Below are 115,343 nucleotides of genomic sequence, written 5' to 3' on the forward strand. Positions count from 1 at the left end.
GCCCGCTCGGCCAGCGCGGCCGACGCGACCGCCCGCGGAGCGTCCCCGGGACGCCGCGGCTCGACGACCGCGGGTGTGGCGTCACCGGTCACCTCACCGATCAGGGTGACCAGCTCACGGACGGAGACACCCTCGCCGCGGCCGATGTTGACGGTCAGGTCACCCGTCGCGCCCCCGGCCAGCCGCCGGGCCGCCGTGAGGTGCGCGTCGGCGAGGTCGGCGACATGGATGTAGTCGCGGACACAGGTGCCGTCCGGTGTCGGATAGTCGTCGCCGAAGATCCGCGGCGCCTCGCCGCGGGTCAGCCGGTCGAAGACCATCGGCACGACGTTGAAGACGCCCGTGTCCGCCAGCTCCGGCTCGGCCGCGCCCGCCACATTGAAGTAGCGCAGACACACGGTCGCGATGCCGTGCGCCCGTCCCGCCGCCCGCACCAGCCACTCGCCCGCGAGCTTCGTCTCGCCGTAGGGGCTCATCGGGGCACAGGGCGTGTCCTCCGTGATGAGGTCCACATCCGGGTTGCCGTACACGGCCGCGGACGAGGAGAACAGGAACCGCTTGATCCCCGCCCCCGCGACCGCGTCGAGCAGCGTCGCCAGACCGCCCACGTTCTCCTGGTAGTAGCGCGTTGGCTGGGCCACGGACTCGCCGACCTGCTTGCGCGCGGCCAGGTGCACCACACCGGTCACCGCGTGCTCGGCGAGGACCCGCTTCAGCAGCTCCCCGTCCAGCGCGGAGCCCTGGACCAGCGGGATGCTGTCCGGGAGCCGCCCCGGCACTCCGGCCGAGAGGTCGTCCAGGACGAGAACGCGCTCGCCTTCCGCGACCATCGCCCGCGCCACGTGTGCCCCGATGTATCCGGCCCCGCCGGTGATCAGCCATGTCATGGGCCCTCACCCTATGCCCGTCCGATGAGGGCGGTGCTGTCGAAGAGGTGTAAAAGGCGCTTGATGGCCAGGTATGCCGTTGATGCCCGACTGTGGGACGGCCGTGATGTCGTGAATGTCGGGGTATGGGGCCACGGTTTGTGGCGTGCCCCTTCGATCCCCGATGATGATCGCGGCGGTGGCCGTGCAGACCGGGTTGATCAGCCCATGAACGGCCGGTGAACACCGGCTTCCAGGCATCCGATAGCCTCTGCCGACATGCCGCCCGGCCCCTGCCCGGGTGCCCCACGCCACACACACGACCGGCGCCCGTACGCGTCGGGCCTCAGGGAGTGAGTTCGTCTGTCGACCGCCATCCTCACCGGACAGCCGGTCCCCGGATCGTCGCTCGAGGGCGATCTGCGGTCCCTCGGCTTCGACGTGCGGGTCGCCACCGACGCCGGTGACGCCGAGACACTCCTCGCCGCCGTGCCGCCGGACCAGCGGGTCGCGATCGTCGACGCCCGGTTCGTGGGACATCTGCACGCGCTGCGCCTGGGCCTCACCGACCCCCGCTTCCCGGTTGCCGCGGTGCCCGGCGCCGTCACCGCCCAGCCCGCCGCCCGACAGGCGCTGACCCGTGTCCTGGCCCGCGAGAGCTCCGCGGCCGGAGGGGGAGCGGCGGTCGCGGTCGACAACCTCGCCGAGCGCATCACGGCGGCCCTCGACGCCGACGGCGTCCAGGTCCACCGCCCCGAACTCGGCATGCTGGTCGCCGCCGTCCCCACCGACCCCCAGACCCGCAACGAGGCCCGTCAGGCCGTCTCCGCCGTCGACGACGAGGCCGTGCGGCTGCGCAGCGCCGTGAAGGCCCGCGACGGCTTCTTCACCACGCACTTCATCAGCCCGTACTCCCGCTACATCGCCCGCTGGTGCGCCCGCCGCGGCCTGACCCCGAACCAGGTGACCACCGCCTCACTGCTCACCGCACTCATCGCGGCGGGCTGCGCGGCCACCGGCACCCGCGTCGGCTTCGTCGCGGCGGGCATCCTCCTGATCCTCTCCTTCGTCCTCGACTGCACCGACGGCCAGCTCGCCCGCTACTCCCTGCAGTACTCGACGCTCGGCGCCTGGCTCGACGCCACCTTCGACCGCGTCAAGGAGTACGCCTACTACGCCGGCCTCGCCCTCGGAGCGGCCCGCGGCGGCGGCAGTGACGACGTATGGGCGCTCGCCCTCGGCGCGATGGTCCTGCAGACCTGCCGGCACGTCGTCGACTTCGCGTTCAACGAGGCGAACCACGACGCAACCGCCAACACCAGCCCCACCGCGGCCCTCTCGGACCGCCTCGACAGCGTCGGCTGGACCGTATGGGTGCGCCGGATGATCGTGCTGCCGATCGGTGAACGCTGGGCGATGATCGCCGTCCTGACGGCGGCCACCACCCCCCGCATCACCTTCTACGCACTGCTCATCGGCTGCGCCTTCGCCGCGACCTACACCACCGCGGGCCGTGTGCTGCGGTCGCTGACGCGCAAGGCCCGCAGGACCGACCGCGCTGCCAAGGCCCTGGCCGACCTCGCCGACAGCGGCCCCCTCGTCGAACTGCTGACGCGTGCCGCCCGCGGCGCCTCCCGCTACTCGGCGCCGTACACCGCCCTTGCCGGCGGCGTCCTCGTCCTGGCCTCGGCCCTGCTGTGGGGCGCCGGCTGGCAGACCGTCCTCTGCGCCGTCGGCTACGCGCTGATGTCGGCCATAGCCGTGCTGCGCCCCCTCAAGGGCGCCCTCGACTGGCTGGTCCCACCCATCTTCCGGGCCGCCGAGTACTGCACCGTTTTGGTGCTGGCGGCCAAAGCAGGGATGAACGGAGTACTTCCTGCGGCTTTCGGGCTGGTGGCGGCCGTCGCCTACCATCACTACGACACGGTGTACCGCATCCGCGGCGACGCCGGCGCGCCGCCGCCCTGGCTGGTGCGCGCGATCGGGGGGCACGAAGGCCGGACGCTGCTGGTCACGATCCTGGCCGAGCTGCTCACCGCAGCACAGTTCAAGGTCGCGCTCACGGCCCTCGCCGGATACGTGGCCCTTGTGGTGCTCGTCGAGAGCATCCGCTTCTGGGTGGCCGCCCACAAGGGTGGCGCGCCCGCCGTACACGATGAAGGAGAACCCGCATGATCGGCCTCGTGCTGGCGGCCGGAGCCGGACGGCGTCTGCGCCCCTACACCGACACCCTGCCAAAGGCTTTGGTGCCGGTGGGGCCCGAGGGCATGGAGGACAGCATCACCGTTCTCGACCTGACCCTCGGCAACTTCGCCGAGATCGGCCTGACCGAGGTCGCGATCATCGTGGGCTACCGCAAGGAGGCCGTCTACGACCGCAAGGCGGCCCTGGAGGAGAAGTACGGCCTCAAGCTCACCCTCATCGACAACGACAAGGCCGAGGAGTGGAACAACGCCTACTCCCTGTGGTGCGGCCGTGACGCCCTCAACGACGGCGTGATCCTCGCCAACGGTGACACCGTGCACCCGGTCTCCGTCGAGAAGACGCTGCTCGCCGCACGCGGCGACGGCAAGAAGATCATCCTCGCCCTCGACACGGTGAAGAACCTCGCCGACGAGGAGATGAAGGTCGTCGTGGACCCCGACAAGGGCGTCCAGAAGATCACCAAGCTCATGGAGCCGTCCGAGGCGACCGGCGAGTACATCGGCGTCACCCTCATCGAGGGCGACGCCGCCGCGGATCTCGCCGATGCGCTGAAGACGGTGTGGGAGACCGACCCGCAGCAGTTCTACGAGCACGGGTACCAGGAGCTCGTCAACCGCGGCTTCAAGATCGACGTGGCGCCCATCGGTGACGTGCAGTGGGTCGAGATCGACAACCACGACGACCTGGCCCGGGGACGGGAGATCGCGTGCCGCTACTGACGAGGCTCATCCCCTCGCCGGTCGTCGTCGACATCCGCCCGGGTGCTCTCGACGACCTGGCGGGCGTGCTCGCGGACGAGCGTATTTCGCACTCCGGCAAGCTGGCCGTCGCGGTCAGCGACGGCTCGGGCGCCCGGCTGCGGGAGCGGCTCGCCCCCAGCCTGCCCGGCGCCACCTGGTACGAGGTCGGCGGCGGCACCCTCGACGACGCGGTCCGGCTGGCCGGGGACATGAAGGCCGGCCACTACGACGCGCTCGTCGGGCTGGGCGGCGGCAAGATCATCGACTGTGCCAAGTTCGCCGCGGCGCGCGTCGGCCTGCCGCTGGTAGCTGTGCCCACGAACCTCGCGCACGACGGTCTGTGCTCGCCGGTCGCGACGCTCGACAACGACGCCGGGCGCGGCTCGTACGGCGTGCCGAACCCGATCGCGGTCGTCATCGACCTCGACGTCATCCGCGAGGCCCCCGTGCGCTTCGTGCGCGCCGGCATCGGCGACGCCGTCTCCAATATCTCCGCGATCGCGGACTGGGAGCTGGCCAACCGCGTCAACGGCGAGAAGATCGACGGCCTCGCCGCGGCGATGGCCCGCCAGGCCGGAGAGGCCGTGCTGCGCCACCCCGGCGGCATCGGCGACAACGACTTCCTCCAGGTGCTGGCCGAGGCGCTGGTCCTCAGTGGCATCGCGATGTCGGTGTCGGGCGACTCCCGTCCGTCCTCCGGCGCATGCCACGAGATCAACCACGCCTTCGACCTGCTGTTCCCCAAGCGCGCGGCCGCCCACGGCGAGCAGTGCGGCTTGGGCGCCGCCTTCGCGATGTATCTGCGCGGGGCGCACGAGGAGTCGGCCTACATGGCCCAGGTGCTGCGCCGGCACGGGCTGCCCGTGCTGCCGGAGGAGATCGGATTCACGGTGGACGAGTTCGTCCAGGTCGTGGAGTTCGCCCCGCAGACCCGGCCCGGCCGGTACACGATCCTCGAACACCTCGACCTGAAGACCGACCAGATCAAGGACACATACGCCGACTATGTCAAGGCCATCGGTAGCTGAACTCCGTCCGGTCGTCCACCCCGCGGGGGTGAAGGACCGTCGCAGCGGTGAGCACTGGATGGGACGCCTCTACATGCGTGAGGTGTCCCTGCGGGTCGACCGCTACCTGGTCAACACCAGGGTGACGCCCAACCAGCTCACGTACCTGATGACCCTCTTCGGCGTGCTCGCGGCCCCGGCGCTCCTCGTGCCGGGGATCCCGGGCGCCGTGCTCGGCGTGGTGTGCGTCCAGCTGTATCTTCTGCTGGACTGCGTCGACGGCGAGATCGCGCGATGGAAGAAGCAGTACTCGCTCGCCGGGGTCTATCTGGACCGCGTCGGCGCCTATCTGACCGATGCCGCCGTGCTCGTGGGCTTCGGCCTGCGCGCCGCCGACCTGTGGGGACCCGGCCGGATCGACTGGCTGTGGGCTTTCCTCGGCACCCTCGCCGCCCTCGGCGCGATCCTGATCAAGGCCGAGACCGACCTGGTCGGCGTCGCCCGCCACCAGGGCGGGCTGCCGCCGGTCAAGGAGTCGGCCGCCGAGCCGCGCTCGTCCGGAATGGCGCTCGCCCGCAAGGCGGCCGCGGCGCTGAAGTTCCACCGCCTCATCCTCGGGATCGAGGCGTCCCTCCTGATCCTGGTCCTGGCGATCGTGGACACGGTCAGGGGCGACCTGTTCTACGAGCGGCTCGGCGTCGCCGTGCTTGCCGGTATCGCGCTCCTCCAGACCGTGCTGCACCTCGTGTCGATCCTCGCCTCCAGCAGGCTGAAGTGAGCGGCGCCATAAGGGTCGGGGCCGTCATCATCACGATGGGCAACCGCCCCGCCGAACTGCGCGCCCTCATCGACTCGGTGACCAAGCAGGACGGCGACCCCGTCGAGGTCGTCGTGGTCGGCAACGGCTCGCCCGTCCCGGACGTCCCCGGCGGCGTCCGTACGGTCGAACTGCCCGAGAACCTCGGCATTCCCGGCGGCCGCAACGTCGGCATCGAGGCCTTCGGCCCCGGCGGCACCGAGGTGGACGTCCTCCTCTTCCTGGACGACGACGGCCTCCTCGCCCACCACGACACCGCCGAGCTGTGCCGCCAGGCCTTCGCGGCGGACCCGGAGCTCGGGATCATCAGCTTCCGCATCGCCGACCCGGACACCGGCGAGACCCAGAGGCGTCACGTGCCCCGGCTGCGCGCCTCCGACCCGATGCGCTCCTCCCGTGTCACCACCTTCCTCGGCGGCGCCAACGCCGTGCGTACGAAGGTCTTCGCCGAGGTCGGAGGACTTCCGGACGAGTTCTTCTACGCCCATGAGGAGACCGACCTGGCCTGGCGGGCGCTGGACGCGGGCTGGATGATCGACTACCGGTCGGACATGGTGCTGTACCACCCCACGACCGCCCCGTCCCGGCACGCGGTCTACCACCGGATGGTCGCCCGCAACCGGGTCTGGCTGGCCCGCCGCAACCTGCCCGCCCTGCTCGTCCCGGTCTACCTGGGCGTCTGGATGCTTCTGACGCTGCTGCGCCGCCCCTCGCGGCCCGCGCTGAGGGCGTGGTTCGGCGGGTTCAGGGAAGGCTGGACGACTCCGTGCGGCCCGCGGCGCCCCATGAAGTGGCGTACGGTGTGGCGGCTGACCCGACTGGGTCGGCCTCCGGTCATCTGACAAGCTCGATAGTCGGAACCATCGGAACCAAGCGGGTGGGACCCGGATCCCGGCTCCCATCCGTGCGCGGGCAGGCCGCGCATACCGAAAACGGAGAGTTTGCCAACCTGTGAGTGAGACAACGCATGGCGGCGGAGTCGCGGTGAGCGCCCGACTGTCGCCCGATGACGGGCTGACCGCGGCCGAACTGGCCGCCAGATACGGGCTCTCGGTCAGTGGTGCCCGGCCCGGACTCGTCGAGTACGTCCGCCAGCTGTGGGGACGGCGTCACTTCATCCTCGCCTTCTCGCAGGCGAAGCTCACCGCCCAGTACGCCCAGGCCAAGCTGGGCCAGGTATGGCAGGTCGCCACCCCGCTGCTGAACGCGCTGGTGTACTACTTCATCTTCGGCCTGATCCTGAAGGCCAGCCGGGGCATGTCGCACGGGACGTACATCCCGTTCCTGGTGACGGGTGTCTTCGTCTTCACCTTCACACAGAGCTCGATCATGGCCGGTGTGCGGGCGATCTCCGGCAATCTGGGCCTGGTGCGCGCCCTGCACTTCCCACGGGCCTCGCTGCCCATCTCGTTCGCGCTGCAGCAGCTCCAGCAGCTGCTCTTCTCGATGATCGTGCTGTTCGCCGTGGCGGTGGGGTTCGGCAGCTATCCGAGCCTGTCCTGGGTGCTGATCGTTCCGATCCTGGTGCTGCAGTTCCTGTTCAACACCGGTCTCGCGCTGATCGTGGCGCGGATGGGCGCGAAGACCCCGGACCTCGCCCAGCTGATGCCTTTCATCCTGCGTACCTGGATGTACATGTCCGGCGTCATGTTCTCCATCCACAACATGCTCGTCGGCCGCCCAGAATGGGTCGTCCGCGCGTTGCAGGTGAACCCGGCGGCCGTCTACATGGACCTCATGCGCTTCGCGCTCATCAAGAACTACGGCGCCGCGAACCTCCCGCCGCACGTGTGGGCCATCGCGCTGTTCTGGGCCGTCGTCGTCTTCGTCGGCGGGTTCGTGTACTTCTGGAAGGCGGAGGAGCGGTACGGCCGTGGCTGAGCAGAGCACCGGGGCCAGGATCCCCACCGTCATCGCGGACGAGCTGCACATCGTCTACCGCGTCAACGGCGCCAAGACCGGCAAGGGCAGCGCGACCGCGGCCCTCAGCCGCATCCTGAGGCGAGGCTCCGACGAGGCGGCGCGCGGCGTGCGCAAGGTGCACGCGGTCAGGGGCGTCTCATTCGTCGCCTACCGTGGCGAGGCCATCGGCCTGATCGGCTCGAACGGTTCCGGCAAGTCCACGCTGCTGCGTGCGATCGCCGGTCTGCTGCCCGCCGAGCGCGGCAGGGTCTACACCGACGGCCAGCCCTCGCTGCTCGGTGTCAACGCGGCTCTGATGAACGACCTGACGGGCGAGCGCAACGTCATCCTGGGCGGCCTCGCGATGGGGATGTCCCGCGAGCAGATCAAGGAGCGCTACCAGGAGATCGTCGACTTCTCCGGCATCAACGAGAAGGGCGACTTCATCACACTGCCGATGCGCACCTACTCCTCCGGTATGGGGGCGCGGCTGCGTTTCTCCATCGCGGCCGCCAAGGACCACGACGTCCTCATGATCGACGAGGCCCTGGCCACCGGTGACCGCGCCTTCCAGAAGCGCTCCGAGGAACGCATCAGGGAGCTGCGCAAGCACGCGGGCACGGTGTTTCTGGTCAGTCACAACAACAAGTCGATCCGTGACACCTGCGATCGTGTCCTGTGGCTGGAGCGCGGCGAGCTGCGGATGGACGGGCCGACCGAAGAGGTCCTCAAGGAATACGAGAAGTTCTCGGGCAAGTAGTCCCGTCGCCCGGGGCCCCGCTGGAACGTTCCGGTGGGGCCCTGCGTCTGCAAAGGAAACGCCAACTCTGTTTGGGCTTGGGAATCTTGACGCCAATCGGTGTGTTGTTGTGATGCGCAGGACACCCCGCCGAAGCTAGCTGCGTTGTACAACGTAAGCTGTACCGGTGCTGATTCGCGGCAAGTGGGGCGATAATGCACTACACCCCCCGCACTGTCGCGCTGCGTGGACGCTCGGGCGGCGTGTCCGAAATAGGATGTATTGGGTCGGCGGTGTAGAACGGGAGATGTGACGGCAATGGCTACGGAAAGTCTCCAGCTCCGCGAGGCATGTGCCGTCTCCGCGTCGGGCGGCGAGCGGTGACCGAAGCCGGGACGGCGTGCACCGGCGACCCGGAGCGCGGCACCCTCGACAAGGCTGCGGACGAAAACTTCCCCGTGGCGCCCTTCTTCCTGCCCAGGGCCTGGCGTGCCGACCTGATGGCCGTCTACGGCTTCGCCCGGCTCGTCGACGACATCGGTGACGGTGACCTGGCCCCCGGTGGCGCCGACGCCCGCCTCCTCGGCGTGTCGCCCGAAGGGGCCGAGGACCGTCTCGTCCTCCTGGACGCCTTCGAGGCGGATCTGCACCGGGTCTTCGACTCGACGCCGCGTCACCCCCTCCTCCGCCGTCTCCAGCCCACGGTCCGGCGGGTCGGCCTCACCCCCGAGCCGTTTCTGGGCCTGATCGCCGCCAACCGCCAGGATCAGCTGGTCAGGCGGTACGAGACATACGGCGACCTCCTCGCGTACTGCGAACTGTCCGCCAATCCGGTCGGCCGCCTGGTCCTGGCCGTCACCGGCACCTCCACCCCCGAGCGCATCCGCCGCTCCGACGCGATCTGCACGGCGCTGCAGATCGTCGAGCACCTGCAGGACGTCGCCGAGGACCTCGGCCGCGACCGCATCTATCTGCCCGCCGAGGACATGAAGCGCTTTCATGTCCAGGAGACGGATCTCGCCACGACCACAGCAGGCGCATCGGTGCGCGCACTGGTTGCGTACGAAGCGGAACGCGCCCGCGATCTCCTGAATGAAGGCGCCCCCCTGGTGGGTAGCGTCCACGGCAGGCTGAGGCTGTTGCTCGCGGGCTTCGTGGCGGGAGGAAGGGCGGCGATCCATGCGATCGCCGCCGCCGAATTCGACGTACTTCCCGGCCCGCCCAAGCCCGGCAAGCTCCGGTTGCTGCGCGAGGTGGGCGTGACTCTGCGAGGAGAGGGGTGATCCGGACCGTGGAGTCGGAACAGCACGTGGCCCCGCCGGTACTCGCCGCGTACAGCTACTGCGAGGCCGTGACGGGGCAGCAGGCCCGTAACTTCGCGTACGGCATCAGACTCCTGCCGACGCCCAAGCGCCGCGCGATGTCGGCGCTCTACGCGTTCTCCAGGCGTGTCGACGACATCGGCGACGGCGCGCTGGCCGCCGACGTCAAGGCGTCACGGCTCGAGGAGACCCGGGCGCTGCTGGCCCGGATCCGCGACGGAGAGGTGGCCGAGGACGACACCGACCCGGTCGCGGTCGCCCTCACGCATGCCGCCCGGCACTTCCCGATTCCGCTCGGCGGCCTCGATGAACTCATCGACGGCGTCCTCATGGACGTACGCGGCGAGACCTACGAGACCTGGGACGACCTGAAGGTCTACTGCCGCTGTGTCGCCGGGGCCATCGGACGGCTCTCGCTCGGAGTGTTCGGTACGGAACCGGGGGCGCGTGGGGCCGAGCGCGCGCCGGAGTATGCCGACACGCTCGGGCTGGCCCTGCAACTCACCAACATCCTCCGGGACGTCCGTGAGGACGCCGAGGGCGGGCGCGTCTATCTGCCGACCGACGACCTCGCGAAGTTCGGCTGCTCGGCCGGGTTCCATGGACCGACCCCACCCGAGGGCTCCGACTTCGCGGGCCTCGTGCACTTCGAAGTGCGTCGGGCCCGCACCCTTTTTGCCGAGGGCTACCGGCTGCTGCCCATGCTCGACCGGCGCAGCGGCGCCTGTGTCGCCGCCATGGCGGGCATCTACCGCCGTCTCCTCGACCGCATCGAGCGCCAGCCGGAGGCCGTGCTGCGTGGCCGGGTCTCGCTGCCCGGACGTGAGAAGGCGTACGTCGCCGTGCGCGGCCTGTCGGGTCTCGACGCCCGGAACGTGTCACGACGGACCGTCAGGAGGCGGGCCTGATGGACAATCCGCTCCAAGGTGACTCCACCGGCGAAAAGCGGCAGGCAACCCTCCGGTGCGGCGCGGCGTCCCTGACTGCGACGACCCGCCGTGCATCGTTCAAGCACCACGGCGGACCGGCAGGGGAGGAAGCACGATGACCGACGACACGCAGTCGGAGGGCCCGGCCGCGGACACCTCGAGGCGCCCCGGGGCGCCGTCCGCCTCCGGGTCGTCCGCAGTGGTGGTCGGCGCGGGGCTCGCCGGGATCACGGCCGCCCTCGCGCTCGCCGACGCCGGGGTGCGCGTCACCCTGCTGGAGGGGCGGCCGCGGCTGGGCGGTCTCGCCTTCTCCTTCCAGCGCGGCGACCTGACCGTGGACAACGGTCAGCACGTCTATCTGCGCTGCTGCACCGCCTACCGCTGGTTCCTCGACCGCATCGACGCGGCCGCGCTCGCACCCCTGCAGGATCGTCTCGACGTGCCCGTTCTCGACGCGAACGGCACACCGGGACGACGGCTCGGCAGACTACGGCGCGACGCACTGCCCGTACCGCTGCACCTCGGGCGCAGCCTGGCCACCTACCCCCATCTCTCGCTCGCCGAGCGCGCCAGAGTAGGGCGCGCCGCCCTGGCGCTCCGAGCTCTCGACCTCGCGGACCCCGCGCTCGACACGGAGGACTTCGGCAGCTGGCTGACCGCGCACGGTCAGTCGGCGCGTGCCGTCGAGGCACTGTGGGACCTGGTCGGGGTCGCCACCCTCAACGCGGTGGCCGGCGACGCTTCGCTCGGGCTCGCCGCGATGGTGTTCAAGACGGGTCTGCTGTCCGACCCGGGCGCGGCCGACATCGGCTGGGCGCGCGTCCCGCTGGGTGAACTGCACGACCGGCTGGCCCGCAAGGCGCTCGACTCCGCGGGCGTCCGTACCGAGGTCCGTACACGCGTCACCTCCATCTCCCCTTACAACAACGGGCGCTGGAGCGTTCAGGTTCCCGGGGAGTCCATCGAGACCGACGCCGTCGTCCTGGCCGTACCGCAGCGTGAGGCCCACGATCTGCTGCCCGCCGGAGCCCTCGACGCGCCCGAACGGCTGCTCGACATCGGCACCGCTCCGATCCTCAACATCCATGTCGTCTACGACCGCAAGGTGCTGAGCAGGCCGTTCTTCGCGGCGCTCGGCTCCCCGGTGCAGTGGGTCTTCGACCGCACCGAGGCCTCCGGGCTGCGCGATGGCCAGTACCTCGCCTTGTCACAGTCGGCCGCGCAGGACGAGATCGACGAGCCCGTGTCGGCGCTGCGCGAGCGCTATCTGCCGGAGCTGGAACGCCTGTTGCCCGCCACCCGCCGCGCCGAGGTGAAGGACTTCTTCGTGACCCGGGAGCGCACCGCGACGTTCGCCCCCACCCCCGGCGTCGGACGGCTGCGGCCCGGCGCCCGCACCAAGGCCCCCGGCCTCTGCCTGGCCGGAGCGTGGACCGCCACCGGGTGGCCCGCGACCATGGAGAGTGCGGTCCGCAGTGGTGTCAGTGCGGCGGGCGCCGCGCTGGACGCCCTCGGCCGGTCCGGCGCGCACCTCCCCGGCCTCTTCGAGGAGGCGGCATGAGCGTCGATCTGCACGGGACAGGCCCCCGCACCCCCGGTATCGCAACAAGAGGAGAGACTGTGCCCACTGTGCCCCCGGCCGAGACGGCCGCTCGAGAGACCGCGGTGGACGTGTCCGCGCTTCTGGAGCGCGGCCGGACCCTGGCCACCCCGGTGCTGCGGGAGGCAGTGGACCGTCTGGCGCCGCCCATGGACACCGTCGCCGCCTACCACTTCGGCTGGATCGACGCGGAGGGCAACCCCGCGGACGGTGACGGCGGCAAGGCCGTGCGCCCGGCCCTCGCCCTGCTCTCCGCCGAAGCCGCGGGCCGGGCCCCCGAGGTGGGCGTGCCGGGGGCGGTCGCGGTCGAGCTGGTGCACAACTTCTCGCTGCTGCACGACGACCTGATGGACGGCGACGAGCAGCGCCGTCACCGCGACACCGTGTGGAAGGTGCACGGTCCCGCGCAGGCCATCCTCGTCGGCGACGCCCTGTTCGCCCTGGCCAACGAGATCCTGCTGGAGCTCGGCACCGTCGAGGCCGGCCGCGCCACCCGCCGGCTGACCACCGCCACCCGCGCCCTGATCGACGGTCAGGCGCAGGACATCTCCTATGAACACCGCGACCGCGTCAGCGTCGCCGAGTGCCTGGAGATGGAGGGCAACAAGACCGGCGCCCTCCTCGCCTGCGCCTCCTCCATCGGTGCGGTCCTCGGCGGCGCCGACGACAGCACCGCCGACACCCTGGAGAAGTACGGCTACCACCTCGGCCTCGCCTTCCAGGCCATCGACGACCTCCTCGGCATCTGGGGCGACCCGGAGGCCACCGGCAAGCAGACCTGGAGTGATCTGCGCCAGCGCAAGAAGTCCCTGCCGGTCGTGGCCGCGCTGGCGGCGGGCGGACCCGCCTCCGAGCGGCTCGGCGAGATGCTCGCCGAGGACGCCAAGAGCAGCGACTTCGCGAACTTCTCCGAGGAGGAGTTCGCCGCGCGCGCCGCGCTCATCGAGGAGGCGGGCGGCCGCGAGTGGACCGCCCAGGAGGCGCGCCGCCAGCACGCGGTCGCCATCGAAGCACTCGACTCGGTCCAGATGCCCAAGGAGGTGCGGGACCGGTTCACGGCACTCGCCGACTTCGTCGTGGTACGGAAGAGATGATCACTATCGGTCGCATACACCTCGCGTAGTCGCCGGCCGGTGGCGCGAGAGACGCACACCGGCCGACGGCGGACCCACAGCAGCACGACTTGCACGACTGCACGAAGGGGAAGCCATGACAGCGACGACCGACGGAAGCACCGGGGCCCTGCCGCCCCGCGCCGACTCGGCCAGCGAAACAGACGCACCGCTCCCGCAGGCGGCCGGGACGGGCGGCACTCGAGAGGCCGCCGAACGCGCGATGCAGCGCGCGACAGACTTCCTGCTCTCGCGGCAGGACGCCCAGGGCTGGTGGAAGGGCGACCTCGAGACGAACGTCACGATGGACGCCGAGGATCTGCTGCTCCGTCAGTTCCTGGGGATCCGGGACGAGAAGACCACCCGCGCCGCCGCCCTGTTCATCCGTGGCGAGCAGCGTGACGACGGCACCTGGGCCACCTTCTACGGCGGACCCGGCGAACTGTCCGCCACCATCGAGGCGTATGTCGCCCTGCGCCTGGCCGGCGACGCGCCGGACGAGCCCCATATGGCGAAGGCCTCCGCATGGATCCGCGAGCGTGGCGGTATCGCCGCCGCCCGCGTCTTCACCCGGATCTGGCTCGCCCTCTTCGGCTGGTGGAAGTGGGAGGACCTGCCGGAACTACCTCCGGAGCTCATCTACTTCCCCAAGTGGATGCCGCTGAACATCTACGACTTCGGGTGCTGGGCACGGCAGACCATCGTGCCGCTCACCATCGTCTCCGCGAAGCGCCCGGTGCGGCCCGCGCCGTTCCCGCTCGACGAACTGCACACCGACGCGAAAAACCCCAGCCCGGCCAAGGAGCCCGCCCCGGTGGCCAGTTGGGACGGCGTCTTCCAGCGGCTGGACAAGGCGCTGCACCAGTTCCGCAAGGTCGCCCCGCGCCGGCTGCGCAGAGCGGCCATGAACACCGCGGCCCGCTGGATCATCGAGCGGCAGGAGAACGACGGCTGCTGGGGCGGGATCCAGCCGCCCGCGGTGTACTCGGTCATCGCCCTGCACCTGCTCGGCTACGACCTCCAGCACCCCGTGATGCGCGAGGGCATCGCCTCACTGGACCGTTTCGCCGTGTGGCGCGAGGACGGCGCCCGCATGATCGAGGCCTGTCAGTCCCCGGTGTGGGACACCTGCCTCGCCACCATCGCGCTCGCCGACGCGGGCGTGCCGGCCGACCACCCGCAGTTGGTGAAGGCGGCCGACTGGATGATCGGCGAGCAGATCGTCCGGCCCGGCGACTGGTCGGTACGCAGGCCCGGGCTGCCCCCGGGCGGCTGGGCGTTCGAGTTCCACAACGACAACTACCCCGACATCGACGACACCGCCGAAGTGGTCCTCGCGCTGCGCCGCGTCAAGCATCACGACCGGGACCGGGTCGAGGCCGCGATCGGGCGCGGGGTGCGCTGGAACCTCGGCATGCAGTCGAAGGACGGTGCGTGGGGCGCCTTCGACGTCGACAACACCAGCCCGTTCCCCAACCGGCTGCCCTTCTGCGACTTCGGTGAGGTCATCGATCCGCCGTCCGCCGACGTCACCGCGCACGTCGTCGAAATGCTCGCGATCGAGGGACTCTCCCACGACCCGCGCACCCGCCGCGGCATCGAGTGGCTGCTGGCCGAACAGGAGCCGGACGGCTCGTGGTTCGGGCGCTGGGGCGTCAACTACGTCTACGGAACCGGCTCGGTGGTGCCTGCCCTGGTGGCCGCCGGAATCCCCGGCGCGCATCCGGCGATCCGCCGGGCGGTCGCCTGGCTGGACAGCGTGCAGAACGACGACGGCGGCTGGGGCGAGGACCTGCGCTCCTACAAGTACGTCGAGGAGTGGAGCGGCCGGGGTGCCTCCACCGCCTCACAGACGGCATGGGCGCTGCTCGCGCTGCTGGCCGCGGGGGAGGGCGAGAGCAAGGCCGTGGAGCGCGGCATCGAGTTCCTCGCCCAGACCCAGCACGAGGACGGCTCCTGGGACGAGCCGTACTTCACCGGCACCGGCTTCCCCTGGGACTTCTCCATCAACTACCACCTCTACCGGCAGGTCTTCCCGCTCACCGCGCTCGGCCGCTTTGTCCACGGCGAGCCGTTCGCCGAGGCCAAGGGGAGCTGATGAGCCAGAAGCCCGGCCCGGCCCCGCTGCTGATCGCCTGCGCGCTCGGCATCGAGAGCCTCGCCCTGCGCAGCGGCCACCACACGGGCGCCGACGGGCACGTCACCGTACTCCGTACGGGTATGGGACCCCGGGCGGCCGAACGCTCGGTCACCCGGGCGCTCGCCGACCCGGCCCTCGAAGACGCCGCCGTGCTCGCCACGGGCTTCTGCGCGGGACTGGCGCCCGGGATGCACCCCGGCGACCTGGTCGTCGCCGAGGAGGCCCGGGACCCGCGGGGCACCACCCCGTGCGTGGGCACAGAGCTGCTTGTGAAGGAACTCGTGCGGACCGTCCCGGGGCGCACCGTACACACCGGACCGCTCACCGGCTCGGACCACGTCGTCCGCGGTCAGGAAAGGTCGCATCTGCTCGCGACCGGCGCGATCGCGGTCGACATGGAGTCCGCGGCCACGTTGTACAGCGCCGTGCGCACGGGCGCGCGCCCGGTTGCGGCCGTCCGGGTGGTCGTGGACGCTCCAGAACATGAGCTCGTCCGTATCGGCACGTTGCGCGGTGGAATATCGGCTTTCCGTGTTCTTCGTGCTGTCCTTCCCGCTTTCTATGAATGGCACCGTTCCTTGCTGCTCCCTCGGAGGTGAGCCAGATGGCCATGCCGCTTCGTCAAACCATCAAGGTCGCTACCTACCTGTTTGAACAGAAACTCAAGAAGCGGGACAAGTTCGCACTGCTGGTCGAGTTGGAGCCGCTCTTCGCCTGCAACCTCAAGTGCGAGGGCTGCGGCAAGATCCAGCATCCGGCAGGCGTGCTCAAGCAGCGCATGCCCGTCGCCCAAGCCGTGGGAGCGGTGCTTGAGTCCGGTGCGCCGATGGTGTCCATCGCGGGCGGTGAGCCCCTGATGCACCCGCAGATCGACGAGATCGTACGGCAACTGGTGGCCAAGAAGAAGTTCGTCTTCCTGTGCACCAACGCACTGCTGATGCGCAAGAAGATGGACAAGTTCAAGCCCTCGCCCTACTTCGCCTGGGCGGTGCACATCGACGGGCTGCGTGAGCGGCACGACGCCTCGGTGGCCAAGGAGGGCACCTTCGACGAGGCGGTGGAGGCCATCAAGGAGGCCAAGCGGCGCGGCTTCCGGGTCACCACCAACTCCACCTTCTTCAACACGGACACCCCGCAGACCGTCGTCGAGGTGCTGAACTACCTCAACGACGATCTGAAGGTCGACGAGATGATGCTCTCGCCCGCCTACGCCTACGAGAAGGCCCCCGACCAGGAGCACTTCCTCGGCGTCCAGCAGACCCGCGAGCTCTTCAAAAAAGCCTTCGCGGGCGGCAACCGCAGGCGGTGGCGGCTCAACCAGAGCCCGCTGTTCCTGGACTTCCTGGAGGGCAAGGTCGACTTTCCGTGCACCGCGTGGGCGATCCCGAGCTACTCGCTCTTCGGCTGGCAGAAGCCCTGCTACCTGATGAGCGACGGGTACGTGGCCACGTACCGGCAACTGCTGGAGGAGACCGACTGGGACAAGTACGGCCGCGGCAAGGACCCCCGCTGCGCCAACTGCATGGCGCACTGCGGCTACGAGCCGACCGCCGTGCTGGCCACCATGGGCTCCCTGAAGGAGTCGCTGCGGGCCGCCCGCGAGACCATGACCAGCGGAAATGAGCGGTGACATCATGACCGCCGTCCCCTTGGGCGTCCCCGAGGTACCGGTCCGGCCGATCGCCGCGCGGCGCGCCGCGCGGCAGATCCACGTCGGACCGGTGGCCGTCGGGGGCGGGGCCCCGGTGTCGGTGCAGTCGATGACGACGACCCGTACGTCGGACATCGGCGCCACCTTGCAGCAGATCGCGGAGCTCACCGCGTCCGGCTGCCAGATCGTGCGCGTCGCCTGCCCCACGCAGGACGACGCGGACGCCCTCGCCACGATCGCCCGCAAGTCACAGATCCCGGTGATCGCGGACATCCACTTCCAGCCGAAGTACGTGTTCGCGGCGATCGAGGCGGGCTGCGCGGCCGTTCGGGTGAATCCCGGAAACATCAAACAGTTCGACGACAAGGTGAAGGAGATCGCGCGGGCGGCCAAGGACCACGGCACCCCGATCCGGATCGGGGTGAACGCCGGCTCGCTGGACAGGCGGCTCCTGCAGAAGTACGGCCGGGCGACGCCCGAGGCGCTCGTCGAGTCGGCCCTGTGGGAGGCGTCCCTCTTCGAGGAGCACGACTTCCGGGACATCAAGATCTCGGTGAAGCACAACGACCCGGTCGTGATGGTCAACGCCTACCGGCTCCTGGCCGAGCAGTGCGACTATCCGCTGCACCTGGGTGTCACGGAGGCCGGTCCGGCCTTCCAGGGCACGATCAAGTCGGCGGTCGCCTTCGGAGCGCTGCTCGGTGAGGGCATCGGCGACACCATCCGGGTGTCGCTGTCGGCCCCGCCCGCCGAGGAGGTCAAGGTCGGAATCCAGATCCTGGAGTCCCTGGGACTTCGGCAGCGGCGCCTGGAGATCGTCTCGTGCCCGTCGTGCGGGCGCGCCCAGGTCGATGTGTACAAGCTGGCCGACGAGGTCACGGCGGGCCTGGAGGGCATGCAGGTGCCGCTGCGGGTCGCGGTCATGGGCTGTGTGGTCAACGGTCCGGGGGAGGCGCGGGAGGCGGATCTGGGGGTCGCCTCCGGCAACGGCAAGGGCCAGATCTTCGTCAAGGGTGAGGTCATCAAGACCGTGCCCGAGTCGAAGATCGTGGAGACCCTCATCGAGGAGGCGATGAAGATCGCCGAGCGGATGGAGAAGGACGGCGTCGGGTCCGGCACCCCGACCGTCACCACGCCGGGAGCATCTGACGTCACCGTCGGTTGAACCGGCTTACCAGCGAGTGAGCCGAAGGAGCGCGACGGTGTCGAGAAGGTGAGCGCGCGCAGGCCCGACGAAGGAGGGCTGAGCACGGTCGCCTTCTCGGCACCGGCTGTGGCGCTCCGGAGGCGAACCGAGCGCTTGAAAAGAGGGGAGGCCCGAGCGTGACCATTCTGGAGAACATCCGGGGACCACGCGACCTGAAGGCGCTGTCCGAGGCAGAGCTCAGTCGACTGGCCGAGGAGATCAGGGAGTTCCTGGTCCAGGCGGTCGCCAGGACCGGCGGTCACCTGGGGCCCAATCTGGGGGTGGTGGAACTCTCCATCGCGCTCCACCGGGCCTTCGAGTCACCGGTCGACCGCATCCTGTGGGACACCGGCCACCAGAGCTATGTGCACAAGCTGCTGACGGGACGTCAGGATTTCTCCAAGCTGCGCGGCAAGGGGGGCCTGTCCGGCTATCCGTCGCGTGAGGAGTCCGAGCACGACATTATTGAGAACAGCCACGCCTCCACCGCGCTCGGCTGGGCCGACGGGCTCGCCAAGGCCCGCCAGGTGCAGGGGGAGAAGGGCCATGTCGTCGCGGTCATCGGCGACGGCGCGCTGACCGGTGGCATGGCGTGGGAGGCGCTCAACAACATCGCCGCCGCCAAGGACCGCCCGCTGATCATCGTCGTCAACGACAACGAACGCTCGTACGCGCCGACCATCGGCGGCCTCGCCAACCACCTCGCCACGCTGCGCACGACCGACAGCTACGAGAAGGTCCTGGCCTGGGGCAAGGACGTGCTGCAGCGCACGCCCGTCATCGGCAACACCGTCTACGAGGCCCTGCACGGCGCGAAGAAGGGCTTCAAGGACGCCTTCGCGCCGCAGGGACTGTTCGAGGACCTGGGTCTGAAGTACGTCGGCCCGATCGACGGACACGACGTCCGGGCCGTCGAGTCGGCGCTGCGCCGTGCGAAACGCTTCCACGGCCCGGTGCTGATCCACTGCCTCACCGAGAAGGGCCGCGGCTACGAGCCCGCGCTCGCCCATGAGGAGGACCACTTCCACACCGTCGGCGTCATGGACCCGCTGACCTGCGAGCCCCTCGCACCCTCCAACGGCCGGTCCTGGACCTCGGTGTTCGGCGACGAGATCGTGCAGATCGGTGAGGAGCGCGAGGACGTCGTGGCGATCACGGCGGCCATGCTGCACCCGGTGGGCCTGACCAAGTTCGCGGAGCGGTTCCCCGACCGGGTGTGGGACGTCGGGATAGCCGAGCAGCACGCGGCGGTGTCCGCGGCGGGCCTGGCGACCGGCGGACTGCACCCCGTCGTCGCGGTCTACGCGACCTTCCTCAACCGCGCCTTCGACCAGCTCCTCATGGACGTCGCCCTGCACCGCTGCGGGGTCACGTTCGTCCTGGACCGGGCCGGAGTCACGGGCGTGGACGGACCGTCGCACAACGGCATGTGGGACATGTCGATCCTGCAGGTCGTACCGGGCCTCAGGATCGCCGCGCCGCGCGACGCCGACCAGCTGCGGGCGCAGCTGAGGGAGGCGGTCGCGGTCGACGACGCGCCCACCCTGATCCGCTTCCCGAAGGAGTCGGTCGGCCCGGCGGTCCCGGCGGTGGACCGGTTGGGGGGCATGGACGTGCTGCACCGCGCGGACCGGCCCGAGGTGCTCCTGGTCGCCGTGGGGGTCATGGCGCCCGTCTGCCTGCAGGCCGCCGAGCTGCTTCAGGCCCGCGGCATTGGCTGCACGGTCGTCGACCCGCGCTGGGTCAAGCCCGTCGACCCGTCGCTGCCGGGCCTGGCCGCCGAGCACCGGCTCGTCGCGGTCGTCGAGGACAACAGCCGCTCGGCCGGCATCGGCTCCGCTGTCCAGCTGGCGCTTGCCGACGCCGACATCGACGTACCCGTACGGCGGTTCGGGATCCCGGAGCAGTTCCTCGCGCACGCCAAGCGCGGCGAGGTGCTCGCGGACATCGGCCTCACGCCCGTCGAGATCGCGGGGCGGATCAGCGCCTCCCTGACCGCCAAGGAAGAGCTGTCCAAGGAGAAGCAGGAATGACCACCCCTTCCGGGAACCAGGAGAACGGGGCGTTCGACCTCGGCAGGCTCCTGGCCGAGCGTGGGGCCGAGCGCTACGAGCTGCATGCCAAGTACCTCAACCACCAGCTCCCGCGCATGCTCCACACCATCGGCTTCGACAAGACCTACGAGCGCGCCGAGGGCGCCCACTTCTGGGACGCGGACGGCAACGACTACCTGGACATGCTCGCCGGGTTCGGGGTGATGGGCCTGGGCCGCCACCACCCCGTGGTCCGCAAGGCGCTGCACGACGTCCTGGACGCACAGCTCGCCGACCTCACCCGCTTCGACTGCCAGCCGCTGCCCGGGCTGCTGGCGGAGAAGCTGCTGACCCACAGCCCGCACCTGGAGCGGGTGTTCTTCGGCAACAGCGGGACGGAGGCGGTCGAGACCGCGCTGAAGTTCGCCCGGTACGCCACGGGAAAGCCGCGGATCCTGTACTGCGAGCACGCCTTCCACGGGCTGACCACCGGCTCGCTGTCCGTGAACGGCGAACGCGGCTTCCGCGACGGTTTCGCGCCGCTGCTGCCCGACACGGCGGTCCCGCTCGGCGATCTCGACGCCCTCGCCCGGGAACTCAGGAAGGGAGACGTGGCCGCCCTCGTCGTCGAGCCGATCCAGGGCAAGGGCGTCCACGAGGCACCGCCCGGCTATCTGCTCGCCGCCCAGGAGCTGCTGCACAGGCACAAGGCGCTGCTGATCGCGGACGAGGTGCAGACCGGCCTCGGCCGGACCGGGGACTTCTACGCCCACCAGCACGAGAGCGGCGTCGAGCCGGACCTGGTGTGCGTGGCGAAGGCGCTCTCCGGCGGCTACGTACCGGTCGGCGCCACCCTCGGCAAGGACTGGATCTTCAAGAAGGTCTACTCGTCCATGGACCGGGTGCTCGTGCACTCGGCGAGCTTCGGGTCGAACGCGCAGGCGATGGCGGCCGGGCTCGCCGTCCTGTCCGTCATGGAGAACGAGCAGATCGTCGCGAACGCCCGTGCGGTCGGCGAGCAGCTGAAGTCCCGCCTTGCGGCGCTCACCGCCACATACGAACTGCTCAGCGACGTACGGGGCCGGGGCCTGATGATCGGCATCGAGTTCGGCCGGCCCAGCTCCCTGAAGCTGCGCAGCCGCTGGACCATGCTCCAGGCGGCCCGCAAGGGCCTGTTCGCACAGATGGTCGTCGTTCCGCTGCTGCAACGGCACCGGATCCTCACCCAGGTCTCCGGCGACCACTTGGAGGTGATCAAGCTGATCCCGCCGCTGATCATCGACGAGCGGGACGTCGACCGGTTCGTCGAGGCCTTCACCGCGGTCATGGACGACGCCCACAGCGGCAGCGGTCTGATGTGGGACTTCAGCAAGACACTGATCAAGCAGGCGGTGGCGAACCGGTAGCCACAGCCGGACTCCGGGCAGGCTTTGCCTCTTAGGCAAGAAATTTGCCGATGAGGCAAAGCTCCGGCTGAATGGAGAGCATGAGCTCTCCCGACGAGACCGACACCGGGCCGACCGAGGACCTGCCCCTTGTCGCGCCGCAGCTGCGTGCGCTGCGCCGCCGTGCCTCGCTCACCCTGGAGGCCGCGGCCCGTGCCGCCGGGCTCTCGCCCGCGCACCTCTCCCGGCTGGAGACCGGGCAGCGCCAGCCTTCGCTGCCGATGCTGTTGGCACTCGCCCGTATCTACGGTACGACCGTCTCCGAGCTGCTCGGCGAGACGGTCGCCGACCGGGACGCGGTGGTGCGCGCCCCCGACATGGAGCCGACCCGGGCGGGCGGCTGGACCTACTGGCAGGCCGGAGCGCCGGGCCGCGGCATGCAGGCCCTGCGCGTCCACGTTCCGTACGGCACACAGGGTGACATCGTCCGCGTCCACCCCGGCGAGGAATGGCTCTACGTCCTCACGGGGCGGCTGCGGCTGCGCCTCGGTGACACCACGCACGTCCTCTCGCCCGGCGACAGCGCGCACTTCGACTCGCTGACCCCGCACCGCCTCGCTGCCGCCGACCACGACGGCACCGAGCTGCTGTTCGTCCACACCCTGCTGCAGAGCCCGACCGCCGCGCTCTGCCTCGGCCCCACCCCTGGAGAAATGCCATGACCGAGCAGCCGGAGACCCGCCCCGAGCGCAGGTCGATGGAGGAGAAGTTCCCCCGCGCCCTGTGGATCCGCCTGATCATCTACATCGCGGCCGGCCACCTCTTCGCCGCCTTCATCTTCCTGCTGTTCCAGGTGGGCGCGAAGTAGGGGGAGGCCGTCCCGCAGCCGCGTACGGGAGTGCTCAGTCCAGCAGCCGCTCGCGCAGCCGCTCCCGCATCTCCGGCGTGACCCGGAGCCCCTTCTCCAGGTAGGCGTCGACGCCGCCCCAGGTGTCCTCGACGGTCTCGATCGCCGCCGCCAGGTACTCGGCGCGCGCGTCGAAGAGTGGGCTGAGCAGCTCCATCACCTCGGGGGAGTAGGCGTCGGCCGACGAGCCGTTGCGGTGCACCTTGTAGCGACGGTGCTTGGCGTTCGACTCCAGGTAGTCGGCGACGATCGCGTCCCGTTCGACCCCGACGGCCAGGAGCGTCACCGCGATCGACAGACCCGCGCGGTCCTTGCCCGCCGCGCAGTGCATCAGCGCCGGCACACTGTCCTTCACCAGCGCGTGCAGCACGTGGGAGTGCTCGGCCGTGCGTTCCCTGATGATCGTCCGGTACGAGGTGATCATGCGGTTCGCGGCCTTGCCGTCCGCGAGCAGCACCCGCAGCTGTTCCAGATCGCCGTCGCGGACCATCTTCCAGAACTCGGCGCCGTCCGCCGGGTCGGTCAGCGGCAGATTGACATTCCGCACGCCCGGCAGATCGACGTCCGGCCCCTCCAGCTTTTTGTCCGCCGCGTTGCGGAAGTCGAAGATCGTGTGCAGGCCGAGGCCTGTGAGGAACGCCGCGTCCTGCTCCGTCGCGTGCGCGAGGTGGCCGCTGCGGAAGAGCACTCCGTGCCGTACACGCCGCCCGTCCACAGTCGGCAGACCGCCCACGTCTCGGAAGTTGCGTACTCCGGTCAGTCCGGGCTCGGTAGACGGGACCTGCTGCGTCACGAGGGCTCCTCCCATCCGTCCGCCGGCGCTCCTCGTCGACGGGCCGCGCTTCGACGATACGACATCGGTTCATCAGGCAATCATCCAAGACCGAACGCAAGGCTGAACCCGAGAGGAAGACGTTGCCCACGAGGCACCTCACCCCCGATGATGTTGCTGCCTGATCGCACCTGTTCGGAACTGTGGGGGCCCCATGTTGGAAATCGGCACTGACCGTCGTACATGGCTGCTGTCGGGGCCCACGAGCAGTTATGCCCTCCGGCTCACCGACGGCGACGAGCTGCTGCATCTGCACTGGGGCCCACGGATCGCACTCGCCGACGCCGAGGCACTCGCCGCTCTGCCCGCACCCCGGTACCGGCCGTTCGAGTCCCAGCTCGACGGCCGTGAGGAATACCCGGTCGAAGGCGGCCCCCGCTTTGTGCGCCCCGCCCTGTCCGTCCGTACCGAAGAGCGCCGCGGCACCGAGTGGGCCTTCGAGGCCTACGAGGCCGACGGCGAGGAACTGCGGCTGCGGTTCACCGACTCCGGGCTCCGGATCACCCTCCACTACCGGATGCGCGGCGACGTCGTCGAGCGCTGGGTGACCCTCGCCAACGACGGCCCCGTCCCCGTCGAGCTGCTGCGCGCCGACTCCGCGACCTGGACCCTGCCCGAGCGCGACGACTGGCGGCTCTCGCAGCTGCACGGCCGCTGGGCGGCCGAGTCCCGGCTCGTACGGTCCGGCCTCACCTACGGCGAGAAGGTCATCGGCAGCCGCCGCGGCCACACCGGGCACCAGCACCTGCCCTGGGTCGCGCTCGACACGGACGCGACCGAGGAGCGCGGCGAGGTCTACGGCTGTGCGCTCGCCTGGTCGGGCAGCTGGCGGATCGCCGTGGCCCAGCTTCCGGACGCGCGCGTGCAGATCACCGGCGGCGCCGGATACGACGACTCGGGTCTGCTGCGCCTGGCGACGGGGGAGACGTACACCACCCCCGTCTTCGCGGGACTGTGGAGCGACGGCGGCCACGGCGGCGCGAGCCGCGCCTGGCACGCGTACCAGCGGGCGTACGTCATCCCGGACGCCGACCGGGACCGGCCCGTGCTCTACAACTCCTGGGAGGCCACCGAGTTCGACATCTCCGCGGAGCAGCAGGAGGCGCTCGCTCGGCGGGCGGCCGCGATCGGTGTCGAGCTGTTCGTGGTCGACGACGGCTGGTTCGGCGCCCGCACCAGCGACCACTCCGGGCTCGGCGACTGGCGGCCCAACCCCGACCGCTTCCCGTCCGGCCTCAAGCCGCTCGCGGACTACGTACACGCCCTCGGGATGCAGTTCGGCATCTGGGTCGAGCCCGAGATGGTCAACCCGGACAGCGACCTCTACCGTGCGCACCCCGACTGGGTGCAGTACCAGCCGGGGCGGAAGCGGACCGAGTTCCGCAATCAGCTCGTACTGAACCTCGCGCGCGAGGACGTCCAGGAGTACCTCTGGGAGCAGCTCGACGGGCTGCTCTCCAGCGCCCCGATCGACTATGTGAAGTGGGACTTCAACCGCTGCTTCACCGACGCCGGCTGGCCCGGCGAGCCGTATCCGCAGCGGCTCTGGGTGGACCATGTCCGCGCCCTGTACGCCCTGTTGGACCGGCTGCGGGGCGCACACCCCGGTGTCGCCTTCGAGTCCTGCTCGGGCGGCGGCGGGCGCGTCGACCTCGGCGTCATGAGCCGTACGGACGAGGTGTGGACCTCCGACAACACCGACCCGCTCGACCGGCTTGCCATCCAGCACGGCTTCAGCCAGATCCATCCGGCCCGGGTGATGTCCGCATGGGTGACCGACAGCCCGAACGCGCAGCTCAACGGGCGCGTCAGCTCGCTGCGTTTCCGGTTCGTGAGCTCCATGGCCGGAGTGCTCGGCGTCGGCGGCGACCTCACGCGGTGGAGCGAGGAGGAGTTGGCCGAGGCAGGGGACTGGATCGGCCTCTACAAGGAGATCCGTCCCGTCGTCCAGCGCGGCGACCTGTACCGGCTGCGGCCCCCGTCGGGCGGGCTGAGTGCGGTCCAGTACGTCCTCGGGGACGAGACGGTCGTCCTCGCCTGGCTCCAGGCGCAGCAATACGGCGAGCCCGTCGCCCGGTTGCGGCTGAGCGGCCTCGACCCGGCAGCAACGTACGAATGCCGCGAAACGGGCGAAGTCCACCGCGGCGCAGTGCTGTTGCACCACGGGCTGGACGCAGGACTGCGGGGCGACTTCGACGCGACGGTTATCCGGCTACGCCGCATGTGAACCTTCTGTCTGAATTGTTGTCTTCATTGGAGCGTCCTCACCTGACGAAGGAGCCGCCTCGCATGACGACCACGCGCAGAGCGTTCGGAGCCCTCGCCGCCGGTGCCGCCCTGGCCGGCTGATCGCCCATGACGACTTCCGGCACGGGCTCGGCCTGTGGGCCACCGAACTGCAGGACGGCGGCACGGTCACCGCCGCCGACGGGGTCCTCGGCATCGACGTACCGAGCGGTGCGACGGTCTGGTTCAGGCAGCGGCTGGAGGGCCCGTACGTCCTGGAGTGCACGGCCACCCCCGTCTCCGCGGGCGGGGCCGACGACAGGGTCTCCGACCTCAACAACTTCTGGAACGCCGTCGACGTACGCTCCCCGGACGACCTCTTCGCCGTCCGGCGGGGCGGTGCGCTCGCCGAGTACGACTACCTCAAGACGTACTACGCCGGATACGGCGCCAACTCGAACACCACGACGCGGCTGCGCAGGTATGTCGGTGAGCCGGGCGTACGGCCGCTGATCTACGACTACTCCGAGCCGCTGCTCGTCGCGAACGAACCCAACCGGGTCCGGATCGTCTCGGACGGCTCCACGGTCCGTTGGTGGAACAACGGACGGCTTGTCTTCGACTATGTGGACCCGGAGCCGTACACCGGCGGGCACTTCGCCTTCCGGACCGTCTGGACCCACTTCCGGATCACCGGGTTCCGAGTATGGCGGCTCCCTCAACGCCCCTGACCAGAGGCTTATTCCGAACAGGTCAAGATTCGACGAGTGGTTTATCTCACCGTCCGTCAACCCCTTCCTACGGTCGCGTAGCTCACATCCAAAGGTGAATCATGGGCCGACGTGGCAGACGATTCGAAGAGTGACACAAGATCAGTGATCGGGTCGTACGTGGCGGTGGGGGACAGCTTCACCGAGGGCGTCGGCGACCCCGGCCCCGACGGGCAGTTCGTCGGCTGGGCCGACCGGTTCGCGGTGCTCCTCGCCGACCGGCGGCCCGAGGGCGACTTCGAGTACACAAACCTTGCCGTGCGCGGCAAACTGCTCGACCAGATCGTCGAGGACCAGCTTCCGAGGGCCGTTGAACTCGCCCCGGACCTGGTCTCCTTCTGTGCGGGCGGCAACGACATCATCCGACCCGGCACCGACCCGGACGAGGTCGCCGAACGCTTCGAGCGCGCCGTCGCCGAGCTGACCTCCGCCGTCGGCGCGGTCATGGTGACCACCGGCTTCGACACCCGTGGTGTGCCCGTGCTCAAGCATCTGCGCGGCAAGATCGCCACGTACAACGGGCACGTCCGGGCGATCGCCGACCGTTACGGCTGCCCGGTCCTCGACCTGTGGTCGCTGAAAACGGTCCAGGACCGGCGCGCCTGGGACGACGACCGGCTCCACCTGTCGCCCGAGGGACATACCCGGGTCGCCCTGCGGGCAGGCCAGGTGCTCGGCATCGAGGTGCCTGCCGACCCGGACCAGCCGTGGCCGCCGCTGCCGCCGCGCGGCACGCTCGAAGTGCGGCGCGACGACATTCACTGGGCGCGGGAGTACCTGGTGCCGTGGATCGGCCGGAGGCTGCGCGGGGAGTCCTCGGGAGATCGTGTCGTGGCGAAGGGCACGTTGTCGCCGGACGACATCAAGATGCGGATCACCCAGGCGGTCTGACGCGGGGCCGTCGCGTCGGGGAGGGGGCGGGTGCGTGGCTTCGTGGGGGTGCGCTGTACGAGGGGGCGCGCGCGGAGGGGGGTTTCGCCCCCGCCGTCCCTACCCGTCCCATCCCCAGGGGTTCCGCCCCTTCAACCCCGCCAGGGGCTCCGCCCCTGAACCCGGGCGGGGACTGCGTCCCCTGCACCCCTGCCGGGGCTGGGGGCGGCAGCCCCCAGCAGGGGGCGAAGGGGACGGAGTCCCCTGGCCTCAGCCCCGCGCCACCGTCAGCGCCGCCCGCTCCAGGCCCAGTTCGTGCGCAAGTGCCTCGTCCACCCACTCCCGCGCTCGCGCCCGCGACACCGTGCCCTCGTACGCCGTCATCTGCACCGCGAGACCGTCGAGCAGCGCGGTCAGCCGCAGCGCGGTGCCCGCCGGGTCGGGACAGTGGAACTCGCCCGCCGCGACCCCCTCCGCGATCACCTCGGTGAGCGCGGCCTTCCACTGCCGGTCCAGGTCCCGCGCGACCTCCCGCAGCGCGGGCTCGCGCAGTGCCGCGGCCCAGCCCTCGATCCACAGCCGCCAGCCCTTGGCCTGCCCGGTCGGCGCGTACCAGCGCACCGCGCTGCGCAACCGGCGCAGCGCCGCCGTACGGCGGCCGAGCAGTTTGCGAAGATGCGCGAGATCGTCCTCGGCGGCGAATGCGAACGCCTCCGCGACCAGCTTCTCCTTGGTCGAGAAGTGGTACAGCACCAGCGCGTTGCTCACCCCGAGCGCCGAGGCCACATCAGCGATCCGCACCGCCGCCACGCCTCGCGACTCGATCTGCTCGACGGCGGCCCGCAGCAGCTCCTCACGCCGCTGGGCCACGCTCAACCGCACCCTCGTCACCCGGCAACCCTACGTCACCGGTACCACCCGAACCGCTCCGCGATCACCGGCAGCCGGTCGGCCGCGAGCGCGTGCGCGGCGGCCCGCGGACTCGTCCCGTCGGCCTCCGCGCGGTCCAGCATCCGGCCCACCAGGTCCCGCATCGAACGCCGTGTCCAGGCGAACGCCTCGTCCGCGTCGGCCCCGATGTCGCCGAACAGCGTCCACCACCACCAGGCGTTCGTCCCGGAGTTCACCACCACGTCCGGCAGTACGGTCACCCCGCGTGCGGCAAGCAGAGCCTCCGCCGCGGGCAGCACCGGCATATTGGCCGCCTCGACGATCCACCGCGCGCGGATCCGCGCCTGGTTCGCCGTGTCCACCGCGTACGAGACCGCTGCCGGCACCAGCACCTCGGCCTCGGCCGACAGCCAGGCGTCGCCCGGCAGTTCGCGGTCGGCGGGGCGCAGCACGGAGCGGTCCACCGTCCCATAGGGGTCACGCGCCGCGAGCAGCGCCTCGACGTCGAGTCCGTCCGGGTTGGCGATCGTGCCCTTGACATCGGCGACGGCGACGACCGCCAGCCCCGCGCGCTCCAGGAAACGCGCCGTGGCCCCGCCCATGGTCCCGAACCCCTGGACGGCCACCCGGGTTCCTGCGTACGGAACACCGGCCCGGTCCAGGGAGGTCAGCACCGACTCGGCGACCCCGCACCCGCCGACGAGTGCGTCGAGCCCGATCCCGTTCAGCTCGACCGCGAACGCGTCCGCGAGCCGCTTGCGGGCCGCCGCCTCGTCGTCGAGGAGCGGATAGACGGCCTGGATCGACGACACCAGCCCGGCCTCGGCGGCCGCCCGGTCCACCAGGTCCTGGGTGAGCCCCAGGTCCTCGCCGGTGGTCCAGAAGCTCTCGATGTACGGCCTCATGGCGCGCAGATAGCGCACGAGGACGTCGTAGGCCTCCGGTGCCCGGGGATCGCAGTCGATGCCGCCCTTGGCGCCGCCCAGGGGGACGTATCTCCCCTCGGGGTTGTAGTGCAGTGCCTCCTTCATGGTCATGCCGCGGGCCAGTCCGGCGACCTCCTCCAGCGTGCAGCCCGGCCGCATCCGCAGACCGCCGCTGGCGACACCCCTCACGAGACGGTCGACGACGAGGAAGCCCTGTCGGCCGGTGAGGTGGTCGTTCCAGACGAGCGTCATGAGGGGAGCGTCCCGATCGGTGGTCATGCGCCCACTGTACTGAACGGCCATTCAGTTGCGTTCGCCCGCCCCTCGGCGGCCGGGACGTCCCCTCCGACGCCCGCCGCCGTCTACCGGGCCCGTTCGGAGGAGGCCGTACTGCGTCGTGCCGCGGGTGGCACGTCGCAGGAGTCCTTGAAGCCCTGACTCGTCAGGCCGAGCGCCGAGTTGATGCGTGAGCGCAGGTTCTCCACCGCCACCATCGCCGTCAGCTCCACGAAGGCGGGCTCGCCCAGCCGGCCGAGGAGGCGGGCGGCGAGATCGTCGTCGACGGTGGGCGGGGTCGCCGTCATCGCCTCGGCGTACTCCATCACATCGCGCTCCAGTGGCGTGTACACGTCGCTGTCGCGCCACCGCGGCACATCGACCAATTTCTCGCGGGCCATGCCGCGCTCGCGGCTGACCCAGTAGCCGAAGTCCATGCACCAGGAACAGCCGATCGACGCGGCCGTCGCCATCTCGGCCAGTGCTTTCAGGTCCGGGTCGAGCCTGTTCCACTTCGCCACCGACTGCTCGAAGCGCAGATCGGCCCAGAGCACGCGCGGATGGTGGGCGAGCGCCCTGCCGGGGTCGAGGACCTTGCCGTACGCCCGTTTCGAATACCACTCCATGATGCGGAAGAAGAGCGTGCGTCGCGGGGTTAGGGAGACACGGGCCATGGGGCACCTCCGGTGCGTCGTTCCCGGGCGCTCCGTTGTGGGCGCCCGTATGGGTACGACGGACCGGCACCCCTCGGATGTGACATCCGGGCCCGTACGTCGCGCTGTGTGCCGGGGACATCGCGCCGTGACAGGGCAGACCCGGCACTGTCAGAGGGGCCGACCATAATGGAAGGCCTCACCAACTCCACTGGAGGTCCCGTGTCCGGTTCCCGTTCCCTGAGCTCCGGGCTCCGCGGGCTGCAGCCCGCCGCCTTCGGCGCGGATCCGAGTGGGGAGCGCCTGGCGCGCATCCGCCGATCGCCGAATTTCGCGGACGGCGCCTTTGTGAACCCCGAGGGCACCCGGACCCGCCCGTCCGGCAACTCCGCGCTGGAGTTGGCGAAGGTTTTCTTCAACAAGGAGTCGCGCGTCCTCCGCGCCCCGACCGGCACGGTCCCGGTGCACCCGACGACGTACGCCGACCTGGCCAAGCCCCCGGCGAGCGGGCTGCGACTGACCTGGCTGGGGCACTCCAGTGTGCTCGCCGAGATCGACGGGCACCGGGTGCTCTTCGACCCGGTCTGGGGCGAGCGCTGTTCCCCCTTCGGCTTCGCCGGCCCCAAGCGGCTGCACCCGGTGCCCCTGCCGCTGGCCGCGCTCGGCCCGGTCGATGTCGTGGTCATCTCCCACGACCACTACGACCACCTCGATTTTCCCACCATCAAGGCCCTGGCCGGCACGGACACGGTCTTCGCGATACCGCTCGGCGTCGGCGCCCATCTGGAGCACTGGGGCGTTTCGGCGGACCGGTTGCGCGAGCTGGACTGGCACGAGTCGACGAAGGTCGGCGGCATCACTCTGACTGCCACGCCCGCCCGGCACTTCTGCGGGCGCGGTCTGCGCAACGGTCAGCACACGCTGTGGGCCTCCTGGGCCGTGGCCGGTGACGAGCACCGGATCTACCACAGCGGTGACACCGGTTATTTCGAGGGCTTCAAGGACATCGGCGCCGAGCACGGTCCGTTCGACGCCACGATGATCCAGATCGGTGCCTACTCCGAGTTCTGGCCGGACATCCACATGACCCCCGAGGAGGGCATGCGCGCCCACCTCGACCTCCAGGGCGGCCAGCCGCACGGGGTGCTGCTGCCGATCCACTGGGGCACCTTCAACCTCGCTCCGCATCCCTGGGCCGAGCCGGGGGAGTGGACGGCTGCGGCAGCCGCTGCGGTCGGACAGGCGGTCGCCCTGCCCATTCCCGGGCAACCCTTCGAGCCTGCTGGCGACCTTCCTACGCACCCCTGGTGGCGGGATGTGTCCCCGCCGCTGCACCGCAAGTGGCCCGTTCCGGAGATCACCCCGGTGGCGTCTCGTGACGACCTCGACCTTGTGGGCGAGGGCTGACCGTGAACGAACCCAAGCGTGTGACGGGAGTCCGCCCTTAAGGCCGACCTGCACGAGCAACCCGATTCCCACCCACACCAGCCCCGTGACCGGCAACTTCAAGATGAAACGGGCTCCGTGTCCGGACGTGTACGGAGGCGTCCGCCGGACTCAGCGGTTGAACGTCAAGCGCGGTTCCGCGTTGCGGGCCAGTGCGTGGGCCTGGTCGGGCCACCAGGCGCCGGCGGGCGGGTCGACGATGCCGTACTCGGGGTCGATCGTGCCGCCGGTGTTGCGCGTGCAGCTGCCGTCGGATTCACCGGGGGTCTTTATCCACAGGTAGGCGTCGACGAGCGGGACGCCGGTGTCGGCGGTGGGGCGTGGGCCGAGGCCGCGGCCGGGCGCGTTGCACCAGCTCTCAGGGTCCCCGCTGTACTTGCCCGGTGCCGGGGTCCAGGCGCCCCGACCGTTGCGGCTGGTGTCGATCACGAAGTGATGCAGCTCGCCGGCCGGCGGGGTGCCCACGTTCTGGTCGAACCAGGCGTCCGTCCACCGCCAGGTGCTCGGATCCGCGGGAGAGACGGCGTTGCCGGGGGCGCCGTCGTTGGGGGCGGCGGACGAGTAGTACTGGCTGGCGCACCAGTCGGTGTGGCCGCGTGCCTGCTCGGGTCCCTTGGTGGCGAACCATATGCACTTGGCGATCCAGGTGCCGTATCTGGCGTTGTGGTCGGTGGGGTGGTTGTTGGACACGTTCAGGGCGAAGCCGTCGCCGTACTGCACCCCGGCATCCTGCAGTCGCTGGGCGATGTCGCCGACAGCCCGCCACTGCACGTTGCCGGCATCCAGGTAGACCGCGGTGCGGGGCCGGGCCTTCAGGGTCTTCACGGCGTACGCGAGGTCGGCGATGCGGGCGGCCGTGAGTTCGCCGGTCGGGTCGGTAGTGGGCCCGCAGTCCCTGGGGAGGTTGGCCAGCCCGTCGGGTTCGACGACGACCACCGCCTTTGCGTCGCCGATGCCGGCGGCGAAGGCGTCGATCCACTGGCGGTAGGCGGCGGAGGATGCGGCTCCGCCGCTGGAGTACTGCGAACAGTCCCGGCCGGGTATGTCGTAAGCGACCAGGACGGGGGTCCGGTCGACGGCCCGGGCCCGGCGGACAAGCCTGTTCACCTTGATGCGCACCTCGTCGGGCGTGCCCTCGGTGAACCACTCGGCCTGCGGCCAGCTCGCCAGTCGGGCCATGTTCGTGCCGTTCTCGATGTCCCCGTTCCTGAAGTCGACGAGGGCCTGTCTGGCGGCCTTGCTGTGCGGGTCCACGTAGAACTTCGTGGCCGGGGTGATCATGTCCTGCGCGGGTGTGGCCTGCGCCTGTGTCGCGGTGAGGGCGGCGCAGGCGGTGAGCGCCGCGATGACGGCGGCCGCGCGGCGCCGTAGGCTGCGTGGTCTCATGGCTGCTCCTGGGGGTGGATGGATGGGGGAGCGTCTGCCACCGAGGCGGATTTCGACCGCCTGTGCGGAAGTCGGTGAGCGGTGGACCGGCCGGGCTGCGGCGGGCGGTGCCCGTGGCCCGGTCGCGGGAAACGGATGTACCGGGCCACGGCGGTCCGGGATCAGTAACCGTAGATCATCTTGTAGGCGACCTCGGGGAGGAACTGTCCGGCCGAGGAGCCGGCTCCGACGCCGCAGTTGCCATCGGACTCGCCCGGGGTCTTGATCCACAGGAGCATCTCGGCGCCTCCGCCCTTCTGGGTGGGGGTGCCGATGCGGCGGCCTGAGGGGTTGCACCACTGGCCGTTGGAGCCGTTGCCGTTGCGGCTGGTGTCCACGACGAAAGGCTTGGTATAGCCGTAGCGGGCGCCCAGTTCGCTGTTGACGGCGTTACCGTAGGCGATGTTCTCGGCCGTGGTGTAGTAGTTGGAGATGTTGAGCGAGAAGCCGTGGGCCCGTCGCAGGCCGACTTCGTTCAGGCGCTGGGCCATGGTCGCCGGGTTCGCCCAGCCCGGGTTGCCGGCGTCCAAATAGACCCAGGTGTTGGGCGCCTGGCCGTTGAACTGTGTGAGGGCGCCGGTGATCATGCCTTCGCGTTCGTCGATCTGAGCCTGGGTCATGCAGCCGTAGTCCGCGAGGGAGTCCGGTTCCAGGAGGACGAGGGCCGGGCGGTTGGCGATACCGCCGGCGAACTGGGCGATCCAGCTCGCGTAGGCGGACGGCGAGGCGGCTCCGCCGGCGGAGTGTCCGCCGCAGTAGTCGCGCTTGTAGATGTTGTACGCGACGAGGATGGGCAGCCTGTCCTGACGGTCCGCCGCGCCCACGTAGGCACCCGTGGCGGTGCCGATGGTGCCGCTCCAGGAGCCGAACCAGTGGGCCATCGGGGTGTTGGCGATGGAGGCGTTGATCGCGGACGCCCGGCCGTCGCCGGGGTTGGCGGCGACCCACCGCTTCACGCTGGAGTCGGGGTCCACGTAGAACCCATTGGTCATGGTCGTCGGGTCGGCCGCGTGAGCGGACGGTGCGACGGCGAGCGCCAGCGGCAGAGCGGAGAACGCTGCCACGAGGACGCGGAGTCTGCGGCGCATGACTGTACCTCGGTTTCCTGGCAGGGATGCGTCGCACGCTCTCGTCCCGAGCGTGCAACGTGCTGAGGAAGTGCGGTGGTACGAGCCCCCTCGGGCCGGTGGGCTCAGGCAAGGACGCGCACCCGAAGGACTGGCGGCCTGATCTTGGGAGCGCTCCCATTGGAAGCGCTCCCAACAGCACTGAGAACTTTTGGCGTGTGGCCGGTATCGTGTTGTGCTCTGGTCAAGCTGTCAAGAGGCAATGCACAAACCTGCACTTCATATGGCGAAGACCAAGGCTCTACAGCCCTGGAACTGGAAGCACTTCCAGTTCCTGGTCCCTGAATGGCCAGCATCTGCCCCCGTCGCCCACCGGGCGGATGGCAGTGGAACCAGGCCGGGGAAAGGGGCGCTTGACGCGAGGCCGAGAGGGAAGGCTCATGGATCATGGGGGAAATGTGCCGCGTCGGCAGTCGACGCTCGACGAGGTGGCCGCACGCGCCGGCGTCTCCCGCTCGGTGGCCTCCCGCGTCCTCAACAACGCCCCGCACGTCAGCCGCGCCAAACGCGAGGCGGTCGAGCGGGCCGTCCAACAGCTGGGTTACGTCCCCAACCCGACTGCACGCGCTCTGGCCACCCGCCAGACGGGAGCGGCGGCCCTGGTCGTCACGGGAGAGGATCCGTCCATCTTCGCGGACCCGTTCTTCGCCCAGGTGATCGTGGGGGCGTCGGCCGCCCTGGAGGAGGCCGACCTGCATCTGATGCTGTGTCTGGCCGCCTCCGACCGGGGCCGCAAGCGGGTGGAGGAGCTCCTTCGGTCCAGGGGCGCCGACGGCGTCATGCTGATGGCGCTGCGCGAGGGCGATCCACTGGCCCGTGTGGCAGAGGACGCGGAAATGCCCGTCGTGTTCGGCGGTCGCCCGGTCGGTTCGGCCCCCCGGTGGTACGTGGACGTCGACAACGCCGGCGGAGCGCGCGAGGCCACAGAGTACCTGCTCATCCGTGGCCGGACCCGTGTGGCCACGATCTGCGGGCGTCTGGACACCGAGGTCGGGCGGGCGCGGTACCGCGGCTACCGGGACGCCATGCTGGCAGCCGGCCTGGACCCGTACCCGCCGCAGGAGGGGGACTTCACCGAGCCCGGTGGAGCCGCCGCCATGGCCGCACTACTGGCGAACCATCCCGAGGTCGACGGGGTGTTCGCCGCCAACGACAACATGGGGGCGGGAGCGCTGCGCACTTTGCGTGAGGCCGGCCGACCGGTCCCCGCCGATGTCGCCGTGGTCGGCTTCGACGACCTGACCATCGCCCAGATCACCGATCCTCCGCTCACCACCGTCCATCAGCCCATAAAGGCTTTCGGACGGGAGATGGCCCGCATGCTCGTCGCACTCATCAACGGACAGGACCCCACCCCGCTGATCCTGCCCACCCGCCTGGTCACCCGCTCCAGCGCCTGACGGCCGTGCCTCGTGCCGGCGCGTCGCACACTGACGCCCCACCACAGGGACGGTCAGGTTGCGCTGCCGCTTCTTGGTCTGCGAGGGCGCCTGACCGGCCGGCTGGGACTCGGCCGGGCAACGCCGTGTGCCGGGGGCGTCTCGTGGCCGCGATCGCCGTACCGCCCGGCTCAGCGCGCCGCGCGGTTGGACCCTGCCGGCCCGCCGGTGGGTACGGCGGCTGTGCTGGAACGCAACGAGATCAGGGGGGTCAACAGGATGTGCCGAGGCGGTGTGTCCGGCGCGGCGATGCGTTCCACGAGCAGGGAAACGGCTTTCTCGCCCATTTCCAGAGCCGGTACGTCCGCTGCCGTGAGCGGCGGACGGAAGTCCTCGGCCCACGTCCTGGCCGCCACACCGGTGATGGAGAAGTCGTACGGCACTTCGAGACCGGCGTCCGCCAGCGCGCGCTGGATGCCGGGCAGGGCGGCCTCGTTGATGGTGGTGACAGCGGTGATGTCCGGATGGCTGCGCAGGAGCGCCTCGGCGCATTCCTGGCCGGAGCGGGCGTCGTCCCCGCACGGCACTTCGACGCCGTCAAGGCCGCGTTCCGCCACGGCCGCTTCGAAACCCTCTCTGGCCCTGTGCGCGGGGCCGTAGCCGGCCGAGATGAGTTCCGGGGAACGAGTGACCAGGGCCACCCGGCGGTGCCCGAGATCGGCGAGGTGCCGCACGCAGTGCTGGACCAGGCCGGCGTAATCGACGTCGATCCAGGACATCTGGTGGTCGCCGGCCGTGTGCCCGATGCCGACGAAGGGCAGCCCGGCTTCCTGCAGGCGCCGCGCACGAGGGTCCTCCAGGCGGATCTCCATCAGAATGACGCCGTCCACGCGGTTCTCCGAGACCAACCGCTCGAAGGAACGCTCGTGTTCCCTGCCGGAAGGGGACAGCAGCACATCCAGGTCGACCCGGGCGGCGGCGTCGACCACGCTGGCGACGAAGTCCAGTTGCATGTGTGTGAGCCTGTTGCCGGCCGGCGGGATGACGAGACCGATGGTCCGGGTCCGGCCCTCCTTGAGGGCCCTCGCGGTTGCGTTGGGGCGATATCCCAATTCGTTGATCACGTCTTGGATACGTCCGCGCGTGCTGGTGGCGACGGGTCGTTTGCCGCTGAGCGCGTACGACACCGTGCTGCGCGACACCCCCGCGCGCCGAGCTATCTCCCCGATGTTCATGAAGCTCCTCAAGGCCGCACTCAGGCCGAAAGGATACTGACGGGTGGTGGAGGTGCCGCCCGGTCTCGCCACACTCTGGCACGACCGACCTGTGCAACACGGCATCGGCGGCGACCAGGTGCGGGAACGCCAGGGCATGCAGATCGTCGACAACTCAGCATGATGGTCGTCGGCGGCGGAGTCGTGGCCGCTGTGGCCGAGCGGCCAGGTCTCACTTCATCGCGTCTTCCTCGGCAACGGCGCCACTTCGCTGCGACCGTGTGGCGCAAGATGATGAGTTCGCGGCGGTGGGCCGCGCGTACAGCGTTGCAGCCGCCCCGAGGGGCTCGTCATGGATGGCGCTGGACGAGCGCCAGGTGCCCTGCGGCGCCACGCAGATGGCTCCGCCGTGGCGGGCCCGGGTGGACGAAGGACGCAGGATGCCCGAGGGCCGTGAGTCCGCGAGGAACGGCGTCAGGCTGCCGGAACCGCCATGCGTTCCGCGTCTCACGTGGTGGCGGAAGGCGTGGAGCGAATCGATTCCACGCAAGCGCTTCGACGGGAAGCTACGACCGGCGGTGTGTGGGGTCAATGGCGTGCCGCGAGGGGAATGCGGAGCCGACGCGCGAGCCGAGCGCTCCGCCGCTTGGGCCAGTGCCCTGCGAACCGGCCCTCCGCCGTCCCGGTTTGGCAGCTGCGTCCCTGCTCACCGGTATGACGGCGGATCACCCGGATGATCCTGGCCTGGTCGTCGCACACCCGTGCGGCTCACCACGTCGGCGCAACGGGCGGTAACGTCGCCGTCCGCCTGTCGCCACGCCGCAACTCTTCGAGCGCGCCGAGAGCTTGCGAACCGCAGGAATCAGCCTTCGAATCGATTCCGCGACAACGTTCGCAGCAGTGGGCTCCGGACCCTTGACAGCCCCGCGAAACCGGGAGCACCGTCTCCCCCCGAAACCTCTCTGTAATCTCGCTGCGAAGCGGCACCTTCAAGCGCTTCCGGATGGTCAGCGCCACCAACACAGCCCGGCCGGGTTGCGTCGGCACGGTAGGGAGATCGGATGAGAGCCATACGTACAGGACGCCACCTGCCGTCCGGGCGCGGTGGCGTCCGACGGTTACTCGCGGCGGTACGGCACCGTGGCAGGCCGCACAGAGTGCTGGACCAGGCGCACGTTCCGCCGCCGGAGCGCTCGCCCCGCTCTCCGTCGAAAACGTTCGCCCGGGCGGGGGCCGCAGCCGCACTCCTCGCCGGGGCACTGGTCGGCGCCACGGCCACGGCCGGCACGGCTCGGGCTGCCACGTCCGGGCCGTGCGACATCTACGCGGCAGGCGGTACGCCCTGCGTGGCGGCGCACGGCACGACGCGAGCGTTGTACGCCGCATACAACGGGCCGCTCTACCAGGTCCGGCGTGCCTCGGACAACACCACCCGGAACATCGGCGTCCTGAGCGCGGGCGGGTACGCCGACGCCGCCGCCCAAGACTCGTTCTGCTCGGGGACGACCTGCCTGATCACGATCATCTACGACCAGTCCGGCCGCGGCAACAACCTCACCCAGGCGCCTGCGGGCGGTGCCGCGGGCGGCCCCGACAACCTCGCGAACGCGACCGCCGCGCCCACCGTGGTGGGCGGTCACAAGGCCTACGGCGTCTTCGTGGCGCCGGGCACGGGTTACCGCAACAACCACACCAACGGCATCGCGACCGGGGACAACCCCGAGGGCATGTACGCGATCTTCGACGGCACGCACTACAACGGAGGCTGCTGCTTCGACTACGGCAACGCCGAGACGGACAGCAACGACGACGGCAACGGCACCATGGAGGCCATCTACTTCGGCAACATCAAGGTCTGGGGCTACGGTTCGGGCAACGGCCCCTGGATCATGGCCGACCTGGAGAACGGCCTGTTCTCCGGAGTCAACCAGCACTACAACGCGGGCGACCCGACCATCAACTACCGGTACACGACCGCCATCATCAAGGGCGGCCCGAACCACTGGGCGATCCGTGGTGGCAACGCCCAGTCCGGAGGCCTGTCCACCTTCTACGACGGGCCGCGTCCCAACGTCCCGGGCTACAACCCGATGCGGAAACAGGGTGCCATCATCCTGGGCATCGGAGGTGACAACAGCAAGGGCGCCCAAGGCACCTTCTACGAAGGCGTGATGACCTCAGGCTATCCGTCGGACGCCACGGAGAACGCCGTTCAGGCCAACATCACTGCGGCCGGATACAGCAATTTCTCCGGCGGGACGAGCACCGGTGCGCTGCACGCGGTGGGCGCCGGCAAGTGCCTGGACGTGCCGAACTCATCCACCACGGCCGGCACACAGCTGCAGATCTGGGACTGCAGCGGCGCCGCCAACCAGACCTGGACCCTCACGTCCTCGGGCCGGCTGACCGTCTACAGCGGCAGCAGTCAGATGTGCCTGGACGCGTACAACAACCAGACCTCCGCCGGCACCAAGGTGGAGACCTGGCCGTGCAACGGTGGCGCCAACCAGCAGTGGCAGCTGAACTCCGACGGCACCGTCACCGGCACCCAGTCCGGACTCTGCCTCGACGTCACTGGCGCCTCCACGGCCAACGGCGCCCTGGCCGAACTCTGGCCGTGCAACGGTGGATCCAACCAGCAATGGAGCCTCAACTGACCTGAACGGCTCACGGCCCGTGGCCGGCTCACGGTCGGCCACGGGCCACTGCCCCGGAGCAGGTCTCCGCATGCCCGGCGCCCGTCGGGCACCTCCGGGATCTTCCGACCGTTCGGCCGCATCGCCCGGTCCCGCTCGCCCCGACCCCGGGCGGACGCGTCATGCGGGCGGCTTCGACGGCGAAGCACGTCACACCGCCTCGAGACCACCGGGCACACGCGCCACCACTGGAGGATGACGATGTCCACCGCCAGAGCGCTACGCGGCCTCCGGGCCGCCCTCGGTGGCTGCGCTCGTCTTACTGGCTGGAAGCGTGACCACGGCTGGGGCCGCAAGTTCCGTACCGGCCGAAGAGTCAAACGGCCGCCGTCCTGTACGTGGCACCGGATGCGGATCCCGGCGGGAACGGCACCGCCGACCAGGCGTTCGCCACCATCGACCGGGCACAGCAGCCGGCGCACCGGCTCTCCGCCGATTCGGACGTCGTGGTCTACCTGGCCGGTGGCACCCACCCGCTGTCCAAGCCGCCGACCTTCGGTTCCGGCGAGGGCAGCCGAACGGCCACACCATCACCCAGCAGGCCATGCCGGGCAGCAGCCGGTCGTGACCGGCGCCCAGCAAGCAACAGATTGGCAGGTACATGATTAGACGGAAGGGCATCTGGTCGGTCAACGCAGGCACCTTCCAGAACAAGAACAGCGGCCTGTGCCCGGACGTCTGCGGCGGCGGCAGCAACCTCCGCCGGCAGCTCGACCAAAGGCTCTGCAGGAACACGGTCGGCAGCAACCAGGACTTCACCACCCGCTGACCGGCTCGTCGGCCCGTTCACCCCACCCACTGTCCCGCACCAGTGAGGAACGCTGATGAAGAAGTACTCGGCACCCTTGGCCGCGGCGCTGACGGCCGCGCTCGGCATGGGCTGTGCACTGCCCGCGGCGGCTGCCACCGGCACCGAGGCGCCGCCCTTCGCCGTGCGGGCCGCCGCGCCCGCCACCTTGCGGCTGATGCCGTTGGGCGACTCGATCACCTGGGGCGTCGGCAGTCCGTCCGGGAACGGCTACCGGGGCTTTTTGTGGAACCGGCTGTCGGCCGAGGGGCATGCCCTGGACTTTGTCGGCTCGGGCCGGGGCGGCACCATGCCCGACCCGGACAACGAAGGCCACTCCGGCTGGCGGATCGACCAGATAGCCGGCATCGCGGACGGCGTGCTGGCCCGTTACCGGCCGAACGTGGTCACCCTGGAGATCGGTACCAACGACCTGAACGGCAACTACCAGGTCCCGACCGCAACCGACCGGCTCCGTGCGCTCATCGACCAGATCACCCGAGACGCCCCCGACGCGACCGTCCTCGTCGGCACCCTGATCATCTCCACCAGCGGCACCGAGGAGGCCAACCGGCCCGCGTTCAACGCCAAGCTCCCCGGAATCGTCCAGGCCGAGCAGGCCGCCGGCAAGCACGTACGCCTGGTGGACATGAGCGCTCTGACCACCGCGGACCTGTCCGACTCCCTGCACCCCAACGACAACGGCTACCGCAAGATGGCGGACGCCTTCAACGCCGGGGTCCAGGCCGCGGACGCGGCGGGCTGGATCAAGCCGCCGGTGTCCGTGGGCGGGCAGGTGCGCTCCGGGGTCGCGGGGAAGTGCCTGGACGTCAACGGCGGCAACAGCGCCAACGGGACCGCCGCGCAGATCTGGTCCTGCAACGGCGCCGACGCGCAGTGGTGGTCCGCGCGCTCCGACGGCACCTTACGGGCGCTCGGAAAGTGCCTCGACGCCACCGGACGCGGTACCGCCAACGGCACCAAGATCGAGATCTGGGACTGCAACGGCGGCGCCAACCAGCAGTGGCAGGCGTACAACGGCGGTTACCGCAACCCGGTCTCCGGCCGCTGTCTCGACGACCCCGGCTCGTCCGCCATCGACGGTACGCAACTGGTCCTGTGGGACTGCAACGGCGGGGCCAACCAGCAGTGGACCGCTCTGCCGGTCTCGTGAGCCCGTGACCCGACTCCACTCGCAGCACCGTCTCGCGGTCGGTGTCATCCCCCCACACACAAGGAGAATGATCCTTCATGTCCTGGCTCAATGAGCGGCCCCGTCTTCGCAAGGCCCTCGTCTCGGTCACCGGTTTGACAGCCGGCACGGTACTGGCCCTGGCGGGCACGGCGGCGCCCGCCGCCCATGCGGCTTCCGGCACGCTGGGCGCGGCCGCGGCCGGCAGTGGCCGCTATTTCGGCACTGCTGTGGCCGCCGGAAAGCTCGGCGACTCGACGTATTCCACGATTCTCGACCGGGAATTCAACATGATCACCCCGGAGAACGAGATGAAGTGGGACACCACCGAACCGTCCCGCGGCACCTTCAACTTCGGCCCGGCCGACCAGATCGTCGGCCACGCCACCGCGCACGGGCAGCGGATGCGTGGCCACACCCTGGTGTGGCACTCGCAGCTGCCCGGCTGGGTCAGCGGCATCAGGGACGCGAACACGCTGCGCAGTGTGATGAACAACCACATCACCAGCGAGATGACCCACTTCAAGGGCAGGATCTACGCCTGGGACGTGGTCAACGAAGCCTTCGCCGACGGCTCCACCCAGCACCGCAACTCGGTGTTCCAGGACGTGCTCGGCAACGGCTTCATCGAGGAGGCGTTCCGCACCGCGCGGGCCGCCGACCCCTCGGCCAAGCTCTGCTACAACGACTACAACATCGAGAACTGGACCGACGCGAAGACCCAGGGCGTCTACAACATGGTGCGCGACTTCAAGTCCCGCGGCGTGCCCATCGACTGCGTCGGTTTCCAGAGCCACTTCGGCGCCGGCGGCCCGCCGTCGAGCTTCCAGACCACCCTGGCCAACTTCGCGGCCCTCGGCGTCGACGTCCAGATCACCGAACTCGACATCGCCCAGGCATCGCCGACCGCCTACGCCAACACGGTGCAGGCGTGCATGAACGTCCCCCGCTGCACCGGCATCACCGTGTGGGGGATCAGGGACAGCGACTCGTGGCGGTCGGGTGAGAACCCGCTGCTGTTCAGCGGCAACGGCAGCAAGAAGTCGGCCTACGACGCGGTCCTGTCCGCGCTGGGCGGCGGTACGGGGAACTCGGGGGGCATCGTCTCGGACCAGGTGTACGCGCTGAGCGATGTCGCCACGGGGCGAGTGCTGGACGTGCCGAGCGGGCAGACGGCGAACGGCACGCCGTTGCAGGTCTGGGACGCCAACGGTGCTGCCGCGAACCAGCAGTGGCGGGCGAATCAGAACGGTGATGGTTCGTACACGCTGACGAATATCGGCACCGGGCGGGTTCTGGACGAGCCGGGTGGCCAGACCGGCAATGGCGCGCGGATGGAGCTCTGGGATGCCAATGGCGGTGCGAACCAGCACTGGCGGGCGAGCCGGAACGGCGACGGTTCGTACACCCTGATCAACGTCGCTTCCGGCCGGGCGCTGGAGATTCCCGGCGGGCAGACTGCCAACGGGGCCCCCGTCCAGATCTGGGACTCCACCGGCGGCGCCAACCAGCACTGGAACTTCAGGTGAGGTGATCGGCGCCCAGCGCGCGCTCCCGTCCGCGGTCCGTTTCGGAGTACCGCGAACCCACCCCCGCGTCCGGCACGGTGGCCGTCGCCGGACGCGGGTTCCGGCATGCCGTCATGGCGAGTGACCAGGATAAACATGGGATGTATCGAGTTCCGATTCGGTGAGACGCATGCATTGACTCTGTGTCAGGTGTGTGGGATCACTAGGAACATGGGATGTCTGAGTGTTCTCTGTGAGTACATTCGGGCCCGCTGACGGAAGCGGTCGACGGACCGCCCCGGCTGAATTCCCTCGGACAGGCACGGCACTCTCTGCGCCCTTCCCTCACATATTCGAGGAACAGAATGCAGCGTTCATCCGTTTCGCCCCGGAGCCCGGCTCATGGACCACGCTTATCGGCAACCGCCGCCGTATGCGTGATGGCACTCCTCACCGTGTTGCTGGCGACCGCGCCGACATGGTCGGCACCGGCATCGGTGGCTCCCCTGGTGAGCTCGGCGTCGGGGCGGTGCCTGGACGTCAGGGGCATGGTCATCCGGTCGTGCGACGGGCGGCCGACCCAGGTGTGGCGACAGAACTCCGACGGGTCCGTCACCGGTGTGGCGTCCGGATTCTGCCTGGACGTCAACGGAGCGGGCACGGCCAACGGCACCGCGGTCATCCTGTGGACCTGCAACGGTCAGAGCAACCAGAAGTGGAGCACCCCGACACCTCCGCCCAGCGGATCGGGCCCGTGCGACATCTACTCCGCGGGCGGTACGCCGTGCGTGGCCGCGCACAGCACGGTGCGGGCGCTCTACCGTTCGTACAACGGCTCCCTGTACCAGGTCAGGCGCTCCTCGGACAACGCGACCCGGGACATCGGCGTGCTGGCGCCCGGCGGCTTCGCCGACGCGGCGGCGCAGGACTCGTTCTGTGCGGGTACCTCGTGTGTGATCACGGTCGTCCGCGACCAGTCCGGACACGGCAACGACCTGTGGTACCAGGGCTCGGCCCAGGTCCCCGGATCGAGTCAGAGCAGCCCCGCGAAGGCGACCTCCGAGTCGCTGACCGCCAGGGGCACCAAGGCGTACTCGCTGTACATCAATCCCGGGAACAGCTACTGGCGGGACGGTCACCTGACGGGCGTGCCGACCGGCGCCGCATCCGAAGGGGCGTACATGGTCACCAGTGGCACGCATGTCAACAGTGGCTGCTGCTTCGACTACGGCAACAGCGAGACGACCAGGAAGGCCGACGCCGCCGGGGCGATGGACGCGGTCAACTTCGGTACCGAGTGCTGGTTCGGCGGCTGCTCGGGAAGCGGTCCCTGGGTGCAGGCCGATCTCGAATGGGGCCTGTACTCCGGCGGCAGCCAGTCCTGGAACACCAACCAGCGTGCCTTTTCCAGCAAGTTCGTCACCGCGATGCTGAAGAACAACGGGACGTCGAGGTTCGCCCTCAAGGGCGGCAACGCTCAGTCCGGCGGCCTGACCACCCTGTGGGACGGCGGGCTTCCCGGCGGATACAGCCCCATGAAGAAACAGGGAGCCATCGTCCTGGGGAGCGGCGGCGACTGTTGCAAGTCTGGCGGCGGCGCCAACCTGAGCGCCGGCACCTTCTACGAAGGAGCCATCGTCGCCGGCTACCCCTCCGACGCGACCGACAACGCGGTGCAGGCCAACATCACCGCGGCCGACTACCGCTGAGTCCCTTCAGCACCTGCGGCAGGCCGTGGTCCTCCCGCAGGTGCCGAAGGACGGCCACGCGACCTGCCCCCCGCACTGCAGGTGTTCTTCCACTACTCGTCCCAGGAGTCGATGACTTATGCCCATGACCACTGCGAGAGCCAGGCGCCTTCGGCCACTGCCTCCGCTGCTGTCCCTGCGCCGGATCCTGGCGCTCACGTTCTCGGCCGTGCTGCTCGCCGTCACCCTCCCCCTCCTCTCCCTCGCCACGGCGCAGCCCGCCGCCGCGCTCGGCAACGGGCTCGCGCTGACCCCGCAGATGGGATTCAACGACTGGAACGCGTACGGCTGCAGTGTCTCCGAGTCGCTGATCAAGTCCACCGCGCAGGCCATGCACACCAACGGCATGCAGGCGGCGGGCTACTCGTACGTCAACATCGACGACTGCTGGATGACCCACAGCCGCGATTCCGGCGGCCACCTGGTGCCGGACCCGGCCAAGTTCCCCGACGGCATCAAGGGCACCGCGGACTACGTGCACTCGCTCGGGCTGAAGCTGGGGATCTACGAGGACGCGGGCACCGCCACCTGTGCCGGATACCCGGGCAGCCTCGGCCACGAGAGCACGGACGCACAGTCGTTCGCGTCGTGGGGCGTGGACTACCTGAAGTACGACAACTGCAACAACACCGGCGTGCCGGCCCGGACCCGGTACACCGCGATGCGGGACGCCCTGGCGGCCACCGGCCGTCCCATCCTGTTCAGCCTGTGCAACTGGGGTCAGGAGAACGTGTGGACCTGGGGCGCGGGCGTGGGCAACAGCTGGCGCACCACCGGGGACATCACCGCCGACTACTCCAGCATGCTGTCGATCTTCCACAGCAACGTGGGACTGGCCTCCTACGCCGGCCCCGGCCACTGGAACGACCCGGACATGCTGGAGATCGGCAACGGCTCGCTGACGGCCACCGAGAACCGCAGCGAGTTCAGTCTGTGGGCGGAGATGGCCGCGCCCCTGATCGCGGGCACCAACATCTCCTCTGCCAGTGCGGACACCTTGTCCATCCTGACCAACTCCCGGGTGATCGCGGTCGACCAGGACCCTCTGGGCAAGCAAGGCACCATGGTGTCGTCCTCGGGCGGCCTGGACGTGCTGGCCAAGCCACTGGCCAACGGGGACGTGTCGGTGGCGCTGTTCAACGAGACGGGCTCGACGGCGACCATCACCACCACGGCGGCCGCGATCGGGAAGACCGGGGCGTCCACTTATACCCTGACCGACCTGTGGTCGGGGTCGTCCTCGACCACCTCAGGCACCGTCAGCGCCTCGGTTCCTGCGCACGGCACGGTGATGTACCGGGTCGCGGGCGGCACCAGCAGCGGCGGCGGCACCAGCGTGACCGGTGAGCTGCACGCGGTGGGGGCGGGCAAGTGCCTGGACGTACCGAACTCGACCACCACCGCCGGCACCCAGGTCGAGATCTGGAGCTGCAACGGCGGGGCCAACCAGATATGGACGCACTCCACGTCCAACCAGCTCACCGTCTACTCCGGCAGCGCCCAGATGTGCCTGGACGCCTACAACAACCAGACCACGCCGGGGACGAAGGTGGAGATCTGGCCGTGCAACGGCCAGACCAACCAGCAATGGACGCTGAACGCCAACGGCACGATCACCGGCGTCCAGTCCGGCCTGTGCCTGGACGTCACCGGAGGGGCCACGGCTGACGGAGCCCTCGCCGAACTGTGGACCTGCAACGGCAGCAGTGGCCAGCAGTGGAGGCTGGGATGAGTCCCCCTCCCCTCGGCCACTGGCAGCTTCGGTGCCGCCGTGCGGCGGCACCGCCACAGAGGAGGTCTCCTTGCTCGGATCAGCAACGGATCACCGGCGAAGGCGATTCCCGGCCGTGCTCCTGATCGTCCTGGCGATGGCCGTGGCCGCGTTGGGCACACCGGCGTTTGCCACATCCTCACGGACCGGTACGGCCGCCGCCGTTCACCCGGCGGCCCTGTCGGCGAAAGCCTCCGCGGCTGACGCGTCGCTTCCGTGCGACATCTATGCCGCGGGCGGTACGCCGTGTGTGACGGCGCACTCCACGACCAGGGCGCTTTTCGCGTCGTACAACGGGCCGCTGTACCAGATCCAGCGGGCCTCCGATCACAGTTACCGCGACATCGGAGTGCTCAGCGCGGGCGGCTACGCCGACGGGGCGTCCCAGGTGTCGTTCTGCGCGGGCACGTCGTGCACGATCACGAAGATCTACGACCAGACCGCCAGGCACAACGACCTGCCGATCTCCTGGGGCGGCTACTGGAAGGGCCCCGGCCCGAACGGATCCGACGTGGGGGCCGACGCCATGGCCCTGCCCGTGACCGCGGCCGGCCACCAGGTCTTCGGCGTCAAGGTCACCCCCGGCGTCGGCTACCGGATCGACCACGCGAGCGGCGTGGCCACCGGATCCCAGCCCGAAGGTATCTACATGGTGACGTCGTCGAACTACACGAACCAGTGGTGCTGCTTCGACTACGGCAGTGGCGAGAACTCCCACACCGACACCGGCAACGCCACCATGAACGCCATCTACTGGGGCAACGCCTGCTGGTTCGGCGGATGCACCGGCACCGGCCCGTGGGTCGAAGCCGACCTGGAGAATGGCATGTTTCATACCAACACCGGCTCCAACAAAGACCCGAATAACCCGGGCGTGCACTATCCGTTCGTCAGCGCGTGGCTGAAGAACAACGGCACCAGCAACTTCACCCTCAAGTACGGCAACGGCACGAGCGGAGGTCTGACCACTACCTTCTCCGGCCCCCTGCCCAACGGCTACTCGCCGATGAAGGTCGACAGCTCCGTCCTGCTCGGCACCGGTGGCGACAACAGCCCCTCGGGCGTCGGTGAGTTCTTCGAAGGCGCGATGACGGCGGGCTACCCCTCCGACGCCACCGAGAACGCCGTCCAGGCCGGCATCACCGCCGCCGGCTACGGGGCGGGAAGCGGCGGCGGTGGCACACCGGGCGCACTGCACGCGGTAGGTGCGGGCAGATGTCTGGAGGTGCCGGGCGGGTCCACGACGCCGGGGACGCAGACACAGATCCGGGACTGCTCGGGCGGGGCGAACCAGACCTGGTCCCAGACCGCCTCCCGCGAGCTCTCCGTGTACTCCGGCAGCAGCCGGTTGTGCCTGGACGCCTCGAACCAGGGCACCAGCCCCGGCACCAAGGTCATCACCTGGCCCTGCAACGGCCAGACCAACCAGCAGTGGAACCTCAACGCCAACGGCACCATCACCAGCGCCCAGTCCGCTCTGTGCCTGGACGTGACGGGCGCCGCCACCGCCAACGGCACCCCCGTGGAGCTGTGGACCTGCAACGGCGGATCCAACCAGCAATGGTCGCTGAGCTGACCCCGTGAGCGAACGCACCCGACGCCGGGGCGGCACCCGACGGCCGCCCCGGCGTGTCACCGCGCCACATCGCCCAGTGCCGCAGCGCAGCGGCGCCCAACCGCAGGAGGATCGGATGAGGGCGAGAGCGAGACCCGGTCGTCTGGCACTGGTGGCCGGCATCGTCCTGACGCTCGTGCTGCCGCTGCTGTCGACGGCCGCGAGCCAGGCCGCCTCGGGCAAGTCGCTGAGCGTGAACCTCGCGTCGATCCGCGGGCCGTCGACCGGAGTGGGGGAGGGGTTCCTCTACGGCATCAGTGAAGACGGCAGCCAGCCGGCGGACCAGTTCCTTCAGCCGCTGGGACTGAACGCGTTCCGCGGCGGCGGATGGTTCTCCGGTGGCTGGATCAGGGACGGCTACCAGTACGGTTCGGCCACCCGGGCCGACGTCGACTCGATCATCGCTCAGGCGAAACGGCTCACCCGGCCGCCGTACCACGCCCAGTACCAGGTGCTTGTGAGCGACATCTACATCGGCGACTCGAACGGGTACACCGGCGCCGCGTCCGTGACCTTCGAGGGGCTGTCTTCCGTACCGTGGCTGGCGAACGCCGGCGGCGTGCACGTCACCGTGCACCGCATCCCGGACCAGGCGCCGCTCGGCGCCCCACAGACGGTGTACGACCAGAACGTGAGCACCTCGGGCGGCTCGATCACCGTGCCGATCACGTTCCAAGGCTCGCACGACGCGTTCTCCGTCCATCTGACACCGGCGTCGTCCAGCGACGGCGGCTTCCCGGACGGCTACCACCCACTCGTGGTCGCCAGCGACAACCTGTGCATGGACGTGTACGGCGACTCCGGCAGCGTCGGCGCCGCGATCGACCAGTGGACCTGCAACGGGCAGAGCAACCAGCAGTTCCGGTTCGTGCCCGCCTCGGGCGGCTACGGCGAACTGCGGGCCCAGAACTCCGGCCTGGACGTGGCGGTGGCCGGCAGCTCCACCGCGGCGGGCACCCCGGACATCGTCCAGCAGGCCCCCGGTACAGCGGCCAACAGCCTGTGGCTGCCCGTGCGGCAGTCCGACGGCTCCTACGGGTTCCAGAACAAGAACAGCGGTCTGTGCCTGGACGTCTACGGCGCCGGCAGTAACCCGGGACAGCAACTGGACCAGTGGCAGTGCAAGAACACGCCCGGCACGAACCAGGACTTCATCCTCCGCTGATCGACCTGCGAAAGGAACCCACCGTGTCAGCATTCAGCCGGTTGTTCCGGCGCCTGCGCGCCTCGACGGCCGTGCTCGCGGGCCTCCTCCTGACCGTCGGCGGCCTCGTGGGCACGGCCGCCGTGCCGGCCCATGCCGCCACCTCCCTCACGATCAACGGGGCGTCCGGCGGCCGGACCCTCGACGGCGTCGGCGCGATCAGCGGCGGGGGCGGCAACAGCAGACTCCTGACCGACTACCCCGAGCCCGAGCGCGGCCAGATCCTGGACTACCTGTTCCGGCCCGGCTACGGCGCCTCCCTGCAGATCCTCAAGGCGGAGATCGGCGGTGACACCAACTCCACTTCCGGGGCCGAACCGAGTCACCAGCACACCCGGTCCGACCTGAACTGCAACCGGGGCTACGAGTGGTGGCTGATGGAGCAGGCCAAAGCGCGCAACCCGGACATCAAGCTGTACGGGCTCGCCTGGGGCGCGCCCGGCTGGATCGGCGGCGGGAACTTCTGGTCCACCGACATGATCAACTACCTGGTCTCGTGGCTGGGATGCGCCGAACAGCACGGGCTGAGCATCGACTACCTCGGTGGGTGGAACGAGCGAGGCTACAACGTCTCCTGGTACGAGCAGCTGCGCGGCGCGCTCGACAGCAACGGCTACGGCAAGGTCAAGATCGTCGCCGCTGACTCGGACTGGTCCGTGGCGGGCGACATCAACTCCAACCCGGCGTTCGCCTCCGCGGTGAGCGTCATCGGCACGCACTATCCCTGCGGCTACCGGTCGTCCCAGTCCAACTGCTCGGTGCCGTCGGCCGCCACATCGTCCGGCAAGGCGCTGTGGGCGAGCGAGAACGGCTCGGACGACTACAACGGGGGAGCGCAGGCCGTGGCCCGCGGCATCAACCGTGGATACATCGACGGCCGGATGACCGCGTACCTCAACTGGCCGGTGGTCGCCGCGATCACGCCCAACCTGCCCTACCCCACCATGGGTCTCGCCCTGGCCTCGCAGCCCTGGTCCGGCCACTACACGATCGGCAAGAACGCCTGGGTGATGGCACAGACCAGCCAGTTCACCGCCCCGGGGTGGCACTACCTCGACGCCTCCAGTGGTTACATCGGCGGCAACCGGAACAACGGCAGCTACGTCTCGCTGAAGTCCACGAACAACTCCGACTACTCCACGGTCATCGAGACGATGGACGCCGGCAGCGCCCAGACGCTGAACTTCAACGTCACCGGCGGGCTGTCCACCAAAACCGTCCATGTCTGGTCGACGGACGTCAACTCCAACAATCCGGCCGACTACCTCGTGCACACCACGGTCGTCACCCCGTCTGGCGGCGGTTTCAGCCTGACCGTGCAGCCCCATCGCGTCTACACCCTGACCACCACGACCGGACAGGGCAAAGGCACCGCCACCAGTCCTGCCCAGGGCACGATGAGCCTGCCGTACAGCGACTCCTTCGACAGCTACGCCACCGGCACCGAGGCGAAGTACCTCATGGACTGGCAGGGCGCTTTCGAGGCGGTGGGCTGCGGCGGCGGCCGCAGCGGCAAGTGCGTGCGCCAGATGAGCCCGCAGAAACCGATCACCTGGGACGCGCTGTCCGATCCGCACGCCCTGCTCGGTGACGTGAGCTGGAGCAACTACACCGTCTCATCCGACGTGATGCTCGAACAGCCGGGATACGCCGAGCTGATCGGCCGTGCCAACGCACAGGACTACGGCAGCACCGGAGGGCTGAACGCCTACCACCTGCGGGTGAGCGACACCGGAGCCTGGTCGATCCTGAACTCGAACACCAACGGAAACGTCTCCACCCTCGCCCACGGCACCACCACGGCGCTGGGCACCGACCGGTGGCACACCCTGGCCCTCACCTTCTCCGGCAACACCGTCACCGCCGTCATCGACGGTTCCACGGTGGGTTCCGTGAACGACTACACCTGGGCCGGCGGCCAGGTCGGCTACGCGACCAGCCAGAGCGAGACGGCACAGTTCGACAACCTGTCCATCACCCCCGGCAGCGGCGGAACCGGCGGCGGCACGACCGCAGCGATCGTCGGAGTCGGCTCCGGCAGGTGCGTGGACGTGCCGAACCAGTCGCAGACGTCGGGCACCCAGGTGGAGCTGTGGGACTGCAACGGCGGCAGCAACCAGCAGTGGACCAGCACCCCGGCCGGTGAGCTGCGGGTCTACGGCGGCGACTGCCTGGACGCCGCGGGCCAGGGCACCAGCCCCAGCACCAAGGTGGACATCTGGACCTGCAACGGCGGCAGCAACCAGAAGTGGACGATCAACGCCGACGGCACGATCACCGGTGCCCAGTCCGGCCTGTGCCTGGATGCCACGGGCGCGGGAACGGCCAACGGCACCTTGCTGGAGCTGTGGACCTGCAACGGCGGCAGCAACCAGAAGTGGACGCGCAGTTGATCAGGTGACCGACTGACGATCCTCCTGAGCCACCCCCGTCAATCCCTCTGAGAGGCCCCGCATGACTTCGTCCTCCCTCCCGATCAGCCGGCGCCGTCTGCTGGCAGCGGTCGGCGCGGCCACGGCCTTCGGCCTGCTGCGGTTCGCACCCGAGGCCGCCGCGACCGACGGCCCCGGAAGCTACACCGCGAGCTGGTCGTCCGTGGACCAGCACCCCCCGGCCCCGGCCTGGTTCCAGGACGCCAAGTTCGGCATCTACTACCACTGGGGCGTCTTCAGCGTTCCCGCGTTCGGGAACGAGTGGTATCCGCGCAACATGTACATCGGCGGCTCGGCCGAGAACCGGCACCACATCGCCACCTACGGCGACCCCTCGGTGTGGCCGTACAACAACTTCATCGACGGCGCCCGGGACAAGGCCGGCAACCACGTGCAGTTCGCCCCCAGACTGGTCTCCCAGGGCGGCAACTGGGACCCCGATGTCTGGGCGCGGCTGTTCAAGGCCGCCGGTGCAAAGTTCGCGGGCCCGGTCGCCGAGCACCACGACGGCTTCTCCATGTGGAACAGCCGCTCCAACCCGTGGAACTCGGTCCAGCACGGCCCCGGACTCGACCTCGTGGGTCTGCACGCGCAGGCCATCCGCGGGCAGGGGCTGAAGTTCATGGCCTCGCTGCACCACGCCTACCACTTCAACGGCTACTACGACCACGTGCCGTCCCAGTCGGATCCGACGTTGCGCATCCTCTTCGGTCAGCAGGGCTCGGCCGCGGAGAACAAGCTCTGGTACGACAAGCTGATCGAGGTCATCGACGGCTACCAGCCGGATCTGGTCTGGCAGGACTTCGACCTGGGCCTGGTGCAGGAGTCATATCGCCTCCAGTTCCTCGCGCACTACTACAACCAGGCGGTCTCGTGGAACAAGGACGTGGTCGCGACCTACAAGGACGGCCTGGACAACAAGGGCGAGGTCTTCGACTTCGAGCGCGGCGGCCCGGCAGGGCTGCTCAGCCCCTACTGGCTGACCGACGACAGCATCTCCTCCTCCAGCTGGTGCTACACGGTGGGCATCGGCTACTACTCGACGCAGGCACTGCTCCACTCGCTGATCGACCGGGTCAGCAAGGGCGGCAGCATGCTGCTGAACATCGCCCCGATGGCCGACGGCACCATTCCCTCTGGGCAGCAGTCCATCCTGCTCGCCATGGGCGACTGGCTCGGCCGCTTCGGAGAGGCGGTCTACGCCACCCGCTCCTGGGCCAGTTACGGCGAGGGCCCCACCCAGATGGGCGGAGGCTCGTTCAGCGGACCGGTGGCCGGCAAACCGCAGGACATCCGGTTCACCCGCAGCCAGGACAACAAGGTGCTCTACGCCACCGCGCTGGGCTGGCAGGGCGGCACCATGACCATCACCACGCTGAACTCGAACCAGATCAACCTCAGCAGCCTGACGGGCGCGCAACTCCTGAACAACGCCGTCGGCACCTACGTCAACCTCCCCGCACCGGCCCAGGACGCTTCCGGCCTGCACCTCACCATGCCCTCGTCCAACCCGCCGTTCAGCGCCCTGGCGTACACGGTCAAGCTCACCTTCTCCGGTGAGATCCCCGTCCTGGGCGCGCCGGGCGGCTCCACCACCTGGGTGAAGATCGCCAACGTGACCAGCGGACTGGTGCTCGACAGCGGGGGCAACGTAGCCTCCGGCTCCAACCTCAAGCAGTGGAACTACGACGGGAGCACCAACCTGCAGTGGCAGCTGATCGACCTCGGCAACGGCTACTACCGCATCATGAACCGCACCAACGGCATGGCCGCCGACAGCTGGGGCAACTCCGCCAACGGCGCTCCCGCCCGCCAGGAGGCGTGGAACGGCGGCAACAACCAGCAGTGGTCGCTCAACAGCCTCGGTGGCAACCGCTACCAGATCGTCAATCGGGGCACTGGCACCGCCCTTGACGGCAGCGGCAGCACCACGGTCGGCTCCACCACGGTGATGTGGACGCCGAACTCCAGCACGAACAACGAATGGACCATCACCGCCGTCTGAACCGCCCCAGCGAACAGTGCTTGGAACCACATCACCGAATCGGTTCGACGCAGTACTGCGCCCGAGGATGGGTGGCCAAGGCGGTCATGGCCTGTGCACTTCGACGACCCTGCAGCGGCACAGAAGTGAACTCACGTGAGGGCAGTTGACCCGCCTCGGTCGCGGTCCTACCACCCAGCGAGCGGATCGGCGAACGATTCGACCTCTCGAACGAACCCTCGACGAGCGACGGCCCACCGCCTCGGAGGCTTCGAGCCCAGGCTCTTGTCATTCGTTGTGGTGTCACCGCCGCACACCGCACCCGCTTCCGGCCGACCGACGCTCCCTGACCATCCCTCGACTACGGAAGAAGGAGTGTATGAAACGCAAACAGCTCTTGGCGTCCATCGCGGCTGCGGTACTTCTCGTCCTGGCAGCCGCGGGCACCTCGTTCAGCAGTGGCCTTGGCGCGCCCACGTCTGCCACGACGACCGGCGCCGTCCCGGCGAGCGCCGGCTGTGGCAAGGCCCCAACGCTGACGAGTGGTACACACACGATTCAGAGCGGCGGCCAGACGCGCAGTTACATACTGCGGGTTCCTGCCGGCTACGACAGCAACCATCCCTACCGGCTGATATTCGGTTTCCACTGGCGGGGCGGCACGGCCAACGATGTCGACTCGGGCGGAACGGACGGGTACAACTGGTCCTACTACGGCCTCCGGCGCCTGGCCGACAACGCGAACAACAGCACGATCTTCGTCGCCCCCCAGGGCAACGGCAACGGCTGGGCCAACCCCGGAGGCCAGGACGTGGCCTTCGTCGACGCGATGGTCAGTCAGATCGAAACAGGTCTGTGCGTCGACACGACCCAGTTGTTCTCCGCCGGTTTCAGCTACGGCGGCGCGATGTCGTACGCCCTGGCCTGCTCCCGTGCGACGGTCTTCCGTGCGGTCGCGGTCTACTCCGGCGCGAACCTCAGCGGGTGCAACGGCGGCACTCAGCCCATCGCCTACATGGGTCTGCACGGCATCAGGGACAATGTGCTGCCCATCTCGTCGGGACGGGAACTGCGCGACACCTTCGTCCGGAACAACGGCTGCACCCGGCAGAACCCGCCCGAGCCGGCCTACGGAAGCCTGACGCACATCATCACCACCTACTCCGGATGCAGGTCCGGATACCCCGTCGTCTGGGCCGCGTTCGACGGAGCGGGCCACGACCCCGGTCCCATAGACGGCTCCACCGGTGACGGCTGGCGCACCTGGACATCGGCAGCGGTGTGGCAGTTCTTCACACAGTTCGGCTCGAATCCGCCACCGCCACCGTCCTCCGGCAACCAGGAGATCGTCGGCCAGCAGTCGGGACGCTGCCTCGACATCAACAACTCCACCACGGCCAACGGCACGCAGGCACAACTGTGGGACTGCAACGGCGGCTCCAACCAACGGTGGACCTACACCGCCGGAAAGCAGCTGGTTGTTTACGGCAACAAGTGCCTGGGCGCCGGCCAGGCAGCGGGCAACGGCGCCCCGACGGCGATCTGGGACTGCAGCGGACAGGCAGACCAGCAATGGAACATCAATCCCGACGGCACGATCACAGCAGTGCAGTCGGGGCTCTGCCTGGACGCCAACGGCCAGGGGGCCGCCAACGGGACGAAAGCCCAGCTATGGAGTTGCACGGGCGGTGCGAACCAGCGCTGGCGCCTGGAGAACTGAAACGCCGGGGCCAGGCACAGCACCGTGCGGGCCTGGCCCCACAGACCTCGGCACGCCAAGCGTCGTGGAGCACGGCGGGTTTGCCGTCAGCAGGCTGTGCACGTGGGGGTCACCGTGCGGCGGGCTTGCACACGACGATCAACGTCCGACACAGGCCGGTGCGTTTCGCAGCAGCCCGAAGACGCCCGGCGGCACCGGTCTTTCAGAAGGTCTCGCAGGACCGGGAAGCCACGTGGGGTCAGCCCGGTGCCCACCGGACCGCTACGAACCGCACCACATCGACAGTCCGGACAGCCTCTGACGGGGCCAACCGGAACCGCTCACTCAAGGATTACGAGGTCCCCATGCGCAGACGAAGTTTCAGCCGCAGACATCTGTCTGTGGTGTTCGCCGCGGCGGTTGCGGCCCTGGTCGCGTTGGCGGCGACGCTCTTCGCCAACCCGGCTCAGGCGGCAACCAGCGGCGCCTTGCGCGGTATTGGTTCCGGCCGGTGTCTCGATGTGCCGAACGCCAGCCAGACCGACGGCACGTACCTGCAGATCTGGGACTGCTCGGGCGGGACCAACCAGCAGTGGACGTTGACGGACAGCAACCAGCTGACCGTGTACGGCAACAAGTGCCTGGATGTTCCGGGCCACGCCACCGCGGCCGGTACCCGGGTGGAGATCTGGTCCTGTAACGGCGGTGCGAACCAGCAGTGGCGGGTGAACTCCGACGGCACGATCGTCGGCGTGGAGTCCGGGCTGTGCCTGGACGTTACGGGCGCCGGTACGGCCAACAGCACGGCGGTGGAGATCTGGACGTGCAACGGCGGCAGCAACCAGAAGTGGACCGGCCTGTCCGGGACGCCGGGCGGCACCTGTTCTCTTCCATCGACGTACCGGTGGACGTCGACGGGTGTGCTGGCGCAGCCGGCGAACGGGTGGGTCTCGCTGAAGGACTTCTCCAACGTGGTGTACAACGGCAAGCACCTGGTCTACGCATCGAACGTGTCGGGATCGGGGTACGGCTCGATGATGTTCAGTCCCTTCACGAACTGGTCGGACATGGCGTCGGCCGGCCAGACCGGGATGAACCAGTCCACGGTGGCACCCACCCTGTTCTACTTCGCGCCCAAGAACATCTGGGTGCTGGCGTCCCAGTGGGGTGCGTGGCCCTTCTTCTACCGCACGTCGAGCGACCCCACCAACCCCAACGGCTGGTCCGCGCCGCAGCCGCTGTTCACCGGCAGCATCCCCAACTCCGCCCCGATCGACCAGACCCTGATCGCCGACGACCAGAACATGTACCTGTTCTTCGCCGGTGACAACGGCAACATCTACCGGGCGAGCATGCCGATCGGGAACTTCCCGGGCAACTTCGGCTCGTCCTACACGACGGTCATGAGCGACTCCACGAACAACCTGTTCGAGGCGCCACAGGTCTACAAGGTCAAGGACCAGAACCAGTACCTCATGATCGTCGAGGCGATAGGTGCGAACGGGCGCTACTTCCGCTCGTTCACGGCCTCCAGCCTGAGCGGTTCGTGGACCCCGCAGGCCAGCAGCGAAACCAACCCCTTCGCGGGCAAGGCCAACAGCGGTGCCACCTGGACCAACGACATCAGCCACGGTGACCTGGTCCGCAACAACCCCGACCAGACCATGACCATCGACCCCTGCAACTTGCAGTTCCTCTACCAGGGCAAGTCCCCCAACGCGGGCGGCCCCTACGACCAACTGCCGTGGCGGCCGGGTGTTCTCACCCTGCAGCGCTGACCCGCCTGATCCACGGTGATCGCGATGTGGTGCGGTCTGCCGGCGCGTAGACGAGCGGTTCACTGCGCGGGCAACTCCACCTGCTGACCGATATGCACCACCTCGAGGAACCCCAGCCCTGTGCCGGCTGGGGTTCCTTGTCGTCCTCGCCGTCGCCCTCCTCGACGCGTCGTCTTCCCTGCTGCGACTACGCGATCACATCCTGACCATGAGCGAACGACCGGCGCGCAAGCCGCTGTGGACTTTGAGAATCAAGAACGGCTTGTAGCCGGACATCCACATGACCCCCGAGGAGGGCATGCGCGCCCACCTCGACCTCCAGGGCGGCCGGCCGCACGGGGTGCTGCTGCCGATCCACTGGGGCACCTTCAACCTCGCTCCGCATCCCTGGGCCGAACCCGGGGAGTGGACGAAGGACGTCGCCGAGGAGGCGGGACAAGCGGTGGCGTTCCCCCGGCCCGGCGAGCCGTTCGAGCCGGCGGGAAAGCTTCCTGCGGACCCCTGGTGGCGGGCGGTGTCTGCGCCTGTGGCGCACCCGTGGCGCCGCGGTGTGGGCCCGGATACCGCACGGGAGACCGCTCGCGGCGATCTCGATCTTGCGGGCGAGCGGTGACGCCTGCCGGTCGAGAAGGGCGCGACGCGCGTGAGCACCCCCGTATCAGAGCCGCTGATGCCGTTGACCCGGCCGTGACCGACTCCGTTGAGTCGCCGCGCGGAGCGCGTGGCGACCTCGGGCCTGCGGTGCTGCTGGGGATGAGGCCTTTGCCCCGGGCCTCTGTGCGTCGCTAGGCGGCCCCATGCGCTCCGCTGTCCGAACTTCGTCGGCAGCGGGGCGCTGGGCTCACGGCCCCCTCTAGGATCGGATGCTCGTCGTGATCTCGGAGCAGAAGGCTGAACAACAGTGACGGACGGCCGAGTTGTCATCGTGACCGGTGGAGGTACAGGCATTGGAGCGGCCACCGCCAGGTTGCTGCGCGAGGGTGGGCACCACGTGGTCGTCTCGGGGCGGCGGCCCGAACCGCTGCGGCACCTCGAGCGGGAGGCCGGGGCGCTGGCGTATCCGTCCGATGTGGGTGACCCGGAGGCCGCCGAGGGTCTCGTCCGCACGGCCTTGGCTGCGTATGGGCGACTCGACGGACTTGTGCTCAATGCGGGCATCGGGCGCAGCGGAGCGGTCGGGGACCTGTCGTTGGCAGACTGGGACGAGGTGATGCGGACGAACGTGACCGGTCCGCTCCTGCTCCTGCGTGCGGCGATCCCGCACTTGCTGGAGGCACGTGGATCGGTGGTTGCCGTCGCGTCGGTGTCCGCACTGCGCAACGGTGCGAGCAACGCCGTGTACGCCACCTCCAAGGCGGCCTTGCTGCAGCTCTGCCGCTCCCTCGCCGTCGACTACGGGCGTCAGGGGCTGCGTGCCAACACCGTGTGCCCCAGTTGGGTCCGCAGCGAAATGGCCGACCGGCGCATGGCGCGCTTCGCCGTCGAAGCGGAGTTGAAGGACGGCAGCGTCGAGTCTGCGTACGAGGAGGCGACCAGGCTCCTGCCCATGGGCCGGCCGGGCGAACCGCGTGAGGTCGCGGAGGCGATCAGTTGGCTGCTCTCTCCGGCGGCGTCCTACGTCAATGGCGCGGTGCTCACCGTTGACGGCGGGGCAACGGCCCTTGATCCCGGGACCCTCGCGTTCGATTTCCGTATCGCACCACGCGGCGAAGCGGAACTCTGACGAGAAGGCCGGTCGCAGCGGGGGAGTGCATCGGCCCCTGACCGACGCGATGGACGCGGTGCCGCAAGGCGATCGACTTGCACACCTGCGGGGAAACGGTCGCAGCACCCCCTGTAGGTAGGTCAGCTGCGGCCTGGCGAGCGCCACTTGGGGTACCGCACCCACAACCCGTACTCCGTCGGCGAGCCGTCCGGGCCCGGCTGCACCACGGGCGCAATAGCCGTTGGCTTGCGCCCCCACCCCGTCCTGGAAGAAGCCGCACTGACGGACGAGGCATGGCTGTCCGCCGTGCTCGACGCCGAAGTGGCCCTCGCCTGCGCCCAGGCGCGCATCGGGATGATTCCCCACGGGTCGCCGAGTCCGTCAGCCCGTAGTGAGCACCATCCGGAAGCGGGCGGCTCCGGAGAGCATCTTCTGATACGCCTCGGCGGCTCGGTCCAGCGGCACGATCTCGACCATCGGGCGGATCCCCTGCAGGGCGCTGAACTCCATGGTGTCCTGCACATCCTGCGCCGTGCCGGACGCATGGCCGCGGACGGTCCTGCCGCGCATGATCAGCTGGACCGGGCTGATCCCCAGCGGGTCGGGGGCCGCGCCGATGACGACCAGTTCGCCGCGGTGCGACAGTCCGTCGACGGTCGCCGTGATGGCGTCGGAGTTGCCGGCCGTGGCGAGTACGACCCTGGCTCCGCCCAGGGACTGCAGTGCCTCGGCGACGGGGGTGCCCGCCGTGCTGTCGACGTAGTGGTGGGCGCCGAGCTGCTTGGCGAGGTCGGCCTTGTCGGCTCCGCGGGCGATCGCCACGACCTCGAAGCCCATCGCGGCCGCGTATTTGACTCCCAGGTGGCCAAGGCCGCCGATGCCCAGTACGGCGATCAGATCGCCCGGCCGGGCGGAGCTGCGCCGCAACGCGTTGTAGGTGGTCACCCCCGCGCACGCCATGGGTGCCGCGTCGGTCGCTGCCAGTGCGTCGGGGATCCGGGCCAGGGCGTCGGCCGGCGCGATCACCGCCTCGGCGTAGCCCCCGTCGTACGCCCCGCCGGGGATCTTCAGGGTCTCGCACATGATGAAGTCACCTTCTCGGCACGGCCTGCAGTGGCCGCAGCTGCCGCCGAACCAGCCCACCGCCACCCGGTCGCCCACCTGCCACCCCCTGTCGGGGGTCCCTTCGCCGAGTTCTTCGATGCGCCCGGCGATCTCATGCCCGGGAACCAGCGGAAACCGGAGGCCTGGCAGCCCGGCGTTCACGAACAGGGCGTCACTGTGGCAGACACCGCAGGCGTCCACGGCAATCCGTACGTGGCCGGGGCCCGGCTTGGGCACCTCACGCTCGGCAATCTCGAACGGCCCGCCGACGGCGGGCACCTGCGCGACTCGATAGGTATTCATCTGGATCTCTCCGGAAGCGGCTACGACGATCCCCCGCAACCAGCAGACCAGCTCCGGCCCGATCGCGCGCGTCGAAGCGCGTCGAAGCCCGTCGAAAGGAACGGGAACGGGCGGGGGCTGCAGCCGTCATGTCCATGCCGCGCGATGGCCGGGGCTAGGAGTGTCTGGTTCCACAGAAGGGGCAGCTGGCGATGTTCGCCTTCATCAGCAGTGTCGGCAGCGGACTGTTGAGGATCTCATCGCGAGGAAGAGTGAGGTCGAAGTGTTGTTCGATGGCACTCAGGCATACGCGGTGAATCGCGCGGCGGTCGTCCCACCGCTCTTCAGGGTCTTCGAGGGACAGGCCGGCGGCCGTCAGTCTGGTTTCAAGAGCAGCACGGACATCCGTGTCGCCGTCGACTCGGCTGGATCCCCATGAGCCGTCGAGGTGGAGGTTGAAATGGCATACGGTGCGCCCGTCGTGCTCGTAGGAGAAGAACGGGGGAACGGGCTTGCCGTTCTCCTCCTCGTACCACAGGCGGAAGACATGAGCGGCGCCCCGCGACACGGGCGGCTCGGGGCCGAACTCTCCGTACCAGAAGCCGTGTTTGACGACGTAGGACCACTCGCCGATCTCTCCGTAGCGGAGGGCGATTGCCTCATGAGTGTCCCCGAACAGGCCGGTCATCACGTCATCCGCCTGCCGGCCGGTGAGGCTCCCGATGAAACGTGGCTTCTGCTTGTCCCGGCCGTAGCGGCTGGCGGCGAGACGTGCTGCCAGCGTCTCTCCGGCGAGGTCCTGGGCGATGACGACGCTGTATCCGCCCCAGTCGATCGACTTCGGTTCGGCGAGCCAAGTGAGTCCGTCGCTCATGTGGATCACCCCATCAGGTGCAGTCCGTTCCGCGCTGCGATGGAGGCCACAATTCCGCACTCCTTGGTTGCAGCTGTCAGCCGACGGAGTCCATGAAGTTCAGCATCCGGCGGTTGACCTCGTCCGCGTGGTCGATCTGCGGCCCATGGCCGGTGTTCGAGACGATCTCGGCTCGAGCGCCCGGAATCAGGCGCGGAATCCTCTCCACTTGCCGCCGCGGATGCACGAGAAGGCTCCGCTTGCCGAGCACCAGATAGAGCGGAGTGCGGATGACGGAGAGTTCGTCCTCGGACAGAGGCAGTGGAGCCGGGCGGCGTATGCGGTAGGCGCGGACGCCTGATCTGATCATCGTGCGCAGCTGCGGCACGATGAGGACCGGCTGCTCCAGCCAGGCCGCCAGTCGTGGGCGCAGCGCCGTGGGTGCGAAGGTTGCGAAGAGGCTGACGAAGATCCAGACGAAGAAACGCAGACCGACCTTCTTCAGGCCTCCTGGATCGAGCAGGGTGACGGAGGCGAGGCGGCTCGGCCGACGGTGTGCCTGATTGAGGGCGAGCCATCCGCCGTACGAGGAACCGATGAGGTGAACGCGGTCGAGGCCGAGTCCGGCGAGCGTCTCGTCCAGCCACTGCGCGGCGCGTTCGGGCTGGTGAATGGGTTCGTGCTGAACGCTGCGGCCCGGGTCGCCGGGAGTGTCGATCGCGTAGACGACACGTTCGGCGCTGAGCGCAGGTGTGTTCGGGTACCACATCGCAGAGCAGCTTCCGGCGCCGTGCACCAGAACGACCGGGGTGCGGGACTCGCCGGCAGGGTCGTCGGGGCCGTACCGGTACACGTGCGTCGTCCCGAAGCTGGTCTCCACGTCCGCCTGCGCGACGGCCGACGCCCCCATGGCGTACACGGCGTCGCACGCGGCGAAGTAGCGCTCACGCAGGGCGTCATTCACGTATCGCCCGACATCGGGCCGGGGACGTTCGCGGGTCGTGGGCTCAGGCACGGGCGGCCACCTCCGAAAGCGAAAACCTTGTTCGTGGTACGACCGTATCATCAAATTGATACGCCTGTACCATAAAGGCGCCCGGCCGGACCGGGCGAGGGCAGCTCGGGGGGAACGGTGGAGGAGAGGCGCGACTGATGCCGAAACGCGTGGACCACGCACAACGGCGAACCGAGATCGCCGAAGCACTGGTCCGGGTTGCGGGCCGACGCGGACTGCATGCCGTGGGGATGCGCGATGTGGCCGCGGAAGCAGGCGTGTCACTGCGGCTGGTGCAGTACTACTTCGAGACCAAGGAGAAGCTGCTGCTCTACGGGCTGCAGCATCTGACGGAGAGGTTCGGAGAGCGGGTCGCCGCCCGGGTGCGAGCGGCCGGGGACAGCCCGGGCCCGCGCGAGACGATCGAGGCACTGTTGACGGCGGCGTTGCCGACGGACGACGAGAGCCGCACCTTCCACCTCCTCTACAGCTCGTACGCGGTTCTGGCCGTGACCGACGAGGCGCTTGCCGCCCAGCCCTTCATCGCGAACCCCGATGCCGCCGAGGAGACCCTCACCGGACTCCTCCGACAGGCACAGGAGGCGGATCTCGCAGGGCCGGGCGTGGACGCGCGATGGGAAGCGGTCAGCCTGCTCGCCATGTCTGCCGGACTCGGTACCAGCGTCCTTGTCGGCCAGCGCAGCCCGGAGTCCGCGGCCGAAGTCCTGAACCGTCATCTGGACCGGATCTTCCAGGGTCGGAGCGCGCCTCGCTGACGGGACGGACGCGGTGGTGGCGGTTCCAAACGAGTCCGGTTTCTCGCGGCGGACGTAGTACGGGGCGGCTTCGACGCCGCCCTCGTCCGCTGGGCGGTCAGCGTGGCCGACGCCGAAGCGGTGCTCCGTACGGAGGCCGGTCTGGCCGCGGCGTTGGTGGCCTGGGACCTTCCGGCCGGTCGCGGGGCGGACGCCGGTCGCGGGGTGGACGACGGCGGGCCGGGCGGCGCGGCGGTCCTGCGTCGGCTCGGCCGCCGCTTCCAGGACCTGCCGGTGTTCCTGGTCATGACGGGCGAGGGCTTGCAGAACCTGCCGCTGTGGGTGTCGGAGTCGGTGGTGGGCTCCGTATGGCCACGGCGGCGTCGCGTTCTTGAAGTCGCCCGTGGGCAGGGCGTTCCACGACTGCTTCGGGGAGCGGCTGTGCGCTCGGTCCGTCTGGTCGAGCTGTTGGACACCGCCTTCCAACGGCCGCGGCGGAGCCGGTCCCCCGCCGCAGCTGTGCCACCATCGCCTGGTCCGTGGCGGCACGGAGTGGGTGCGCCCGGCCGGGTGGCGGCCGCCATGGTCACCGTCATCCCGCCCGGCATCCCCGTGCTGATGCCCGGCGAGAGCGTCGGCGGCCAGAACGGCCCACTGCTGCGCTGCCTTGCCGCGCTGGAGTCCTTCGACCGCCGCTTCCCCGGCTTCCGCAGCGAGACACACGGGGTGACGCTCGCCCCCGACACCGGCGACTGTCTGATCGAGTGTCTGCGCCCGGGGCCGGCCGAGGGCACAAGCGGCTCACTCGGCGGTCGCGCCGGGCCTCGGCACCGGCCCAGCGGCGTGACCCGGAGGCGGCAGAAGCGCCCCACTGAGACACCTCCGGCAGCAGCGCAGGGCGCCGACGGGAGTTGTTCCGTGCCGAGCGGGCGCGGAACGGCTGCCTCCGTGGTGCAGTTGAGGCATGGCCGAGTCTTCCGGCGTTCCGAAGGACTTGCGTCCACGCCGACGTCGGCGGGATCAAGACGAGGGCGAGGACCCGTCCGCCGACCGTCCGCCGTCCCGCTGGGCTGACGCCGCGCTCGCCCTGCTGCTGGCCGTGGTGGACATCATGGCCCTGGCGGGCATGGCACTCTTCATGTTCCTGGCCGGGATGTCGCACTCGGAGCCCTCCAGCCGGCCCTCGACGGGCCACGGCGTTCCGCTCCTCGTGTTCGCGCTCTTCTGGGTCGTCCCGGGGGCACTGGGGGTGTCGGCCTTCGTCCAGGCGCGTCTGAGCATGCCGATCAGCGCCACGGTTCAGGGGCTGTTCTTCGTCGTCGGCGTGGTGCTGGGCTTTGGAGCGACGCGCATGCTGCTGTCCTTCGCATGAGCCGACCGACACGCCCGGTCAGCGGGCGGCGGGGCGTCAGCGCGAGGCGGGGCGCAGGCCCGCCACCTCGTCGTAGAACGCGTCCGCCGGCGGTCCGAGGAGTTCATGGGCCTCGATGAACATCTCGTGCGCGTCGCGGCCCACCCAGCCGGCCGGGAGCAGTTCGGTCGGCAGATCGGGGTCCCGGAAGGGGAACTTGCGGTAGTCGTAGGTGAGCCGCATGCGTTCGATCAGCGCTTCCTGCGGCGTCAGACGCCTGGCCCGGTAGGAGGGCATCCGCACGCGGTAGGTGCGCAGCAGCTCGCGGTAGTCCTCGTTGAGCGCGTCCAGGTCCCAGCTGCGGGCCGCCATCTCGCGGTCGACGGGGAGACCCGAGGACTGGCAGCGCAGGGTGTCCAGGCGTACGGCGGGCTCGTCGGCGAACTTCTCGCGGACCTGCTGGAGCCGGTCGTGCGGGGAGACATAGGTGGAGGGCGCGAGCGGGCCGAAGCCCAGCCACGCAAGTTCCTTGCGGATGCGGTCGCGCACGCCGCGCTCGGTCTCGGGCACCGAGTAGATGACCATGTACCAGTGCCGGTCCCAGTCGGTCCGTACCGGGTCGAAGATGCGTGACCGGCCCTCGTCCAGCAGCTGGAGGCTGCGGGCGTTGAGCGCGTAGAGGGTCTCGCGGCCCTCGCGCCGCGCGTCGAACCAGCCCTCCTTGCGCAGCCTGGCGAGCACCACGCGCACGGTGCTCTCGCCGACGTCGAAGCACCCCATGAGCGTGCTGAGGGTGCGCAGCCGGGCGGCGCCGCCGCGGTAGCGGACGTAGTCGCCGAACAGGTCGAAGACGATCGAACGAGGCTTCACGAACACGACTATGTCATACGGCGGCCGTCGCGAGTAAGAGATGTCTCAGCCATATGCCCTTGGAAGAAGAGGGAAAGTTATGTGTCATTCCATTGACGGACGTGTTTCTGCTGACACATACTTCCGGCGTTCCGGCCACCCAGGCCGGCCGATCCTCCAGAGGAGTCGGCAATGACCCCAGAGACCGTTCAATCCGCTGTTCGCCCCGCGCCGGCAGCACGCCGCCGTCCCGAGTTCCTGGTGACCGGCCTGTGCTTCGCGATGATCGTCTTCGATGGTTACGACCTGATCGTCTATGGCGCCACGGTCCCCTCGCTGCTGCGATACGACCGCTGGACCCTCACCCCCGCCGTGGCCGGAGCGATTGGCAGTTATGCGCTCATCGGCATGCTGATCGGCGCGCTGATCGCGGGCGCCGTGACCGACGCGGTGGGGCGGCGCAGGGTCCTGCTGACCGGGGTCGCCTGGTTCTCGGCTGCCATGATCGGGTGTGCGCTGGCGCCGGACGTGACCTGGTTCGCGGCCTTCCGGTTGCTGGGCGGGATCGGTCTCGGCGGGGTGATGCCGACCGCCGTCGCACTGACCGCCGAGTACGCCGATCCCAGACGGCGCAGCCTCACCAACGCGATGATGTTCTCCGGGTACGCGGTGGGCGGCATCCTCGCGGCCGTGCTCGCCATGACGCTGATGCCGACGCTGGGTTTCCGGTTCATGTACGCGATCGGTGCGGTCCCGCTGCTGCTCGTCCCGCTGCTGGCCGGTCGCGTACCGGAGTCCCTGGCGTTCCTCGTCGCCAAGGGGCGGCACGAGGAGGCGGCCGCGACGGCGGCGCGGCTCGGAGTCGAGATCCCGGCCGGGCCACCCGTCGGGGATCGCAGGCGCGCCGGGATCGCACAGCTGGCCCGCAGAGAGCACCTCGGGCCCGTGCTGCTGTTCGCGGCGGTCAGTTTCTTCGGGCTGCTGCTGGTCTACGGCCTGAACACCTGGCTCCCGCAGATCATGCGTGCGGCGGGCTACCCGCTGTCCGGCTCCCTGCTGTTCCTGCTGGTGATGAATCTCGGCGCGGTCGTCGGATCGCTCCTCATCTCACCCCTGGGCGACCGGTTCGGCATGAAGCCGGTCACGACGGCCGTCTTCCTGGCCGCGGCACTCTCCATCACCCTGCTCGCTTTCGCGACGGCCGCGCCGCTGATGTACGCCTTGGTCGCGGTGGCCGGCTTCGGCACCATCGGTGCGCAGATCATGGTCCTGGGGTATGTGGCACAGCACTTCCCGGTCGAGGTCAGGGCCACGGCGCTCGGCTGCACACTGGGCCTCGGCCGGCTCGGTGCCATCACCGGCCCCCTGGTCGGCGGCTTCCTGCTGGACGCGAAGGTCGGCACGGCCTGGAACTTCTACGCGTTCGCCATCCCCGCAGCCCTCGCCACCGGACTGGTACTGCTGCTGCCGGGCGGGCGCCTGAGAGGACAGGCCCGGAATCTCGCTGCAACAAATCATTGACGCCCGTTCATCATTCGAAACACACTTGAGCTCCGGGTGGACGGCCCCCTGGACCGCCCGGAGCGGCATTCGACGCGGAGGCAGAACATCATGGTTTCTCGGATCGCTTGCGTGGGAGGCGGCCCCGGCGGGCTGTTCTTCGCGACACTCATCAAGCAGGCCGATCCGTCGGTCGAAGTCACCGTCTTCGAGCGGAACCGGGCGGAGGACACCTTCGGCTTCGGTGTGGTGTTCTCCGACGCGACGCTGGCCGGAATCCACGAGGCCGATCCCGTGCTGCGGACCGGCCTCGCGGACCACGGACGGCACTGGGACGAGATCGAGATCCGGCTGAAGGGCCGGAGGATCCGCTGCGGCGGCAACGGCATGGCCGCGATCACCCGCAAGACACTGCTGCAGCTGCTGCACCGGCGGGCGGCAGAGGTCGGCGTCGATCTGCGCTTCAGCTCCGAAGTGCCGTCCGACCCGGCCCAGTTGGCCGACTACGACCTCATCGTCGCCGCCGACGGGGCGAACTCCGGCTTCCGCGCCCGGCTCGCCGACGAACTGGTTCCCGAGGTCGAGGTCGCGACCGCCAAGTTCATCTGGTTCGGGACCAGTTACCTCTTCGACGGTCTGACGTTCGTGCACGAGCACGGGCAGCACGGGACGTTCGCCGTGCACGGCTACCCGATCAGTGACGACGTCAGCACCTTCATCGTGGAGACGGACGAGGAGTCCTGGCGGGCCGCCGGTCTCGACGAGTTCGACACCGCGCAGCCTCCGGGCCCGAGCGACGAGAAGAGCAGGCGCTATCTGGAGAAGCTGTTCGCCGAGCAGATCGACGGACACGAGCTGCTTGTCAACAACTCGCGCTGGGGCAACTTCCGTACCCGGCGCACCCGCCGCTGGAGCAGCGGAAACGTCGTCCTGCTCGGCGACGCCGCGCACACGGCGCACTTCTCGGTCGGCTCCGGGACGAAAATGGCCATGGAGGACGCCGTCGCGCTCGCCGGCAGCCTGCTGGAACACCGCGGCGACCTGCCGTCCGCACTGGAAGCTTACGAGGCGGCGCGGCGCTCTTCGGTGGAGAAGATCCAGGGTTCCGCCCGCCCGAGCCTGTCGTGGTGGGAGCACTTCGGCCGCTACCACGACGCGTACGAGCCCACGCAGTTCGCCTTCCACTTCATGTCCCGCAGCATCGGCAAGGGGCGCATCGCCCGCCGCGACCCGGAGTTCGTCGAACAGGTGGAGCGGGACTGGCGCGCCGGGCACGAGGGAGACGGACCGCTGGAGACCCCCTTCCGGGTCGGCGTACGGGAGTTCGCCTCCCGCCGCCTGAGCGTGGCGGACACCGAGACGCTCAGGGACGGCGATCCGGGCTGCCTGTGGCTCGTCGCGCCGGACACGGAGGCGGAGCTGGCGGAGGCGTACGGGCGGCTCTCCCAGGCCCTCACGGCCGGGCCGTCCCTGGTCGCCGTGCACGCGGGGTCCCCGCTCACCCGGTCCCTGCTCGCGGAACAGGCCCGGCTGGTACACCGCGTGCCCGCGCTGATCGTGGAGGACGGCATGGACGACGACCGCGCCGAGACGCTGCTGCTGTCCGGCCGCGCCGACCTCGTCGGCTCGCTGAGCGAGGGGGAGGCACGCGCGTGACCACGAAAGACACGAAAGACACGGGCGTGACCACGAAAAACACGGGCATGACCCCGAACCTGACGCCGATGTTCACGCCCGAGGGCGTGGTGGTGATCGGCGCCTCCCGGCAGAGCGGCAAGCTCGGTGCCGCCATGGCCCGTTCGCTGGCCGCCTTCCCCGGCCCCCGCGCTCTTGTGAACGCCCGTCGTCCGGAGCCGGCCGAGGGCGTCTACGCCTCGGTTGCCGAGGCCGCCGCGCACACCGACGGGCGGTTGGACCTGGCCGTCCTGTGCGTGCCGGCCGCCGGCTGCGCCGACGCCCTGGCCGAGGCCGCCGCCGCGGGCTGCCGGGCCGCACTGGTCTGCGCGGGCGGTTTCGGCGAGGCGGGCCCCGAGGGCGAGCAGTACGCGGACGCCCTGCGCCGTGTCGTCGAACGGACCGGGATCCGGCTGCTCGGGCCCAACACCTCGGGGTTCTTCGCCCCTCAACTGGGACTGACCGCCAGTTTCGTACCCGCCGCGAGCGGACTTCCGGCCGGTGACGTAGCGGTGGTCGCGGCCAGCGGTGGCGTCAACCACGCCCTTGCCTTCGACCTGGCGGACGCGGGGAACGGCATCAGCCTGGGCGTGGGCATCGGCGCGGGCCTCGACGTCACGGCCGCCGACGTTCTGGAACACCTGGTGACGGACGCGGGTACGACCGCGGTGGCCCTCCATGTGGAGACGGTCCCGGACGGGCCGCGTCTCGTGGCCGCCGTGCGCCGGCTCGCCGCCGTCAAACCGGTGGTGGCGCTGGTCGTAGGGCGATCGGACGTAGGGGAGTTCGCACGGTCGCACACGGGGGCGCTGGCCACGTCATGGCGTACGGCGCGTGCCGCGCTGCGGCAGGCCGGGGCCGTGGTCGTCGACGACGAACGGGAGCTGGTCGATGCGATCACTGCCCTCTCGCGCGTACGACTGCCCGCGCACCCCGACCCGGGCCTCGGCATCGTGACCGCCCAGGCGGGCCCCGGCCTGCTGCTCGCGGACCGGGCCGGGACGGACGGTATCCGGGTGCCGGAGCTGACCGAGGCCACCCGGGACACGCTCGGCGGGCTGCTGCCGCCGCTGACGTACCAGCGCAACCCGGTCGACACCGGACGGCCCGGCGAGACCTTCGCCCAGGTGCTCGACGCGACGGCCGCCGACCCCTCGGTGGACCTGCTGGCCGTCTATGCGCTGACCGAACCCGACAGCGTCGATGTGGCGTCCGCCGCTCAGGAAGCGGGGCTCGGCGTCGGGTCGCCCGCGGTGGTCGTCGTCGCGGGCCCGCACGAGGACGTCGTGGAGCAGCGGGCCCGGCTGCACAAGGCCGGCATCCCCGCGCTCACGGGTCCGACGGCGGCCGCGGGCGCGGTACGGGCCCTGGTAACCGACGCGCGGCAGCGGGCGCGGGCCGCTGTGGCGGGAACGGAGGCACCCGCGACGGTCCGGCAGGGGGTGCCCGCGGGACCGCTGGACGAGGACAGTGCGAAAACGTTTCTGAGCAGCCTTGGCATCCGTACTCCCGTTCGCATCGCCTGCGCCACCCGCACGGAAGCACACCGCGCCTTCGAACGGCTCGCCGACAGCGGGCAGCCGGTCGCCGTGAAGGTGCTCGACGCGGAGATCCTGCACAAGACGGAACTCGGCGGAGTCCATCTCGGTATCCGCACTCCGGCCGAACTGGACACGGCCCTGGACGCGATCGACGCCATCGAGCCGGGCGGCCGTCGCTACCTGGTGGAGGCCATGGCCCCGGCCGGTGTCGACCTCGTGCTCGGCGCCCGCCGTGATCCCGTCTTCGGGCCCGTCGTGCTCGCCGGGCTCGGCGGGACCGCCGCCGAGGCGCTCGCCGACGTGGCGATCCGGCTCGCGCCGCTGTCCGTGGCCGAGGCCGCGGCCATGCCGGACGAGCTGGCCGCACGGGCGCTGCTCGACGGCTGGCGTGGCGGACCGGTGCTCGACCGCGCCGAGTTCGGCCGGGTGGCCGCCGCGCTCGCCGACGCCCTCGCGGCGAGTGGACGGGAGGTCGCCGAGATCGAGATCAATCCGCTGCGTCTGATCGCCGACGGCCTGATTGCCCTGGACGCCGTCATCGTGCACACCGGGGCCGTCGCCGGGCACCCCGGCCAGGAGACCGACAAGGAGAACGACCATGCCCAGGCCTAGCAGCAACGGCGCTGTGCCCTGGCCCGACGCGTACGCCAAGCTCTACGCCGACAAGGGCTACTGGACAGGGGAGACCATCGGGGACGCCCTGCTGGAGGTCGCGGACGCCACGCCGGACGCGATCGCACTCGTCGACGGCACCCGCAGGCTGACGCACCGTCAACTCGCCGAGCGCGCCGACGCCACCGCGCTGCGTCTCGCCGAACTAGGCCTCCGCCCCGACGACCGGCTCGTGGTGCAGCTGCCCAACACCGTCGAGTTCGTCGTCCTGACGTACGCATGCCTGCGGCTCGGCGTCATCCCGGTGATGGCACTGCCGGGGCACCGCCGGCACGAGATCTCCCATCTCGTCGAGCACTCCGAAGCGGTCGGGATCGCGGTGCCCGACGTCCTGAAGGACTTCGACCACCAGGACATGGCGGCTGCCGTCGCCGACGAGTCGTCCACCGTCCGCCACCTCCTCGTGCTCGGCGACAAGATCGGCGACGGCGCAGTCGACCTGCGAGAGCTGTGCTCCTCGCCCGAAGAGGGCGCGGCGGCGGACACACGGGACGCCCTGGACACGTACCGTCCCGACAGCCGCTCGATCGCCGTCTTCCTGCTCTCCGGCGGCACCACAGGACTGCCCAAGCTGATCGCCCGCACCCACGACGACTACCTCTACAACGCCCGCCGCAGCGCCGAGGTGAGCGGCTTCGGCGCGGACACGGTGTACTTCGCCGCACTGCCCCTCGGGCACAACTTCCCGCTCGCCTGCCCGGGGCTGCTGGGCGCGCTGTTGTGCGGCGGCCGTGTCGTCCTGGGTTCGCCAAGCCCCGAGAAGGCGTTCACGCTCATCGAGCAGGAACGCGTCACCGCGACCGCCGTGGTCCCGGCCATCGCCCAGCGCTGGCTGGACCACCGGCGCAGCCACCCCGACGCCGATCTCGGCTCGCTGCGCGTCCTGCAGGTCGGCGGCTCGCGGCTGGCCGACCAGGTCGCCCGCCGGGTGCGCCCCGAACTCGGCTGCACGCTCCAGCAGGTGTTCGGGATGGCCGAAGGCCTGCTCAACTACACGCGCCTGTACGACTCCGAGGACGTCATCTGTACGACACAGGGGCGCCCCATGTGCGAGGACGACGAACTCCGCGTCGTCGACGAGCTGGGCGAGCCGGTGCCCGACGGGACACCGGGAGTGCTGCTCACCCGGGGGCCGTACACCCCTCGCGGCTACTACCACGCCGAGGAGCAGAACGCCCGCGCGTTCACCGAGGACGGCTGGTACCGCACCGGCGACGTCGTGCGGCTGCGGGCCGACGGCAACCTGGTCGTCGAGGGCCGGGACAAGGACATGATCATCCGGGGCGGGGAGAACATCTCCGCCGAGGAGATCGAGAACCTGGCCTACCAGACCCCCGGGGTCGCCCGAGTCGCCGCGGTGGCAATGCCGGACGCCGAACTGGGCGAGCGCGTATGCCTCTACGTCGTACCGGAGGCGGGCCGCAGCGTGACCCTCGCCGACGTCCACGAGGTGATGGACCGGGTGGGCGTCGCGCGCTTCAAGTTCCCGGACCGGCTGGTGGTGGTCCCCGAACTGGTCGCCACCAAGGTCGGAAAGATCGACAAGAAGGCGCTGCGCGCCGACATCTCACGCAGGCTCGCCGCCGAGGGTCCGCCCGCCGAGGACCAAGCCCGTAACGCCGGGCAGGCCCCCGCCTCCGAAGCCCCCGCAGCCAACGAAGACCCCAATGCCTCCGATGCCCACGGAGTCTCCGCTACCTCCGAAGCCTCCGAAGGAGACGCCCGATGACCACGCAATCGACAGAGACCCCCGAGATCACGGCCGAGGAAGAAGCGGCGCTCAAGCAGCTCTACACGGACTTCGCCGCCGCCGGGCTCATCCCGCTGTGGACCGAGATCGGCAATCTGATGCCGCTCACCCCGCAGCCCGAGGCCGTACCCCACGTCTGGCAATGGGACACCCTCCTGCCGCTCGCCCGCCGCTCCGGTGACCTGGTGCCGGTCGGGCGGGGCGGGGAGCGGCGGGCGATCGCGCTCGCCAACCCGGGGCTGCCCGGACGCCCGTACGCGACTCCCAATCTGTGGGCCGCGATTCAGTACCTCGGTCCGCGTGAGGTCGCCCCCGCGCACCGTCACTCGCAGGGCGCCTTCCGGTTCATCCTGGAGGGCCAGGGCGTGTGGACGGTCGTGAACGGCGACGCCGTCGAGATGCGCCCCGGGGACCTGCTGCTCACCCCCTCCATGCACTGGCACGGCCACCACCACGTCGGCGACGAGCCGATGGTGTGGCTGGACGGCCTCGACATCCCGCTGGTGCACCGGCTCGACGCCGGGTTCTTCGAGTTCGGCGAGAACGGCGTCTCCGACCGGTCGACACCGTCCCGTTCCCGATCCGAGCGGCTCTGGGGACACCCGGGACTGCGCCCGATCTCCGCCGAGGAGACGCCCGACTCCCCGCTGATGGCCTACCGCTGGGCCGACACCGACGACGCGCTGCGCGCCCAGCTGGAGCTGGAGGAGGAGGGCCTGCCCGGTGTCATCGAGCCCGGTCACGCGGGCATCCGCTTCACCAACCCGGCCACCGGCCGGGACGCCCTGGCCAGCCTGCGCACCGAGATGCACCGCCTGCGCCCCGGCGCCGCGACCGCCACTCGCCGGACCGTCGGTTCCTCCGTATGGCAGGTGTTCCGGGGTGGCGGCACCGTGAGGCTGGACGGCCGGGTGACCGAGGTCGCCGCGGGCGACCTGATCGCCGTGCCGTCCTGGTGCGCACTCACCATCGAGGCGGCGGCGGACGGCCTCGACCTCTTCACCTTCAACGACGCGCCGCTCTACGAGGCACTCAACCTCGCCCGCACCGAGACCACCGAGACCACCGAGACCACCGAGACCACCGAGACCACCAAGAACTCCGAGAACCGTACCGAGACCACCCGGAGCCCCCTCGCATGAAGCTCGCCACCATCCGTACCGCCGACGGCACCGCGGCCGTCCGTGTCGACGGCGACCAGGCCGTCGAGACCGGCGCGCAAGACGTCGTGAGCCTGCTGCGCCGCGACGACTGGCGGGCGTACGCGGCCGCCGCCGACGGCCGCCGGCACGATCTGCACACCGTCGAGTACGCACCGGTCGTACCGTCCCCTTCGAAGATCTTCTGCGTCGGCCTCAACTACCGCACGCACATCCTGGAGATGGGCCGCGAACTCCCCTCCCATCCCTCCCTGTTCGCGAAGTTCGCCAACTGCCTGCTCGGCGCGCGCGATGACATCACCCATCCGTCGAACACCGAACAGCTCGACTGGGAGGCGGAGTTGGGCTTCGTCATCGGGGCCCGTCTGCGCCGCGCCACGAAGGAGGAGGCGGCGCGGGCGATCGCGGGCTACACCGTAGTCAACGACATCTCCATGCGGGACTGGCAGTGGCGTACGCCGGAGTGGCTGCAGGGCAAGGCCTGGGAGGCCAGCACCCCGGCCGGGCCCTGGCTCGTCACCGGTGACGAGGTCGGGGACGCGGCCGATCTGGAGATCCGCTGCGAGGTCGACGGCACGGTGATGCAGCGGTCCCGCACCTCGGACCTGCTGTTCACCCCGGCCGACATCGCCGCGTACATCAGCCAGTTCACCACGCTGGAGCCCGGCGACCTCGTCGCGACCGGGACCCCGGGCGGGGTCGGCGCGGCCCGCGATCCCAAGGTCTTCCTGCGGCCCGGGCAGGTGGTGCGGACCGTCGTCGAGGGCGTCGGTGAGTGCGTGAACACCGTCGTCGAGGAGAAGGCGTGACCACGGTTCCCGTGGGGACGCTGCTCGGTTGGGTGGAGGACGGCCGGCGGCGGCTGGAGCAGGCGGTCGACGCGCTGCCCGCCGGGGCGGTCGCGGAGCCGTCCGCCCTGCCGGGCTGGACCCGGGGCCACGTCCTCACCCACCTGGCGCGCAATGCCGACGCCCTGGTCAATCTGCTGAACTGGGCGGCGACCGGGATCCGTACGGCCATGTACGCCTCGCCGGATCAGCGGGGTGCCGACATCGAGGCGGGCGCCGGGCGCCCGCTCGCCGAGCAGCGGGCCGACCTGAGGGAGTCCGCCGAACGGTTCGCCAAAACCGCCGGTTCGCTCTCCGGCGACGCCTGGTCGGCCCTGGTCACCAGCGCCCAGGGCCGCGAGATCCCGGCCTCGGAAGTCCCCTGGCTACGGGTCCGCGAGGTCTGGATCCACCTGGTCGACCTGCGCGTCGGCATCGGCATGGACGTACTGCCGCCGGAGCTCGCCTGGGCCCTGGTGGAGGACGCCGCTGCCTGGATGTCGTCCCGGGTGGCTCCCGACTTCTGCGTCGAAGTGACGGGGGAGGGCCACGGCGCGGTCGTACTCGGCCCCGGCACCCCGCGTACGAGGATCGCCGCCCCGCCGCACGCCCTGGCCGCCTGGCTCACGGGCCGGGACGGCGGCGGGAGCGGGTTCCCGGAGCTTCCGCGCTGGCTGTAGCCGCGGCCACGCACACATGCCGTATCCGCACCTTCAGACCATCCGACAGACCATCCGATCAAAGGAGATCGACATGAGTGAGACCTTCGTGCTCGTCACGGGAGCATGGCACGGCGGATGGGCCTGGCGCCCGGTCGCCACCGCGCTGCGGGCCGCCGGGCACCAGGTGTACACCCCCACCCTGTTCGGCCTCGGCCCCGACGACGACCTCCGCGGCGTGACCCTCACCGACACCGTGAACGGGCTCGTCGAGTACGTCGAGAGCCGGGGCCTGACCGAGGTCACCCTGATCGGCCACAGCTGGGGCGGCTATGTGCTGACCGGCGCGGCGCCCCGGCTCGCCTCCCGGCTGAGGCGGCTGGTCTTCTGGAGCGCGTTCGTTCCGGAGGACGGCGAGTCGCTGATAGACGCGTGCCCGCCGCACTACGGGGAGATGTTCCACGCTCTGGCTGCCGCCTCGGGCGACGACACCGTGCTGCTGCCCCTGGAGGTCTGGCAGCAGGCGTTCATGCAGGACGCGGGGGAGGAGGCCCAGCGGACGGTCCACTCACTTCTCGTTCCGCAGCCGCTCGGCACCTTCACCGAGAAGCCGGACACGGCCGCGTTCTCCGCGCTCGACCTCCCCACCAGCTATGTGGTGTCCACGGACGATGTCTCCCTGCCGGGCGAATGGGCCTGGGCCGAGCGCTTTCCGCAGCGTCTGAAGAACCCGCTCGTGATCGAGACCCCCGGAAGCCACGAGAGCTGCTTCACCCGCCCCGTCGAACTGGCGGATGCCTTCATCAGGGCCTGCGTCTCTCATTGACGGCGATTCTCATTGACGCCGATCTCCGACACGCTGGGTGATCTTCAGGGCAAGGGTGGGAGGGTGCCGGGAAGTCGGAGACCGCGCCCGTGGGCCGACTTTCCGATCGGCTTTCCGCCGACGGCGAGGGTGGAGGAGCGAATGACTCCTCGACCCTCGCCTTTTGTCGATGACCGCTCCTGACCAGCTCTGATCGCTTCCAGGACGTAAAGGACCGCGCCTGCGGCACGGTTATCGGTCTGTCGTACGACACCTCATACCAGAGCGGGACGCCCTGCGGAGGACTTTGTCAACAGCCCACCGCACATGCCGCATTGGCGACTACTCTGAGTCGCCGCCGAGCGACGCAGGGCCGGATTTCTTCAGCCCTCCCGACCGGCGCCGCGATGGCGCATGCCCGAGTCGCGCAGACCCGCGGGAGTCCCCACGCCCCCGACGCACCCAGCCACGAGGATCCGATGTCTCACCTTCGCGCACCGGCCACACGCGCAGACCGCCGTGAGGGCGGGCGGCACGGTCGACCGGTCGCCCGTGCCACCCCCGCGCTGCCCGAGACCCACTTACGGCCCCAACTGCTGCGCCTGGCGGTTCTGCCGCCCATCGCGGTGGCCCTGAGCGCCTGCGCCGCCGTGCTCTTCACCGTCCGCTCGACCGGCGCACGCCCCACCACCACGCTCTGGGCCGTGCTCGCAGGCGCCCTCGGGGTGACCCTCGCGGGCATCGTCATCGCCGCCGTCGCCGCCAAACGGGCCGCAAGATCTGTGAGTGAACGCCTCGAGGAGCTACGGCGCACCACCGCTCGCGGCGAAGCCGACCTGTGTGCCCTCGTCGAGACGCTGCGCCGCGGCGAAGGGGTGCCTGCGCGCAAGCCGAGCGGCAAACCCGCCGCGGACGCCGACGACTTCGAGCTGCTCGCCGCCGAGCTGGCGCGCGCCCACGACGGCGCCGTCGCCGCGGTCGTCCAGGCCGCCCAACTCTCCAGCCACACAGGCAGCGAACAGAAGCTCGAGGTGTTCGTCAACCTCGCGCGGCGCCTTCAGTCGCTCGTGCACCGGGAGATCTCGATCCTGGACGAGCTGGAGAGCGAGATCGAGGACCCCGACCTGCTCAAGGGGCTCTTCCATGTCGACCACCTCGCGACCCGCATCCGGCGGCATGCCGAGAACCTCGCCGTGCTCGGCGGCGCAGTCTCGCGCCGCCAGTGGAGCAACCCGGTCCCCATGACCGAGGTGCTGCGCTCGGCGATCGCCGAGGTCGAGCAGTACTCGCGGGTCAAGCTGGTGCCGCCGGTCGACGGCACCCTGCGCGGGCACGCCGTCGCCGACGTCATCCATCTGCTGGCCGAACTCGTCGAGAACGCCACGGTGTTCTCCGCACCGCACACACAGGTGCTGCTGCGCGCGGGCCTCGTCACCTCGGGGCTCGCCGTAGAGGTCGAGGACCGCGGACTCGGCATGCCGCCGGCCGAACAGCACAGGATGAACGCCCTGCTCGCCGACCCGGACCAGGTCAATGTGGCCGGCCTGCTGGCCGACGGCCGCATCGGCCTGTTCGTGGTCTCTCAACTCGCGCGCCGCCACAGCATCCACGTCCGGCTGCAGACCAACATCTACGGCGGCGTCCAGGCCGTGCTCGTCGTGCCGCAGCGGCTGCTCGGGCCGACGCCCGACACACCTGGGAGCCTGACGCCGGTGGAGCCGCAGGGAACGGCCCCGGGAACCGGACCGCTGGGGACACCCGGTACAACCGGCCTGCTGTCCGCTGCCGTTGGCCGCCCGCACACACGGACCCCCCAGCAGGGGGCCACCCGGCCGGTGCACGAGTCACCTGCCGCGTCCGAGCACCCCCCGCCTCCCGGACCGCAGCAGCCGCAGCACGACCGGATCCCGGCGGCCCGCGGGCGGTCCCCGCTGCCCGTGCGCGACGCCGACACCCCACGGCCCAATCCCGCAGAAGCGCTGCCCGGCGTCCGTCCCGGCGACAGGCCCGCGGTCGAGGAGAACGCCGGCAGACCGCCGACGCCGCTGAGCGGCACCGTGCGCGGCACCATGAGCAAGCCGCAACTGCCCCGCCGCCGCGCCCAGGAGCACATCGCACCCCAGCTCCGCAGCGGCCCCACACCACCCGTCCACCCGGACTCCGACCGGCTCGTCGGCCACGACCCCGGCCTGATGGCCGCGTTCCGGCGGGGGATCGGTCTCGCGGAGGCACAGCAGCAGCCGGAGCCCGAGCACGGCGAGACCGACACCCACACGGGACACACCACCGCCCCGCACACCGACGCACCCTTCGGCGCCCTGCGCCTCGACACCATGCTCCCCGGGAACGTACCCGCACCGTTCAGCGACGTAGCCGCACCGTCCTTCGACGCACCCGAGCCATCCTTCGACGCACCTGAGCCATCCTTCGACGCACCTGAGCCGTCCCTCGACGTACCGCCCAGGAACCCGGCGCGTACAGACGCATTTCGCGCCCCGCACACGCCCGACTACGACCTGACTGCCCGGAACGACGGGAGCGCACCGGCCGGATGACCACGCCCACCCCCACCCCCACCTCCACGCCCACCCAGTCCGCTCCCGCATACCTGCGTACCCCAAGGAGTCGATCCACCATGGCGAGCGAAGCGCCGACCTCCCATGTTTCCGATCTCGACTGGTTGATGAGCGGCCTCGTGCAGCGCGTCCCCCACACCACGAGCGCGGTCCTCCTCTCCTGCGACGGGCTCGTGAAGTCCGTCCATGGCCTCGACCCGGACAGCGCCGACCACATGGCCGCCCTGGCCTCCGGCCTCTACTCGCTCGGCCGCAGCGCGGGCGTCCGCTTCGGGGACGGCGGCGACGTACGGCAGCTCGTCGTCGAACTCAACTCGACCCTGCTGTTCGTGACCACCGCGGGCTCCGGTACCTGCCTCGCCGTCCTGGCCGGACGCGAGGCCGATGCGGCGGTGCTCGGCTACGAGATGGCGATGCTCGTCAAGAGCGTGCGCCCGTATCTGATGACCGCGCCCCGCCAGCCTTCCGGACGGCCCACGGCGACGAGGCCTTGAGCGCGATCGCGGCCGGCGACGGCCCGTGGCTCGACGACGCGGCGGGACGGCTGGTGCGCCCCTACACCGTCAGCAACGGCCGGACCCGGCCGACCACCGCGCTCGATCTGCTGTCGCAGGTGATGGCCACCGGCGCCACCCCCCTCGGCTACCTCGGCCCCGAGCACGCCCAGGCACTCGACCTGTGCCGGGCGCCCGTCTCGGTCGCCGAGGTCGCCGCCCACCTCAAGCTGCGGGCGGCGGTCACCAAGGTGCTGCTGTCGGACCTCGTCGACTGCGGCGGGCTCACCACCAAGCCCCCCGCGTTCCACCACAACCCCACTGACCGGTCCCTTCTGGAGGCAGTGCTCGATGGATTACGAAGACAGCTCTGACCCCTTCCCCACCGCGCTCAAGATCCTGGTGGCGGGAGGGTTCGGAGTAGGCAAGACGACCTTCGTCGGGGCGGTGAGCGAGATCGCGCCGCTCAGCACGGAGGAACTGCTCACCACGGTCAGTGCCGCGACCGACAGCCTCGAAGGCATCGAGAACAAGGTCGAGACGACCGTGGCGATGGACTTCGGCCGCATCACCCTCGACCCGCAGCATGTGCTGTACCTGTTCGGCACACCCGGACAGGAAAGGTTCTGGTTCATGTGGGACGAGCTGTCCGAGGGGGCGCTCGGCGCGGTGATCCTCGCCGACACCCGTCGTCTGGAGGACTGCTTCGCCGCCGTCGACTTCTTCGAGCGGCGTGGCCTCGGGTTCGTCGTGGCCGTCAACGAGTTCGACGGCGCCTTCCGCTACGACCCCGAGGAGGTACGCGCCGCCATCGACCTCGATCCCGAGATCCCTGTTGTGTGCTGTGACGCCCGGATCTCCAGCTCGGGCGTGCGGACCCTGCTCACACTCGTACGTCACCTCCTCGCGCACACCCCGGCACCGGCCCCGAGCCACGGAGCCCACACATGATCCTGAGCCGACTCCTGCTGATCCCCGAGGACGGTGACGCCCCTGCGCGCGTCCGCAGGCTGCGTCGGTTGGGCCTCGGCGACCGCGCGGAACCGGAGTTCGACGCCTTCGCGGACCGGCTCGCCGGTCTCGCCGCGACACCGTACGCGATGATCAACTTCATTGATGAGCACCGGCAGTTCTTCGCGGGACTCCACCAGCCCGACGACCGCCCGCTCACCGCGTTGCCCGCCCCGGACGGCGCGGCCGGTGAACAGGTCCGTCACCTGGGCCGCGAGTACGGTTTCTGCCCCCACGTGGTCGTCCGGCGCAGGGCGCTCGTGCTGGAGGACGTCTGCGACTATCCACGCTTCGCGGGCAACGCGGCCGTCGACGAACTCGGCATCCGCTCCTACCTCGGCGCCCCGCTCGTGGACCGCACGGGTATGGCCCTCGGCACGGTCTGCGCCGCCGACGTCGAACCGCGCCGCTGGGGCCGGACAGGCCTGGAGACCATCAAGGCACTGGCCGCGGAGCTGGTCGAACGGATCGAACAGCGGGAGAGCGGCGAGATCTGAGGGCGCGTCGGAGCCCGTCGGGGAACGATCCGAGCGTGCTCCCGGCTGTTGCGGGACATCGCCGAGCGCGGCGAGACCGGCACCGTCAAGACCGTCCGGGGGCGCCACCTCGTCGGCTACGGCGGCGGGGATGGCGGTGGCCGCCGGTTCCGGACGGGCGAGTCGCTGCGCGCGGGCGGAACGCCGTAGGACGCGCCGCCGCCGGCCCGGAGCCCGTCGCCTGCGTCGAGCGGAGGCCGACCAGGGCCGACGGTCCCGGGGCGTGAAGGAAAGCTGCGGCCGAGCTTAAGAAATCCTCGATGGACCGGGGCGCCTCCGTACGGCAGATTGCTACAAGATCTCATCCCCCTCCCCGGTACGGGCTCCTTCGGCATGCCCTCCTCCGGGATCTCACGCACAGGAGCCGTGGCTTGAAGGCGCTGGTCAAGGAGAAGGCGGAGCCCGGCCTGTGGCTCACGGACGTTCCGGAGCCGCAGATCGGCCCGGGTGACGTACTGATCAAGGTCCTCAGGACCGGGATCTGCGGCACCGACCTGCACATCCGGTCGTGGGACGGCTGGGCGCAGCAGGCCATCAAGACGCCGCTCGTGGTCGGCCACGAGTTCGTCGGGGAGGTCGCCGCGACCGGCCGGGACGTCACGGACATCACGGTCGGCGACCGGGTCAGCGGTGAGGGCCACCTGGTGTGCGGGAAGTGCCGTAACTGTCTGGCCGGGCGCCGCCATCTGTGCCGCGCGACGGTCGGCCTGGGTGTCGGCCGCGACGGTGCGTTCGCCGAGTACGTCGCGCTGCCCGCGTCCAACGTCTGGGTGCACCGTGTGCCCGTCGACCTCGACGTGGCCGCGATCTTCGACCCCTTCGGCAACGCCGTCCACACGGCCTTGTCCTTCCCCCTGGTCGGCGAGGACGTGCTGATCACCGGCGCCGGCCCGATCGGTCTGATGGCCGCCGCAGTGGCCCGGCACGCGGGTGCCCGCAACGTCGTCATCACCGACGTCAGCGAGGAGCGGCTGGAGCTGGCGCGCAAGATCGGCGTGAGCCTCGCGCTGAACGTCGCGGACGCCACGATCGCCGACGGGCAGCGCGAACTCGGGCTGCGCGAGGGCTTCGACATCGGCCTGGAGATGTCCGGCCGCCCGGAGGCGATGCGGGACATGATCGCCAACATGACACACGGCGGTCGTATCGCCATGCTCGGACTGCCGTCCCAGGAGTTCCCGGTCGACTGGGCCCGGATCGTCACCTCGATGATCACGATCAAGGGCATCTACGGCCGCGAGATGTTCGAGACGTGGTACGCGATGTCGGTCCTCCTCGAAGGCGGCCTCGACCTCGCGCCCGTGATCACCGGACGGTACGGCTACCGCGACTACGAGGCGGCGTTCGAGGACGCGGCGAGCGGCCGGGGCGGCAAGGTCATCCTCGACTGGACCGCGTAACTCCCCTTCGGCGTAAGCACTTTTAGGAGCTTTCTGATGTTCGACTCCGTGCGCGACGACCTCCGCGCCACCCTCGACGAGATCCGCGCCGCCGGTCTGCACAAGCCCGAGCGTGTGATCGGCACCCCGCAGTCCGCGACCGTGAACGTCACCGCGGGCGGCCGCCCCGGCGAGGTGCTCAACTTCTGCGCCAACAACTACCTCGGCCTGGCCGACCACCCCGAGGTGATCGCCGCCGCCCACGAGGCGCTGGACCGCTGGGGATACGGCATGGCGTCCGTGCGCTTCATCTGCGGTACGCAGGAGGTCCACAAGGAGCTGGAGGCGCGGCTGTCCGCGTTCCTCGGCCAGGAGGACACGATCCTGTACTCCTCCTGCTTCGACGCCAACGGCGGTGTCTTCGAGACCCTCCTCGGCGAGCAGGACGCGGTCATCTCCGATGCCCTCAACCACGCCTCGATCATCGACGGCATCCGTCTGTCCAAGGCCCGCCGCTTCCGTTACGCCAACCGCGACATCGCCGATCTGGAGCGGCAGCTGAAGGAGGCCTCCGAGACCGGCGCCCGCCGCAAGCTGATCGTCACCGACGGCGTCTTCTCCATGGATGGCTATGTGGCCCCGCTGCGCGAGATCTGCGACCTCGCCGACCGCTACGACGCCATGGTCATGGTCGACGACTCGCACGCCGTCGGCTTCGTCGGCCCCGGCGGCCGTGGCACCCCCGAACTGCACGGCGTCATGGACCGTGTCGACATCATCACGGGCACCCTCGGCAAGGCGCTCGGCGGCGCCTCCGGCGGCTACGTGGCCGCCCGCGCCGAGATCGTCGCCCTGCTGCGCCAGCGCTCGCGGCCGTACCTCTTCTCGAACACCCTTGCCCCGGTGATCGCGGCGGCCTCGCTCAAGGTGCTCGACCTGCTGGAGTCGGCGGGCGACCTGCGCGAGAAGCTGGCCGGGAACACCGCTCTGTTCCGGCGCCGGATGACCGAGGAGGGCTTCGACATCCTGCCCGGCGACCACGCCATCGCCCCGGTCATGATCGGCGACGCGGCGAAGGCCGGACGCATGGCCGAGTTGCTGCTGGAGCGCGGCGTGTATGTGATCGGCTTCTCGTACCCGGTGGTCCCGCAGGGCCAGGCCCGCATCCGGGTACAGCTCTCCGCCGCGCACTCCACCGACGACGTCCACCGCGCGGTCGAAGCGTTCGTGGCGGCGCGGGCGGAGCTGGAGGCCTGACCGTCCCGGACATATTGCGATAATCGTTCGCATGATCGAAGCGCGGCGGCTCCACATCCTCCGTGCGGTGGCCGACCACCGCACGGTGACGGCGGCTGCCGCCGCGCTCTATCTCACCCCCTCCGCCGTGTCCCAGCAGCTCACCGCGCTGGAACAGGAGACCGGCCACCGGCTCGTCGAACGGAGCGCCAAAGGGGTCCGGCTGACTCCGGCGGGCGAGATCCTGCTCAGCCACACCAACGCCGTCCTCGCCCAGCTGGAGCGCGCCGAGGCCGAGCTCGCGGCGTACGGCGCGGGCTCGGCGGGCACGGTGACGCTGGCCTCCTTCGCCACCGGCATCGGCCTGGTCGTCGCCCCCGCGCTCGCTCGGCTCGCGGGCACCGCACCCGGCATCCGGGTCCGCGTCCAGGATGCCGAGGGCGACGCGAGCCTGCCCATGGTCCTCGACCGGCAGGTCGACATCGCGGTCGCCGTCGAGTACCGGGGCGCGCCCGACGCGGACGACCCCCGCCTCACGCACATCCCGCTGTACGCCGAGCCCTTCGACGCGGTCGTGCCGGTCACCCACCGGCTCGCCGACGGGGGTGAGGTCCCGCTCGCGGAGCTGGCCAAGGACGCGTGGATCGGCCCGTACCCCGGCAACCCGTGCCACGACGTGGTCGTGCTGGCCTGTGAGCACGCCGGATTCCAGCCCCGCCTCGAACACTCCTCGGACGACTTCCGAGCGGTCGTCGCGCTCGCCTCGGCTGACGCGGGCGTGGCCCTGGTCCCCCGCTCGGCCCTGCGCGGCATGGATCTCACGGGTGTGGTCGTCCGCCCGGTCGACGGCATCGCGCCCACGCGCCGGGTCTTCGCGGCCGTCCGCCGCGGCGCTGAGGAGCATCCGCTGATGCGCCCGGTGCTGCACGCGCTGGCGGAGGCCGCGACCGAGGTCTGAGGGCTCCTGTTTCGTTTCTGGGAAATCCCTCTCACATCCGGGAAGCGATCCCGTATCTGGGATAACGTCCCGGATATGAGAAACGATGTGGTGGACGCCGTCGATGCCAGGCTCGCCGGGCGCCTTGCCGAGCTGAGGGCCGAACGCGGCTGGTCGCTGGACGAGCTGGCGGAGCGCAGCAGAGTGAGCCGTTCGACCCTGTCCCGGGCGGAGCGCGCCGAGATCAGCCCCACGGCCGCGACGCTGAACCGGCTGTGCAGTGTCTACGGCCGCACGATGTCGCAGCTGCTGAGCGAGGTCGAGGCGGAACCCGCGCTGCTGGTGCGCGCCGCCGACCAGACGCTGTGGGAGGACGCGGCCTCCGGCTTCGTACGGCGTTCCGTCTCCCCACCGCACCCCGGACTGCGCGGCGAACTCGTCGAGGGACGGCTCGCGGCGGGCGCCGACATCGCGTACGACAGGCCACCCGTGCCCGGACTCGAGCAGCACATCTGGGTGCTCGACGGAAAGCTGGAGGTGACCGTGCAGGACATCGAGCACCGCCTCGAAACCGGTGACTGCCTGCGGCTGCGGGTCTGGGGGCCGACGCGCTTCCACTGCCCGGGGCCCGAGGACGTGCGGTACGCGCTGGTGGTGGTGCTCCCGTGACCGCCATCGTCAGGTTGAGCGGGTCCGACGTGCTCGCCCACGCCGAGGAGCTGGCCGATCTGCTGGCCGACACCGTGCACGGCGGAGCCTCCATCGGCTTCCTCGCGCCGCTCGACCGGGCGGAGGCCCTCGCCTGGTGGAAGACGCGGGCGGCCGCGGTCGGCACGGGTGCTCTGGCGGTATGGGTGGCGTCGGCGGGGGACCGGGTGACGGGCACGGTCAGCCTCGCCTTCCCGGACAAGCCGAACAGCCGCCACCGCGCCGAGCTGGTCAAACTCATGGTGCACCGGGACGCCCGCGGTCAGGGGCTGGGGCGCAGGCTGCTGACCATCGCCGAACGGGCCGCCGTCTCGGCCGGGATCACGCTCCTCCACCTTGACACCGAGACCGGCAGTCCGGCCGAGTCGCTGTACGGCTCCGCGGGCTGGACACGGCTCGGGGCGATACCGGACTACGCAGCGACACCGGCCGGGGCCCTCCGCCCCACGACGATCTTCTACAAGCATGTGGGGGCTCTCGCCCGCTGAACGACCGGAGCGATTGTCGGTGGCGTTGGCTACGGTGCCAGACATGCAGGATGCCGAAGACGTACGCCGTATCGCCCTCTCCCTGCCGGACACGGCGGAGAAGATCGCCTGGAGCATGCCCACGTTCCGGGTCGCGGGGAAGATGTTCGCCACACTGCCCGAGGACGAGACGTCCATGGCGGTGCGCTGCCCGAAGGAGGAGCGGGACGAGCTCGTCCGGGCCGAGCCCGGGAAGTTCTGGGTCGCCGATCACGAGTCGCAGTTCGCCTGGATCCGGGTACGCCTCGCCGCCCTGGAGGACGAGGGTGAGCTGTACGACATCCTGGCCGACTCCTGGCGCCAGGCGGCCCCGCCCCGGCTCCTCGACCACTACCCGGAGCTGGGCCTCCCTGCCGGGGAGTGACAAGGCGGGTGCGGGGCGCATAAACGGGTGCGCGACCACCGGCCCGAGTGCGGTATTGTTTCTGTGCACGTTCGGCCCGGGGAAATCCCAGGTCAGACGGGCACCGGGACGTGGCGCAGCTTGGTAGCGCACTTGACTGGGGGTCAAGGGGTCGCAGGTTCAAATCCTGTCGTCCCGACGGTGCGAAGGGTCTTCGCAGGCGAGAGCCTGTGAGGGCCCTTCTTCTGTGCGGGCCGTTTCCGGCTTCGAGGTTGAGCATGCCGCTCATCGGCACCTTTACTCGGAGGCCGGCGAAGATGCCGTTGCTGGACCTGGAGAAGATGACCGCGGGTCTGTCGAGGACATGGTCGGGATACCTGCGGGACTGGGACCGCTCACTGCGGGCGGGGAACTACCCGGAGACCACCCGCTACAACTATCTGCTGGCGGCCGCGCAGCTGGCGCGGTACCTGGGGGAGTACTCGCCGGATCCGGACGCCGAACCGGCGGCCGACGATCCGGTGGAGGTCACGCGGGCGCAAGTGGAATCCTTTCAGGAGATCGACCTGACCCCGGAATCGGTGCACTTTCACGGCAAGGGCAGTCGGGACCGGCGGGTGCGGTTCGGGCCGAGGACCGCCCGGGCGGTCAGCCGTTACCTGAGGGCCCGGGCCAAGGACAAGGCGGCCCATCTGCCAGATCTGTGGCTGGCTGAGCGGGGTGTGCGGCGGCTGGCGCCCAACGCATCAAGATCATGCTCAAGCGCCGGGGCCTTGCGGCCGGGCTGGTGAAGCTGCATGCGCACCGGTGGCGGCACACCTTCGCCCACGAGTGGAGCGCGCCCGCGGCGACACTGGCGATCTGATGCTGCTGCTGGGCTGGACGTCGGAGGAGATGCCCCGCCGCTGCGGCGCCAGTGCCGCAGCCGAACGGGCGCAGGAGACCCATCAGCGGATCGGAGTCGGCGATCATGTCTGAGCGCGGTGCACTGCCCGCGCGAGGGGAGGTGCTGCACGAGCAGCAGCTGGTCTTCCGAGCCATTACCGTGACCATGGGGGCGGTGGTCGGGCCGGCGTTCCGCTTCGGCTTCGGCAACGTGTGGACGCCGGCCTTGCGGCTGGGGGTGTCCGGCTGGGTGGCCCCGCTCGTCGCTCCGGCCGTGGACCTCTCCTCCCTGGGACTGTAGACGGCCGTCATGGTCCTCGCGCTGATCCCCGTCGCGGTCGCCTCCCCCTTCGTCCAGCGGCACTTCAAGAAAGGCATGCTCACCGGAGCCATCAAGGGCTGACGCATGCCATGAGAATGCTTCACCTCGGCAGGCGTTCCGTTCTCCCCGCCGTACTGATCGAGATGCTTGTCCAGTCGGCCCCCCACCGGCTGGCCCTACCGCCCACGCTGCCGCCCTGGGCGCCTGACGGGGCGACGGCGGTCCCTGAGGCCGACTCGCACCGTCCGTATCGAAGTCAGGACTTCTTCCGGTGACGCACAGCCGATCGATCTTGTCGCCGGAGAGGACCGCGTCCTCAGTATGAGGACGTGGCAGCAACCCCCACATTTCCCCCACCCGTGGAAGGGGGACACCATGGTCAAAAGCAGAAAACACAAGATCACCATGGCGGTGCTCGCGCCGGCGATGGCTCTCGGTGCCACCGTCGGCCTCGCCTCCGCTCCCGCTTCGGCCGCAGTCTGGAGCTCTTGCGACCAGTGGGCCAGCACCAGCCTGGACGGCTACAGGCTCTACAACAACATCTGGGGCCCCGGTGCGGGCGGCCAGTGCATCTGGGCCAACTCCGGGACCGGTTGGGGTGTCTGGGCCGACCACCCCAACACCGGCGGCATCAAGTCCTACGCCGACTCGACGAAGACGATCAACAAGTCGATCGACACCCTCAGCTGGCTCACCAGCAACTACGACGTCAGCGTCCCGTGGTCCGGCGCGTACAACACGTCGTACGACATCTGGGACAACGCCCACCAGTACGAGATCATGCTCTGGGTCAACCACACCGGAGCCGTCGGCCCGATCGGCAGCCGGCAGGCCAACGTCTCGCTCGGCGGCCACAACTGGGACGTCTACAAGGGTACCAACGGGTCGAACCAGGTGTTCTCGCTCCTGCGGACATCCAACTCCAACTCCGGCACCGTGGACGTCAAGCAGGTCCTCAACTGGATTGCCTACACCAAGGGCTGGATGCCCGGCAGCGAGGTCATCGGCGACATGCAGTTCGGCTATGAGATCACCTCGTCGTCCGGCGGGCTCAACTTCAGCACCAACAACCTGACCGTCAGCGGCGGCTGACGCGTCATCAGGGCCGAGGCCGGTCCGCCTCCTTCCTCAGGAGCGGTCGGCCTCGGCCCACATGGTCAGCAGGTCGAATTGGTCTGGGTGAGCAGGCCGAGCCGCCACGGGAGGAGGTTGTAGTCGCCGCCAGCGTCGGGGTTCATGCCCTGGTAGAGGTACTGGAGCCGGCAGGAGGGGATGGTGAGTGTCTGGTCGTAGCCGGCCCGGATCATTTCGCCGTGGCTGACGTCCCTGGTCCACGCCCCTGAAGGGAAGGTGACGTTGTTGGCGCGGGCGAACGGACTGCTCTCGGACGCGGCCAAGGGCGTCCAGGAGCCGGCGAGGCTGCCGGCGGTCCAGGAGCGGAAGTAGCGTCGGCCGTCCGATCCGATCGCCTCGACGAGCAGCAGATACTGGTTGCTGCCCTGCACCTTGTACACGTTGCTCGCTTCGAACAGGGCGTACTTGTTGGAGTCCTGGGCCGCGATGACGGTGTTGGTGAAGCCGCTCGGGAACTGGCCGACGGTCGTCTGCGAGCGGTAGAGGTGGCCGTTGTCGTCGGAGGAGAACAGGTAGCAGTTGGCGCTGTCGCAGATCACCCACATGTCGACCCAGTAGCCGCCTCCGATGTTCTGCCGGATGATGTCGGGCATCGACGAGTAGAAGTTCCGCGGGGCGCTCCACCCGTTCGGGTTGCTGATGTCGGGATTGGTGGAGTACGAGGCGTTGCCGGTCTGGTAGACGAGGTACCAGAGGCGCTGCGGCGCGTAGTAGAAGACCTGCGGCGCGGCCCGGTAGCCGGCGCCGATGGCGGTGCGGTCCAGATAGTGGTGCGTGGCCGAACCGGCCTGGGACCAGTCACTGAAGTTCAGGTACACCAGGTTGTAGCCGGAGGAGCCGGCGACGCTGGCGAACACGTGGTACTTGCCGTTGTAGTAGACGACCGTCGGATCCTTGATCCCGGCGATGTTGTGAGTGGCGTCCGGTTTCGGCGCGATCAGCGGGCCGCTGGAACTCCAGGAGAAGCGGGAGGGCAGCGCGGCGGCGGACCGGGTCGACAGGGCGGTTGCCGTCTGTGTCGCGGCCGAGCCGCCCAGCGCCGACAGCGTCGCGTTGTACGCGGGCTTCTTGTTGCCGCCCCGGTCGAACAGCAGCGGGTTCTCCCCGCTGCGCCAGGAGTCGCTGTCGCGGATGCCCCAGACGGTGATGCCGTTGCAGCGCGGCACGTTCATGCAGGCCCTCACCGTGTTCGCGTACGCCGTCGGCGGCGCCTGGGCGATGTCCAGCTCGGTGATCTGGACGTCCACGCCGAGGGCGGCGAAATTCGACAGCGTGGTCCGGAAGCTGGCAGGTGGGCCGCCGGTGCCGAAGTGGGACTGGAATCCGACACAGTCGATAGGCACGCCGCGCGTCCTGAAGTCGCGCACCATGCGGTAGACGCCCTGCGTCTTCGCGTCGCTCCAGTTCTCGATGTTGTAGTCGTTGTAGCAGAGCTTTGGTGCTGGGTCGGCGGCTCGCGCGGTGCGGAAGGCCTGCTCGATGAAGCCGTCGCCCAGCAGGTTCTGGAACACCGAGGGACGGTGCTGGCCGCTGCCGCCGTCGGCGAAGGCCTCGTTGACGACGTCCCAGGCGAAGACCTTGCCCTTGTAGTGGTTCATCACGCTCGTGATGTGGTTGTTCATCACGCTGCGCAGGGTGTTCGTGTCCCTGATGGAGCTGACCCAGCCGGGCAGTTGGGAGTGCCAGACCAGGGTGTGGCCGCGGATGCGCTGCCCGTGTGCCGTGGCGTGGTTCACGATCTGGTCCGCGGGGCCGAAGTTGAACGAGCCGCGGGAGGGCTCGGTCGTGTCCCACTTCATCTCGTTCTCGGGGGTGATCGCGTTGAACTCGCGGTCCAGGATCGAGCTGTACATGCCGTCGCCGAGCCTTCCGGCGGCCACGGCGGTTCCGAAGTACCGTCCGGACTGGGCTGCCTGGGCGCCCAGAGTGGAGGCCTTGACGGCATCGGGCGCGCCGGTCGCGGTCCCGGGCGTGACCAGGACGGTCGCGGCCAGGAGGGCCAACAGCGACGCTCGGCGACGGCCGAGGCGTTTCAGCGGGTTCATGGTTCTCCTCGTACGGCTGGGTGGGGGGTTGGGTGTGCGATCCTCCGATCGTTCAGGGCGTGGACAGCTCGAACCGCGTGACGCGGACCGCGCCGCCGAGCTCATGAAGTACCGCCGGTCGTTTGCCCATGGAGAAGGCGGGCCCGAGGCGGGTGAAGTGGTGCCGTCGGTGCTGTGGGAGAAGGGCCGAGGCGTGCCGTGGTCGTACTGCGGAGTGACCGGATCGATCCGTCGAGTTCGTCATGCCGAACAAGGATCGGCTTGTCGAGCCTTTTGGATGATAGGAGGCCCACGGATGCCGTCAATACCTCTCGCATGATTCGCGAGACAGATCGAAACATTCGGAGCTGGTGGGAGTCGGACTACCCCAGCCAGTCGCGCGTCGATTCCGTGTGTCGGATGGTGTTGACATGCTCGGAGGCCTCTCTAGGATGCGTGACGCTTCGAACTTTCCGAATTGCATTCGAAATTTCGACCCAGAGTCTCTCCTCGAAGTGTCATGAACTTGACACAAAGGAGCCCCGGTGCCCAGACGATCAGGCAGGCGACTGCTCCACCTCTTCGCGGCCGTCGCGATGACGGTCACCGCCACGGTCACGGCCTCTGCCCACTCCACCGCTTCCGCCGCACCCGGCAGCCCGGCGCTCACTCCACCGTTGGGATGGAACAGCTGGAACAGCTTCGGGTGCGGGGTCACCGAGGCCCAGGTGCGCCAGGCCGCCGACGCGATGGTGTCCTCGGGCATGCGCGACGCCGGCTACCGGTACGTGGTGGTCGACGACTGCTGGTTCGACCCGCAGCGCGACGCGGCAAGCAACCTGAGGGCCAACCCCACCAAGTTTCCCAACGGGATGAAGGCGCTCGGGGACTACATCCACGGCTAGGGCCGGCGACAGCGGCAGGACCTGGCTGCCGGGAGAGATGTGGAAATTCTTCACGCAGTTCCAGACCTCCAACCCGTAACCGGGGACTGCCACCCACCACCGCGATCGACAACTAGTCCCTCAACGCGACCCCCGCACCGGGCGCGTCCGTGGGCATCGGCTTCCAGGCCGTCCACACCGGCGAGAGTTCACCGAAGTGATCAGGCGGGTCGATCACTCCCGGAGGCGACTCGGCAGCGGGGCCTGCCTCCGCAAGGGTGCGACAATGGCCGCCGCAGCAAGCGAGGGGAGGGGGAAAGGCGACCGTGCCGGACCTCCGAGCGGGTACACCTGCGACGGGAGAACACGGTCGACGCGGCGAGGGGCCCCCATCGGTGACGATCGCGTACATCGCCGAATCCGCGGGCGTCTCCGTGCCCACCGTGTCGAAGGTGCTCAACGGCCGGTCGGGGGTGTCCGACAAGACCCGAGCCCGCGTTGAGCAACTCATCCATCAGCACGGTTACCGCAAGCCTCCGAAGAACCGCAGCAATCTCGTGGAACTCGTGTTCCGCGAGCTGGAGAGCATGTGGGCCGTGGAGATCATCCGCGGTGTCGAGCGCGTGGCCCGCAGGAACCGGATCGGTGTGCTGGTGTCGGAGTTCGGGCTCCATGACACCTCGGGCATGACCATCGACGACACGGTCGGTCGACGGCCTCAGTGTGTCCTGTCGGTGGCGCAGCTCTCCGAGGCGGAGCGCGAACAACTCACCGCGAAGGGCATCCCGTTCGTCGTCTTCGATCCGATCGACGAACTGCCCGACCACGTGCCGTTCGTGGGGGCCACGAACTGGAGAGGCGGGCAGGCGGCGACGCGGCATCTGGTCGGACTGGGACACCGGCGCATTGCCATGATCAGCGGGCCGGATCACCCCTTCTGCCTGGCCCGGCTGTCCGGTTACTCGTCCGCTCTCGCGGAAGCCGGCCTGCCGATGGAACCCGACCTGATCGTGAAGACCCAGCTCACCCGCGAGCACGGGTACGCCGCCGCGCGGGAGCTGCTGTCCCGCCCCGATCGCCCTACCGCCGCGTTCACCGCCAACGACATGCAGGCGCTCGGTGTCTACCGGGCCGCGCGCGAACTGGGCCTGCGCATCCCGCACGACCTCAGCGTGGTGGGTTTCGACGACGTACCGGCTGTCGCCTGGATGGATCCGCCCGTGAGCACGGTCCGTCAGCCGCTGGCCGAGATGGCGACGGCCGCCACCGGACTGGCCCTGGCGCTCGGCCGCGGCGAGGAAGTACCGCAGGTGGGACTGGAGATCGCGACCACCCTCACCGTCCGGGAGAGCACTGCTCCGCCGAAGGAGGAGCGACGCGACCGTGCGCGAAAAGGGCGGTGCCCTGGTTGCCGGGCGGGTCAACCAGGGCGAGGGGGCCGGTCGTTCAGGATGTCGTACCGGTGACCGAGCCTGCGGACTTGGTGACGTGGTAGGTGACGGTGGCGCCGCTGTGGAAGTGGAAGGTCAGCGTTACCGGCTGGCCGTCGTGCAGCGCGTTCAGGAAGTCGGGAGTCAGAATGATCGTGCCGCCCGAGTAGTCCGGTGAGAAGGCCGCGTTGAACTCCTGGTACGGAGTCCAGCCTGCCTGACCGGCGTTGCTGCCGTCGGCGTACCTGGCCTCCATGGTCGCCAGTACGTCACCCCGGTACTGGGTGGGAATGGTGAACGAGCCGGTCGTACCCGTGGCGTTGGACAGCACCGGAGTGTCGGACGTGATCACATCGATCGTCCAGGGCAGCCCGCGCGAGAAGCGGGCCTGGAGCGTCGCGTTGACCCCGTACCGGCGATCTCCGGTCAGCCGGGTCAGTGCGCGCGCCGTGAGGGTGAGCTGGTTGTCGGTGACGGTGTAGTCCAGTCCCGGAGCAAGCGGGGTGCTGCCCTGCCACAGGCCGCGGAACTTGGTGCCGTTGGGGTTCAGAGTGAGCGTCTTGGCCGTGATCGGGCTGGACTTCGGCACGAAGACCTTGTCGAAGGAGGCGGTTCCCGAGCGGGTGGTCCAGCTCGACTTGATCCAGGCGAACAGGGCGGGGTCGCCCCACTTCAGCGTCTCGCGGTTCAGGAAGGCGAACGTTCCGGGGTCCCACAGGGCGGTGGTGACACCGGCGACGCGCGCCGCGTAGCTGACGTGCTCGAAGTACTTCAGCGCCTCACCCCGCTCCACGCGGTCGGGATGGTTGTGATCCGGCCAGCTGAGCAGACCGTACTCGCCGAGGTAGACCGGGATGTTCTTGGCGACGAACGTGTCGTGCATGCGGGCGAAGGCCTCGTTGAGGTCGTTCTGGGCAGCGGCGTCGTACAGGGTGCCGCCCGCGATGTTCACGCTGAACGGGTACCAGCTGTAGTAGTGCACGGTGGCGACCAGATTGCTGTCGTGCAGCGCGCCGATCGTGGCGGACAGGGCATCCATGAAGTTCTGGGAGGGCGTGCAGCCCACCGTGGGCAGGACGAGCAGGCGGCTTGCGTTCCCGCCGCCCGAGGAGCGGACGACCTTGTGGAAGGAGGTGTTCAGCTCGTTCAGGAGCTGGTTCTTCTGCGCCTCCGTGGCATTGTCGAAGGCCGGTTCGTTGACGCTCTCGAAGAGCAGGGTGCGCGGCTCGTCGCGGAACGCCGAGGCGATCTGGGTCCAGCTGGCGTTGAAGCGGGCGAGCACGTTGTCGTGGTCGGTGGGCATCTTCGAGATCCACTGCCACGAGTCGTGGTGGACGTTGAGCACGACGTACAGGCCGTCGGCCTGCGCCCAGTCGACCACCTGCTTGACGCGGCTCATGAAGGTGGCGTCGATGGTGTAGGGCGCGGTGGCGGACTGGTGGTCGGTCCAGGTCACCGGGATGCGCACGCTGCGGTAGCCCTGCGCGCGGATGGTGTCGAACAGGTCCTTGGTGACCTTCGGGTTGCCCCAGGACGTCTCGTCCGGGATCGCGTCCAGGGTGTTGCCCAGGTTCCAGCTGGGCTGCATCGCGGCGACTGCGTCCACGGCCCGGGCCGGAACTCTGACCGTCGACGGTGCCGGAGCCGCCGTGCCGTCCGGCGCGGCGATCGCGGCGCTGCCGGACAGTCCCAGGATGACGAGGAGCGCCATCAGCAGGCCGGCCAGGCGTCCGGGGCCGCGGCGGCGGTGGCGGGCGGGTTGCCGTATGTCCTTCATGTTCTTTCCTTTCGTTCGGTCGTGCCTTTCGGTCGTGCCTTTCGGCCGGTCGTAGGGGTTGGGGTTCAGCCGTCGAGGGGCTCGTAGTCGAACCAGTCGAAGTGGACGGCGCCTGCCGTGGCGTACATGCCGATGACCCGGCCGGTGAAGCCGCCGGCCACCTCCGTCGACAGGTAGCGACCGTCGAGGGTCGCGAGCTCGGTGAACGTTCTGTCCGGGCCTTCGATGCCCAGAGTGACGACGTCGGGGCCGGTGCAGGGCCCGTGCGGTGACGGCGGGTCAGCGATGGCGACGGCCAGGACCACAGGCCCGGCGGGCACGGACTGGGCGGCCACGACCGTGCGCAGGGAGCCGACGCGCGCGATCACCCGCACCTCCGTGCCGGACGCCTCGATCTCGTAGTGGTGCCGCTCGTCCAGCCGGACGGCGAGGCCGCCGCGCCCCTGCCCCGGGTCGACCAGGGTGCGTGCCCGGCAGGAGAGGTGCTGCTGGCGGCGGCCGGTGAACACCACGTCGGGCTCGTCCAGGGAGCCGCCCCGCGCGCGGAGCGTCAGCCAACCGGGGCGCTCCTTGGTGGTGCAGAGCTCGGCGGGGCGGTCCCGCACGGAGATCCAGGTCGGCCCGAGTTCGCTCAGCTCGAAGTCGTCGCGCCGTTCCTCGGCCGGGGCGAGGGCGGGAGAGAGCGGCCAGGGGAGCGCGGACAGGTCCAGGGCGACCTCGCCGACGACCGGCCAGCCGTCCTCCCAGGTCACGGGGGCCAGGAAGGTCTCCCGGCCGAGTACATGCCAGCCGGGCGTGCCGCCGCGCGGCCGTACCCCGAGCAGGACCATCCACCACGAGCCGTCGGGACCCTGGACCAGGTCCGCGTGGCCGGTGTTCTGCACGGGGTGGTCGGTGCCGCGGTGGGTGAGGATCGGGTTGGCCGGGTGCGGCTCGAACGGGCCGGTCGGCGTGCGGCCGCGGGCGATCGACACGGCGTGGCCGCGCTCGGTGCCGCCCTCGGCGATGAGCAGGTACCAGTAGTCGCCGATCCGGTACAGGTGCGGCGCCTCCGGAGCCTTCGCGCCGGGGCCGCCTGACCAGAGCTTGTGCGGAGTGCCGTACGTCTGTCCGGTGGACGGGTCGATACGGACCTGCGCCACCCCGGCGACCGTGCACCAGCACGTGCCGTCCACGTCCCAGGCCAGGTCGGGATCGATGCCGGGCACGCCCGGTGCCCAGACGGGATCCGACCACGGTCCGGCCGGGTCGGTCGCCGTGACGATCAGGTTGCCGCCGCCCTCGCTGCAGTTGGTGACGATCAGCCAGAAGCGGCCGTCGTGATGGCGAAGGGTGGGGGCGTAGATGCCGCCCGAGGACGCCATGGAGGCCGGCAGACGCAACTGCTCCGGCCGGTCCAGGACGTTGCCGATCTGCCGCCAGTGCACCAAGTCACGGCTGTGGAAGAGGGGTACGCCGGGGAAGTACTCGAAGCTGGAGCAGGCGAGGTAGTAGTCGTCGCCGACCCGGCAGATGCTCGGGTCGGGGTGGAAGCCAGGGAGCACGGGGTTGGTGGCGCGGGCCGGCGGGTTCTGAGCGGGCACCCTTGATCGTCCTTTCGTCGGGTGGGCGGCAGGGTCGGCGCTCAGGGAGCGTCCGGTTCCGTGCGGGTGATGCGGAGCAGCGCCGCGGAGGGCGCGGTGGGCAGGGTCACGGTGAGGTCGGCGGTGTCGGGGTTCCAGACGGCAACGGCCTGACGCGCGGCGGGGTACAGCACCTCGACACAGGCTGCGCCGCCCGCCCGTTCAGTCAGCCGGAGGGTGGTGGTGGCCTCGCCGCCCGGGCGGCGCCAGACGGTGAGGTACGTGGTGACGGGGGTGTGCAGGGCGAGAGCGATCCAGGGGTCGTCCCAGGCGGGCAGCCCGAGCGGCCAGGACGGTACGGCCAGGGGCAGGTCGGCGCGGACGGCCTTGTACACGGCGACCGCCTCGTGGACCAGGGTGCGGGCCTCGGGCCCCAGCTCCGGAAGGCGGCCGGAAAGGTGGATGCGGCCCAGGAGGCCGCTCGCCATGGTGAAGGCGACCTCGTCGAGTGAGTCCTCCGGCTGTGGATAGGCCCACACGGCGCCCTGCTCGGGGGTGACGGCGGTGGGTGCGGAGGCTGCGATGGGCGCGTAGTGGTGCAGGTTCTGCTGGTCACTGGTGGACTGCAGCTGCAGCCGCGACAGGAGCGCGTGGTCCCAACGCATGCCGCCCGAGGCGCAGTTCTCCACCACCAGGTGCGGATGGCGGTCCAGGATGCCGTCGAGCCAGTCCAGGTGCGCCCGGTTGTGGCCGAGCAGGCCGGCGCCCGGACTCTCGCCGGGGTGGGCGCTGGTGCCGGAGCCGGGGTCGATGTTGTGGTCGAGCTTGAGGTAGCCGACGCCCCACTCGCCGACCAGGCGGTCCACGACCTGGTCAAGGTGGGCGCGGGCGGCCGGGTGGCGCAGGTCCAGGTGGTGCAGGCCGGACTCGGTGACCCGGACGCCGTCGCGGCGGAAGTACGCCGCGTCGGGCAGGGAGTCGGCCACCGGGCTGTGGACGCCGATCACCTCCGGCTCCAGCCACAGGCCGGGCACCATGCCGCGCTCCCGGATGCGGTCCAGCACCTCGTGGATGCCCTTCTCTCCGGGGAAGCGTGAGGCGGCCGGTTCCCAGGCGCCGACGGTGGTCCACCAGCCGTCACCGTCGTCGTACCCGCCCGCGTCGATGACGAAGTACTCGGCGCCGGCCTCGGCCGCCGCGTCGATCAGCGGCAGCAGCTTTTCGGTGGTGGGGTCTCCCATCAGGCAGTTCATGTAGTCGTTGAAGATGACGGGCAGAGCCCGGTGGTCGGGATGCGGGCGGCGGTGGGCGCGCCGGTAGCGGGTCAGCGCGGCGAACGCGGCGTCGGGGCCGCCGTCGGCGCCGAAGGACAAGGCCACGGGTACGGTGCGGAAGGCGGCGCCCGGTTCCAGCGGCTGCCGCCAGCCGTGGTGGAGGTCGGTGGGCCCGAACAGTGCCATGTAGGCCGCCTTGTCGCGTTCGGCGCACTCCCAGCGCCAGCCCCCGCCGTTGTGCTCGATCTGCCACACCCGGGTGCGACCGGTGCTGCGGTCCGTCAGGCCGCCCATGGGCAGGCGCCCGCAGCTGGACCAGGTGCCCTGTCCGGTCAGGGCGAAGCCGGAACGGCCGTTCGCGTGACTCACGCGTCCTGAGTGGTCCGGTGTGGTCAGCCGCAACGGCCCGCGCTGCCAGCGGCATTCGGCGAGCCAGTCGTTCTCCGCCCACAGCAGGTCGGCGGCGTCCAGGTCCGCCGGGTCCGGCGTGGTGAGGCACCCCATGGCGAACGAGCTGACCGACTCCAGGCGGAGCGTGTCCTGCCCTTCGTTGCGCAGGGTCATCTCACTGCGGAGCACGGGTATGCCGTCCGGCGACCGGTAGGTCACCTCTGCGACCAGACCGGTGTCCGGGTCGTGGAGGTGGACGGTCAGGGTGTGCCAGTCACCGTCGCGGGCCGCGCGGTGGGTGCGGTGGCGCAGCCGCCCGCCGATCGCCGTCTGGATCAGGCGGCTGCCCGACCAGTCGCGCCCGTGACCCGTGGCCGTCACCTCCACCAGAGGCAGGGACCCACGCGGGCCGTTGCTCGCCTCTCCGGGCAGTCCGAGGTCCGTCAGGCGGGCGCTGCCGTCGTCGCCGAGGACGAACTCGAGGTGCAGTGCGTCGTGACCCCAGCGGAAGCTCCGCTGTTCCGTTTCCATGGGTTCCGTTTCCATGGTGGCCTTTTCGAGGTCAGTGGCCGCGCAGGACCGCGCAGGCGCCGGGCGGCAGTTCATGGGCCGCCCGGCCGGTGAGCAGGTCGTGGGCGGGATCCGGCAGGGGCACGGCGTCCTCGGTGTGGTTGATCAGGACGTGCCAGCGGCGGCCGTCGGCCGCGTGCCGGGTGACGGCTTCGACACCGGCCGGCAGGTTCGGCAGCTCCGGCTCGACGCCGGCTTCCTTCAGGAGCCGTCCGAGCAGGGAGCCGTAGTCGGCGTCGTCCAGGCGGGTGGAGAGATACCAGCCCTGTCCGGTGCCGAAGCGGTGCCGGGTCAGCGCAGGGCTGTCCGCGAGCATGCCGTGGCTGTAGGCGGCGAGCGTCTCCGCGCCCTCGGTGCGCAGGGACTCGCTCCAGACGGTGCCGTGCGAGCCGTCGGACAAGGTGATCCGCTCGCCCGTCCGCAGCGGCCGGTGCTCCTCGACGCGGATGCCCAGCGCCTCGCGCAACGGTGCGGCCGGGTAGCCGCCGAGCCGGGCGTGCACGCGGTCGTCGACGTAGCCGGCGGCGTGCTGGACGAGGAGCGTTCCCCCGCCCTCGACGTAACGGCGCAGGTTCTCCGCACCCTTGTCGGACAGCAGGAACAGGGAGGGAGCGATGACCAGCCGGTAGCGGCTCAGATCGTGCTCCGGGTGGGCGAAGTCCGCCGTGACGCCCGCGTCCCACAGCGCGCGGTGCGCCCCGGCGAGCGGTGCGTGGTAGTCGAGGCGGGAGGAAGGCAGGCCGTCGACCTCCAGCGCCCACATGGCATCCGGGTCGTCGAGCACGGCTGCCTGCGCGATAACCGTCGATCCCGCCAGTTCGCCGAGCCGGGCGACCGCCTCGCCGGTCTGCGTGACCTCGCGGAAGATTCGGCTGTCGGGGCCCGCGTGCGGGAGCATCGCCGAGTGCCAGGTCTCGGCGCCGGCCCGGGACTGCCGCCACTGGAAGAACAGGGCGCCCTCCGAACCGCGCGCGATGTGGCCGAGACTGTGCCGCAGAACGTCCCCCGGCTCCTTGCCGATCACCTGATCGCCGTCGTAGACCGTGCTGGTGCCCTGCTCCATCAGCAGCCACGGGCGGCCGCCGGCCAGGGAGCGAGAGCGGTCGGCGTAGTAGGCCACATGTGCGGCGCCGTCGAGGCCGTTCGCGTCCGGATACTGGTCGGAGCTGACGACGTCGAGTTCGCGGGCGAACGCCCACACGTTCAGCCGCAGGTCGTAGGGCAGCATCAGGTTCGTCGTCACCGGGCGGTCGCTGTGCTCGCGGATCGCGTCGCGCTGCTCGCAGTAGGCGGCGATGATCTCGTCGGCCCAGAAGCGGTGGAAGTCCACTGTCTGACCGGGGTTCTTGTGGTACTGCGTCGCGCGTGGGGGCAGGATCTGCTCCCAGGAGGTGTAGCGCTGGCTCCAGAAGGCCGTGCCCCACGCCTCGTTGAGGGCGTCCAGCGAGCTGTGCCGGGCGCGCAGCCACACTCGGAACGCGGCCGCCGCCTGGTCGCACCAGCAGAGCGTGCCGTACTCGTTGTGCACGTGCCACAGCGCGAGGGCGGGGTGGTCGCCGTACCGTTCGGCCAGGGCGGAGGCGATCCGGCGGGCCGCGCTGCGGTAGGCGGGCGAGGCGAGGCAGTAGGTGTCGCGGCTGCCGTGGACGAGACGGGTGCCGTCGGCCCTGACCGCCAGTGCGTCTGGGTGGGCGAGGGTGAACCAGGGCGGCGGGGAGGCCGTCGGGGTGGCGAGGTCGACGGCCACGCCGTTCGCGTGGAGGCGCTCGATGTGGGCGTCCAGCCAGGTGAAGTCGTAGCGTCCCTCCTCCGGTTCGAACAGGGCCCAGGAGAAGACGCCCATCGTGGCCAGGTTGACCCTGGCCCGGCGCATGAGTTCGTCGTCCTCCTTCCAGACCGGCTCGTCCCACTGCTCGGGGTTGTAGTCCCCGCCGAAGGCGAGGCCACCCAGGCGGTCGGTGATGCTGCGTGCCGTCATGAGGCTTCCTTGGGTACGGAGAAACGGGTGATTCTCTGACGAAGCGTCAGGGCGGGCCGGGGCACGCCAAGTTCATCCGCCGACCGTTCGGCTGATGAGGCTTCTGCGGTTCAACCCGTGACTCATGGCGGCGGCCCATACTCGGCAGTTGTCGAAGCGCTTCACCTTGCAGGCGAAGGTAACGGAGAAGTTTCGTGCGAAACAAGAGCCCCTGCGCCAAGAAACTTTCATTCCCTGGTCGTTGGCGACCTCCCAGGGGTGATGGCGCTGTCGATGCGCTTCGACACTCCGCTTTTATCGCCAAGGGATCACGTGCTGGAAGACGTGGCCGTGCCAGAAACGCAGATCGCCGAAGCCCTGCTGGGTCAACTGCTCCTGAACCAGCAGGGCTTCGGCATGGCCGACGAGGGTGAGTGTCCCGGTGTCGGGTTGGCGCGGGTCGGCCGCGCGATCAGTGCCGGGCGAACTGGACCCGGGTCGGTTGCACGACGTTCGCCCGTAGGGCGATCCCGCTGACGGTCAGCTGTTCCCCGTAGATGTCCGTGACTCTGATCGTGCTGCCGCACCCACTGCCGTCGGCGGATATGAAGTAGTTGTAAGAGGTGCGGGGCAACTGCCGCCAGCCGCTCCCGGTGTGGACCTCCAGCCGCGTCACCGGATTGCGTTGGCCGATGGTCTGGATGCCGCACCAGTAGGGGTTGGACCCGGTCTTGTACCTGATGGACACCGTCTGGGACGTGCTCGGGCTGACCAGGTTCCAGGTGATCGGGATGCGGCCGACCTTGAGGTCGGCGAGTTTGGCGAAGGCCTGTTGGCTGAGGTCGAGTTGCCCGGGTGCGCAGGGCAGGGGGCACTCGTTGGTGATCCGTACGGTGATGGAGGCGCCGTTCGCCGCGCGGACATGGACGTAAGCGCCGCACGCCCTGGACGTCTCGTAGTCGGTGGTGTTCATCGCCGCGATCATCATGTCGTCGCTCGGGCCGAACCCACAGGCGCCGTCTCCGTCGCCGGCTTCGTAGGCGGTGGCGACCCCTGTGTAGGTGGTCCCGGGCTGTATCCGCCCTGCCGACGATGCCGTGGTCGAATTCGTTCGCGAGGTCCGCGGGGCGGACGCGGCCGGCGGCCGTTTCGACGGGGTGTGTGCGGAAGCCTTCGGCGTCGGCGAGCCCGTCGCGGTCGGGGTGCCCGTGGGACTCGGGGTGCCTGCCGGGGTCGTGGCCCTCGCCGGGGTACCGGCGGCGCGTGCGACCGCGACCGACGCCCCGTCGGTCCCGCGGTCGGGGAGCAACGCCATGACCAGGGCGGCGACGACCCCCGCGGCGGCCAGCCCCACCGTAGTGCCCACCAGCAGCCTGTGTCTGCGCCTGCGCTGCCGTGCGGCCTGCCTTGCTGTATTCATGCCTGTCCGTTCGGATGCTCGAGTCGACGGTGCACTGTTCAGTGGCCACAGGAAGCGCAAAGGTTGCCGACATTTTTCGGCACGTCGACGAGGAGCGGTCGCCGGGCCCCGCCCGGTGCAGGATGCCGCGCTCACGGACCCGGGGGTGCGTCCTCCGGACCGGTGCGCGGGGCGTCCACCAGCTGAGGTTCTGCTCCGGCCTGCGCACGCCGAGGTCGTGTCGGTCGACGTGGACGACCACGCGATCCGCTTGAAGGGCTCGCTCCACGGAAGGACCGCGCGGGCGTACTACTACCGCTTCCTGGCGCGGCTCCAGGACAACGGCAGGCATCTCACCGACGCCCCTTGTTTCGTGGATCAGCAAGCCGACTTCCACATCACCCTGCCGGTCGACGTGGTGGCGGAACTCCATCCCGGGGGAGAGGCGCTGTGGGATCTGCGCCTGAGCGCGTACGGCGGGCCGGAGATCCGTCTGGCGATGCTGGCCGGCGATCTCGTCGACCGCCGGGACGTCAGCGTGTTTCCGGCCCTCCGGTGCGCGGGCCCCGGCGGGGGGCTGTCGCTGCGGCCCCAGCTGACACGTGATCACGACCTGGTGCTCAGAACCGCCACACGGTGCTGGGCCGACGGTAGAGCGGCGACGGTCAGAGGGCGACGAGCCGCCACTGCTGGTTGGTTCCGTCACCGACAGGCCACTGGATCACTTTCGCGCCGTTGTCCGCCGATCCGCCCTGCACGTCCGCGCACCAGCCGTTGCGGACGTTGACGAGCCGGACGTATCCACCGCCCGCGTCGACCACCTTCCAATGCTGGTTGTCGCTGTTGCCGTCCGGCCACTGGATGAGCTGGGCGCCCTGTCCGGAGCCCCCGGGGCTGTCGACGACCTTGCCGCTGTGGCGGGCGACGAGGCGGAAGGAGCCGTCGGCGTCGGGCTGGAGCTGCCACTGCTGGTTCTGGCTGCCGGACCAGCCCCACTGGATGAGACCGGCGCCGTCGGCGGTACTGCCGCCGGTGACGTCGAGCACCTTGCCGCTGCGCCGGTTTTCGAGCCGGAAGAAGCCGCTGAGCAGGGAGATGGTGATGTCGGTGCGCTGTCCGGCGGTCAGTGAGACTTTCCTGGCGTGGGTGCCGAGGGAGGAGGGCGCGACGGTCGCGGTCGTGGTCACGGAGGTCATTCCGCGGCGGCTGATCAGCGTGACGTCCTGGTCGACGGCGGAGGTGACGGACAGGGTGGCGGTCCGGGCGTTCAGGTCCCAGGCGAAACTGTGGATCCGGATCCGGCCCCGGGCCCGGACCCCGGTGATCGTGCCCTTCGCCAGTTGGTCGGGCAGCGCGGGGAGGATCTCCAGCACTCCGGGACGGCTGTAGATCAGGGCCTCGGCCAGCACGCCGGGGATGGCGTTCGCGGCGTCGGCGTTGTAGATGTCGAGGTTCGGGTTGTGGGAGGTCATCAGCGACTTGAAGACCATGTTGTTGCCGAGGATCTTCCGCAGGTTGCCGTAGACCTGTCCGCCGTCCTTGAGCCGGGCCCAGGCCAGTGCCCGGTGCAGGCTGCCGTGTGCGGAGATGTTCTGGTCGCCGCGCAGCTCGAGGGCCCGCTGTGCCGGGCGGACCAGGGAGGGTTCGTTCTCGGGGTTGATCTCATGCAGCGGCCAGGCGCCGTACAGGTGCTGGACATGCCGGTGGTTGTAGTTGTCGGTGAGGCTCGGCCAGGACCACTCGGCCAGTGCGTTGTCGCTGTTGACTCGGTAGTCCGGGAATCTCTTCAGCAGTGCCGTCCAGCGGGCGACGCCCTGACCGCCGCCCTGTTCGACGCCGAGGGTGTTGGCTGCGTCGATGGCGGCTTGGAGGGCGTGCTTGCCGGCCATGATGTCGCCGGTTGCGTTGATCGAGAGGTACACGCCGGTGTTGCCGGGGGCGTTCTCCATGGAGAAGGACGGCACGAAGACCGCCTTGCCGTTCGCGTCGGTGCGGGTGAGGAAGTCCTCGTAGAACAGGGCCAGTTCCATCAGTGCGGGGCCGAGCTTGTCGCGCAGGAACGCCTGGTCGCCGGTGACCTGGTAGTACTCCAGGAGCGGGTGGAGGAGCCAGTCGGCGCCGCCGGTCCAGCAGTGGCCGGGGAAGTTGCCGTTGTTGAAGTGGAGCATGTGGCCGTACTCGCCGTCGGTGCGGGAGGGGGCGAGGAAGCCGCGGGCTCCGTAGAGGTTCTGCGCGTTGGTGCGCCAGTCGTTCAGCTGGCCCAGGATCAGGTCGAAGTAGCCCTGCATGGGCTCGGTCAGGTCGAGGATGTTGCCGCCCGCGACCTGGAGGTTGACATTGGCGTCGGTGGTGAAGTCGTCCGCCCAGGCGGCGCCCCACGATCCGGCCCAGATGCCGGTCAGGCGAGGCGGCAGGATGCCGCTGGAGCTGAGGAAGAGGTAGCGGCCGGAGTCGTAGAGTCGTTCCAGCAGCGCCGTGTCGATGACACTCCGGTCGGCGTTCTGGCGGGCGATCAGTTCAGTGACGGAGAGCTGCCGGTCGGCGGCCGGCACGTTCAGGTCGAGGCGTGAACGGTCGTAGACAGGGGTGTGCAGGGCGGTGTGCCGCGAGAGCAGTGCGGTGTAGTCGGTGCCGAGCGCGGCCAGTTGGGTGTGCAGCGGCTGGGAGTCCCAGCCCGTGGACGACTCGTAGCGGCCCAGCTTCGTCAGCAGCAGCACCTTGGCCGCCTTGGCCACCACGATCGTGGAGCCGTTGACGGTGACCGTGGCGCCGGTGCCCGAGGCGACGACACGGGTGACGCCCTCGTAGCCGAAGGCGCCCTGCCCGGAGGGGTAGGTGCCGCGCAGATTCAGGTAGCCGGAGCCGCCGGTGACGGTGGCACGCGTGGTGAAGCTCATGCTGCTGGGAACCCCGGTGAGCGCGGTGTTGGCGCTCAGCGTGGTGTCGACAGTGCGGCCGGGAGCGGGTGTCAGCTCATGGACGATCACCTCGTCGGCCCGGGAGACGAACGCCCGCCGGGTCCAGGTGCCGAACTGGTCCGTCCAGCTCGAACTCACCTCGCCGGTACGGAAGTCGGTGACCCGTGCGTAGTTGTCGACCGTGGTCATGCCGGGCGTGTCGATGTGCAGTTCGTACGCGGGGTGGTAGGCCTGCGTCCAGCGCAGCGACCAGCCCGCGGCGAAGTCCCGGTTGGCCCCGGCGTAGTCACCCGCGAGTGCTTTGTCGCGTGCGCCCTCCAGACGGCCGGAGATCACCGGCGGGGTCACGTCACGGGTGCCGTTCGGCAGCACCAGCCGCTGATAGTTGAAGACCACCTTCTCCAGGGCGGGAGCGCCGTGCAGCACGGCCCCGTACTCGCCGTTGCCGGTGAGGAAGCCGTCGGTCCAGGAGGAGGCCGGGGACGTGTCGTGGATGCCGCGCTCGGGGAGCGTGATCTGCGGGGGGACGGCCGCCACCGCCGTGCCCGAGAGCAGGCCGCCGGGCAGGGCCGTGGCTCCCGCGGTCAGTGCGGCTGTGGTGAGGAAGCGTCTGCGGTCGATGGCGCTGTCCGTCACGGGGGACTCCTGTGTCCGGTCGGCTGTGCGTGGTCGTGGGGGGAGCGGAGCGGTGACCCGTCATCGTGGTGACCCACCGCCGCCCGGTCGACTTGGAGCGGAATCCGGGCGGCGGCGGGGGTTCGCGGGAAAGGAGGGTCAGACGGCCGTGAAGGACCACAGCAGGTTGGTGCTGCTGCCGTACGTCCACTGTTTGGTGACGGAGCCCGAGGCGACGTTGCCGCCGCCGTCGAGGACCAGGCCGGTGGTGCGGTTGGCAATCGAATACTGGTCGCCGCCCCGGTGGGTGATCTTCCACTGCTGGTTGCTGCCGCCGTTCCAGGGGGCCTGTCGGGCCGGAGAGCCGTCGGAGGTGGCGCCCCAGCCGTCGGCGACCATGCCGTTCGTCCGGTTGACCAGCTTGTAGTAGCCGCCGCCGACCGCCACTGCCTGCCACTGCAGATTGGAGCTGCCGTTCCAGGTCCACTGCTTGAGGTTGGAGCCGGAGGCCACGCCGCCGCCGCTGTCCAGGACGAGTCCGTCGGTGGCGTTGGTGAGCCGGAAGTAGGTGGCCGGGTTGAACTGGACCCTCAGCGAGGCGATCTGGTCGTTGTTGCCGGTGACCCGCAGGTCGGGGTTCTCGTCGGTGAAGGTCCAGGAGGTGCCGCCGAAGTTGTCCCCGGAGTAGCCGATCACCTGGTAGCCGGGGGCCGGCCGGAGGGAGGAGATGCTGCCCGCGCCCAGCCCGGCCGAGGTGAGGTCCGCCGTGGTGTAGTCACCGACGGTGAGCACGGCCGAGTTGCCGCTGTAGTTGACGTCCGTGGCGGCGAGGGCGCCGGCGAGCGGCCGCAGGCCCGGGATCGTGCCGGAGAAGGCGAGCTTCAGGACGTAGGCATTGGCACTGTACGGGGCCGAGGAGGGCAGGGTGACCGTGAGGCCGGACGAGTTCTGGACCGGCGTGGGCAGGTCGATGTAGGTACCCGCGGTGGTGCCGAGGAGCTTCACCGAGGTCAGCGACGAGAGGTTGATCCGATCCGAGTTGAGCGTCTTGATCGTCAGCGAACTGCCGGGCCAGCCCAGGACGGTGGCGTACAGGACGTTGCCGGCCTTGTTGCGGGTGAAGCGGATGTCCTGGGCCGTTCCGGCGTGCGGGGTGGTGAACGCGCCGCCGCCCATCTTCGTCGGGCCCTCGCCGTACGCCGTCCAGGCGCGGGTCGAGTAGATCGACTCGCCGAAGCGCTTCAGGTGGTCCCCGATGCCGAGCAGGATGTCCTTCTGCGCCTGGGGGATGGTGCCGTCGGCCATCGGCGCGATGTTCAGCAGCATGTTGCCGTTCTTGCTGACCCGGTCGATGAACGAGTGCAGCATCTGCTGGATGGAGTAGTAACCGATGCCCTGGGTGTAGCACCAGCTGCTGCTGGAGATGCTGTCGTCGGTCAGCCAGTACGGGGTGGTGATGTCGGCCGGGCCGCCACGCTCGTAGTCGAAGACCTCGCCCTTGGCGTCCATGCCGTCCTTGTAGGTGGCGACGACCTCTTTGCCCCAGCTGTTGGCCTGGTTGTAGTAGTACGACAGGAAGTTCAGGCGCTGTGTCTCGTCGACGGCGTCCATCTTGAAGTCCTGCCACAGGATGTCGGGCTGGGCGCGGTCGATGACCTCCTTGAGCTTGTCGTACCAGAGCTGGTTCTCCGCGGTCGAGCCCAGCTGGCCGTAGAGCTTCTTGAGGCTGGGGTCCGTCTGGGCGGGGGCGTACTCGTAGAAGCCGTTGAAGTGGTACGCGTGATGCATGGCCACCAGCAGCTTGAGGCCCTTGGCGCGGATGGCCGTGGAGAAGAGCTGCAGCAGGTTCAGCCCTGGGCCCTTGTTCACCGAGTTCCACTCGTTGACCTGGCTGTCCCACATGGAGAAGCCGTCATGGTGCTCGGCGACCGGGCCGGCGAACCTGGCGCCGGCGTCGACGAACAGCTGCACCCACTCGTCGGGGTCGAAGTTCCCGCCCGCCGACTTCAGCTTCGGCGCGAACTTCACGAAGTTGCCCGCCAGGTCCTGCGCGCCGTTGATGAAGTTGTGGTACGGCCATGCCGATGGCTGGCCGTAGGTCGCGATGTGGTGCTGATTGGCGTTGCTGCCCGCCTGGTACATGTTGCGCGGGTACCACTCGCTGTCGTAGGCGGGGACGCTGAAGACGCCCCAGTGGAAGTAGATGCCGAACTTGGCGTCCTGGAACCACTCCGGGGCCGGCGGGTGCTGGTCGACCGAGTTCCAGTCGGGCGTGTACGTGCTGGGCGCCGCCTGGGCGATGCCGGCACCGAACACACCTCCGGCAACGGCCGCCGCGGCGACGCAGGTGGCACCGGCCAGGAAGTGGCGTCTGTTGATCGAACTCGACATGGAGACATCCCTGATGCAGAAGGGGACGGGGGAGGGCAGGGCGCCGCTTGTTACGCATGAAGGTCTGCCATGTCTCCCTGGGATGTCAACCGGTGTGCAGGGATGAAAAGCACTGCACGGCAAGGTAGTTGGCCGTGCTTGAGGCGGTTCTGATGCGATTTGCGACTGCCTAAACATGGCATGTCTGTCAGGACTCCATGGCCGATTCGGATCATCCAAGCGCGAGGATTGATGGGATGGATCTTGTCTTCTTGGCGTCACCCCCTACCAATCCCAGGTGCGGCATGACCTGGTATTACGGTGCTCATTCGATCGCGGGGGTAGACAGGGCGCCATGGGCGCACCTATAAACATCCCATCTCTACCGCGCGGCGATACGCAGATGTCGTCGAGGCGAAACATCTCCCGCTACGGGACCGGCGCGAGGAAGCACCGATGAGAGTCAGAACCGCCCTCTGTTCAGCCGTCTCCGCCCTGTCCGCAATGGCTTTGCTCAGCGCCTGCGGCAGCGGCTCCACCAGCGGTGCGTCGTCGACTGACACGCCGCTGGTCGGCGTCGACTACCCCCGTTCCGACACCGACTTCTGGAACTCGTACATCAAGTACACGCCCCAATACGGCAAGCAGCTGGGCCTGGACCTGAAGACGACCAACTCGCAGAACGACGTCGCCAAACTCACCGCCAACGCGCAGACTTTCATCAGCCAGGGCGTCAAGGGCATCGCCATGGCTCCGCAGGACACCGCCGCCATCGCGCCCACCCTCGCGCAGCTGGAGGCGAAGAAGATCCCGGTCGTCACCGTCGACACCCGCCCCGACAGCGGCAAGGTGTTCATGGTCGTGCGCGCCGACAACCGCGCCTACGGCGAGAAGGCCTGCCAGTACCTCGGCACCAAGCTCGGCGGCAAGGGCAAGGTCGTCATGCTGGAGGGCGGTCTGGACTCCATCAACGGCCGTGACCGCACCGAGGCGTTCAACGACTGCATGAAGAAGAACTACCCGGACATCAAGGTGTTCGGCGAGGCCACCAACTGGGACGGCGCCGTCGCCGCCCAGAAACTGCAGACCGACCTGACGGCCAACCCGGACATCAAGGGCGTCTACATGGAGGCCAGCTTCGCGCTGTCCGGCACGCTCCAAGTCCTCAAGCAGAAGGGCCTGTTGGTGGGCCCGAAGGACAAGAAGCATGTGTTCGTCGTGTCCAACGACGGCATCCCCGAGGAGCTCAAGTCCATCGCCGCGGGCAAGATCGACGCCACGGTCTCGCAGCCGGCCGACCTCTACGCCAAGTACGCCCTGTACTACGTCAAGGCCGCGATCGACGGGAAGACGTTCAAGCCCGGCAAGACCGACCACGACAGCACCATCATCCAGGTCCGTGACGGCGTGCTCGAGGACCAGCTCTCCGCCCCGCTCGTCACCGCCGACGGCGCCACCTACGGCGGCGTGCCCAGCGTCAAGAGCGACGACAAGGCGCTGTGGGGCAACAACCTCGGCTGATTGGTCTTCCGGAACAACGGCTCACGAGAACAAGGCGGTTGAGATGAGCGACGGGGAGCGAGCAGTCACTCCCGCGCCCGCCCCGGCGGACGACGGGCGGGCCTCCTCGGACCCGCCCGTCGTCGAGGCGACGGGCATAGTCAAACGATTCGGTCCGACGGTGGCCCTGAACGGCGCCCGGATCACGATCAGGCCCGGCGAGACCCACGCACTCGTCGGCCGCAACGGAGCCGGCAAGTCGACCCTGGTGTCGGTCCTCACCGGCCTTCAGGCCCCCGACGAGGGAACGGTGACCTTCGGCGGCGCGCCGGCCCCGCGGCTCAGCGACCGTGACGCCTGGCGCCGGCGCGTGGCCTGCGTCTACCAGAAGTCGACGATCATCCCCACGCTGACCGTCGCCGAGAACCTCTTCCTGAACCGTCACGACCACGGACAGAGCCGGCTCATCAGCTGGCAGGCCACGCGTCGTCGCGCACAGGACCTGCTGTCGACCTGGTCGGTGGACGTCGACCCGCAGACCCCGGCCGGTGATCTGAGCGTGGAGCAGCGGCAGTTCGTCGAGATCGCCCGCGCGCTGTCCTTCGGGGCCCGGTTCATCATTCTCGACGAGCCGACCGCCCAACTCGACGGGGCGGCCATCAACCGCCTCTTCGACCGCATCCGCGACCTGCAACGCCAGGGCGTGACCTTCCTGTTCATCAGCCACCATCTCCAGGAGATCTACGAGATCTGCGACATGGTGACGGTGTTCCGCGACGCCCAGCACATCGTGACCGCGCCGGTCGCGGACCTTCCCCGCGCCGAACTCGTCGCCGCCATGACCGGCGAGGCGGCGGCCGACCGGCGCGAGGAACGCACCAGCGTCCTCGACCCCGGTGCCACGGCCGCACTGAGCGTCCGCGCGCTGCGGGGCGACGCGTACGACGACGTCAGCTTCCGGATCGGGGCCGGCGAGATCGTCGGCCTCGCGGGGGCCGCCGGCAGCGGTCGTACCGAGGTCGCCGAGACCGTCGTAGGACTGCGGGCGGCAGCGGCGGGCGAGGTGGAGATCGCCGGGAGGCGGCCCCGGCCGGGCAGCGTGCCCGCGGCGCTCGCCGCAGGCGCCGGGTTCGTCCCCCAGGACCGGCACCACCAGGGCTTCGTTCCCGGCATGTCGATCGCGGACAACGCCACCCTGTCCGTTCCCCGCAGGCTCGGCCAGGGCGGCTTCCTCAGCCGCAGCCGCCGGGACCGGCTCGCCGAGGGCATGATCGAGAACCTCGCGATCAAGACTCCCGGTCCCGACCTGCCCGTCTCCGCCCTGTCCGGAGGCAACCAGCAGAAGGTCGTCATGGCCCGCGCCCTCGCCGACGACCCCCGGCTGCTGGTCCTGATCAACCCGACCGCGGGCGTGGACGTGCGCTCCAAGGAGTTCCTCCTCGGCAAGGTCGAGGAGACCGCGGCCACCGGCACCGGAGTGCTCATCGCCTCCGACGAACTCGACGACCTGCGCATGTGCGACCGGGTCCTGGTGATGTTCCAGGGCCGTGTGACCTCGGAGATCGCCCGCGGCTGGCACGACCACGACCTCGTGGCCGCGATGGAAGGAGTGGACTTGAATGCCTGAAGCGATGCCTGAAACCGTCCTCGCGGACACCGCCGCTGCCAAGGGCACGCAGCCGGCGCCCAAGCGGACCGTGCTGCTCGGCGGCCGGATACCCCTGGCCCGCCTCCGTGACCTCGCACTCGTCCCGGCCATCGTGGTCATCGCGATCGTCGGCCAGATCGTCAACCCGGTCTTCCTGCAGGCCGACAACCTCATCAACGTCCTGCAGACCATGTCCGAGATGGCCCTGCTGGTCCTCGCCCAGACGATGATCCTGATCGTCAAGAAGATGGACCTGTCGCTCGAGTCCACCATGGGCCTCGCGCCCGGCGTCGCGGCCTGGCTGGTCGTGCCGGTCGGCGCGGGCCACGGACTCGGACTGCTCCCCGGCGCCTGGTCCGTTCCCGTCACCCTGGCCGTGGGCGCGCTCGTCGGCATGATCAACGCCCTGCTGATCATCCGCTTCGGCCTCAACGGCTTCATCGTCACCCTCGGCATGCTGATCGTCCTGCGCGGCGTCCTCACCGGCATCTCCGGCGGCCAGACCTTCTTCCAGCTGCCGGAGTCGATGCTCTACCTGGGCACCGCCGAATGGTTCGGGATGCCCGCGTCCATCTGGGTCTGCCTGGTGCTGTTCGCCGTCGCGATCGTGGTGCTCGGCTGGACCAGCTTCGGCCGCTCGCTGTACGCCATCGGCGGCAACGTCGATGCGGCGAAGGCGGCCGGCATCCGCACCGACCGGGTGCTGGGGATCGTCATCGTCACCGGCAGTGTCCTCGCCGCCCTCGCCGGACTGATGCTCTCCGGACGCCTGGCCTCCGTCGCCTCGGCGCAGGGCAACGGCTACATCTTCACCGTCTTCGCCGCCGCCGTCATCGGCGGGATCAGCCTCAACGGCGGCAAGGGCACCATGTTCGGGGCGTTCAGCGGCATCCTGCTGCTCTTCATGATCCAGAACGTGCTCACGCTCGCGGGCGTCCCCGCGCAGTGGATCGGCGCCCTCAACGGCCTGATCATCCTGGTCGCGCTGACCATCTCGCGCATCACGGGCGGCAAGGTCCAGGAGTGAAACCGGCGGCCGTCCGGGCCGCCCGGCACGCTGCGCCGCACCCCCATCGCACGGGGTCGTATCGCCCCCGCACCTCACAGGAGTTGCCCCCATGTCATCCGCCCTGTCCTCTTCCCAGGCATCCCCTGCCTTGGCCCGCATCACCGCCCTGGACGTGCTGGACGTGCGTTTCCCGACGTCCGAGCACCTGGACGGGTCGGACGCGATGAACCCCGAACCCGACTACTCCGCCGCCTACGTCGTGCTGCGCACCGACGCGGGCGACGGCTTGGAGGGCCATGCCTTGGCCTTCACCACCGGCCGCGGCAACGACGTCCAGGCCGCCGCCATCGCCGCTCTCGCCCCGCACGTGGTGGGCCTGTCGGTCGACGAAGTCTGCGCCGACCTCGGCACGTTCTCCCGCTCCCTCGTTCACGACCCGCAACTGCGCTGGCTGGGCCCGGAGAAGGGCGCCATCCACATGGCCACCGGCGCGGTCGTCAACGCCGCCTGGGACCTCGCCGCCAAGCGGGCCGGCAAGCCCGTGTGGCGCTTCCTCGGCGAGATGTCGCCCGAGGACCTGGTCGCGCAGGTCGACTTCCGCTGGCTGTCCGACGCCCTCACCCCCGAGGAGGCGCTGGAGATCCTGCGCCGCGCCGAGCCCGGCCGCGAACAGCGCATCGGCCGCCTGCTCGACCAGGGCTACCCCGCCTACACCACCACCCCCGGCTGGCTCGGCTACTCCGACGCGAAGCTGTCCCGCCTCGCCCGCGAGGCCGTCGCCGACGGCTTCACCCAGATCAAGCTGAAGGTCGGCGCGGACCTGGCGGACGACATACGGCGCATGCGCACCGCGCGCGAGACGGTCGGCGACTCCATCCGCATCGCCGTCGACGCCAACCAGAGATGGGACGTCCAGGCCGCGATCGACTGGATGCGCGCACTGGCGCCGTACGACCCGTACTGGATCGAGGAGCCCACCTCGCCCGACGACATCCTTGGCCATGCCGCCGTGCGCCAGGCCGTCAGCCCCATCAAGGTCGCCACCGGCGAGCACATCGCCAACCGGGTCGTCTTCAAGCAGCTCCTCCAGGCCGGCGCGGTAGACATCGTGCAGATCGACTCCGCGCGGGTCGGCGGCGTCAACGAGAACATCGCCATCCTGCTGCTCGCCGCGAAGTTCGGCGTGCCGGTCTGCCCGCACGCGGGTGGCGTGGGCCTGTGCGAGATGGTCCAGCACCTGTCGATGTTCGACTATGTCGCCGTCTCCGGCACCACCGAGGACCGTGTCATCGAGTACGTCGACCACCTGCACGAGCACTTCGTCGACCCGGTGCGCATCGTCGACGGCCACTACCTCGCGCCGACACTGCCCGGGCTGAGCGCGCAGATGCACCCCGAGTCCCTCAAGGAGTACGCCTACCCCGACGGCCCCATCTGGACCGCCCGTGTCTGACGCCCAGGCCCTCGTCGACGCCCACCACCACGTGTGGGACCTGGACGTCCGGCCGCAGCCCTGGCTGGACGAGCCCGGGCATGAGCCGATCCGCCGCACCTTCCGTGCGCACGACCTGCGATCGGCCGCGACCCGGCCGATCGCCGGACGGCGACTGACGAGCACGGTGGTCGTCCAGTGCGTCGCCTCCGTGCCCGAGACCCGCGACCTCCTCGCCCTGGCCGACAGCGACCCGCTGATCGGGGCCGTGGTCGGCTGGGCGGACCTGACGTCCCCCGCGATCGGCGACGTACTGGACGACCTGCGGACCGGGCCTGCGGGCCGGTACCTGCGGTCCGTACGCCACCTTGTGCAGGGCGAGTCCGATCCGTACTGGCTCCAACGGCCGGACGTGGAAAGGGGGTTGCGGGCAGTCGGGCAGCGCGGGCTCGGATACGACGTGCTGATCCGCAGCCACCAGCTCCCGCAGGCAATCCGTCTCGCGGAACGGCTCCCCGAGCTGCCGCTCGTCCTGGACCACGCCGGCAAGCCGCCGGTTGCGCGGGGGGAACTGACCGACTGGGCACAGCAGTTGCGGATGCTGGCCAGGCATCCCCTGGTCCGCTGCAAGGTGTCGGGGCTGATCACCGAGGCGGACCACGAGAAGTGGACCGTCGACGACATCCGCCCCGTGTGGGACGTCCTGCTCTCCGCCTTCGGCCCCGACCGGTTGATGTTCGGCTCCGACTGGCCGGTCGCGGACCTCGCGGGCGGCTGGAACCGCTGGGCCGCCACCGTCGAGGAACTCCTGGACGGCTGCTCCGGCACCGAGATCCACGCGGTGCTCGCCGGCACCGCGACCGCCTTCTACCGCCTGACGCCCGCCCCCACGAAGGAGGGGACACCGTGCTCCTGACGGAACTGCTTCACCCCGGGATCCTCGAATCCCTGGCCGGAGCCGGACACGGCGCCCGCGTCCTGCTCGCCGACGGCCACTACCCCGCGAGCACCGCCACCGGCGAGCGCGCCAGGACCGTCCACCTCAACCTGGCCCCCGGCCTGCTCGACGTCACCACCGTGCTCGACGTCCTGCTGCGCGCCCTGCCCGTAGAGGCGGCCCACGTCATGGTGCCGCCCGAGGGCGAACCGGAGCCGCCCGCCATCGCCGAGTACCGCTCGATGCTGGCGCCCCTCCCGGTCGACACGCTCGGCCGCTTCGAGTTCTACGACGCCGCCCGCTCGCCCGACCTGGCACTGGCGATCGTCACCGCCGACACCCGTACCTACGCCAACCTGCTGCTGACCATCGGCGTCCGCGCTGAAGGGACCCTGACGACACGATGACTCTCGCCGTCCGTTACACATCCGCCCGCACCCTGGACACCGCGGTCGTCGATGCTCCCGAGCCCGGTCCGGGTGAGGTGGAGCTGGCCCCCGCCTTTGTCGGTATCTGCGGTACCGATCTGCACATCTTCCACGGGGACATGGACGCCCGGGTCCAGGCGCCCGCCGTGCTGGGGCATGAGATGTCCGGCCGGATCGTGAACGTCGGGCCGGGCGTGGAGGGCTGGCGGCCCGGGGACGCGGTCACGGTGATGCCGCTGCGCTGGGACGACACCTGCCCGGCCTGCCGCGCCGGCCATCAACACGTCTGCCAGCACCTGGACTTCATCGGCATCGACTCCCCGGGCGCGATGCAGCAGCGCTGGATCGTGCCCGCCTCGACGCTCATCCGGCTGCCGCAGGCGCTCGCCCTGGACCGGGCCGCGCTCGTCGAGCCGACCGCGGTGGCCGTGCACGACGTGGGCCGCGCCCAGGTCGCCGAGGGCGAGAAGGTGGTCGTGGTCGGCGGCGGGCCGGTCGGCATCCTGATCGCGCTGGTCGCACGGGCCGCGGGCGCCGAGGTTCGGGTGGTGGAGCTGAGCGCCCACCGTCGGCTGCTGGCCGAGGAGGTGGGGCTGACGGCGTGGAACCCGGCCGACGACGACGTGCCGGAACTGGTGCGGCAGTGGACCGGGGACGCGGGCGCGGACGTCGCCTTCGAGGTGTCCGGCGCGGCGGCCGGCGTGGACACGGCCGTGGACGTCCTCGGGGTGCGTGGCCGTCTCTGCCTCGTCGCCATCCACCCCCGGCCCCGTGAGGTCAACCTGCACCGCTTCTTCTGGCGTGAACTGACCCTGGTGGGCGCGCGGTTGTACGACCGCTCCGACTTCGAGCGCGCGGTGGCCCTGGTGGCCGACGGCACGATCCCGGCCGAGCGCCTCATCAGCAAGGTCGTGCCCCTCACGCAGGCGCCCGCCGCCTTCGAGGCCCTGGAGGGCGGCGGCGACGTGATGAAGATCCTCGTGGACTGCACCGACGACGCCCAGGGAGTGGCCGTATGACCGCCTTCGACCTCACCGGCAAGCTCGCCGTCGTCACCGGAGCCCGGCGGGGCATAGGCCGGGCCATGGCCCGCGCGCTCGCCGAGGCCGGCGCGGACATCATCGGCGTCAGCGCCTCGCTGGAGGAGTCCGGCAGCGCGGTCGAGAAGGACGTCCTCGCCGCCGGCCGCACCTTCGAGGCGATCCGCACCGACTTCGCCGACCCCGCCGCCGTACGGGCCCTGGGCGCGGACCTCGCCGGGCGGGAACGCCCGGTGGACATCCTGGTCAACAACGCGGGCACGATCCGCCGCGCCCCGGCCGCCGACCACAGCGACGCCGACTGGGAGCTGGTGCTCCAGGTCAACCTCAACGCGCAGTTCGCGCTGACCCGGGCGGTCGGAGCGGCGATGGTGGCCCGCGGCCAGGGCAAGGTCATCTTCACCGCCTCGCTGCTCAGCTTCCAGGGCGGCATCACGGTCCCCGGCTACACCGCCGCCAAGCACGGCATTGCCGGTCTGACCAAGGCGCTGGCCAACGAGTGGGCCCCGCACGGGGTGAACGTCAACGCCATCGCGCCCGGCTACATCGCCACCGACAACACCCAAGCGCTGCGGGACGACCCGGTGCGCAGCAAAGCCATCCTGGAACGGATCCCGGCC

General features: G+C 69.8%; 92 protein-coding genes, 1 tRNA gene and 6 pseudogenes (1 of these 99 running past the window's edge). 79 read left to right on the plus strand and 20 right to left on the minus strand.

The window, feature by feature from the left end:
• The coding region (gene galE / locus ABT186_RS12800) for a UDP-glucose 4-epimerase GalE (protein ID WP_351924978.1) at positions 1 to 887 on the minus strand (887 nt) is incomplete at its 3' end.
• A gap of 342 nt (positions 888 to 1,229) precedes the next feature.
• On the opposite strand from galE, the gene ABT186_RS12805 reads away from it, so the two are divergent.
• The 20 genes from ABT186_RS12805 to ABT186_RS12900 all read left to right on the plus strand — a co-directional run bounded on the left by ABT186_RS12805 (position 1,230) and on the right by ABT186_RS12900 (position 22,502).
• The gene (locus ABT186_RS12805) at positions 1,230 to 3,041 is read left to right on the plus strand and encodes a DUF5941 domain-containing protein (RefSeq protein ID WP_351925101.1); all 1,812 of its coding nucleotides are present in this window, start codon (positions 1,230 to 1,232) and stop codon (positions 3,039 to 3,041) included.
• Entirely contained in the window at positions 3,038 to 3,790 is a 753-nt protein-coding gene (locus tag ABT186_RS12810) for a phosphocholine cytidylyltransferase family protein (protein ID WP_351924980.1), read from the plus strand. The genes ABT186_RS12805 and ABT186_RS12810 overlap by 4 nt, the downstream gene beginning before the upstream one ends.
• A complete protein-coding gene (locus ABT186_RS12815) occupies positions 3,778 to 4,839 on the plus strand; it encodes an iron-containing alcohol dehydrogenase family protein (RefSeq protein ID WP_351224686.1) in 1,062 nt (353 codons plus the stop codon). The genes ABT186_RS12810 and ABT186_RS12815 overlap by 13 nt, the downstream gene beginning before the upstream one ends.
• The gene (locus tag ABT186_RS12820; protein WP_351224684.1) at positions 4,817 to 5,596 is read left to right on the plus strand and encodes a CDP-alcohol phosphatidyltransferase family protein; all 780 of its coding nucleotides are present in this window, start codon (positions 4,817 to 4,819) and stop codon (positions 5,594 to 5,596) included. Before ABT186_RS12815 ends, ABT186_RS12820 begins: the two co-directional genes overlap by 23 nt.
• Before the next feature lie 8 nt (positions 5,597 to 5,604).
• Complete coding sequence (locus tag ABT186_RS12825) at positions 5,605 to 6,477, plus strand: glycosyltransferase family 2 protein (RefSeq protein ID WP_351224746.1); 873 nt, start codon at positions 5,605 to 5,607, stop codon at positions 6,475 to 6,477.
• Between the two features lie 109 nt (positions 6,478 to 6,586).
• Positions 6,587 to 7,516, plus strand: a complete 930-nt coding sequence (locus ABT186_RS12830; RefSeq protein ID WP_351924982.1) for an ABC transporter permease — start codon at positions 6,587 to 6,589, stop codon at positions 7,514 to 7,516.
• On the plus strand, positions 7,509 to 8,297 hold the full coding sequence (locus tag ABT186_RS12835) for an ABC transporter ATP-binding protein (protein ID WP_351224680.1): 789 nt from the start codon (positions 7,509 to 7,511) through the stop codon (positions 8,295 to 8,297). The genes ABT186_RS12830 and ABT186_RS12835 overlap by 8 nt, the downstream gene beginning before the upstream one ends.
• A 359-nt stretch (positions 8,298 to 8,656) precedes the next feature.
• Positions 8,657 to 9,559 carry a squalene synthase HpnC gene (gene hpnC / locus ABT186_RS12840; protein WP_351924984.1) on the plus strand — a complete coding sequence of 301 codons (903 nt, stop codon included), beginning with the start codon at positions 8,657 to 8,659 and terminating at the stop codon, positions 9,557 to 9,559.
• Positions 9,556 to 10,506, plus strand: a complete 951-nt coding sequence (gene hpnD, locus ABT186_RS12845) for a presqualene diphosphate synthase HpnD (protein WP_351924986.1) — start codon at positions 9,556 to 9,558, stop codon at positions 10,504 to 10,506. Before hpnC ends, hpnD begins: the two co-directional genes overlap by 4 nt.
• Entirely contained in the window at positions 10,506 to 10,646 is a 141-nt protein-coding gene (locus ABT186_RS12850) for a DUF6380 family protein (protein WP_351924988.1), read from the plus strand. The genes hpnD and ABT186_RS12850 overlap by 1 nt, the downstream gene beginning before the upstream one ends.
• The gene (gene hpnE / locus ABT186_RS12855; protein WP_351924990.1) at positions 10,643 to 12,088 is read left to right on the plus strand and encodes a hydroxysqualene dehydroxylase HpnE; all 1,446 of its coding nucleotides are present in this window, start codon (positions 10,643 to 10,645) and stop codon (positions 12,086 to 12,088) included. The genes ABT186_RS12850 and hpnE overlap by 4 nt, the downstream gene beginning before the upstream one ends.
• On the plus strand, positions 12,085 to 13,221 hold the full coding sequence (locus tag ABT186_RS12860; protein WP_351224670.1) for a polyprenyl synthetase family protein: 1,137 nt from the start codon (positions 12,085 to 12,087) through the stop codon (positions 13,219 to 13,221). Before hpnE ends, ABT186_RS12860 begins: the two co-directional genes overlap by 4 nt.
• A gap of 115 nt (positions 13,222 to 13,336) precedes the next feature.
• The gene (gene shc, locus ABT186_RS12865; protein WP_351224668.1) at positions 13,337 to 15,337 is read left to right on the plus strand and encodes a squalene--hopene cyclase; all 2,001 of its coding nucleotides are present in this window, start codon (positions 13,337 to 13,339) and stop codon (positions 15,335 to 15,337) included.
• Positions 15,337 to 15,978, plus strand: a complete 642-nt coding sequence (locus tag ABT186_RS12870; RefSeq protein WP_351224666.1) for a phosphorylase family protein — start codon at positions 15,337 to 15,339, stop codon at positions 15,976 to 15,978. The genes shc and ABT186_RS12870 overlap by 1 nt, the downstream gene beginning before the upstream one ends.
• Positions 15,979 to 15,983: 5 nt before the next feature.
• Complete coding sequence (gene hpnH / locus ABT186_RS12875; protein WP_351224664.1) at positions 15,984 to 17,009, plus strand: adenosyl-hopene transferase HpnH; 1,026 nt, start codon at positions 15,984 to 15,986, stop codon at positions 17,007 to 17,009.
• 4 nt (positions 17,010 to 17,013) lie between these two features.
• Positions 17,014 to 18,195, plus strand: coding sequence for a flavodoxin-dependent (E)-4-hydroxy-3-methylbut-2-enyl-diphosphate synthase (gene ispG, locus ABT186_RS12880; RefSeq protein ID WP_351224662.1), 1,182 nt, complete (start codon positions 17,014 to 17,016; stop codon positions 18,193 to 18,195).
• A 158-nt stretch (positions 18,196 to 18,353) separates the two neighbouring features.
• Positions 18,354 to 20,249: a 1-deoxy-D-xylulose-5-phosphate synthase gene (dxs, locus tag ABT186_RS12885; protein WP_351924992.1), complete on the plus strand. Its 1,896-nt coding sequence runs from the start codon at positions 18,354 to 18,356 to the stop codon at positions 20,247 to 20,249.
• The gene (locus ABT186_RS12890; RefSeq protein WP_351224658.1) at positions 20,246 to 21,655 is read left to right on the plus strand and encodes an aspartate aminotransferase family protein; all 1,410 of its coding nucleotides are present in this window, start codon (positions 20,246 to 20,248) and stop codon (positions 21,653 to 21,655) included. The genes dxs and ABT186_RS12890 overlap by 4 nt, the downstream gene beginning before the upstream one ends.
• A gap of 71 nt (positions 21,656 to 21,726) precedes the next feature.
• Entirely contained in the window at positions 21,727 to 22,356 is a 630-nt protein-coding gene (locus ABT186_RS12895; RefSeq protein ID WP_502973193.1) for a helix-turn-helix domain-containing protein, read from the plus strand.
• Positions 22,357 to 22,391: 35 nt separating this feature from the next.
• Complete coding sequence (locus ABT186_RS12900; protein WP_351224744.1) at positions 22,392 to 22,502, plus strand: DUF6126 family protein; 111 nt, start codon at positions 22,392 to 22,394, stop codon at positions 22,500 to 22,502.
• A 34-nt stretch (positions 22,503 to 22,536) separates the two neighbouring features.
• Here the strand turns inward: ABT186_RS12900 and ABT186_RS12905 are convergent, their stop codons facing one another.
• Entirely contained in the window at positions 22,537 to 23,334 is a 798-nt protein-coding gene (locus tag ABT186_RS12905; protein ID WP_351924994.1) for a tyrosine-protein phosphatase, read from the minus strand.
• A 193-nt stretch (positions 23,335 to 23,527) separates the two neighbouring features.
• On the opposite strand from ABT186_RS12905, the gene ABT186_RS12910 reads away from it, so the two are divergent.
• The 3 genes and pseudogenes from ABT186_RS12910 (at position 23,528) to ABT186_RS12920 (ending at position 27,260) form a co-directional block, all read left to right on the plus strand.
• On the plus strand, positions 23,528 to 25,600 hold the full coding sequence (locus ABT186_RS12910) for an alpha-galactosidase (protein WP_351224652.1): 2,073 nt from the start codon (positions 23,528 to 23,530) through the stop codon (positions 25,598 to 25,600).
• A gap of 62 nt (positions 25,601 to 25,662) precedes the next feature.
• Positions 25,663 to 26,330, plus strand: a pseudogene (locus ABT186_RS12915) (DUF6250 domain-containing protein).
• A 144-nt stretch (positions 26,331 to 26,474) separates the two neighbouring features.
• Entirely contained in the window at positions 26,475 to 27,260 is a 786-nt protein-coding gene (locus ABT186_RS12920; RefSeq protein ID WP_351224650.1) for an SGNH/GDSL hydrolase family protein, read from the plus strand.
• A 249-nt stretch (positions 27,261 to 27,509) separates the two neighbouring features.
• Here the strand turns inward: ABT186_RS12920 and ABT186_RS12925 are convergent, their stop codons facing one another.
• The 3 genes from ABT186_RS12925 to ABT186_RS12935 form a co-directional block, all read right to left on the minus strand.
• Entirely contained in the window at positions 27,510 to 28,109 is a 600-nt protein-coding gene (locus tag ABT186_RS12925; protein ID WP_351222334.1) for a TetR/AcrR family transcriptional regulator, read from the minus strand.
• A 35-nt stretch (positions 28,110 to 28,144) separates the two neighbouring features.
• Positions 28,145 to 29,335 carry a Glu/Leu/Phe/Val dehydrogenase dimerization domain-containing protein gene (locus tag ABT186_RS12930; protein ID WP_351924996.1) on the minus strand — a complete coding sequence of 397 codons (1,191 nt, stop codon included), beginning with the start codon at positions 29,333 to 29,335 and terminating at the stop codon, positions 28,145 to 28,147.
• Between the two features lie 83 nt (positions 29,336 to 29,418).
• Positions 29,419 to 30,006 carry a carboxymuconolactone decarboxylase family protein gene (locus ABT186_RS12935; RefSeq protein ID WP_351222338.1) on the minus strand — a complete coding sequence of 196 codons (588 nt, stop codon included), beginning with the start codon at positions 30,004 to 30,006 and terminating at the stop codon, positions 29,419 to 29,421.
• A 201-nt stretch (positions 30,007 to 30,207) separates the two neighbouring features.
• Between ABT186_RS12935 and ABT186_RS12940 the strand changes: the two genes are divergently transcribed.
• On the plus strand, positions 30,208 to 31,392 hold the full coding sequence (locus tag ABT186_RS12940; RefSeq protein WP_351925000.1) for an MBL fold metallo-hydrolase: 1,185 nt from the start codon (positions 30,208 to 30,210) through the stop codon (positions 31,390 to 31,392).
• A gap of 150 nt (positions 31,393 to 31,542) precedes the next feature.
• On the opposite strand, the gene ABT186_RS12945 is transcribed toward ABT186_RS12940, so the two are convergent.
• Positions 31,543 to 32,817 carry a glycoside hydrolase family 6 protein gene (locus tag ABT186_RS12945; RefSeq protein WP_351222342.1) on the minus strand — a complete coding sequence of 425 codons (1,275 nt, stop codon included), beginning with the start codon at positions 32,815 to 32,817 and terminating at the stop codon, positions 31,543 to 31,545.
• A 161-nt stretch (positions 32,818 to 32,978) separates the two neighbouring features.
• Positions 32,979 to 33,944, minus strand: coding sequence for a glycoside hydrolase family 6 protein (locus tag ABT186_RS12950; RefSeq protein WP_351222344.1), 966 nt, complete (start codon positions 33,942 to 33,944; stop codon positions 32,979 to 32,981).
• 419 nt (positions 33,945 to 34,363) lie between these two features.
• Here ABT186_RS12950 and ABT186_RS12955 point away from each other — a divergent pair, with 419 nt between their 5' ends.
• Positions 34,364 to 35,383, plus strand: coding sequence for a LacI family DNA-binding transcriptional regulator (locus ABT186_RS12955; RefSeq protein ID WP_351222346.1), 1,020 nt, complete (start codon positions 34,364 to 34,366; stop codon positions 35,381 to 35,383).
• Positions 35,384 to 35,553: 170 nt separating this feature from the next.
• Here the strand turns inward: ABT186_RS12955 and ABT186_RS12960 are convergent, their stop codons facing one another.
• Entirely contained in the window at positions 35,554 to 36,597 is a 1,044-nt protein-coding gene (locus ABT186_RS12960; protein ID WP_351925002.1) for a LacI family DNA-binding transcriptional regulator, read from the minus strand.
• A gap of 1,040 nt (positions 36,598 to 37,637) precedes the next feature.
• Here ABT186_RS12960 and ABT186_RS12965 point away from each other — a divergent pair.
• From ABT186_RS12965 to ABT186_RS13030, 14 genes and pseudogenes are all read left to right on the plus strand, one after another.
• Positions 37,638 to 39,233 (plus strand): arabinofuranosidase catalytic domain-containing protein, encoded by a 1,596-nt coding sequence (locus ABT186_RS12965; RefSeq protein ID WP_351925004.1) that lies wholly within the window; start codon positions 37,638 to 37,640, stop codon positions 39,231 to 39,233.
• A 640-nt stretch (positions 39,234 to 39,873) separates the two neighbouring features.
• Positions 39,874 to 40,041, plus strand: coding sequence for a hypothetical protein (locus ABT186_RS12970; RefSeq protein ID WP_351925006.1), 168 nt, complete (start codon positions 39,874 to 39,876; stop codon positions 40,039 to 40,041).
• 55 nt (positions 40,042 to 40,096) lie between these two features.
• The gene (locus ABT186_RS12975; protein WP_351925008.1) at positions 40,097 to 41,233 is read left to right on the plus strand and encodes a ricin-type beta-trefoil lectin domain protein; all 1,137 of its coding nucleotides are present in this window, start codon (positions 40,097 to 40,099) and stop codon (positions 41,231 to 41,233) included.
• Positions 41,234 to 41,310: 77 nt separating this feature from the next.
• Positions 41,311 to 42,777 (plus strand): annotated as a pseudogene (locus ABT186_RS12980) (glycoside hydrolase family 10 protein); the annotation flags it as partial.
• A gap of 422 nt (positions 42,778 to 43,199) precedes the next feature.
• The gene (locus tag ABT186_RS12985) at positions 43,200 to 44,468 is read left to right on the plus strand and encodes an arabinofuranosidase catalytic domain-containing protein (protein ID WP_351925010.1); all 1,269 of its coding nucleotides are present in this window, start codon (positions 43,200 to 43,202) and stop codon (positions 44,466 to 44,468) included.
• 124 nt (positions 44,469 to 44,592) lie between these two features.
• The gene (locus ABT186_RS12990) at positions 44,593 to 46,239 is read left to right on the plus strand and encodes a glycoside hydrolase family 27 protein (RefSeq protein ID WP_351925012.1); all 1,647 of its coding nucleotides are present in this window, start codon (positions 44,593 to 44,595) and stop codon (positions 46,237 to 46,239) included.
• A gap of 136 nt (positions 46,240 to 46,375) precedes the next feature.
• A complete protein-coding gene (locus ABT186_RS12995; RefSeq protein ID WP_502973195.1) occupies positions 46,376 to 47,854 on the plus strand; it encodes an arabinofuranosidase catalytic domain-containing protein in 1,479 nt (492 codons plus the stop codon).
• A gap of 115 nt (positions 47,855 to 47,969) precedes the next feature.
• Positions 47,970 to 49,058: an RICIN domain-containing protein gene (locus tag ABT186_RS13000; RefSeq protein WP_351222362.1), complete on the plus strand. Its 1,089-nt coding sequence runs from the start codon at positions 47,970 to 47,972 to the stop codon at positions 49,056 to 49,058.
• Positions 49,059 to 49,081: 23 nt separating this feature from the next.
• Entirely contained in the window at positions 49,082 to 51,490 is a 2,409-nt protein-coding gene (locus tag ABT186_RS13005; protein WP_351925016.1) for a ricin-type beta-trefoil lectin domain protein, read from the plus strand.
• Between the two features lie 61 nt (positions 51,491 to 51,551).
• Positions 51,552 to 53,534: an alpha-L-fucosidase gene (locus ABT186_RS13010; protein WP_351925018.1), complete on the plus strand. Its 1,983-nt coding sequence runs from the start codon at positions 51,552 to 51,554 to the stop codon at positions 53,532 to 53,534.
• Positions 53,535 to 53,892: 358 nt separating this feature from the next.
• Positions 53,893 to 55,233, plus strand: coding sequence for a ricin-type beta-trefoil lectin domain protein (locus ABT186_RS13015; RefSeq protein WP_351925020.1), 1,341 nt, complete (start codon positions 53,893 to 53,895; stop codon positions 55,231 to 55,233).
• Between the two features lie 344 nt (positions 55,234 to 55,577).
• On the plus strand, positions 55,578 to 56,990 hold the full coding sequence (locus tag ABT186_RS13020; RefSeq protein WP_351925022.1) for a non-reducing end alpha-L-arabinofuranosidase family hydrolase: 1,413 nt from the start codon (positions 55,578 to 55,580) through the stop codon (positions 56,988 to 56,990).
• 268 nt (positions 56,991 to 57,258) lie between these two features.
• Positions 57,259 to 57,603, plus strand: a pseudogene (locus tag ABT186_RS13025) (MBL fold metallo-hydrolase); the annotation flags it as partial.
• A gap of 288 nt (positions 57,604 to 57,891) precedes the next feature.
• Positions 57,892 to 58,713 carry an SDR family NAD(P)-dependent oxidoreductase gene (locus tag ABT186_RS13030; protein WP_351925025.1) on the plus strand — a complete coding sequence of 274 codons (822 nt, stop codon included), beginning with the start codon at positions 57,892 to 57,894 and terminating at the stop codon, positions 58,711 to 58,713.
• A 363-nt stretch (positions 58,714 to 59,076) separates the two neighbouring features.
• Here ABT186_RS13030 and ABT186_RS13035 read toward each other — a convergent pair whose 3' ends face one another.
• From ABT186_RS13035 to ABT186_RS13045, 3 genes are all read right to left on the minus strand, one after another.
• A complete protein-coding gene (locus ABT186_RS13035; RefSeq protein ID WP_351222376.1) occupies positions 59,077 to 60,102 on the minus strand; it encodes an alcohol dehydrogenase in 1,026 nt (341 codons plus the stop codon).
• Positions 60,103 to 60,256: 154 nt separating this feature from the next.
• A complete protein-coding gene (locus ABT186_RS13040) occupies positions 60,257 to 60,955 on the minus strand; it encodes a hypothetical protein (RefSeq protein ID WP_351222378.1) in 699 nt (232 codons plus the stop codon).
• A 76-nt stretch (positions 60,956 to 61,031) separates the two neighbouring features.
• On the minus strand, positions 61,032 to 61,949 hold the full coding sequence (locus tag ABT186_RS13045) for an alpha/beta fold hydrolase (protein WP_351925027.1): 918 nt from the start codon (positions 61,947 to 61,949) through the stop codon (positions 61,032 to 61,034).
• Positions 61,950 to 62,086: 137 nt separating this feature from the next.
• Between ABT186_RS13045 and ABT186_RS13050 the strand changes: the two genes are divergently transcribed.
• The 4 genes and pseudogenes from ABT186_RS13050 to ABT186_RS13060 all read left to right on the plus strand — a co-directional run bounded on the left by ABT186_RS13050 (position 62,087) and on the right by ABT186_RS13060 (position 64,055).
• On the plus strand, positions 62,087 to 62,704 hold the full coding sequence (locus ABT186_RS13050) for a TetR/AcrR family transcriptional regulator (protein ID WP_351925029.1): 618 nt from the start codon (positions 62,087 to 62,089) through the stop codon (positions 62,702 to 62,704).
• Positions 62,705 to 62,800: 96 nt separating this feature from the next.
• Positions 62,801 to 63,052 (plus strand): annotated as a pseudogene (locus ABT186_RS47950) (Orn/Lys/Arg decarboxylase N-terminal domain-containing protein); the annotation flags it as partial.
• A gap of 249 nt (positions 63,053 to 63,301) precedes the next feature.
• Complete coding sequence (locus tag ABT186_RS47955) at positions 63,302 to 63,757, plus strand: Orn/Lys/Arg family decarboxylase (protein ID WP_502973196.1); 456 nt, start codon at positions 63,302 to 63,304, stop codon at positions 63,755 to 63,757.
• 25 nt (positions 63,758 to 63,782) lie between these two features.
• A complete protein-coding gene (locus tag ABT186_RS13060) occupies positions 63,783 to 64,055 on the plus strand; it encodes a hypothetical protein (RefSeq protein WP_351925033.1) in 273 nt (90 codons plus the stop codon).
• A gap of 36 nt (positions 64,056 to 64,091) precedes the next feature.
• On the opposite strand, the gene ABT186_RS13065 is transcribed toward ABT186_RS13060, so the two are convergent.
• Positions 64,092 to 64,904, minus strand: a complete 813-nt coding sequence (locus tag ABT186_RS13065) for a PaaX family transcriptional regulator (RefSeq protein WP_351222385.1) — start codon at positions 64,902 to 64,904, stop codon at positions 64,092 to 64,094.
• Between the two features lie 171 nt (positions 64,905 to 65,075).
• Here ABT186_RS13065 and ABT186_RS13070 point away from each other — a divergent pair, with 171 nt between their 5' ends.
• The 26 genes and pseudogenes from ABT186_RS13070 to ABT186_RS13200 all read left to right on the plus strand — a co-directional run bounded on the left by ABT186_RS13070 (position 65,076) and on the right by ABT186_RS13200 (position 87,517).
• Positions 65,076 to 66,404: an MFS transporter gene (locus tag ABT186_RS13070; protein WP_351222387.1), complete on the plus strand. Its 1,329-nt coding sequence runs from the start codon at positions 65,076 to 65,078 to the stop codon at positions 66,402 to 66,404.
• Between the two features lie 111 nt (positions 66,405 to 66,515).
• Complete coding sequence (locus tag ABT186_RS13075) at positions 66,516 to 68,039, plus strand: FAD-dependent monooxygenase (protein ID WP_351925035.1); 1,524 nt, start codon at positions 66,516 to 66,518, stop codon at positions 68,037 to 68,039.
• The gene (locus ABT186_RS13080; protein ID WP_351925037.1) at positions 68,036 to 70,210 is read left to right on the plus strand and encodes an acetate--CoA ligase family protein; all 2,175 of its coding nucleotides are present in this window, start codon (positions 68,036 to 68,038) and stop codon (positions 70,208 to 70,210) included. Before ABT186_RS13075 ends, ABT186_RS13080 begins: the two co-directional genes overlap by 4 nt.
• Positions 70,197 to 71,999 (plus strand): (2,3-dihydroxybenzoyl)adenylate synthase, encoded by a 1,803-nt coding sequence (locus tag ABT186_RS13085; RefSeq protein WP_351925039.1) that lies wholly within the window; start codon positions 70,197 to 70,199, stop codon positions 71,997 to 71,999. Before ABT186_RS13080 ends, ABT186_RS13085 begins: the two co-directional genes overlap by 14 nt.
• Positions 71,996 to 73,162, plus strand: coding sequence for a cupin domain-containing protein (locus tag ABT186_RS13090; RefSeq protein WP_351925041.1), 1,167 nt, complete (start codon positions 71,996 to 71,998; stop codon positions 73,160 to 73,162). The genes ABT186_RS13085 and ABT186_RS13090 overlap by 4 nt, the downstream gene beginning before the upstream one ends.
• Positions 73,159 to 73,989 carry a fumarylacetoacetate hydrolase family protein gene (locus ABT186_RS13095; protein ID WP_351925043.1) on the plus strand — a complete coding sequence of 277 codons (831 nt, stop codon included), beginning with the start codon at positions 73,159 to 73,161 and terminating at the stop codon, positions 73,987 to 73,989. Before ABT186_RS13090 ends, ABT186_RS13095 begins: the two co-directional genes overlap by 4 nt.
• Positions 73,986 to 74,687 (plus strand): maleylpyruvate isomerase family mycothiol-dependent enzyme, encoded by a 702-nt coding sequence (locus ABT186_RS13100; protein WP_351222399.1) that lies wholly within the window; start codon positions 73,986 to 73,988, stop codon positions 74,685 to 74,687. Before ABT186_RS13095 ends, ABT186_RS13100 begins: the two co-directional genes overlap by 4 nt.
• A 73-nt stretch (positions 74,688 to 74,760) precedes the next feature.
• Entirely contained in the window at positions 74,761 to 75,492 is a 732-nt protein-coding gene (locus ABT186_RS13105; RefSeq protein ID WP_351222401.1) for an alpha/beta fold hydrolase, read from the plus strand.
• Between the two features lie 458 nt (positions 75,493 to 75,950).
• Entirely contained in the window at positions 75,951 to 78,026 is a 2,076-nt protein-coding gene (locus tag ABT186_RS13110; RefSeq protein ID WP_351925045.1) for an ATP-binding protein, read from the plus strand.
• A gap of 80 nt (positions 78,027 to 78,106) precedes the next feature.
• The gene (locus tag ABT186_RS13115) at positions 78,107 to 78,541 is read left to right on the plus strand and encodes a roadblock/LC7 domain-containing protein (protein ID WP_351925047.1); all 435 of its coding nucleotides are present in this window, start codon (positions 78,107 to 78,109) and stop codon (positions 78,539 to 78,541) included.
• The gene (locus ABT186_RS13120; RefSeq protein ID WP_351925049.1) at positions 78,538 to 78,915 is read left to right on the plus strand and encodes a DUF742 domain-containing protein; all 378 of its coding nucleotides are present in this window, start codon (positions 78,538 to 78,540) and stop codon (positions 78,913 to 78,915) included. The genes ABT186_RS13115 and ABT186_RS13120 overlap by 4 nt, the downstream gene beginning before the upstream one ends.
• Positions 78,893 to 79,492 carry a GTP-binding protein gene (locus ABT186_RS13125; protein WP_351222409.1) on the plus strand — a complete coding sequence of 200 codons (600 nt, stop codon included), beginning with the start codon at positions 78,893 to 78,895 and terminating at the stop codon, positions 79,490 to 79,492. The genes ABT186_RS13120 and ABT186_RS13125 overlap by 23 nt, the downstream gene beginning before the upstream one ends.
• Positions 79,489 to 80,049, plus strand: a complete 561-nt coding sequence (locus ABT186_RS13130) for a GAF domain-containing protein (RefSeq protein ID WP_351222411.1) — start codon at positions 79,489 to 79,491, stop codon at positions 80,047 to 80,049. Before ABT186_RS13125 ends, ABT186_RS13130 begins: the two co-directional genes overlap by 4 nt.
• Positions 80,050 to 80,097: 48 nt before the next feature.
• Positions 80,098 to 80,238, plus strand: coding sequence for a hypothetical protein (locus ABT186_RS13135; RefSeq protein ID WP_351222413.1), 141 nt, complete (start codon positions 80,098 to 80,100; stop codon positions 80,236 to 80,238).
• A gap of 221 nt (positions 80,239 to 80,459) precedes the next feature.
• Complete coding sequence (tdh, locus tag ABT186_RS13140; RefSeq protein ID WP_351222415.1) at positions 80,460 to 81,488, plus strand: L-threonine 3-dehydrogenase; 1,029 nt, start codon at positions 80,460 to 80,462, stop codon at positions 81,486 to 81,488.
• Between the two features lie 36 nt (positions 81,489 to 81,524).
• Positions 81,525 to 82,724, plus strand: coding sequence for a glycine C-acetyltransferase (locus ABT186_RS13145; protein ID WP_351925051.1), 1,200 nt, complete (start codon positions 81,525 to 81,527; stop codon positions 82,722 to 82,724).
• 31 nt (positions 82,725 to 82,755) lie between these two features.
• Positions 82,756 to 83,661: a LysR family transcriptional regulator gene (locus ABT186_RS13150; RefSeq protein ID WP_351222419.1), complete on the plus strand. Its 906-nt coding sequence runs from the start codon at positions 82,756 to 82,758 to the stop codon at positions 83,659 to 83,661.
• A gap of 75 nt (positions 83,662 to 83,736) precedes the next feature.
• A complete protein-coding gene (locus tag ABT186_RS13155; protein WP_351222421.1) occupies positions 83,737 to 84,309 on the plus strand; it encodes a helix-turn-helix domain-containing protein in 573 nt (190 codons plus the stop codon).
• Positions 84,306 to 84,836, plus strand: a complete 531-nt coding sequence (locus ABT186_RS13160) for a GNAT family N-acetyltransferase (RefSeq protein WP_351222423.1) — start codon at positions 84,306 to 84,308, stop codon at positions 84,834 to 84,836. Before ABT186_RS13155 ends, ABT186_RS13160 begins: the two co-directional genes overlap by 4 nt.
• Positions 84,837 to 84,879: 43 nt before the next feature.
• A complete protein-coding gene (locus ABT186_RS13165) occupies positions 84,880 to 85,239 on the plus strand; it encodes an MmcQ/YjbR family DNA-binding protein (RefSeq protein WP_351222425.1) in 360 nt (119 codons plus the stop codon).
• Between the two features lie 104 nt (positions 85,240 to 85,343).
• Positions 85,344 to 85,417, plus strand: a tRNA-Pro gene (locus tag ABT186_RS13170).
• A 118-nt stretch (positions 85,418 to 85,535) separates the two neighbouring features.
• The gene (locus tag ABT186_RS13175) at positions 85,536 to 86,009 is read left to right on the plus strand and encodes a hypothetical protein (protein ID WP_351925053.1); all 474 of its coding nucleotides are present in this window, start codon (positions 85,536 to 85,538) and stop codon (positions 86,007 to 86,009) included.
• A gap of 40 nt (positions 86,010 to 86,049) precedes the next feature.
• A complete protein-coding gene (locus tag ABT186_RS13180) occupies positions 86,050 to 86,196 on the plus strand; it encodes a hypothetical protein (protein WP_351925055.1) in 147 nt (48 codons plus the stop codon).
• Positions 86,189 to 86,404 carry a hypothetical protein gene (locus tag ABT186_RS13185; protein WP_351222474.1) on the plus strand — a complete coding sequence of 72 codons (216 nt, stop codon included), beginning with the start codon at positions 86,189 to 86,191 and terminating at the stop codon, positions 86,402 to 86,404. Before ABT186_RS13180 ends, ABT186_RS13185 begins: the two co-directional genes overlap by 8 nt.
• A gap of 3 nt (positions 86,405 to 86,407) precedes the next feature.
• Positions 86,408 to 86,506, plus strand: a pseudogene (locus ABT186_RS13190) (carbohydrate ABC transporter permease); the annotation flags it as partial.
• A 294-nt stretch (positions 86,507 to 86,800) separates the two neighbouring features.
• Positions 86,801 to 87,517 (plus strand): glycoside hydrolase family 12 protein, encoded by a 717-nt coding sequence (locus ABT186_RS13200; RefSeq protein WP_351222468.1) that lies wholly within the window; start codon positions 86,801 to 86,803, stop codon positions 87,515 to 87,517.
• 65 nt (positions 87,518 to 87,582) lie between these two features.
• On the opposite strand, the gene ABT186_RS13205 is transcribed toward ABT186_RS13200, so the two are convergent.
• Positions 87,583 to 89,604 (minus strand): glycoside hydrolase, encoded by a 2,022-nt coding sequence (locus tag ABT186_RS13205; protein ID WP_351925057.1) that lies wholly within the window; start codon positions 89,602 to 89,604, stop codon positions 87,583 to 87,585.
• Between the two features lie 524 nt (positions 89,605 to 90,128).
• On the opposite strand from ABT186_RS13205, the pseudogene ABT186_RS13210 reads away from it, so the two are divergent.
• Positions 90,129 to 90,485 (plus strand): annotated as a pseudogene (locus tag ABT186_RS13210) (alpha-galactosidase); the annotation flags it as partial.
• 377 nt (positions 90,486 to 90,862) lie between these two features.
• Entirely contained in the window at positions 90,863 to 91,933 is a 1,071-nt protein-coding gene (locus tag ABT186_RS13215) for a LacI family DNA-binding transcriptional regulator (RefSeq protein ID WP_351925059.1), read from the plus strand.
• Here the strand turns inward: ABT186_RS13215 and ABT186_RS13220 are convergent.
• From ABT186_RS13220 to ABT186_RS13250, 7 genes are all read right to left on the minus strand, one after another.
• Positions 91,914 to 93,674: a cellulase family glycosylhydrolase gene (locus ABT186_RS13220; RefSeq protein ID WP_351925061.1), complete on the minus strand. Its 1,761-nt coding sequence runs from the start codon at positions 93,672 to 93,674 to the stop codon at positions 91,914 to 91,916. The two genes, ABT186_RS13215 and ABT186_RS13220, sit on opposite strands and share 20 nt — an antisense overlap.
• A gap of 65 nt (positions 93,675 to 93,739) precedes the next feature.
• On the minus strand, positions 93,740 to 95,257 hold the full coding sequence (locus ABT186_RS13225) for a glycoside hydrolase family 43 protein (RefSeq protein ID WP_351925063.1): 1,518 nt from the start codon (positions 95,255 to 95,257) through the stop codon (positions 93,740 to 93,742).
• A gap of 41 nt (positions 95,258 to 95,298) precedes the next feature.
• Positions 95,299 to 97,431: an alpha-galactosidase gene (locus ABT186_RS13230; protein WP_351925065.1), complete on the minus strand. Its 2,133-nt coding sequence runs from the start codon at positions 97,429 to 97,431 to the stop codon at positions 95,299 to 95,301.
• A gap of 31 nt (positions 97,432 to 97,462) precedes the next feature.
• Positions 97,463 to 99,448, minus strand: a complete 1,986-nt coding sequence (locus tag ABT186_RS13235; RefSeq protein WP_351925067.1) for a beta-galactosidase — start codon at positions 99,446 to 99,448, stop codon at positions 97,463 to 97,465.
• Between the two features lie 451 nt (positions 99,449 to 99,899).
• Positions 99,900 to 100,847 carry an expansin EXLX1 family cellulose-binding protein gene (locus tag ABT186_RS13240; protein WP_351925069.1) on the minus strand — a complete coding sequence of 316 codons (948 nt, stop codon included), beginning with the start codon at positions 100,845 to 100,847 and terminating at the stop codon, positions 99,900 to 99,902.
• Between the two features lie 644 nt (positions 100,848 to 101,491).
• Positions 101,492 to 104,380, minus strand: a complete 2,889-nt coding sequence (locus tag ABT186_RS13245) for a glycosyl hydrolase family 95 catalytic domain-containing protein (protein WP_351925071.1) — start codon at positions 104,378 to 104,380, stop codon at positions 101,492 to 101,494.
• A gap of 138 nt (positions 104,381 to 104,518) precedes the next feature.
• Positions 104,519 to 106,750 carry an alpha-L-fucosidase gene (locus tag ABT186_RS13250; protein ID WP_351925073.1) on the minus strand — a complete coding sequence of 744 codons (2,232 nt, stop codon included), beginning with the start codon at positions 106,748 to 106,750 and terminating at the stop codon, positions 104,519 to 104,521.
• A 435-nt stretch (positions 106,751 to 107,185) separates the two neighbouring features.
• Between ABT186_RS13250 and ABT186_RS13255 the strand changes: the two genes are divergently transcribed.
• The 8 genes from ABT186_RS13255 to ABT186_RS13290 all read left to right on the plus strand — a co-directional run.
• Positions 107,186 to 108,250 carry a sugar ABC transporter substrate-binding protein gene (locus ABT186_RS13255; RefSeq protein WP_351222451.1) on the plus strand — a complete coding sequence of 355 codons (1,065 nt, stop codon included), beginning with the start codon at positions 107,186 to 107,188 and terminating at the stop codon, positions 108,248 to 108,250.
• Positions 108,251 to 108,293: 43 nt separating this feature from the next.
• Positions 108,294 to 109,856 (plus strand): sugar ABC transporter ATP-binding protein, encoded by a 1,563-nt coding sequence (locus ABT186_RS13260; RefSeq protein ID WP_351222453.1) that lies wholly within the window; start codon positions 108,294 to 108,296, stop codon positions 109,854 to 109,856.
• Between the two features lie 4 nt (positions 109,857 to 109,860).
• Complete coding sequence (locus tag ABT186_RS13265) at positions 109,861 to 110,904, plus strand: ABC transporter permease (protein ID WP_351222470.1); 1,044 nt, start codon at positions 109,861 to 109,863, stop codon at positions 110,902 to 110,904.
• A gap of 91 nt (positions 110,905 to 110,995) precedes the next feature.
• Positions 110,996 to 112,339, plus strand: a complete 1,344-nt coding sequence (locus tag ABT186_RS13270) for an L-fuconate dehydratase (RefSeq protein ID WP_351925075.1) — start codon at positions 110,996 to 110,998, stop codon at positions 112,337 to 112,339.
• On the plus strand, positions 112,332 to 113,234 hold the full coding sequence (locus ABT186_RS13275; protein ID WP_351222457.1) for an amidohydrolase family protein: 903 nt from the start codon (positions 112,332 to 112,334) through the stop codon (positions 113,232 to 113,234). Before ABT186_RS13270 ends, ABT186_RS13275 begins: the two co-directional genes overlap by 8 nt.
• The gene (locus ABT186_RS13280) at positions 113,225 to 113,662 is read left to right on the plus strand and encodes an RbsD/FucU domain-containing protein (protein WP_030051921.1); all 438 of its coding nucleotides are present in this window, start codon (positions 113,225 to 113,227) and stop codon (positions 113,660 to 113,662) included. Before ABT186_RS13275 ends, ABT186_RS13280 begins: the two co-directional genes overlap by 10 nt.
• Positions 113,659 to 114,702, plus strand: a complete 1,044-nt coding sequence (locus tag ABT186_RS13285) for a zinc-dependent alcohol dehydrogenase (RefSeq protein WP_351925077.1) — start codon at positions 113,659 to 113,661, stop codon at positions 114,700 to 114,702. Before ABT186_RS13280 ends, ABT186_RS13285 begins: the two co-directional genes overlap by 4 nt.
• Positions 114,699 to 115,343: the 5' portion of an SDR family NAD(P)-dependent oxidoreductase gene (locus ABT186_RS13290; RefSeq protein WP_351222462.1), read on the plus strand. 117 nt of this gene lie beyond the right edge of the window; only the first 645 of its 762 coding nucleotides appear in the window; it begins with the start codon at positions 114,699 to 114,701; its stop codon lies beyond the right edge, outside the window. Before ABT186_RS13285 ends, ABT186_RS13290 begins: the two co-directional genes overlap by 4 nt.

The organism is Streptomyces sp. NPDC001634 (assembly GCF_040298185.1).
In the GTDB taxonomy this organism is placed as follows: Bacteria; Actinomycetota; Actinomycetes; order Streptomycetales; family Streptomycetaceae; genus Streptomyces.

Excerpts from the sequence above, each read along its gene's own strand:
- ABT186_RS13035 (WP_351222376.1), bottom strand. The coding sequence starts at position 60,102 with ATGAATACCTATCGAGTCGCGCAGGTGCCCGCCGTCGGCGGGCCGTTC.
- hpnH (WP_351224664.1), top strand. The coding sequence starts at position 15,984 with ATGGCCATGCCGCTTCGTCAAACCATCAAGGTCGCTACCTACCTGTTT.
- ABT186_RS13285 (WP_351925077.1), top strand. The coding sequence starts at position 113,659 with ATGACTCTCGCCGTCCGTTACACATCCGCCCGCACCCTGGACACCGCG.
- ABT186_RS13040 (WP_351222378.1), bottom strand. The coding sequence starts at position 60,955 with ATGAGCGACGGACTCACTTGGCTCGCCGAACCGAAGTCGATCGACTGG.
- ABT186_RS13090 (WP_351925041.1), top strand. The coding sequence starts at position 71,996 with ATGACCACGCAATCGACAGAGACCCCCGAGATCACGGCCGAGGAAGAA.
- ABT186_RS12970 (WP_351925006.1), top strand. The coding sequence starts at position 39,874 with ATGATTAGACGGAAGGGCATCTGGTCGGTCAACGCAGGCACCTTCCAG.
- ABT186_RS13240 (WP_351925069.1), bottom strand. The coding sequence starts at position 100,847 with ATGAATACAGCAAGGCAGGCCGCACGGCAGCGCAGGCGCAGACACAGG.
- ABT186_RS13070 (WP_351222387.1), top strand. The coding sequence starts at position 65,076 with ATGACCCCAGAGACCGTTCAATCCGCTGTTCGCCCCGCGCCGGCAGCA.
- ABT186_RS13115 (WP_351925047.1), top strand. The coding sequence starts at position 78,107 with ATGGCGAGCGAAGCGCCGACCTCCCATGTTTCCGATCTCGACTGGTTG.
- ABT186_RS13110 (WP_351925045.1), top strand. The coding sequence starts at position 75,951 with ATGTCTCACCTTCGCGCACCGGCCACACGCGCAGACCGCCGTGAGGGC.
- ABT186_RS13095 (WP_351925043.1), top strand. The coding sequence starts at position 73,159 with ATGAAGCTCGCCACCATCCGTACCGCCGACGGCACCGCGGCCGTCCGT.
- ABT186_RS12965 (WP_351925004.1), top strand. The coding sequence starts at position 37,638 with ATGAGAGCCATACGTACAGGACGCCACCTGCCGTCCGGGCGCGGTGGC.
- ABT186_RS12810 (WP_351924980.1), top strand. The coding sequence starts at position 3,038 with ATGATCGGCCTCGTGCTGGCGGCCGGAGCCGGACGGCGTCTGCGCCCC.
- ABT186_RS12950 (WP_351222344.1), bottom strand. The coding sequence starts at position 33,944 with ATGCGCCGCAGACTCCGCGTCCTCGTGGCAGCGTTCTCCGCTCTGCCG.
- ABT186_RS47955 (WP_502973196.1), top strand. The coding sequence starts at position 63,302 with ATGCCCGGCGAGAGCGTCGGCGGCCAGAACGGCCCACTGCTGCGCTGC.
- ABT186_RS12985 (WP_351925010.1), top strand. The coding sequence starts at position 43,200 with ATGGCACTCCTCACCGTGTTGCTGGCGACCGCGCCGACATGGTCGGCA.
- ABT186_RS12900 (WP_351224744.1), top strand. The coding sequence starts at position 22,392 with ATGGAGGAGAAGTTCCCCCGCGCCCTGTGGATCCGCCTGATCATCTAC.
- ABT186_RS13085 (WP_351925039.1), top strand. The coding sequence starts at position 70,197 with ATGCCCAGGCCTAGCAGCAACGGCGCTGTGCCCTGGCCCGACGCGTAC.
- ABT186_RS13250 (WP_351925073.1), bottom strand. The coding sequence starts at position 106,750 with ATGTCGAGTTCGATCAACAGACGCCACTTCCTGGCCGGTGCCACCTGC.
- ABT186_RS13205 (WP_351925057.1), bottom strand. The coding sequence starts at position 89,604 with ATGAACCCGCTGAAACGCCTCGGCCGTCGCCGAGCGTCGCTGTTGGCC.
- ABT186_RS13185 (WP_351222474.1), top strand. The coding sequence starts at position 86,189 with ATGTCTGAGCGCGGTGCACTGCCCGCGCGAGGGGAGGTGCTGCACGAG.
- ABT186_RS13130 (WP_351222411.1), top strand. The coding sequence starts at position 79,489 with ATGATCCTGAGCCGACTCCTGCTGATCCCCGAGGACGGTGACGCCCCT.
- ABT186_RS13145 (WP_351925051.1), top strand. The coding sequence starts at position 81,525 with ATGTTCGACTCCGTGCGCGACGACCTCCGCGCCACCCTCGACGAGATC.
- ABT186_RS13105 (WP_351222401.1), top strand. The coding sequence starts at position 74,761 with ATGAGTGAGACCTTCGTGCTCGTCACGGGAGCATGGCACGGCGGATGG.
- ABT186_RS12850 (WP_351924988.1), top strand. The coding sequence starts at position 10,506 with ATGGACAATCCGCTCCAAGGTGACTCCACCGGCGAAAAGCGGCAGGCA.
- ABT186_RS12860 (WP_351224670.1), top strand. The coding sequence starts at position 12,085 with ATGAGCGTCGATCTGCACGGGACAGGCCCCCGCACCCCCGGTATCGCA.
- ABT186_RS12975 (WP_351925008.1), top strand. The coding sequence starts at position 40,097 with ATGAAGAAGTACTCGGCACCCTTGGCCGCGGCGCTGACGGCCGCGCTC.
- ABT186_RS12820 (WP_351224684.1), top strand. The coding sequence starts at position 4,817 with ATGTCAAGGCCATCGGTAGCTGAACTCCGTCCGGTCGTCCACCCCGCG.
- ABT186_RS13020 (WP_351925022.1), top strand. The coding sequence starts at position 55,578 with ATGCGCAGACGAAGTTTCAGCCGCAGACATCTGTCTGTGGTGTTCGCC.
- ABT186_RS12910 (WP_351224652.1), top strand. The coding sequence starts at position 23,528 with ATGTTGGAAATCGGCACTGACCGTCGTACATGGCTGCTGTCGGGGCCC.
- ABT186_RS12960 (WP_351925002.1), bottom strand. The coding sequence starts at position 36,597 with ATGAACATCGGGGAGATAGCTCGGCGCGCGGGGGTGTCGCGCAGCACG.
- ABT186_RS12945 (WP_351222342.1), bottom strand. The coding sequence starts at position 32,817 with ATGAGACCACGCAGCCTACGGCGCCGCGCGGCCGCCGTCATCGCGGCG.
- ABT186_RS13200 (WP_351222468.1), top strand. The coding sequence starts at position 86,801 with ATGGTCAAAAGCAGAAAACACAAGATCACCATGGCGGTGCTCGCGCCG.
- ABT186_RS12890 (WP_351224658.1), top strand. The coding sequence starts at position 20,246 with ATGACCACCCCTTCCGGGAACCAGGAGAACGGGGCGTTCGACCTCGGC.
- ABT186_RS13150 (WP_351222419.1), top strand. The coding sequence starts at position 82,756 with ATGATCGAAGCGCGGCGGCTCCACATCCTCCGTGCGGTGGCCGACCAC.
- ABT186_RS13000 (WP_351222362.1), top strand. The coding sequence starts at position 47,970 with ATGAGGGCGAGAGCGAGACCCGGTCGTCTGGCACTGGTGGCCGGCATC.
- hpnE (WP_351924990.1), top strand. The coding sequence starts at position 10,643 with ATGACCGACGACACGCAGTCGGAGGGCCCGGCCGCGGACACCTCGAGG.
- ispG (WP_351224662.1), top strand. The coding sequence starts at position 17,014 with ATGACCGCCGTCCCCTTGGGCGTCCCCGAGGTACCGGTCCGGCCGATC.
- ABT186_RS13015 (WP_351925020.1), top strand. The coding sequence starts at position 53,893 with ATGAAACGCAAACAGCTCTTGGCGTCCATCGCGGCTGCGGTACTTCTC.
- ABT186_RS13050 (WP_351925029.1), top strand. The coding sequence starts at position 62,087 with ATGCCGAAACGCGTGGACCACGCACAACGGCGAACCGAGATCGCCGAA.
- ABT186_RS13165 (WP_351222425.1), top strand. The coding sequence starts at position 84,880 with ATGCAGGATGCCGAAGACGTACGCCGTATCGCCCTCTCCCTGCCGGAC.
- ABT186_RS12955 (WP_351222346.1), top strand. The coding sequence starts at position 34,364 with ATGGATCATGGGGGAAATGTGCCGCGTCGGCAGTCGACGCTCGACGAG.
- ABT186_RS13265 (WP_351222470.1), top strand. The coding sequence starts at position 109,861 with ATGCCTGAAACCGTCCTCGCGGACACCGCCGCTGCCAAGGGCACGCAG.
- ABT186_RS13255 (WP_351222451.1), top strand. The coding sequence starts at position 107,186 with ATGAGAGTCAGAACCGCCCTCTGTTCAGCCGTCTCCGCCCTGTCCGCA.
- ABT186_RS12870 (WP_351224666.1), top strand. The coding sequence starts at position 15,337 with ATGAGCCAGAAGCCCGGCCCGGCCCCGCTGCTGATCGCCTGCGCGCTC.
- ABT186_RS12935 (WP_351222338.1), bottom strand. The coding sequence starts at position 30,006 with ATGGCCCGTGTCTCCCTAACCCCGCGACGCACGCTCTTCTTCCGCATC.
- ABT186_RS12930 (WP_351924996.1), bottom strand. The coding sequence starts at position 29,335 with ATGACCACCGATCGGGACGCTCCCCTCATGACGCTCGTCTGGAACGAC.
- ABT186_RS13125 (WP_351222409.1), top strand. The coding sequence starts at position 78,893 with ATGGATTACGAAGACAGCTCTGACCCCTTCCCCACCGCGCTCAAGATC.
- shc (WP_351224668.1), top strand. The coding sequence starts at position 13,337 with ATGACAGCGACGACCGACGGAAGCACCGGGGCCCTGCCGCCCCGCGCC.
- ABT186_RS13235 (WP_351925067.1), bottom strand. The coding sequence starts at position 99,448 with ATGACGGCACGCAGCATCACCGACCGCCTGGGTGGCCTCGCCTTCGGC.
- ABT186_RS12895 (WP_502973193.1), top strand. The coding sequence starts at position 21,727 with ATGGAGAGCATGAGCTCTCCCGACGAGACCGACACCGGGCCGACCGAG.
- ABT186_RS13260 (WP_351222453.1), top strand. The coding sequence starts at position 108,294 with ATGAGCGACGGGGAGCGAGCAGTCACTCCCGCGCCCGCCCCGGCGGAC.
- ABT186_RS13230 (WP_351925065.1), bottom strand. The coding sequence starts at position 97,431 with ATGGAAACGGAACAGCGGAGCTTCCGCTGGGGTCACGACGCACTGCAC.
- ABT186_RS13270 (WP_351925075.1), top strand. The coding sequence starts at position 110,996 with ATGTCATCCGCCCTGTCCTCTTCCCAGGCATCCCCTGCCTTGGCCCGC.
- ABT186_RS13220 (WP_351925061.1), bottom strand. The coding sequence starts at position 93,674 with ATGAAGGACATACGGCAACCCGCCCGCCACCGCCGCCGCGGCCCCGGA.
- ABT186_RS13010 (WP_351925018.1), top strand. The coding sequence starts at position 51,552 with ATGACTTCGTCCTCCCTCCCGATCAGCCGGCGCCGTCTGCTGGCAGCG.
- ABT186_RS13155 (WP_351222421.1), top strand. The coding sequence starts at position 83,737 with ATGAGAAACGATGTGGTGGACGCCGTCGATGCCAGGCTCGCCGGGCGC.
- ABT186_RS13175 (WP_351925053.1), top strand. The coding sequence starts at position 85,536 with ATGCCGTTGCTGGACCTGGAGAAGATGACCGCGGGTCTGTCGAGGACA.
- ABT186_RS12990 (WP_351925012.1), top strand. The coding sequence starts at position 44,593 with ATGACCACTGCGAGAGCCAGGCGCCTTCGGCCACTGCCTCCGCTGCTG.
- ABT186_RS12995 (WP_502973195.1), top strand. The coding sequence starts at position 46,376 with ATGGCCGTGGCCGCGTTGGGCACACCGGCGTTTGCCACATCCTCACGG.